95 protein-coding genes (1 of these 95 running past the window's edge) are annotated in these 115,343 nt (G+C 41.0%); 46 read left to right on the top strand and 49 right to left on the bottom strand.

Annotation, left to right across the window (positions count from 1 at the left end; genetic code table 11):
• Positions 1-392: 392 nt before the first annotated feature.
• The 5 genes from MHN81_RS07855 to MHN81_RS07875 form a co-directional block, all read right to left on the bottom strand.
• Entirely contained in the window at positions 393-743 is a 351-nt protein-coding gene (locus MHN81_RS07855) for a hypothetical protein (RefSeq protein ID WP_239425472.1), read from the bottom strand.
• Positions 744-747: 4 nt separating this feature from the next.
• The gene (locus MHN81_RS07860; protein ID WP_239425473.1) at positions 748-15,363 is read right to left on the bottom strand and encodes an RHS repeat-associated core domain-containing protein; all 14,616 of its coding nucleotides are present in this window, start codon (positions 15,361-15,363) and stop codon (positions 748-750) included.
• Between the two features lies 1 nt (position 15,364).
• Positions 15,365-16,774, bottom strand: coding sequence for a hypothetical protein (locus MHN81_RS07865; protein ID WP_239425474.1), 1,410 nt, complete (start codon positions 16,772-16,774; stop codon positions 15,365-15,367).
• A 1,150-nt stretch (positions 16,775-17,924) separates the two neighbouring features.
• Positions 17,925-18,371 (bottom strand): hypothetical protein, encoded by a 447-nt coding sequence (locus tag MHN81_RS07870; RefSeq protein WP_239425475.1) that lies wholly within the window; start codon positions 18,369-18,371, stop codon positions 17,925-17,927.
• Positions 18,372-18,714: 343 nt separating this feature from the next.
• The gene (locus MHN81_RS07875; RefSeq protein ID WP_023397755.1) at positions 18,715-19,503 is read right to left on the bottom strand and encodes a helix-turn-helix transcriptional regulator; all 789 of its coding nucleotides are present in this window, start codon (positions 19,501-19,503) and stop codon (positions 18,715-18,717) included.
• 101 nt (positions 19,504-19,604) lie between these two features.
• Between MHN81_RS07875 and MHN81_RS07880 the strand changes: the two genes are divergently transcribed.
• Complete coding sequence (locus tag MHN81_RS07880; protein ID WP_239425476.1) at positions 19,605-19,976, top strand: DUF3224 domain-containing protein; 372 nt, start codon at positions 19,605-19,607, stop codon at positions 19,974-19,976.
• A gap of 180 nt (positions 19,977-20,156) precedes the next feature.
• Here MHN81_RS07880 and MHN81_RS07885 read toward each other — a convergent pair whose 3' ends face one another.
• Both MHN81_RS07885 and MHN81_RS07890 read right to left on the bottom strand, forming a co-directional pair.
• Positions 20,157-20,615 carry a DM9 repeat-containing protein gene (locus tag MHN81_RS07885; RefSeq protein WP_239425477.1) on the bottom strand — a complete coding sequence of 153 codons (459 nt, stop codon included), beginning with the start codon at positions 20,613-20,615 and terminating at the stop codon, positions 20,157-20,159.
• A 288-nt stretch (positions 20,616-20,903) separates the two neighbouring features.
• Positions 20,904-21,275: a hypothetical protein gene (locus MHN81_RS07890; protein ID WP_239425478.1), complete on the bottom strand. Its 372-nt coding sequence runs from the start codon at positions 21,273-21,275 to the stop codon at positions 20,904-20,906.
• A gap of 327 nt (positions 21,276-21,602) precedes the next feature.
• Here MHN81_RS07890 and MHN81_RS07895 point away from each other — a divergent pair, with 327 nt between their 5' ends.
• Complete coding sequence (locus MHN81_RS07895) at positions 21,603-22,634, top strand: helix-turn-helix domain-containing protein (RefSeq protein ID WP_239425479.1); 1,032 nt, start codon at positions 21,603-21,605, stop codon at positions 22,632-22,634.
• Positions 22,635-22,891: 257 nt separating this feature from the next.
• Positions 22,892-24,244, top strand: coding sequence for a M24 family metallopeptidase (locus MHN81_RS07900; RefSeq protein WP_239425480.1), 1,353 nt, complete (start codon positions 22,892-22,894; stop codon positions 24,242-24,244).
• Positions 24,245-24,317: 73 nt separating this feature from the next.
• Here MHN81_RS07900 and MHN81_RS07905 read toward each other — a convergent pair whose 3' ends face one another.
• The 3 genes from MHN81_RS07905 to MHN81_RS07915 are packed head-to-tail and all read right to left on the bottom strand — an operon-like array spanning position 24,318 to position 25,659.
• Positions 24,318-25,007 carry a DUF6058 family natural product biosynthesis protein gene (locus MHN81_RS07905; protein ID WP_239425481.1) on the bottom strand — a complete coding sequence of 230 codons (690 nt, stop codon included), beginning with the start codon at positions 25,005-25,007 and terminating at the stop codon, positions 24,318-24,320.
• Positions 24,994-25,326: an antibiotic biosynthesis monooxygenase gene (locus MHN81_RS07910; protein WP_239425482.1), complete on the bottom strand. Its 333-nt coding sequence runs from the start codon at positions 25,324-25,326 to the stop codon at positions 24,994-24,996. Before MHN81_RS07910 ends, MHN81_RS07905 begins: the two co-directional genes overlap by 14 nt.
• Positions 25,327-25,659: an NIPSNAP family protein gene (locus MHN81_RS07915; protein WP_023397763.1), complete on the bottom strand. Its 333-nt coding sequence runs from the start codon at positions 25,657-25,659 to the stop codon at positions 25,327-25,329.
• Between the two features lie 75 nt (positions 25,660-25,734).
• Here MHN81_RS07915 and MHN81_RS07920 point away from each other — a divergent pair, with 75 nt between their 5' ends.
• Both MHN81_RS07920 and MHN81_RS07925 read left to right on the top strand, forming a co-directional pair.
• The gene (locus MHN81_RS07920; protein ID WP_239425483.1) at positions 25,735-26,421 is read left to right on the top strand and encodes a winged helix-turn-helix domain-containing protein; all 687 of its coding nucleotides are present in this window, start codon (positions 25,735-25,737) and stop codon (positions 26,419-26,421) included.
• Positions 26,422-26,693: 272 nt separating this feature from the next.
• Entirely contained in the window at positions 26,694-27,824 is a 1,131-nt protein-coding gene (locus MHN81_RS07925) for an esterase-like activity of phytase family protein (RefSeq protein ID WP_239425484.1), read from the top strand.
• Between the two features lie 100 nt (positions 27,825-27,924).
• Here the strand turns inward: MHN81_RS07925 and MHN81_RS07930 are convergent, their stop codons facing one another.
• The 8 genes from MHN81_RS07930 to MHN81_RS07965 all read right to left on the bottom strand — a co-directional run bounded on the left by MHN81_RS07930 (position 27,925) and on the right by MHN81_RS07965 (position 36,226).
• The gene (locus MHN81_RS07930; RefSeq protein WP_239425485.1) at positions 27,925-28,260 is read right to left on the bottom strand and encodes a hypothetical protein; all 336 of its coding nucleotides are present in this window, start codon (positions 28,258-28,260) and stop codon (positions 27,925-27,927) included.
• Between the two features lie 178 nt (positions 28,261-28,438).
• The gene (locus MHN81_RS07935) at positions 28,439-29,404 is read right to left on the bottom strand and encodes an acyl-CoA desaturase (RefSeq protein WP_239425486.1); all 966 of its coding nucleotides are present in this window, start codon (positions 29,402-29,404) and stop codon (positions 28,439-28,441) included.
• Positions 29,405-29,661: 257 nt separating this feature from the next.
• Complete coding sequence (locus MHN81_RS07940; protein WP_239425487.1) at positions 29,662-30,171, bottom strand: phosphoribosyl-AMP cyclohydrolase; 510 nt, start codon at positions 30,169-30,171, stop codon at positions 29,662-29,664.
• A gap of 588 nt (positions 30,172-30,759) precedes the next feature.
• Positions 30,760-32,826 (bottom strand): EAL domain-containing protein, encoded by a 2,067-nt coding sequence (locus MHN81_RS07945; RefSeq protein WP_023397769.1) that lies wholly within the window; start codon positions 32,824-32,826, stop codon positions 30,760-30,762.
• 86 nt (positions 32,827-32,912) lie between these two features.
• Positions 32,913-33,203, bottom strand: coding sequence for a hypothetical protein (locus MHN81_RS07950; RefSeq protein WP_023397770.1), 291 nt, complete (start codon positions 33,201-33,203; stop codon positions 32,913-32,915).
• Between the two features lie 40 nt (positions 33,204-33,243).
• A complete protein-coding gene (gene tsaB / locus MHN81_RS07955; protein ID WP_023397771.1) occupies positions 33,244-33,930 on the bottom strand; it encodes a tRNA (adenosine(37)-N6)-threonylcarbamoyltransferase complex dimerization subunit type 1 TsaB in 687 nt (228 codons plus the stop codon).
• Entirely contained in the window at positions 33,920-35,758 is a 1,839-nt protein-coding gene (locus MHN81_RS07960; RefSeq protein WP_239425547.1) for an ATP-dependent DNA helicase, read from the bottom strand. The genes tsaB and MHN81_RS07960 overlap by 11 nt, the downstream gene beginning before the upstream one ends.
• 237 nt (positions 35,759-35,995) lie before the next feature.
• Complete coding sequence (locus MHN81_RS07965) at positions 35,996-36,226, bottom strand: hypothetical protein (protein WP_023397773.1); 231 nt, start codon at positions 36,224-36,226, stop codon at positions 35,996-35,998.
• Positions 36,227-36,571: 345 nt separating this feature from the next.
• Here MHN81_RS07965 and hisG point away from each other — a divergent pair, with 345 nt between their 5' ends.
• The 14 genes from hisG to MHN81_RS08035 all read left to right on the top strand — a co-directional run bounded on the left by hisG (position 36,572) and on the right by MHN81_RS08035 (position 48,752).
• Positions 36,572-37,471 carry an ATP phosphoribosyltransferase gene (hisG, locus tag MHN81_RS07970; RefSeq protein WP_023397774.1) on the top strand — a complete coding sequence of 300 codons (900 nt, stop codon included), beginning with the start codon at positions 36,572-36,574 and terminating at the stop codon, positions 37,469-37,471.
• Between the two features lie 3 nt (positions 37,472-37,474).
• Entirely contained in the window at positions 37,475-38,767 is a 1,293-nt protein-coding gene (hisD, locus tag MHN81_RS07975; protein WP_239425488.1) for a histidinol dehydrogenase, read from the top strand.
• A gap of 2 nt (positions 38,768-38,769) precedes the next feature.
• Entirely contained in the window at positions 38,770-39,819 is a 1,050-nt protein-coding gene (hisC, locus tag MHN81_RS07980; RefSeq protein ID WP_023397776.1) for a histidinol-phosphate transaminase, read from the top strand.
• Positions 39,820-39,828: 9 nt separating this feature from the next.
• A complete protein-coding gene (gene hisB, locus MHN81_RS07985; RefSeq protein WP_239425489.1) occupies positions 39,829-40,890 on the top strand; it encodes a bifunctional histidinol-phosphatase/imidazoleglycerol-phosphate dehydratase HisB in 1,062 nt (353 codons plus the stop codon).
• The gene (gene hisH / locus MHN81_RS07990) at positions 40,887-41,477 is read left to right on the top strand and encodes an imidazole glycerol phosphate synthase subunit HisH (protein WP_239425490.1); all 591 of its coding nucleotides are present in this window, start codon (positions 40,887-40,889) and stop codon (positions 41,475-41,477) included. The genes hisB and hisH overlap by 4 nt, the downstream gene beginning before the upstream one ends.
• A gap of 12 nt (positions 41,478-41,489) precedes the next feature.
• Complete coding sequence (hisA, locus tag MHN81_RS07995; protein WP_239425491.1) at positions 41,490-42,224, top strand: 1-(5-phosphoribosyl)-5-[(5-phosphoribosylamino)methylideneamino]imidazole-4-carboxamide isomerase; 735 nt, start codon at positions 41,490-41,492, stop codon at positions 42,222-42,224.
• Positions 42,206-42,979 (top strand): imidazole glycerol phosphate synthase subunit HisF, encoded by a 774-nt coding sequence (gene hisF, locus MHN81_RS08000; protein ID WP_239425492.1) that lies wholly within the window; start codon positions 42,206-42,208, stop codon positions 42,977-42,979. Before hisA ends, hisF begins: the two co-directional genes overlap by 19 nt.
• The gene (hisIE, locus tag MHN81_RS08005) at positions 42,976-43,587 is read left to right on the top strand and encodes a bifunctional phosphoribosyl-AMP cyclohydrolase/phosphoribosyl-ATP diphosphatase HisIE (protein WP_023397781.1); all 612 of its coding nucleotides are present in this window, start codon (positions 42,976-42,978) and stop codon (positions 43,585-43,587) included. The genes hisF and hisIE overlap by 4 nt, the downstream gene beginning before the upstream one ends.
• A gap of 58 nt (positions 43,588-43,645) precedes the next feature.
• Positions 43,646-44,143, top strand: a complete 498-nt coding sequence (locus tag MHN81_RS08010; RefSeq protein WP_239425493.1) for a hypothetical protein — start codon at positions 43,646-43,648, stop codon at positions 44,141-44,143.
• Positions 44,144-44,553: 410 nt separating this feature from the next.
• Positions 44,554-45,672: a UDP-galactopyranose mutase gene (glf, locus tag MHN81_RS08015; RefSeq protein WP_239425494.1), complete on the top strand. Its 1,119-nt coding sequence runs from the start codon at positions 44,554-44,556 to the stop codon at positions 45,670-45,672.
• 3 nt (positions 45,673-45,675) lie between these two features.
• Positions 45,676-46,698, top strand: a complete 1,023-nt coding sequence (locus MHN81_RS08020) for a hypothetical protein (protein WP_023397784.1) — start codon at positions 45,676-45,678, stop codon at positions 46,696-46,698.
• Between the two features lie 482 nt (positions 46,699-47,180).
• Complete coding sequence (locus MHN81_RS08025) at positions 47,181-47,336, top strand: hypothetical protein (RefSeq protein WP_023397785.1); 156 nt, start codon at positions 47,181-47,183, stop codon at positions 47,334-47,336.
• Between the two features lie 25 nt (positions 47,337-47,361).
• The gene (locus MHN81_RS08030; protein ID WP_023397786.1) at positions 47,362-47,514 is read left to right on the top strand and encodes a hypothetical protein; all 153 of its coding nucleotides are present in this window, start codon (positions 47,362-47,364) and stop codon (positions 47,512-47,514) included.
• A gap of 686 nt (positions 47,515-48,200) precedes the next feature.
• Positions 48,201-48,752: a YkvA family protein gene (locus MHN81_RS08035; RefSeq protein WP_023397787.1), complete on the top strand. Its 552-nt coding sequence runs from the start codon at positions 48,201-48,203 to the stop codon at positions 48,750-48,752.
• Positions 48,753-48,807: 55 nt separating this feature from the next.
• On the opposite strand, the gene MHN81_RS08040 is transcribed toward MHN81_RS08035, so the two are convergent.
• Entirely contained in the window at positions 48,808-50,586 is a 1,779-nt protein-coding gene (locus MHN81_RS08040) for a M61 family metallopeptidase (protein WP_023397788.1), read from the bottom strand.
• A 175-nt stretch (positions 50,587-50,761) separates the two neighbouring features.
• Between MHN81_RS08040 and MHN81_RS08045 the strand changes: the two genes are divergently transcribed.
• The 8 genes from MHN81_RS08045 to ilvN all read left to right on the top strand — a co-directional run bounded on the left by MHN81_RS08045 (position 50,762) and on the right by ilvN (position 60,634).
• Positions 50,762-52,294, top strand: a complete 1,533-nt coding sequence (locus tag MHN81_RS08045; protein WP_239425495.1) for a GGDEF domain-containing protein — start codon at positions 50,762-50,764, stop codon at positions 52,292-52,294.
• A 14-nt stretch (positions 52,295-52,308) separates the two neighbouring features.
• Positions 52,309-53,652 carry a nucleotide 5'-monophosphate nucleosidase PpnN gene (ppnN, locus tag MHN81_RS08050; protein WP_023397790.1) on the top strand — a complete coding sequence of 448 codons (1,344 nt, stop codon included), beginning with the start codon at positions 52,309-52,311 and terminating at the stop codon, positions 53,650-53,652.
• Positions 53,653-53,781: 129 nt separating this feature from the next.
• Positions 53,782-54,549 carry a flap endonuclease Xni gene (gene xni / locus MHN81_RS08055; RefSeq protein WP_023397791.1) on the top strand — a complete coding sequence of 256 codons (768 nt, stop codon included), beginning with the start codon at positions 53,782-53,784 and terminating at the stop codon, positions 54,547-54,549.
• 78 nt (positions 54,550-54,627) lie between these two features.
• Positions 54,628-55,023: a DUF3192 domain-containing protein gene (locus tag MHN81_RS08060; RefSeq protein WP_023397792.1), complete on the top strand. Its 396-nt coding sequence runs from the start codon at positions 54,628-54,630 to the stop codon at positions 55,021-55,023.
• Positions 55,013-56,698: a hypothetical protein gene (locus tag MHN81_RS08065; protein ID WP_023397793.1), complete on the top strand. Its 1,686-nt coding sequence runs from the start codon at positions 55,013-55,015 to the stop codon at positions 56,696-56,698. Before MHN81_RS08060 ends, MHN81_RS08065 begins: the two co-directional genes overlap by 11 nt.
• 201 nt (positions 56,699-56,899) lie before the next feature.
• Entirely contained in the window at positions 56,900-57,907 is a 1,008-nt protein-coding gene (locus tag MHN81_RS08070; protein ID WP_023397794.1) for an isocitrate dehydrogenase, read from the top strand.
• A 508-nt stretch (positions 57,908-58,415) separates the two neighbouring features.
• Positions 58,416-60,137, top strand: a complete 1,722-nt coding sequence (locus MHN81_RS08075; RefSeq protein WP_023397795.1) for an acetolactate synthase 3 large subunit — start codon at positions 58,416-58,418, stop codon at positions 60,135-60,137.
• Positions 60,137-60,634: an acetolactate synthase small subunit gene (gene ilvN / locus MHN81_RS08080; protein WP_023397796.1), complete on the top strand. Its 498-nt coding sequence runs from the start codon at positions 60,137-60,139 to the stop codon at positions 60,632-60,634. The genes MHN81_RS08075 and ilvN overlap by 1 nt, the downstream gene beginning before the upstream one ends.
• Before the next feature lie 169 nt (positions 60,635-60,803).
• Here ilvN and hupB read toward each other — a convergent pair whose 3' ends face one another.
• The 14 genes from hupB to MHN81_RS08150 form a co-directional block, all read right to left on the bottom strand.
• On the bottom strand, positions 60,804-61,079 hold the full coding sequence (hupB, locus tag MHN81_RS08085) for a nucleoid-associated protein HU-beta (protein WP_023397797.1): 276 nt from the start codon (positions 61,077-61,079) through the stop codon (positions 60,804-60,806).
• 152 nt (positions 61,080-61,231) lie between these two features.
• Positions 61,232-61,750 (bottom strand): DUF2878 domain-containing protein, encoded by a 519-nt coding sequence (locus MHN81_RS08090; RefSeq protein ID WP_023397798.1) that lies wholly within the window; start codon positions 61,748-61,750, stop codon positions 61,232-61,234.
• A complete protein-coding gene (locus MHN81_RS08095; protein ID WP_023397799.1) occupies positions 61,722-62,987 on the bottom strand; it encodes a cyclopropane-fatty-acyl-phospholipid synthase family protein in 1,266 nt (421 codons plus the stop codon). Before MHN81_RS08095 ends, MHN81_RS08090 begins: the two co-directional genes overlap by 29 nt.
• A 1-nt stretch (position 62,988) precedes the next feature.
• Positions 62,989-63,714: a DUF1365 domain-containing protein gene (locus MHN81_RS08100; protein ID WP_023397800.1), complete on the bottom strand. Its 726-nt coding sequence runs from the start codon at positions 63,712-63,714 to the stop codon at positions 62,989-62,991.
• Positions 63,711-64,964 carry an FAD-dependent oxidoreductase gene (locus tag MHN81_RS08105; RefSeq protein WP_023397801.1) on the bottom strand — a complete coding sequence of 418 codons (1,254 nt, stop codon included), beginning with the start codon at positions 64,962-64,964 and terminating at the stop codon, positions 63,711-63,713. Before MHN81_RS08105 ends, MHN81_RS08100 begins: the two co-directional genes overlap by 4 nt.
• Entirely contained in the window at positions 64,961-65,680 is a 720-nt protein-coding gene (locus tag MHN81_RS08110) for an SDR family NAD(P)-dependent oxidoreductase (protein WP_023397802.1), read from the bottom strand. Before MHN81_RS08110 ends, MHN81_RS08105 begins: the two co-directional genes overlap by 4 nt.
• Positions 65,677-66,102: a nuclear transport factor 2 family protein gene (locus MHN81_RS08115; RefSeq protein ID WP_239425496.1), complete on the bottom strand. Its 426-nt coding sequence runs from the start codon at positions 66,100-66,102 to the stop codon at positions 65,677-65,679. The genes MHN81_RS08110 and MHN81_RS08115 overlap by 4 nt, the downstream gene beginning before the upstream one ends.
• Before the next feature lie 2 nt (positions 66,103-66,104).
• Positions 66,105-67,487 carry a deoxyribodipyrimidine photo-lyase gene (phrB, locus tag MHN81_RS08120; RefSeq protein ID WP_023397804.1) on the bottom strand — a complete coding sequence of 461 codons (1,383 nt, stop codon included), beginning with the start codon at positions 67,485-67,487 and terminating at the stop codon, positions 66,105-66,107.
• Entirely contained in the window at positions 67,484-68,440 is a 957-nt protein-coding gene (locus MHN81_RS08125) for a DUF523 and DUF1722 domain-containing protein (RefSeq protein WP_023397805.1), read from the bottom strand. The genes phrB and MHN81_RS08125 overlap by 4 nt, the downstream gene beginning before the upstream one ends.
• Positions 68,441-68,454: 14 nt before the next feature.
• Complete coding sequence (locus tag MHN81_RS08130) at positions 68,455-69,132, bottom strand: ChrR family anti-sigma-E factor (protein WP_023397806.1); 678 nt, start codon at positions 69,130-69,132, stop codon at positions 68,455-68,457.
• The gene (locus tag MHN81_RS08135; RefSeq protein ID WP_023397807.1) at positions 69,125-69,748 is read right to left on the bottom strand and encodes a sigma-70 family RNA polymerase sigma factor; all 624 of its coding nucleotides are present in this window, start codon (positions 69,746-69,748) and stop codon (positions 69,125-69,127) included. The genes MHN81_RS08130 and MHN81_RS08135 overlap by 8 nt, the downstream gene beginning before the upstream one ends.
• Before the next feature lie 58 nt (positions 69,749-69,806).
• Positions 69,807-70,379 (bottom strand): LON peptidase substrate-binding domain-containing protein, encoded by a 573-nt coding sequence (locus tag MHN81_RS08140; protein WP_023397808.1) that lies wholly within the window; start codon positions 70,377-70,379, stop codon positions 69,807-69,809.
• A gap of 107 nt (positions 70,380-70,486) precedes the next feature.
• A complete protein-coding gene (locus MHN81_RS08145; RefSeq protein WP_023397809.1) occupies positions 70,487-70,792 on the bottom strand; it encodes an MGMT family protein in 306 nt (101 codons plus the stop codon).
• A complete protein-coding gene (locus MHN81_RS08150; RefSeq protein WP_023397810.1) occupies positions 70,782-71,675 on the bottom strand; it encodes a LysR family transcriptional regulator in 894 nt (297 codons plus the stop codon). The genes MHN81_RS08145 and MHN81_RS08150 overlap by 11 nt, the downstream gene beginning before the upstream one ends.
• A gap of 107 nt (positions 71,676-71,782) precedes the next feature.
• Between MHN81_RS08150 and MHN81_RS08155 the strand changes: the two genes are divergently transcribed.
• Together MHN81_RS08155 and MHN81_RS08160 are read left to right on the top strand one after the other, a co-directional pair.
• Entirely contained in the window at positions 71,783-72,862 is a 1,080-nt protein-coding gene (locus MHN81_RS08155; RefSeq protein ID WP_023397811.1) for an efflux RND transporter periplasmic adaptor subunit, read from the top strand.
• Positions 72,863-72,864: 2 nt separating this feature from the next.
• Entirely contained in the window at positions 72,865-75,930 is a 3,066-nt protein-coding gene (locus MHN81_RS08160) for an efflux RND transporter permease subunit (RefSeq protein WP_023397812.1), read from the top strand.
• Positions 75,931-75,952: 22 nt separating this feature from the next.
• Here the strand turns inward: MHN81_RS08160 and rluF are convergent, their stop codons facing one another.
• From rluF to MHN81_RS08215, 11 genes are all read right to left on the bottom strand, one after another.
• Complete coding sequence (gene rluF / locus MHN81_RS08165; RefSeq protein ID WP_023397813.1) at positions 75,953-76,858, bottom strand: 23S rRNA pseudouridine(2604) synthase RluF; 906 nt, start codon at positions 76,856-76,858, stop codon at positions 75,953-75,955.
• 112 nt (positions 76,859-76,970) lie between these two features.
• Complete coding sequence (locus MHN81_RS08170; protein WP_239425497.1) at positions 76,971-78,068, bottom strand: ABC transporter substrate-binding protein; 1,098 nt, start codon at positions 78,066-78,068, stop codon at positions 76,971-76,973.
• Entirely contained in the window at positions 78,069-79,157 is a 1,089-nt protein-coding gene (locus MHN81_RS08175; protein WP_023397815.1) for a DUF418 domain-containing protein, read from the bottom strand. It lies immediately after the preceding gene.
• On the bottom strand, positions 79,154-80,374 hold the full coding sequence (locus tag MHN81_RS08180) for an HDOD domain-containing protein (RefSeq protein ID WP_023397816.1): 1,221 nt from the start codon (positions 80,372-80,374) through the stop codon (positions 79,154-79,156). Before MHN81_RS08180 ends, MHN81_RS08175 begins: the two co-directional genes overlap by 4 nt.
• Positions 80,375-80,515: 141 nt before the next feature.
• Positions 80,516-82,045 carry a glycogen/starch synthase gene (locus MHN81_RS08185; RefSeq protein WP_023397817.1) on the bottom strand — a complete coding sequence of 510 codons (1,530 nt, stop codon included), beginning with the start codon at positions 82,043-82,045 and terminating at the stop codon, positions 80,516-80,518.
• 9 nt (positions 82,046-82,054) lie between these two features.
• Complete coding sequence (gene glgC, locus MHN81_RS08190) at positions 82,055-83,353, bottom strand: glucose-1-phosphate adenylyltransferase (protein WP_023397818.1); 1,299 nt, start codon at positions 83,351-83,353, stop codon at positions 82,055-82,057.
• A gap of 30 nt (positions 83,354-83,383) precedes the next feature.
• Positions 83,384-85,867 carry a glycogen/starch/alpha-glucan phosphorylase gene (locus MHN81_RS08195; RefSeq protein ID WP_023397819.1) on the bottom strand — a complete coding sequence of 828 codons (2,484 nt, stop codon included), beginning with the start codon at positions 85,865-85,867 and terminating at the stop codon, positions 83,384-83,386.
• Positions 85,860-87,911: a glycogen debranching protein GlgX gene (gene glgX / locus MHN81_RS08200; RefSeq protein ID WP_023397820.1), complete on the bottom strand. Its 2,052-nt coding sequence runs from the start codon at positions 87,909-87,911 to the stop codon at positions 85,860-85,862. The genes MHN81_RS08195 and glgX overlap by 8 nt, the downstream gene beginning before the upstream one ends.
• 2 nt (positions 87,912-87,913) lie before the next feature.
• Positions 87,914-90,151 (bottom strand): 1,4-alpha-glucan branching protein GlgB, encoded by a 2,238-nt coding sequence (gene glgB, locus MHN81_RS08205; RefSeq protein ID WP_023397821.1) that lies wholly within the window; start codon positions 90,149-90,151, stop codon positions 87,914-87,916.
• Positions 90,148-92,139, bottom strand: a complete 1,992-nt coding sequence (gene malQ / locus MHN81_RS08210; protein ID WP_023397822.1) for a 4-alpha-glucanotransferase — start codon at positions 92,137-92,139, stop codon at positions 90,148-90,150. Before malQ ends, glgB begins: the two co-directional genes overlap by 4 nt.
• Positions 92,140-92,145: 6 nt before the next feature.
• Positions 92,146-92,448: an isoamylase early set domain-containing protein gene (locus tag MHN81_RS08215; RefSeq protein ID WP_023397823.1), complete on the bottom strand. Its 303-nt coding sequence runs from the start codon at positions 92,446-92,448 to the stop codon at positions 92,146-92,148.
• A 456-nt stretch (positions 92,449-92,904) separates the two neighbouring features.
• Here MHN81_RS08215 and MHN81_RS08220 point away from each other — a divergent pair, with 456 nt between their 5' ends.
• A complete protein-coding gene (locus MHN81_RS08220) occupies positions 92,905-94,818 on the top strand; it encodes an EAL domain-containing protein (RefSeq protein ID WP_023397824.1) in 1,914 nt (637 codons plus the stop codon).
• Between the two features lie 8 nt (positions 94,819-94,826).
• Here the strand turns inward: MHN81_RS08220 and MHN81_RS08225 are convergent, their stop codons facing one another.
• Positions 94,827-95,255, bottom strand: a complete 429-nt coding sequence (locus tag MHN81_RS08225) for an Lrp/AsnC family transcriptional regulator (RefSeq protein WP_036975209.1) — start codon at positions 95,253-95,255, stop codon at positions 94,827-94,829.
• Positions 95,256-95,407: 152 nt separating this feature from the next.
• Here MHN81_RS08225 and MHN81_RS08230 point away from each other — a divergent pair, with 152 nt between their 5' ends.
• The 6 genes from MHN81_RS08230 to MHN81_RS08255 all read left to right on the top strand — a co-directional run bounded on the left by MHN81_RS08230 (position 95,408) and on the right by MHN81_RS08255 (position 101,635).
• Positions 95,408-96,613: an aspartate aminotransferase family protein gene (locus tag MHN81_RS08230; RefSeq protein ID WP_239425498.1), complete on the top strand. Its 1,206-nt coding sequence runs from the start codon at positions 95,408-95,410 to the stop codon at positions 96,611-96,613.
• Between the two features lie 36 nt (positions 96,614-96,649).
• Positions 96,650-97,675: an arginine N-succinyltransferase gene (astA, locus tag MHN81_RS08235; protein WP_239425499.1), complete on the top strand. Its 1,026-nt coding sequence runs from the start codon at positions 96,650-96,652 to the stop codon at positions 97,673-97,675.
• 70 nt (positions 97,676-97,745) lie between these two features.
• On the top strand, positions 97,746-98,549 hold the full coding sequence (locus MHN81_RS08240) for a DUF1338 domain-containing protein (protein ID WP_023397828.1): 804 nt from the start codon (positions 97,746-97,748) through the stop codon (positions 98,547-98,549).
• Between the two features lie 172 nt (positions 98,550-98,721).
• Entirely contained in the window at positions 98,722-99,486 is a 765-nt protein-coding gene (locus MHN81_RS08245; protein WP_343224726.1) for a helix-turn-helix domain-containing protein, read from the top strand.
• Between the two features lie 2 nt (positions 99,487-99,488).
• On the top strand, positions 99,489-100,319 hold the full coding sequence (locus MHN81_RS08250; protein ID WP_239425501.1) for a polyphosphate kinase: 831 nt from the start codon (positions 99,489-99,491) through the stop codon (positions 100,317-100,319).
• Between the two features lie 2 nt (positions 100,320-100,321).
• On the top strand, positions 100,322-101,635 hold the full coding sequence (locus MHN81_RS08255; RefSeq protein WP_239425502.1) for a DUF2252 family protein: 1,314 nt from the start codon (positions 100,322-100,324) through the stop codon (positions 101,633-101,635).
• Here the strand turns inward: MHN81_RS08255 and MHN81_RS08260 are convergent.
• Positions 101,621-102,562: a ribonuclease Z gene (locus MHN81_RS08260; protein ID WP_239425503.1), complete on the bottom strand. Its 942-nt coding sequence runs from the start codon at positions 102,560-102,562 to the stop codon at positions 101,621-101,623. The genes MHN81_RS08255 and MHN81_RS08260 overlap by 15 nt on opposite strands.
• A gap of 78 nt (positions 102,563-102,640) precedes the next feature.
• On the opposite strand from MHN81_RS08260, the gene MHN81_RS08265 reads away from it, so the two are divergent.
• The 7 genes from MHN81_RS08265 (at position 102,641) to MHN81_RS08295 (ending at position 110,856) form a co-directional block, all read left to right on the top strand.
• Positions 102,641-103,174 (top strand): isochorismatase family protein, encoded by a 534-nt coding sequence (locus MHN81_RS08265; protein ID WP_239425504.1) that lies wholly within the window; start codon positions 102,641-102,643, stop codon positions 103,172-103,174.
• 49 nt (positions 103,175-103,223) lie between these two features.
• On the top strand, positions 103,224-103,487 hold the full coding sequence (locus tag MHN81_RS08270) for a DUF3081 family protein (RefSeq protein ID WP_023397834.1): 264 nt from the start codon (positions 103,224-103,226) through the stop codon (positions 103,485-103,487).
• Positions 103,480-103,788, top strand: coding sequence for a hypothetical protein (locus MHN81_RS08275; RefSeq protein WP_023397835.1), 309 nt, complete (start codon positions 103,480-103,482; stop codon positions 103,786-103,788). The genes MHN81_RS08270 and MHN81_RS08275 overlap by 8 nt, the downstream gene beginning before the upstream one ends.
• A gap of 208 nt (positions 103,789-103,996) precedes the next feature.
• The gene (locus tag MHN81_RS08280; RefSeq protein WP_239425548.1) at positions 103,997-105,604 is read left to right on the top strand and encodes an AbgT family transporter; all 1,608 of its coding nucleotides are present in this window, start codon (positions 103,997-103,999) and stop codon (positions 105,602-105,604) included.
• A 318-nt stretch (positions 105,605-105,922) separates the two neighbouring features.
• Complete coding sequence (locus MHN81_RS08285; protein ID WP_239425505.1) at positions 105,923-106,558, top strand: glutathione S-transferase family protein; 636 nt, start codon at positions 105,923-105,925, stop codon at positions 106,556-106,558.
• 214 nt (positions 106,559-106,772) lie between these two features.
• Positions 106,773-107,861: a cell division protein ZapE gene (gene zapE, locus MHN81_RS08290; RefSeq protein ID WP_239425506.1), complete on the top strand. Its 1,089-nt coding sequence runs from the start codon at positions 106,773-106,775 to the stop codon at positions 107,859-107,861.
• Positions 107,862-108,264: 403 nt separating this feature from the next.
• Positions 108,265-110,856 carry a TonB-dependent receptor gene (locus tag MHN81_RS08295; RefSeq protein ID WP_239425507.1) on the top strand — a complete coding sequence of 864 codons (2,592 nt, stop codon included), beginning with the start codon at positions 108,265-108,267 and terminating at the stop codon, positions 110,854-110,856.
• Positions 110,857-111,194: 338 nt separating this feature from the next.
• Here MHN81_RS08295 and MHN81_RS08300 read toward each other — a convergent pair whose 3' ends face one another.
• Positions 111,195-112,493 carry a DEAD/DEAH box helicase gene (locus tag MHN81_RS08300; protein WP_023397840.1) on the bottom strand — a complete coding sequence of 433 codons (1,299 nt, stop codon included), beginning with the start codon at positions 112,491-112,493 and terminating at the stop codon, positions 111,195-111,197.
• A gap of 57 nt (positions 112,494-112,550) precedes the next feature.
• On the bottom strand, positions 112,551-113,465 hold the full coding sequence (gene dapA / locus MHN81_RS08305; RefSeq protein WP_036975131.1) for a 4-hydroxy-tetrahydrodipicolinate synthase: 915 nt from the start codon (positions 113,463-113,465) through the stop codon (positions 112,551-112,553).
• 151 nt (positions 113,466-113,616) lie between these two features.
• Here dapA and MHN81_RS08310 point away from each other — a divergent pair, with 151 nt between their 5' ends.
• Entirely contained in the window at positions 113,617-114,270 is a 654-nt protein-coding gene (locus tag MHN81_RS08310) for a DUF6058 family natural product biosynthesis protein (protein ID WP_023397842.1), read from the top strand.
• A gap of 123 nt (positions 114,271-114,393) precedes the next feature.
• On the opposite strand, the gene MHN81_RS08315 is transcribed toward MHN81_RS08310, so the two are convergent.
• Positions 114,394-114,678, bottom strand: a complete 285-nt coding sequence (locus MHN81_RS08315) for a hypothetical protein (protein ID WP_036975132.1) — start codon at positions 114,676-114,678, stop codon at positions 114,394-114,396.
• A gap of 189 nt (positions 114,679-114,867) precedes the next feature.
• Between MHN81_RS08315 and MHN81_RS08320 the strand changes: the two genes are divergently transcribed.
• Together MHN81_RS08320 and ykgO are read left to right on the top strand one after the other, a co-directional pair.
• Entirely contained in the window at positions 114,868-115,125 is a 258-nt protein-coding gene (locus MHN81_RS08320; protein WP_023397844.1) for a type B 50S ribosomal protein L31, read from the top strand.
• 84 nt (positions 115,126-115,209) lie between these two features.
• Positions 115,210-115,343, top strand: the 5' portion of a protein-coding gene (ykgO, locus tag MHN81_RS08325; RefSeq protein ID WP_080672543.1) for a type B 50S ribosomal protein L36. 4 nt of this gene lie beyond the right edge of the window; 134 of the gene's 138 nt are visible here — the first part of the coding sequence; its start codon is at positions 115,210-115,212; its stop codon lies off the right edge, out of view.

Consider the following 115,343-nt stretch of genomic DNA (forward strand, 5'->3'; position numbering starts at 1 on the left):
ACCAATGCACATCATTTTTAGCGGCATGTGCTCTTAACACAGTTTGCGAACCCGCAAAGTTACCGTAGTGACTTCTAAAACTTTGTATCCTATCCAGCCTGGCCACTGGGTATTTAAACAGTAGTCAAGCAACCTAATTTATGCAAAGAATTTGTGCCTGTCCTATTTGGTTCTCGAACGATGGACCAAAAAACACATGGGATTGTGCGATCAACAAAGACAAGAAAACATACGTTCTAGAATTGTCATTTGTGCAACAGCCTGTTGCACAAACTTACAAAAGTGAAATTCCCAGCAGTATGTGACCAAACATGAAAAAGCCCCAGCTGGGGCTTTGAAAAATAGTAGTCTTCGAGTGAATTTTATATATAAATATCTAATTCACACTTCTATTAATACTCTAATTTATCATATTCGTCTGAAGTTAACTCATTTAAAAGTTTTACTTCTTTTAGAGACTCTTTATGAAAAACCAATACAATCGAGCCAACAAAAATAGCACTTTGCTTTCTTTGCACTATTGACGAAAACTCATTCTGTTTTAACTTTTTCGAAATACTATCGTAATTATCTTCTACATCGAAAGTATTTATTAGCTTCAATAAGACTTCATTTTTTGACTTCAGCTCTTCGAGAGATGCTGTAAAATATTTACTTCTTTCCCATCTATCTATGGCGTTAAATATCCAAAAACCATTCGTTATAAAAAGTAGTGTAGTTAGTAAAATAACAATATATTTCATGTCTTTATTTCCCTGCAGCAATCGCCGCATCGGCAAAATCACCACAATTATTAGTATATAAACTATATGCAGGTCTTTCGGGGTCGTGCATCACTTTTTCGGCGTATGAATTCACCAAGTTATGATTAGAATCTGCATGATATGTCGCTACAACTTCAGAATTCCTTCCTAAATTTTTACTTAAATAACTATATAGCTTATCTAATGACTCAGAAGTAGGAATGCCTTCTTCCATTATCAAATCAGGAATTATCTTACGCCTTACCATACCATTGTTTGCTTTATCATATCTTCCATACTCATAGTAACGAGTGCCACCAGTCAAAGGGTTAACAGATACAACAGCAGCATGATAGGCTTCAATATAAATAGGTTTACCTGTGAATGGGTTATTAATTTCCGTATTTATTGGGTAGTCATCGTATTTAATATAAATTGCATCCAACCCGAACAGGTCAACCATACTGTTAGGGTTCCCCAAAACATAACCATAGGTGTTAACCCCTCCGGCTATACCTATCGGATCTGATTGAATATACCGGCCAATACTTGGATCATAATCACGGAAGTAATTGTAGCTGTAGCTAGACTCACCATCATGATATTGACCTGGGAACCCGAAACCTTGCTCACTTTTCACGGGTTTGTAACTTTGCCCAAATGGTAACGTATGGCTTTGCCAAGTTAATTCACCAAATACATTGGATTGTGCCATAGGAGAACCTAAATGGTCATTGTGCATGTACTCAATCACATGAGAGCCACCTATAGACCTGATGCTGGCAACTCGTTGCTTGTTTAGATACACATATTCAACAAGAGGTTCCCCATCTGCATTTGATTCTGCTATGAGCAAATTATCTTGGTCAAAATGATAGTATGTCGTGGTTTCCTGACCGTTAACTGCAACCAGAACTTTAGCCACTCTTTGTCCTTTAGCGTTATAGATATACTCAACGTGTGAGCCATCATTAAAGGCTATTTTACTTAGTCGATTGGCTGCATTATAAACCAAAGACTTACCCTTCAAAGTATCCAGTATTGTCTGACCATTTTCATTATAATTGAATACGCGTACAGGTTTAACGCTCGGTGCAACCCGCTGCAACTGGTTACTATTCATCGCATACTGATAGGTTTCATCTTCAAGTACTAGTCTATCTTTTGACACCCACTTGCGATTGAGTCTGTTGCCCACTTGGTCATAGCCATAGGTCAATTGACCGTATTCGCCTTGAGCAAACGTGAGTCGACCTAAGTTGTCGTACTCAAAATGTTGAGATACCCCATCATTTTTAAGGCCAATAATATCGGTAATTTGGTCTGCTGCATTGTAAACATATTGTCTATTTAACAGACTGTTTAAACCATTAACAAGCTGGATAGATTCAAACTGACCATCCAAATCGTAAGTGCTTTGTTGACTAACACCATTGCCAAATGTGATGACTTCAGGCGCTTCAAATGCTTGATACTCTACATCTGTAACAAAATAAGTTTTGCGGTCTTCAAATGAGTTACTAGAAATAGCATTCACACGACCAGCGTTATCATAGTTATAACGAATGACCATACCACTCGGGTAAACTCGCGATTCCAACAGCCCATCATCTGCATAATTTAAATGCTGAGTAAAGCGCTTACCTTGTACTTGATAGGTGTGTTCCACTAGTTGACCAAGCGCATTGTATTGATATTGACTGCTACCGCTATTATCAACGACATTTGTTAATTGCCCTATTGCGCTATGTTTAGCTCTTTCTTTTGAAGTTAATTTACTGCCTTTTGAAGGCTCATCATATCGATAAAACACATCCTCATTGGCAGCGTCAGGGTAGCTAACATGGGTAATGCGCCCGATGGCATCATATTCATAGCCAACCGTTTGCCCCAAATTATCAAGCGTTTCGATAACTAAGCCCGCAGCGTTATGTTTATAGGCAGTAGTGCCCGTATCTGGGCTCACTTGCCTAACTTTCTCACCAAATCCATTATATTGGTACTCGGTTGTTAAGCCTCGCTGATCCGTGATATGGGTGAGCTGATCTTCTGTATCATAGGTTTGATAAACAACTCCACCATCTGCATCTGTTGTTTGGACTAACCTGTTTAAAGCATCAAACGCATGATGTGTCGTATTGCCCAAACCATTTGTCTTTGCTGTTACTCGCCCATTTCCATTGTACTGATATGAAACTTGGGAGTTCACTCCAACCGATGCAATTAATTGGCTCAGTTCATTAAACTGCTGTCGCTGTTGCTTTACTAGCTCACCACTGTAACTAAACACATTCGTCTTAATTGGGTTGCCTTCAAGATCTCTGACATATTCAACCTTTTCACCTAGGTGATTGTTCATGGTTTTGACTCGATAAGCTTCATCATAGGTATATGTTGTTACACTGCCGTTAGGATATACAATACGCTTGACCAGCCCTTGCCCTCGATTGTCACCACTATTGGCATACTCATAGAACGTTGTAGCTTTTACATCTTTGCCATCAACAGATGTAACTTTTGTTTTGCTACTTACCCAGCCACTCTCGTTATAAGTAAGCTCAGTCATAGAACCATTCGCGTGAGTAATTACCAAAGGACGCCCAGATGGATTGTGTTTAGTCACTTCAGTTTTATGTCCTAGGGCATTCGTTACTGAAATCTGGTTACCCAACTCATCATATTCGTACGTCGTAACGTCAGCAACATCCGTACGCGGCCCATCTACTTCAACAACTAAACCTCTTGAGTTGTAATCATAGTGAGTCGTACGACTCGGAAATACTTCCATCAGATTTTGCAACCAGCTTTGCTCTGCAGTCAAATCAAATATTGTATGACTCAAAAGTAAACCTGTACCCGAATACTCAAACACTTGCTTAGCTTTCTCTGTTTGGATTAGTTTCTTTATCGGGTATAAATCATGCCATTCCGTTAAAGTCGTTCGTTCAATATCTGTCCCTAACGCTTCCGTCCTGCTGATCTCCAGATCTCTGTCATTGTACGAATATGTGGTTACTACGCCGTTCCAGTCTGTACTTTTTGTTACATTTCCACGGCTATCATATTCATATTTCTGATTAGTAGACAGACAACTGGTACCACCATCTCCAGCTACATTTAATGGCTGATTACTATCATTGAATGTATAGCTCGTTTTAAAACCTAGCGAATTTGTAACAATACTCTGGTTGTTGGGCAAAAACCTGATGTTTACTTTCTCAATGTCACTGCCTAACGCACTGGAAACAGCTTTTCCATTATCATCATATCTCACTCTATGAAGAATACTCCCTTGTTCATTACTTATATGAGTGATAGCAGATCTGTAATCATAATTTCCGTAATGATACTTTTTATAGCCACGTTCGCCACCTTGGCTGGCAGGTCGCAATGCTTTTACTAACGTTCGATTAGCTAAGTTGTACTCATATTCAAAATTACCTTCAGGCGTTTCTAACTTAGTTAGTAAGCCTGCAAGATTATATTCTAGGTGGATCTCTACACCCATACTGTCTGTTACTGAAGTCAACATGCCTTTGTTGTCGTACTTCAAAAACTGTTGATACGAGCCTATCTCGTGAACTTCAATCAAATGCCCTTGTTCATTAAAGATCTCTGTAGTCCCGTCAACTAACTTTAATGCCCAACCGCTATCGATTTGCTGTAAATACTCTGAGCTATTTGCTGTATTCTCATAAGAATCATGTTTGTTAATTTTGCGACTAAAGGTTAGCTCTTTCTTATTTAAGCCCAAGTATCTAACAAGCTGTTTATTGCCTTTGATGAACTCAAGCTTCCTGTCAAAATTATGGCTCCAACCCATACCCAGACTAGATTTAGTCTTAGAGTAACTAAAGTAATATCGCTCGAACTTAAGTCGGCTATTTCCTGCTGCTTGATAGTCTCGCATGGTGAAATACTTTTCACCTGTGGAAATATTAATCGGATTAGCAGAACAAACAGAGCCTGTTCTACCATTGCTGTTGCCCTTCGAACCCTGAGCTCTCCAATCCGCCCTTAACGCCGCAGAAAAAGCAGCACTGAACGCGCCATTGGCAAACTTGCCGCCGCTCACTTTTGAAACTGTCCCTCCTACAATAGCACCGACTAAAACCTGGCCAACCGGGTTCCGAATTCCTCTACCAATTCCACCTGCGGCAGCGCCTAATCCTGCGGAAAAGAAGCCATGGCCAAAATTTCCCCCCATTAGCTTAGAAGTCGCACCACCAATCACTGCACTAGCAGCAATCGCCCCTATACCTTCTCCACCTGGCATTGCGGCTGCTGAAAAGCCTGCTAATAAGCCTTTATTCAGGCTGCCTGTAACAGCAAAGGTAGATCCCGCACTATATGCCGCCGTTGCAGCAGCGGCACACCACCCCTGACAGCCAGGAATAAAGTTAAGACCAACAGTGATCATGGTGTTAAGCCAGGGGACCTTGCCAATAGCACGAAGCATTTGCCAGGTTCCCGTCGCCTTCATTGCACCTTTAAGAAGCTTCTTAAACAAATACCCACTCGGATCCGTATAACTCAGCGGATTATTCAGCACATAACTATATCGGTTATAGTTCTGCAAATTACTCGGCGCTTGTACAAACGGATCCGCCTGCATAAACCGTCCGGTGTCTGCATCGTAGATCCGACCATTCATATGAATGATGCGGCTGTCATCACCTATTTTTATAGGTTCATGACCCGTGTAGCCTCTAAAGTTATCTGACACCACGTCAAATATTCTTTGCGCGCTGGTGAAGTTGAGCGCATCTGTTTCATTTATCGCACCATGTGACTTTTGCGCGCCAAATACATCGTATGAATACCGGGCTAGTAACTCGTAATTTCTGTTCGTCACCGCAATTATTGACCCTTGGTGGTCCGTAAACATCCATTGCAGCGCACTGTTACCGTTCATAAAGTACTTTTGCTGAGCGTCGTTGCCAATGTAGCGTTTGACAAAAGCAGTGTCGCCACCTTCTGTCGAGCGAACCGTCAGCTCTAGTGCACCCACGTAGTATATGGTTTGGTTGTCATCCTCACGCTTGTAACGGCGGTTATTCACATCATAATTAAAGCGCACCAATTTGCCATTTACATTCAATTTGGCTGCTTTATTTCTGCCCGTATATGCAACGCTACGATATAACGCATTATCTATATAAAGATTAGTCTGATTGCCATTTTTATCATAGCTGAATCGCTCTATTACTGTTCGCTCATCCACACTTTGGACATTTGGCTGGCCATCAGATTCGCGATCACCCGGTGGGCCGATATCAATAGGTGGCTCTACATCTATTGGCGGAATTATAATGGGGTTCACATTGCCACAACTATCTTCTATGTTGGCTGTGTTATATTGGCGGCTGGTAATGGCATGTTGTGGCGCTTCTCCTTCCCCATACGTTTGGGACCATTGACGGTCAACCCGATTACATACGCCATTGCTCTGCGTATAAGCTGTAAAGTCTGCCTTTTCAATTAAATTGCCACTGGCACTATAGCCAAACACTTTTTTACTCTGGATATGTGTCACCCGATTGAGCAAGTCATACTCATAGCTCTGCTCAGGCAGCATTAATTGCGCACGGCTTAGTAAATTACCAAGGCCATCAAAGTGATAAGAATCTGCTTGAATATAACTATAGTCTGTACTCGAAATAGTTTTCACCATGCCTTTACGGTCGTATGACACTGACATGAGCACATCGCCTTTTTTATAACCAGTCACTTGTCCACGGCTATTAAGGGTTTGAACCTTATAATAGCGTTGGCCATACTGGCCTTCACGCGCTTCATGCTTGGCGATAACTAGGCCATTCTTATAGGTGTTTCTAATACCCCTTGCATCAATAAACTGGCCACTTTCAAGTCTACGATAATCATCGAATTGTAAGCTCACCCGGCCAAATTCATCATAAGCAAATTGTTGGATCACACACAGAGAAGAAAGCGGATCTGTTAAGTCTACTTTTGGGGTTTGCTTGTTACTCGTATCCTTCTTGATTCGTAAATCATTTAAACGTGGATTAAACACGACTTCGCCGTCGCACTGTTGCGTTTCCAAGGCTGTCAATGTTGCAGCGGTGCGGCCAAAAGTATCGTAATAGTAATACTGTGACCATTCATCACCCTGTGTAACAGACTGCAACTGATGCACGTTATGCTCTTGGTCACCAAAGAGCCAAGTGCTTTCACCTTCATAAACGATGTCATTTTGCTCAATGTAGGCTGACTCGGTCGCTTCTCTACTCGCTGCTGTATTACTGGGTGCGCTCTGCCACTGCCTTACTTTTCTTCCTAATAGGTCATAGCGTGAATTCGTAGCCACACCTCGTGCATCGGTTTGCTTTGTTAATTCGCCAAAGGCATTGTATTCATATGTCCAGTTGCCGCTATTTATATCCGAAACAGCAACCTTACGACCCAATAAATCATATGTCTGGTTGAGTAAAACAGCATCACCATCTGCCGATGAGCGCACGCTCAGTTGATTGCCTCGACTATCATAAGTGTATTTAAGCGTGTTCCCCATAGGATCAGTAACAGAATCAACTTGACCCAATACATTGTTCACGGTTACGGTTGTTTGCCTTCCTGTAGAGACACCCAAGCCACTCAGTTCGACTGTTTGAGTCAACTCATTTTGATAGTACGTCGTTGTCACATAACTATCATGATCTGTCATTGACTGAACTCGATCAAACGCATCGTATCGGGTGCTCACACCTGCACTACCTGGTTGTTTTTGCTTCACCGCTCTGCCGTAGCGATCATATTCAACCTGTGTGTCTAACCAAGTACCAAGCACAGTCAAGCTACTGGTTTTGTATACCCGCCCTAACCTATCTAGGAACTGCTTTTCTACCAGCTCACCATTGACTATTTCGTTTGACTGGACGACACAAATATCACTGTCATAGCAGGTTGATAAATAGCGGTAGCTCTGTGCACCTGACGCACTATATGTACCAACCTTTCCTCCAAATACGTCGTAAAGCGTTTTAATGATCACGCCATCTACTGTCTTAACTGTTGTAGCCTGTCCAAAAGCATTTCGATCTATTACTTCACTCCCCTTAGTCCATAAATCTTCCTTATCCTTATTCACTTTTTGCTTGGTGGTAAGAAGATACCTGCCTTCTGATGTATATGTAGTTTCAGTTTCTCTGGTTTTTCTGTCGTCCCCTTCACAACCAGAATTTGTCGTCATTGTGCTTACTTGATTGCCGCGCGAATCATATTTATAGTGCGTTGTCAGCTCTAACTCACAACCCATACCTTGTGCAATGATCTCATTTTCAAGCATATATGCATTGTCGTGGTTCGCCTCGTAATAAGTAAAATTGGTCTTCAGAGTATGGTCACTCCCAACAGTAGAATGGGTTACTGTCGATTGTGACAGACGACCTAGTTTTTTATCGTTATCACTTTGACCATATACGTTACTTGTAAAAACACTAGATATAGATGAATTGATATCCAAGCTATCTATATCTTGCCAAGTTTGATGATTAGAGTAGTCTGAGTTTAAACGCGAAGGGCTGCCAGATAATCGATTCACTCGAATTGTAGTTACGTTACCAAAGGTATCTTGTGTTGTCTCTGTGCTCGAGCACTGGTTAGCACCAATATCCGGACTCATATTTAAATTGAGTATGCTGTTACACTCTTTCGCAATCTGATTGTAAACTTGGTAGACGGCACCCGAGCTATAATTGCTAGGTTGTATGGCATAAGTGTTGACCGCACTGCTGATCACTGTGCCATCATATGCTTTGATAGTTCTGGCCGGCATGCCCGTTAACGGAAATGCTTGGTGATAACGTGTCGTCGTGGTAAATCTATGTCCGCTTTTCACGTGCGTCGTGGTTAATGATTTAAAACCTAACATACCGCGACCACCAAATTGCACTTGCGCACCTTCATAAGAGTACGCTATAGAGCTTGTGAGTGTGTCATTTGCAGAGCTAGGGCTGTCAGTCTCCACTGCTGCAACCAATGCCATTGCCCCGCCATTGATAGAGGAAACTTTTAAACCCTGATGCTCAAAAGCGCTATAATCCTGCTTATCTTCTGCAAAATCAGACTGTTCATTCGCTGAAGAAAACGGTTTGTACACACTCTCATCAGACATTAATGCGTAGCGTATGCGGGTTTTATTTCCATACCCTTGAGTAACCTTTGATAGTGTTCCTTCATATGGTGACTGCTCCAAATTGTATTTCACCAATACACGGTTACCGGTTTTGAACAACAAGTCAGGCACGCCATCTTGGTTGTAATCGCTAAAGAAAGCATAATCGCCTTGCTCGAAGTGCACATCTGGCGTATTAAAAGTATTTTGCCAGTGAGCCTTTACAAATTTTTCTTCATCTTGTTGCCATACAAACTGGGTCCAGAAAGAAGAATTAGAAGCGGAAAGCTCTGTTGGGAAGTAGAGCTCAATTTGGCCATCTTTATTGACATCCATGACCAATGGGGCAATTTTACTACTGATCTTGTCATCATGTTCAGGCTGTGTTTTCGCCCAAGCGAAGTGCTTATCCTCAAACCAAATTCGTTCACTTGACTTGTTTAGCGCAACTCTCCACCCCTTTAGATTATCGCTACTTAATTCCGTTTTTAAATAGATAAAATCAACCAACCCATCACCATTGACATCGGCTGGAGTCAGATGCTCTATATCCTTAGCCGTACCTTGGCTGAAAATACCCGAGTCAAACGGGTTTAAAAAGCCAGTATGTGACAACCCTTGATTTAGATGAATATAAATGTGGCTCGCTTTATCTTCATCACAATTGGCGTTAGAGCAAGACAGTGAAATGATGTCTGCCAATCCATCAAAGTTAGCATCCATGGCATACCACTGTTTATTTTTTTTGGCCAATTGAAACTGGTGATCTGAAAGGTTTGAATATACCTTATTGGGCAGTAAAAACTCGTCTGCGTTTGGGTCAAACAAAGCGACGAAAATGTCATTGTTATCACTGAACTCCCCATGCCATTTATTAATTCTTGGCAGTGTCACTTCTTTTTGTTGGAAGATAAGATCAGCATAGCCATCCCCATTAAAATCAGCAAACTGACTATTTTTAACAAATGGCCCATAGCTGTCTGACAATGGCAACGACGTTAAATCGATACTACTTGTATTTACGGTTGCACTGGTCCAATAATCGTCATTGGCTGTCTGACTACCGTTGTAGCTGCTCTGCAGGCTGATCCACAATGACTGTTTGCCATCTCCATTGGCATCCACCACTTGCACATTGACCGACTCTGCATTGTCAAAACGATAAATATCCCGACACGCGACTCTGTTAGGCTCTTCAAATGTACTACCTTCCCAGAAACACAATGCGTAACGTTTATCTCCAATCTTTTCAAGTGTTGCCACTTCTGCTGTACCGTCGCCTTGGGTATCAATTAAGGTCATCGCAGCCAGTTTGTTGCTACCAGCTGTTGAAAAAATCTCCGAGTGTGATTTATAACTTAATTCATCCGCAAAAGGCGTGTAATCAAAATAAATCGGTCGCTTACAAACTTTATTGCGGCACTCAGCAACCTTATTCAGTAAACGTATACCTTTACTCTGCTCATTAAATGTGGGCGAATATTCACGCAACACAAATCCGTCGTGGTTTTTGACAATAATGTCATCTAGATAAGCCGCTTGTTCTATTTTAACGCCATCAATGTAACTCGAGTGGTATACATCAGTACGAGAATAAAGAAACTCGACGGTATTACCACTGTACTCTATTTTGCTTAATACCTTCTCGTTCTTTCCTAAAGAACCATCTCTTGTGTACACGTATTTGATTGACGTTGCGTCCTTTTGAAGGTTGTCCGTCGCCTTTTCAAGTAACCAAGTCAGCGTATGCTTTTGTTCATCTTCATCTGTGATACTCACTTCACTGTTGGCGGTGCCGCCAAAATATTTGTAAGAACCATCTTTGCCTCTTACGACAAACATGTTTGAGTCCGTTTCTGGGCTGGTGGTCAAAATGATAACTTGATGGCTTTTGATTTCGGTTTCAAAAGTAGCAAGGGTATCGAAACCTTCAATATACTCATTATCGTCACGCCTTATCAGACGCTGACCATCTAAGCAGTATCGATCTTCATCACTTAGGGTCAACCCTTTAAATTGACCGTCATGCGCTTTAGTTTGGCGACACCGACTGATACTTGAGGCCGCATTTAAGCTCCACCCAAGTGCAATGTTTGTACGTGATGTCTGAGAATTATAGTCGAGACTGACTGACGGTTTTACCCCAGTAATGCCTGCCGGTAATTCAATGGGAATAGTGTAGGTCGCCGAACCAGACTCACTGACTCTGAAACTGCCCAGCGTTGGGGATAGGCGCGCATGCTCCAGCAGCACCTCCATGCTAGGCGCATCGTTTTCTGCCTGCTCAAAGGGAATAGAAATACTCAGTGGCGCCGTCTGCGTGCTGTCGTATATTACTTCACTCACTTCATTAGAAAAGTTGTTGCTGCAGTGAAGTACTCTTGGGTTGTTTTTTAAGACGACGCGTACACATGCTTTTACTTTAAATCGATATTCCCCATTTTCATATTGCTTTGCCCAATAAGTGGTGTCTCCAAAAACGGGGCCATCTAATGCACTTTTTGCCGCAATGACTTCAGCACGATAGTAATTCTGATTATGCTTCGACACATACAATTCATACACTTCAGCCAATCCAGTTGAAGACACCGTAAGTTCAATGGTCTCAGTTCCTTGTTTTATGAGTGACAATGATGGAGCACTCAGGCCATCGCTCGGATCGACAGGATTCGTACCAAGTTCAATTTCCACTTGATTGCTCAGACCATCTGCATCAGAGTCATAGTCATAATCGCAGCTGTGTGATAGTAAACAAAAATCATAAAAGTAATACAGTAAGCTATACGCTGCCGTGTTGTACTGCTCTCTAGCGGCTCCTGCGCGCAATAACTCAACAAAGACTTCTGCACGAGTAGATCCATTTTGTAACCGCTCGACCCAATACGCCGGACTATTCCCTCCAAGTACGTCGTTACCAGTCAATTCACCAATAAAGTATTTAAACAATGTGTTGATAAAATTAATATCATCGGTATTGGCCAATTCAGGGTTTGCATTTATAAGCGCACTGATGATCTCGTTGAATGAATAACCTATCTCATAAAGGTAAGCCAGCAAGCTGAGTTGCTCTTTGCTTGGGGAGCGCTGCAACAGTATCAGCATCGCTTTTGTCAATCCGACTACTTTTGTATGCTCTTGATTTGGTTGCCAGTGACTATTTTCCCATTCGTCAATGTGCTCTCTAAATGCGTCATACAATATACCTAGCTCTTGCCACTTTATGGCATTGGCAGAGAGCAACCGCCTATCAATAACATGCAGCTCACCATCTGCAGTTTTGACGTAGATTTGCCCGCCAGCTGCAACATCGACTTGGTGATTGACTCCCGAAGGAAAATTATACTGCCACTGCACTTGACCAGACTCTTTATCTAGTGAATACAGACTGCTATCCATCGAGCCTACATACAAATTTCCGTCCTGATCTAACTGGGCGGGCGCCACGATGGGACCTTTAGATGTAAATAACCATTCCTGCACTTTCCTCAGCGACCCGTTATGCTCATTAGGCCTATGTCGCAATTTGTAAAATTGATGATTTTCCGAGCCAAAATAAATATGATCGTTTATAGATACGCTTTCGACCAATGGCCGGGCAGTCACTTTGGCTGGTATATCAGCGCGGCCACTGTTGTGGGTTTCAGGTTCGAATAGCCACAACTTAGTCAATGTATTTCCGTGTGTACTGTAACCTGCGAGTCCTGTTTCTCTGCCGACATAGAGATAACCGTTGTCGCTAATGGTCATTTGACTATCTAGCAGATCAGGTTGCCCGTCAACATCTGTAGAATCAACAACATAGATACTCTCCAAAATCTTGCCATTTTTACTGACGCCATTGGAGACATACACGTTTAGTCCACCCGGTTGTAATCCGGTACATATTTTTTGGTCAGCCTTGGCTGTGACAACATGATTGCTAAAGCTGTTTTTTGTTATTTCAATCAGCTCCCCCGTTGCCCGGATCCTGACTGTTATTTTGCTGTCCCTGCCACCTAAAAACAAACCGGAAAAACTCAGGATCACTTCTTGGTCACAATTTGGCTTTAGCTTATCCAGTCCATCGATAGACCGTAATATTGGTGCCATATGTTCGATAGTTTTTTGTTGCCCTGCGGTACACAAATCCATTGCGTTACAAGCGACCAACTCATAACTAACTCGCCCTTGTTCCAAAACTGACACAGGAAACTGCCTTGTAGTCAATTTTTCTGATTCGTAATTAGGGTTTTTGGTTTTATCACTTGGTAATCCTCGCCACGATATAACCTTGTAATAGCTGGTCACACCGTCACTATTATCTGGCCATGTTAACGTGTACCGCCCTCCCATTTGCCTTGCTAGTTCATTGAATTTCGGGGGCATCGGATTTTGAATTGGGTGATCAATCTCAATGCTTTGCTCTTGTGTATCACCCTCAATTTTATGCGTGGGGTTTCTGTCATCGTAGTTAACCCCCGTCACTTTATAGGTCAAAAGTTGCCCATGCATTTGTGTAGATGTATAAAAAGTATCGGTTGTTGTAATTCCATTTACTTTTATTAGTCGAGTCTGGTGTGGGTTAGTACTGTCTCCTAAGTAGGCATTGACAATGAATTCTTTTGTATGATTGTAATCACTAACTGAAAGCTCATACCCGTTTTCAATTGCATTGATTTGAAGTTTTGGCTTGGTGGGTTTAGCTGGCGTTGGGTATTTAACTAAAATGTCATCTAATTTCTTTGTGATTGAGCTGCCTGTATTGTCCGTGAGTGTCAGCATTATTGCGTGATCTCCTGCTGACATTGCTTGCCAAGAGATACTGACCTCTTGTGCTTCTTGCTCCGAGCTTGCTTGTGGTAAAGAAATATCCATCGTTGGAGAAGTCGACACGGCTTGAGTCTCATTACTACTGGTGAGATGCAAAGCTGTTAATTTCTCGGATTGACTAGAAAAGGCAGCCACTTTAACTTTGGCCGTCACTACGTCACCCACCAAAAATGCTGCCAATGGATTATTCGGATCCTTAACAATTTTTGACGCTGCAAAATTAAACCTATCTCTAAAAACAAGTAGATGGTTTATCGCAGTTGACAAACCTAGACCTTCTTTATCTTTTGCCTGCAACGATATGTACCATTCGTTTGAATTGCTAATATCTATACTTTGGGCAAGCTCTGCATAGGTGAAATCTGCCGAGCATTCCGTGTTTACAGGCCAAGGGGCTGAGTATTGACACTGTCTAAGGAGTTTGGAGCACGCCGAAACCGCAGGGGCTGATTGCCCTTTAGGGTTTAAACAAATGTTAATGAGTTGCACTCCGCTAGTGTCACTAACGGTTGCTATTATATTGACGGACTGATCTTTAAACGCCGAACCTGGCAACGCATTTAAGCGCGCAATGGGCGCATAATTAAAAATCACATTTGCAGTTTTAGAGACGGCTTCATATGGCGCATCTTCATTTGGACCATCCTTCACACGCACTGTAATAGGAAAGCGACTATTATTTGAGCTTGGTGTTGCCGCTATAGGCAATTCGGTGCATGTAATTTCGTGTCTTGTGAGAGTACAGTTATTTGCTGATCTATAGCTTGAACCATTGATCGTAAAAGTGCTCAAAATCATTTGGTTATAGGTTTGACTATCTGCATCAGTGATCTTAAAGGATACCAGTGCATCTTCGCCGGGCTGTAGTTCGCGATTATTACTGATAATAATATCGGAAATAACCGGAGCTGAATTAGGCTCAATTATATTTAATGCGACCGTCTTAGACCGAGTATTATTGTATTTATCAGTGGCAATTGCGGTCCAAGAATGCCCACCTACTGGCAATGACCCTATAGAATAATTGATATTGCAATCGAGGCTGTGGGCTCCCCCACTGTGGCTGCATGTCTTCAATATGCGGTGATCTTTTTTAATGATTACATTTGTGAGATCACGACCAGAATCTCTTGCTGTGAATTTAACACTGAATGCTTCGTTCTTGAATTTATCATCATGTGATTTTTGAATGAAATAAGGTAGGGTCTTCTCTTTGTAGGTTACATCCATAGTGCAACTGTGTATGTGCTCGGCATAGTCACAATTGCGCTCTAGCTCTCGCTCACGACCAGCACTTGCGCAGTTTTTCGTAAAAGATACAACATCCACAGTTATTGTATGCGTGCCAGTAGAGGGGAGATTTTTTAGCTCAATATAAGGCATGTAAGATTCATGAGTCGTCAACTCAGCCCCACCTTCCCAATTGGATCCTGAGTATGCAGTAGAACCAACTTTGACTTTTCCTATTCGGCTAAAGCCGCGTTGATACCTATGTTCAGTAAATTCGTCTCCTTCCATATTGGTCAGACGGATATGAAGAGATTGATTAGAATTGTTTTCAAATGACAGATCTGTCACATTTGTACATTTACTGGCAATCGCAAAGGTTGAAACCCCTCCAATTGCTATGAGTGCAATAAACAAAAGTAATTTTTTAACCAGTATACTTTTCATTCTATAGTGCTCCTTTCCATAGAACCGTCATTGGCTTTAGTGCGCTCTGTTGACCAATTGCAAGTACGCCAAAACTTTGAGATTGTTGAGCAGTATCCGATTTAGGGATTGCAACACCCAGAACCTCATTTTGCTCTTTTATCAATATTTGTGCGTCAAGCCCTGAGATCTTCTTTTTATTGAGAAATAACGAAGGGGTGCTGATGATGGGCTGAGTTAAATTATCCGCCAACGTGAAGCTTTGTGTTTTTGGTAACATGCTTTGCTGATCAAACACGCGGACGTCGCCATTGTAATAAAAAGCGTAAACTCCGCTGACTCTGCCGCCTCCTTCTGCTAAAGACTCCACAAACTTTGCTGTGTAATCGCCATCATTATTGATGATCAATGGGCTTGTTAGCAGTGCACTATGGTAATATTGAGAACAGGTCAAATTTTGCTTATCGAAAAGTCGAACTTTACAGACGCGTCCCATGCTTTGCGAGTTTGTCTCGTTGTAATACAGATAATTTTCAGTGATTTTTGGTGCACTATTGATAATGCCATCCAAAGTCAGCGACCATTCCTTTTGCCAAGAAACAGGCTTTCCTCCTATCTTATTTGCTCTGAAAAAATACAGCTCCCCATCATGGGTAGAAAAAACGAGGTGGTGCTCACTTTGCAATATCGTACGCTCCACTATATCCAGATTAAGATCAAGCAAAGGCTGAGTGTATTGGCTTTGACGCCCTTTTTTCAAAAATGGGTTTTCTCTTAATGTAGCGACATTGACATATGTCGATACCGATTCGCCATCAAAACCGGTTGCCGTCAAAGTAAAACGAGAGTCGCCTTGAATATTAAAAAGTTGAGAGCTTGCTCCTAAAGAAACAATTGATTTTGAGGTGTGTGAGCCATATTGTGAGTGCGTAATGACAGCACTGGTGGCTCCAGATAACTGCCAGCCAACCCGTACAGCGCCTCCAGCAGGTACAACGCTTCCTTCTTCCGCATAAAATGCTTTAATTGCCAGCTCACCTGAAACATCAACATTGTCGATATCATTTGATGCGCACCCATACCTATGACAAGCAACAACTCTAAAGCTTCCTGAACCTCGATATCTATAAAAGCTTGTGGTTACATTCGAAGAGACAACCCGCCAATCACTGCCGTCAAACTTTAAGATCTTGTAGTATTCAGCCTGAGGCGAAGGTATCCAGGCAAGGCTTGTGTAGCCATTTTCTGCCTTACTAGACAACTTGATAACAGCATCTGGTTTAAGGTCAATCGGAGTAAAACGAGTTACGTTGCCAAGAAAAACAGGTGCATAGGCTTGCTCAAATTCTCCTTCAAAATTTGAATTTGCAAAATTGGAACATAAACTTACCAGTGAAACTATTAAATAAAATAACGCCTTCCTTTTAAACATACTTTTCATCATCCATATCCGTTGGTGGGTTAAATATCATGAACTTACATACAAAAAACCATGCAAACACAAAATCAACCAAAGTAAATTTAAAGAAAAGACTAATTTAACAAATTAAAAACCTCAAGTGGACATTTAAAATAAATCCAAAACAGAAAAATAATACCCTAAAAAAACTGGCGAAAAATAAACATATTAATAATGTGAAAAATAACACTCAAAAAAAATAAGAGAAGAAATAAATGAGCGATTTTTCACCCTTAAAATCGTTGCAATTAAATAACGTACCCAAAAGAGGAAGTTGCGTTAAATTTAGAGCCCACTCATAAAGTAAATAGAACCCAAGCCTATTAGCTAACTATCATGGAAACAAAACATAGTCAAAACCAAGCTCACCACATAGCCTCTTCCCAAGATGGCTTTCCTACAACCTATAGACTCCAGGGATTTTTAACAACTCAGCCATTAGGTTTATGCTGCCAATTTTACTTTGCACACACGTTCCAGTAATAATTCAAAACGCTCGCTACGGCGAAATTATATTAAGGTAAGTTTGGAAATATAAAACGAAGAGATTGGACAAAACCAGTTAAAAAAACAACAAAACACTTAATTAACAGCTACAAAAAATCCTAAAATATAAATAATAATAAATAAACAACTTTTCATGATCACCTTTTTCAACCGCCGTAAAAACCAGCACAATTAAAAACATTAAATTAAACACGGCCGTTAAAAATATTTAAACAACAACATTAAAAAAAAGAACAACAACCAGACTAAAAAGTGATTATTAATTAAATAGAAACCACAATAAATTAAAATAGATCACCTTTAAATTACGACTAATAAAAATGGAAAAATTATCACAACAAGCTGAAATTTACACCACAAAACCATCAAGACCTATACCATATAAACCAGGTTTTCAAATAAATTTTACGCTTTCACCTAAATTCATGTTTATATGCAATCAGACACACTGAGTCTGTCAGGCAAATAATCAGTCCAAATATGTGATGAGCACTTCCTCTACTCGGTAACATAAACTACACAAACGCCATAACCAATCATCTATATATTTATATAAAAAGTGGAAGTTCAACGTGCTAAGTATGCAAGCACTAGACTGATTGGCAGTTTGTTTTGATTACTTCCAATACTCGATTATTTTTGACACTTTGTGACCCTTAAATTCGAATACCGATAAGTGCTTTACAACTTCCCCTTCATATATTTCTTGCCTTTCTACGGATATGGCATTGTGCCCGGCAATCATCGCAGTAACCTTATACCTATCATCTTTGCGCTGGTAATCACCTGCCTTAAGGAATTTAACATAATTACTATAAAGGTGCTGACGTGTATATGTTCCACCATATACTTCATGGATATACACAAAGTCTTCCGTGTAATGAGAAAACAGTGTGTCTACATCACTGATCTGTGAGCCCGACATCAAGATTTTATTTTGTAGTCCATTAATCAAGTTGACCGCTTTTTTTAATTCGCTTGGCGTCAAGGTCACTGATTCAATGGCTTTGACGGATGAAAAGAAAGAACTTAATAAAACTAGTAACGCGTATGCTATCTTCATTTTGCTTCCTAACCTCTATTATTATTTGAAAAAAGCTAAACTAACGAATCGATTTCTTGTGCTAAGTAACATCAACTTTGACTGTCACATAGTTTGTGTTTGATAAAACAATACACCAAAAGTTTTTGGCAAAGATATAGACGAGCAAATTTGTCAGCCAAAAATCATAAAAACAACAAAATAAGGTTATTAATCATAATATTAGAATTGTAATTTTGATTCGTAAAAACCTGATTTGAGTTCAGAATTAGATAGCCTTGCTTTAACCAACTCACTTTTTCACTAACTTCGATGTGACATTTAACACGTGTACATGTACATACACATCGAACTACGTGTGCTGTCACGTCATGTACTTACCTGGCGTCGTTCCAATGATTTCTTTGAAATCACGGATCAGATGAGATTGATCGGTATATTCGAGCAGCGCAACAACGTCTTGAATATTAGCTTCTTTATTTTCTAGTACTTGCAACACATGGTGTAAGCGGTATTTTCTAATCAACCATTTCGGGCTCAAACCTATATATTTACCAAAAAGACGTTGAATAGAGCGCTTTGAAAGATCTGCCTTGGCAGACAACTCTTCCACAGAAAATATAGTGCCGTCATTCTTAATTAGATTAAATATTTCAATTACTTGGGCTTGTGAGCGAGAGACAGGACTTCCATAATCACGCAGAAATGTATGTAATGCATCAACTATATCGGCATCACTGTGCATGAAAAACAGAGTCTGTAACTCTTTTTCAATTCCAGCACGAAACACTTCAGTCAATGTGCATTCTCTATCTAGATAATAATCAGGAGCGTTTTTAAGCAGTGGAGTAAGCATGCCAATATTAAACTTTGTGCCAATTACCCGTCCCTTACCACGCATTGTATATGTATATACTTTACTGACAGGCCCTAGCACCTTGATCCCGCCCTTCTCGATAACCAAGTGAAAATTTGGGTCCGGTAGGTTTTGCTGTATGTGTGTTGCGGTACTACACAAATCCCAGTCAACTATCCAAAACTGCTCTATTAAATCAGCTAAATATGGCTCAGGAAAGTACCTTCGTAAATCATAATTTTGCTTACTCGTTATGTGGTGTAAAACACCAGAAACTGCATTTGTATTTTCTTTCAATGGCTACTTTCCTTGTTATAGGTTGGCGCGTTTATACAATATCAATTGTATAAAAACATGATAGTGTACGGGAAGTTTCACAATTAAGAAGAGATAAACTCATGGCGATCACAGGCACTTTTCAAATTAGTAATTGGCAAGAAAACGTAACCACCAGCATGGAAAACAACTGCAAAATTAGCAATGCCGTCGTAGATCAAAGCTATAGTGGGGATATAGTCGGTACTAGTCAGATACACTATCAACTTTACTACAATAGCGAAGGCAACGCGCGGTTTACAGGCTATGAAGTGCTCACTCTAACGGAAGACCAAAGTAAAAAGCTCATTTTGCAACACACTGGTAAATTCGAAGGCGGATCTGCATCAGCTCAGTTCGATGTTATTGATTGTAATTTTGACGATAATCTCATTGGTAAAACAGGTAACTTCATTTCCAAAGAAGGTGGTAAAGCAGATTATAGAATCGGCTAGCGATTAAGCTAGACTCCGGTTGAGATACATACCTGTTCTCTCCTGATAGTACTTTTCGCTATTGAATAAAAACATGCTTAGCTCATCAATATCATTCAGAAATAGGCCATAAATAACATGGCCTAGGCAGCTGACTAAATTAAACACAAACATCAATATAAATTAGATCACTTACCGACTTTAGCGAGCGACAAATACAGATAGAATCACCGTTGGGTCATTAACGCTTCTAAAATGTGTTCCCCAAATTCCATAGTAACAGCCATTTCTACTAGGAATGTATTTTCCCAAGAGATCAATTCTGTCGGCCTGAGATTGAATCCGACAATGATAAACTGGATTACCCTCATCATATAAACATGGAGTGATGCCTTTTTTCATAATATCGCTTTTGTTATGTGGAATAAGACGCTTAAAGTACCCTTGCCCCTCGCGTAACAGGAAAAATTCGGAATTGCTGTACTCTCTTCCCTTCCATTCTACATAGCATTTTTTACCTACCAGCTTACCAAGAACACGGCGTTCTGTTGTATCAGTACACAGTCCCATTTCTTTATTATTTACATTTGACTCAAGACCACTAACGGTTTCGTGGTAAGGATCTAAAAAGTAACCGTCATCCCAAGATGTTGCATACACATACCTGCCTTTTACCGCAGCCGACGATTCATAAGATAAACACAATAAACAAACCAAAATAGTTAGGGGTTTGACTAATTTTATTTGATTATTCCTTTAGTTAAATTGTTTTAGTATCCACGGCTACTGGTAAGTACGGAAAGTGTTACAGAGTTGTCATGCATACATTTGTAGTTACCCCCTTCAAAACCATAGTAACAACCATTTCTGCTCGGTATATACTTTCCTAGGAATACCTCCCCTGTGCCAGATATCTCTATGTTGCAATGATGCACAGGATACCCTTCGTCAATTGTGCCGGGTTGTCACACCAGTCTGAATAATCCTATCTTCAGATGCTCTTGTGAGCCTAGTAAATTGCATATAACCCGTGTCTCGAAGCACATAAAAATAATTGTTTGCATATTCTTGTCCAGCCCACTCCACGTAACACACGTCACCAACTAATTTACCTGGCACTTTTCTTGGTGATGTATCAGTGCAAACAGGTGAGAATTTTCTTTGCCCATATTCATATGAATATATCCAAACATACCTACTCTCATCGATATACTTTAATTGCCACGAACTGGTTTTTAAGTACTCCCCTTGTACCGCTGCACTCGATGTGAATGAGGTGATCATGGCGACTAAACCGATCAACATTGAACTAGGTTTCATGATTTCTCCTTATCTGTTTCTAAAAGTTTATTCGCTACAAGTAGACTCCTGTAGACGACATCAACCCTAGCGTCTCGCCTTGATAGGTGTAACAAACTCATTAAAGCTGTAAATTAAATAAAAAATATACATTAATAACATAACGTTATCACTAGTCATTCCAATTAGATTGAAGTAGCACCGCTTTTGAAATGTAAGTAAATGCAATGGCAGTACCTTTATGTACGGGTTACAACTTGGATTTAGCTATGACAACGCGCAAGGGTTGGTTACATTTATTTACCAATTTGATATCATTTCATTTCCATTAGGGCTAAGGAGAAGGGTTTGATTGCAGAAGCACTGAAAGCAATATACATAGTCACCACAGCTTTTATGCTGTTTGTAACGGTCGCGCTCTTTTTTATTCAGGGGTCGATAAATTTAGGCCAAAAGGTCGCCCTTTGTATCTTCTGGTTGCTCGTCAGCACACCATTAATTGAGTACATTGGCATTGCGTTTAACTACATGCCGTATCCATTTATTGCGTTTACGCATTCATCCGTATTGTTCATTGGCCCAGCAATCTTCTATTATTACCGAATTTATTCACGCCATAAAATCGACTACGCAGTAGCAATATTGCATATTCTTCCATTCTTGATTTTTTATACCACTAGACTTGCAAACAGAGATTATATTCCCGATATTGCTGCTTTTATTTACTTCGCCCATATCGCTTTTTATCAAATTGTACTTGTTAAAATAGCATGGTTTAAAAAAGCTCCTGAAGCACATTGCCAACCCCCGTGCATGTTAGTGTCGTTCAAACCACTAGTGGCGTTTTTTTTAATTCTCTCATCCGCGTACGCTAGCCAAATAGCGATGTACCAACTTGGAGTGAGCTATCTGAGGTTAATTTGGGATATCACCAATACATTCACTTTTATTTATGTACTATTGTTATCCAAAGGGTTTATTGAAGTAATAAAGTCAATGCAGAGTAAACCTCAGCGGCACTTGGAACTTACGAATGAAATCGCCAAAACCTACATTACTACACTGAAAGCGTTGTTTGATAGAGAGCAAATTCATTTAAATAATGAACTCTCTCTCACTGATTTGGCCAATAAGCTATCGCTTTCAAAAAATCAGACGTCTGAACTACTAAACGAACATCTAAACATAGGGTTTTACGCTTTAGTTAATAAATATAGGGTAGAAACAGCTGCCAACCTTATCAAAGCGGCTCCGGAGCAAGTGTTGATGTCACAACTATACTTAGAGTCCGGCTTTAATAATAAAAATACATTTTATAAGGAGTTTAAAAAAGCTTTTAGTTTATCTCCCGGCGCATTTCGCGACAAATGCAGTAAATGATGAGCTTTGTAATACACAAATAAAAGGCACTATCACACAAAAGCATTCAATTCGCCTACTAATGCGCTCAAACGAGTTTTAATTTTTTAGCAATTAATGAATGTTTTTCCGCCGCCTGTAGCATATTGATTGCTGAGATTGTCACGGTGAAATATGATGAACAATATCTTACTAAAAAATAAACACGTCAATTTACAACCCATTCAGACCTGATGGCAGTAAATTACCCTATAAACTAAATAAAAAGTAGGACAATCATGTATAAATTATTTGGGCTACTCGTGGCATTGTGTAGCTTAAGCTCTGAGCTTGAAGCTCGAGAGTTTGAGCAAGGCCGCCAAATTACCGAAATGCCAGCGGTACTTACCTTTAAAGAACGTGTCAAACCGATCAATAGTATGGTTTCAGATCGACTCGATAGCCTCCTGCCTAAACTAATGCAAGAAGCTGACTTAGACATGTGGTTAGTGATAAACAGAGAGTACGGTGAAGATAAACTGTTTTATACCCTGGTTCCGCAACCGACCTTTGCCGCAAGACGCACAACCTTACTGGTATTTTCCAAAAATCCAGATGGCAGTGTTGAACGCTTTAGTGTTAGCCGCTACCCAATTGGTGAACTCTATCCAACAGTTTGGAAAGGTGGTAGTAAAGAGCAACAATGGCAAAGGCTAGCTGAAGTCATTACAAAACGTGATCCTAAGCGCATTGGGATAAACATAAGTGAAAACTGGGCCCTCGCGGATGGTTTGAGCGTTGGACTACACAAGCAACTACGCAAGTCTTTACCTAAAAAATATCAAAATCGTTTAGTCAGCGCTGAAAACCTAGTGCTCCGTTGGCTGGAGACAAGAAGCGAAAAAGAGCTCAATGTGTACCCTCAAGCGGTGACCATTGCTAGACGTGTTATTGCTGAAGCCTTTTCCAATAAAGTCATTACGCCGGGTGTTACAACGACTACTGAGGTTGAATGGTATTTAAGAGAACGTTTCGAAGCGCTGCAATTGCGCCCTTGGTTTCAACCTTATGTCAACATTCAGCGTCGTGGTGACGATCCAGCAAAGGATGAAGTCTTTATGGGTAAATACAACCGTGTAATTTTACCTGGCGACATTATTCATACAGATGTAGGGATCTGTTATCTCAGTCTCTGTACTGACACGCAAGAAATGGGCTATGTATTAAAAATGAATGAAACAGACGTTCCCGCAGGATTGCAACAAGCTATGGCCATTGGTAATCAATGGCAAGACATTTTAACTAGCAACTTTAAATCTGGTTTAACTGGCAATCAAATCTTGGCCAACACGATAAAACAAAGTGAAGCCGCCGATATCATTAGTAGCACCTATACCCACCCTCTGGGGTTTGTTGGTCATGCTTCAGGCCCTACTATAGGAATGTGGGATAATCAGGGGCCAACGCCCATTCAAGGTGACTGGAAGCTTTTTCCAAATACCGTCTATGCCATTGAAGGCAATATCAAAACTCAGCTACCTGAGTGGGACAATCAGTGGATTCAAATCAAATTAGAGCAAGATGCAGTATTTGATGGTAAAAAAGTATGGTATCTCGCTGGCAGACAAACACAGTGGCATATCATCAGGTAACGCCTTATGAGAAACCTGTTAAACATGCAAATGTCTAACAGGTTACTTTGAAAGCGTTGTAATAAGCGCAGCTTTACGTAACTTTTTCAGTTCCATTTGCGCTTATGTAACCCATAGACATAAGCTCTTTAATTAGACGATATAACGTGCCCTTATCCTGCTCGTGAGGTGCAAGAACAGAACTCGCTGCTTTTAAGTGTTTTAGCGAGATCTGCACTAAGTGACTGTTATTTTCTGAATATACACCAGTGCTTATGATTTGGCTGATAATTTGAACAGCCAACTCTTTGATTAGAATTTCTCGTGGCATGCCTGTTTTTGTACAAACACCATATGTACCAGCTAAAAAGTGATGCCACTGATCTTCAATAAAATTATCAAAGTTTGCATTAAACTGTGTGTCTGGACTCCAAAACTCCTCCGCTAACAGCGCCTCTTTCACAATATAAAATTGCTCCGAAAACGTTGTAAACGCCAATTTGTCTTCTTTGAACAAGTGACACTGTTTGAGCCAATTCGTATACGCTTTCGGGTAAAACTCTATCTGTTCTCGTTCTTCGAATTTGCCAAAATATGAGGTACTCGCTAGCGTTACATCAAGCTTATAGGCTGGTAATGGCATCATTTTTCGAGATTGAAAGTCTCGAAGTTGCATGGCAGATGTATCGCTGCTGTGTAAAAGCTGGTTCTGAGTGTAAAAGTTCCCACTTAAGTAGGTGAATAGCGCCATGCTAAAACCACCTTTCTCATTATTCAGTTCCATATTCGCCTCTTTGTCTCCCACCCATTCCGTAATCTCTGGACACATGAGCCACACGTAGACGAAAATCTTCAAACAACTCTGTTTTGCCTTTTTCCTGCGCCTGTTTGTGTTCTAATTGCTCACGCCACCGCAAAATTGCTTGTTCATCTTGCCAAAAAGACAATGACAAGAAATAGCATGGATTCGAAACACTAATGAAGCGCTCAATAGAGATAAAACCAGGTTGCTTAGCCAACAGGGTTTTTAAACTCGCTGCGATATCTAGGTAAGTGTCTTTCCCCTGTGGTTTCAAAGTGACTTGAAAAATAACTGCTATCATTTATAAAACCTCTGAAAACTTGAGAGTTTCAACTACGCCGTTTAAAAAGTAGCGCTTTTCATGCAAAATGAATTTCTCTTGCTGCGCAAATTCCAAGTTTGCTTGGGCTTGCATGTCTGCTTTTAGCCGAATACGGTAAGCTTCATAATCGGCAAGACTACTAAAAGCAATCAGCCCGTAGGCACGTTTATTGTCACCTTCATACGGCGTAAAATATCCAATTAGCTCACCGCCTAGTCGCGGAATAATCGCGCCCCAATTTCTGGCATATTGGTTAAACTGTACCAACTTCGTTGGATCAAGTTCATATTCGATAAAACATGTCATGTACATTTGATTTGCTTCCTTTTTTGTTTTGAGGCAGTCTATCGCGCTCAAAATGTGATGCTTCGATGCACATCGAACTAAATGGAAATGATGGAACCTGATATCTCAATGATCGCGGGGTTAATAGCCGATCCTGCCCGATCCAAAATACTGACAGCACTTATGGGTGGCAAAGCTCTCACGGCCACGGAGCTATCTTTGGAGGCTGATGTCACACCGCAAACCACAAGCAGCCATTTAGCTAAATTACTCGACGGCGAGCTATTACAAGTCAGAAAGCAAGGTCGGCATAAGTACTTTCAGTTAAAGGGGCCACATGTCGCCATAGTGCTGGAGCAACTATTGGTGCTTACCGCATTATCAACTCCTAAAACTACTACTGGCCCAAAAGATCCGCGCTTAAAACATGCCAGAGTGTGTTACGACCATTTGGCCGGAGAGCTAGGAGTTCGGTTATATGACGCGCTGGTCAGTGCTGATATGCTTGAAGACTTTGGCGAACTAACGCGTCTGACTGAAAAAGGAAAAACCTACTTTGTGAGCCTAGGTGTAGACTTTAAACAGTTTAAGAAAAACAGCCGCCCCGTATGCAAATCATGCTTGGATTGGAGTGAACGCCGAAACCATATGGCGGGCCATTTAGGGAATTGGGTACTCAATTATATCTTTGAGAAAAATTGGGCAAAGCAAGATTTAGATGCGCGCTCGATTACTTTTACCAACAAAGGCCTTACGGCCTTTAAACGTGCTTTTTTGATAGAAGATTAAACTCCCCATACGAACCATAACCGTTCAATATTTCGAATTGGAGTTTTTCTTAACTAAGTTTACTCGTCAAACACAATCAGACCATTTCATGTAGAACAATCGAATATTATCTCTGTGAGATTGCTGACAATTGTTTGTAACTTTAATAGTTTGAACACTTTTTTGTGTATCGATTTTCACGCATTGAGCTGTAATGCTACACCTTGCAACTAACTAATTCGCAGAACCTACAAATAAACAGAGATTTTCAACCGTTTTGTGATGCAAATTTAATGTTACCCGCGTATATTGCTCAGTTCTATTTATTTTGTATTAATCGATTTATGCGTACTTATTTATTCTTAGCCATCTTGGCACCGTTTTTTGCGTCTTCAGCGCCAATGAAATTAAAGTTTTTGGATGAATTTATTGTCCCAGCTGATCTGCGTGTGAATGGTGATAAAGTAGGTGGCCTGTCGAGCATTGAATACACAGGTGACCAATATTTACTGATTGTTGATGATGCTAAAAATCCGAGATACCTCGACGCCACCATCAATATTAAAGGTAAAAAAATTGAACATGTGCGTTTTGACAAGTCGACAGCGCTTGTTAAAAAAGGCTCAGAAGCTGGTGTGGTTGATCCTGAAAGCTTACGAATAATACCAAAGAGTAAAAGTCTAGTTTGGTGCAGTGAAGGCAGTGTTAGATATAAACATGCACCAGCAATATTCCTGCAAAATGAACAAGGGCTGGCGTCATTTGCGCTCCCTAAAATGTTTGAGATCCAAGACAATTCTGGTCCAAGACACAATGCTGTTTTTGAAGGTATTACAGTCGCTCCCTCAGGAGAAGGTGTCTGGGTATCGATGGAGGGGCCCTTAAAGCAAGATGGTAAAAAAGCCACAGTGCAGCATGGCAGTATGGTGCGCATTTCATACTTCGATTTTGCCTCTAAACAGATGCAATACCAATTTGCCTATTATCTCGAGCCTCTGGTCAATCGCGCCGAAGCTAAACCTGATGCATTTCGTACCACCGGCCTAGTTGAAATACTGCAAATCAATGAACACCAGTTCTTAACAATGGAGCGCTCATTTACGGCAGGGATCTCTGATGGTGGTAATAGCGTCAGTATTTATCTTGTAGACATGAAAGAAGCAACAGATATCAAAAATCTCACCTCTCTACATAAACAACAATTCCGTCCAGCCAACAAGACCTTATTGTTAGATATGGAGACTATAAGGCAACAAATTGGCTCCAAGCATATTGATAACCTCGAAGGCATCACTTTCGGGCCTATGTTAGAAAACGGTAATCAAAGTTTATTGATGGTATCTGACAACAATTTTAATGTGCACGGTAAGCAGTTAAGTCAGATTTTATTGTTTGAAGTAATTACAGGCGGTAAAGCTGGGTAACTATGTAGGTGGCTAGTACATTAAACCTAGCCACCATATGCTCGCGGCCTTAAAACGCTAAAGTAGCTAATTGGCATAGAGAAATGGCGAGCTCTGTCACTTATTTCAATTCCACCACTTTGATCTCACTGTCTATACCTGTGATATAGGTAATATCAAACAGCCTGTTATCTTTCAAAAGTACTTGAAACTGGAGTACATATTGGTCTGGGCAATCTCGTCCTGAATCTGTGTGTATCCATTTCATATTGACGTCTACTTGATAAATATCAGCAATGTCACTTGGACTGATGGCGTACATGGGTTGCAATGCTTCCACGATTTCATTTTTCGACTCAGTTAGGATCCCACCAATATCTGGACGGCAAGCAAGAGCAGGATTAATCGAACTACAAAACAAAAGGAAAATCACGAGGGAGCTAAAATATTGCTTCATGAAAATGACCTTTTATAAAAATAAACCTTACCTGTGCCATCACGAAAAGTAAGTTTAGCTGTTAAATTTGAGTTAGGCGCTAAAATTATGTTGAAACAAAACAGCTAACAAATCGCTATCGATTACACAGCCGAACCGCATAAATTAATTACAACATGTGTCATGTTTGGTTCCCGCACTAGCTTGATCTATTTATTAAATTTGCGATTTCACACTTTTCAGGAACGCGTTTTTGACGCTCATCCTTGGCTGAATTCTCTGCGATCAATTCAGACCTCTGTGGCAAATGTTCCGGCAACTTGATATCAGTGACAATCCCTAAGTTACTCAGCGCATTTAAAACCCACCATCCGGGGTCTGGCTCGTCTTTGTATAGACCTAACATAGCAGATCCGGGAAAAGCATGGTGATTATTATGCCAAGCCTCCCCCATCGAAAGAAACCCGGCTAAACGGATATTATGTCCTTGCACCGCAGCTCCCTCGACTTTCCATGTACGTTCACCCTGATTATGAGCAAAGTAGCCAACTAGCCAATGACCACCAACCGAAATAACCACGCGCAGTGAAACCCCATACAGCACCCAACTCAACCCGCCAAGCCAATAAAGAGGTATTGCTAAGACCAATTGTTGGCAAAGCCAACTAGATTCCATAAATTGATAAAAACGGCTAGCCAACACGCGAGACTCGATGTTAAAAGTTGGTGGATGATCCAGCTTCAAATCACAATTTAATTGCCACCATCCGTCTTTCAGAATTTTTGACCCGTGCAGTAAAAAATCATGACACCGGCTTTGTCTTTGTGCCCAATCTCGCAGGTCATGCTGCTTCAACATACCGATGGGACCTGCCATCCCAACCAATACACCGAGATAAACAAAGGTATATTCCATCCATTTTGGACATTGATAAGAACGATGAATGAGCAATCTATGCATACCCAATGAATGACCAAAGCACAAGGTCACAGCGGTTAATACAAGAAAAACAGCCATCGCAGACCAAGAAAAATAAAACGGTGCGACAAATAGCGTTAGGCACAAATTGGCTAAAAACCAAATTGACTTTATTGGACTCCAAACAACAGTGCCTTTCCAAGCACTATCTGTGTGGGATGCTTTGACTCTATCGCTGTTCTTCATAGCTATTCCTTGGTTTTTCTCACACATTTATCAACTTAGGTAACCAAGTTACTTTATCTAAATATGGGGTATATAAACTTTTTGATTTAAACACACTTTCACTCAACTATGTTAACTCAATCAATTAACAGAACAAACCAAAAATAAAAGCTTCAGTAGATGGGTATTCAATAAAATTATAAAATACAAGACTGGATAAGAAATCAACTACCCAGCAGTATCAAACTTACATCTGGGTAGTTGAATATAAAAGGTGCTTAAAGCTTAAATGGTAATGACGAATGGTGTAGGTTTATCTTGACGTTACCTTCTTTATCTTTGATATAAGCAAATGAATACTCTACTTTAATTTCTTCACCTTTTTTATTAGTGAAATAGTAATTCCCCATAGATATTGCCGAATCACCATCTGTGATGATCCCTTCGTTTTCCCAACGTACTTTGACATATGGCGCCAATGCAAAACCTTTGTCTTCAGCCAAATCTTGGCCTACAAAGTAAGACAAAGCCTCTTTTTTAGTTCCTCTGAATTGGTCGACCGATGCCAAAGTTGGTTTAAACAACACTTGCCCATAATCAAACGCATAAAACCTATCCAAGTGTTTAATTGCAGCTTTTCTTGGGTCCTTTGCCTGGCCAATTTTCACAATCCCTTCACCCCAACCTTTTTGTGCAGCTTCTACTTCAACAGTAGAAATGGGTCCTGCATTTGCGTTTAGTGAAGCCAATGAAGCAATTGCTAGTGAGATTGCAGCTAACCTTCTCATACTTTTTCCCTTTAATCCAAAAGTTAATTTTTCTATAAATTACTGATCTAAATAGAAGTTCAATTAATTTAACAGAATCGACTTGCTCTTTCGTGATGGATGCAAACGTTACAGACTGACTTTTAAGGCCATCAACGAAAGGTCTAATTACTACATCAGCGTTACGTTATAAAAAAATTAAGGAATTGTAAATTTATAAAGTTTCAAGTGACTTTCTAACACGCCAACCATCATGGTAGCGAAGTAGTCGATATTTTAAGAGGTGCTTCAATGGACTCCACTTTTCTCCGTATCAATGCTGTATTTGTGTATCCACTTTATCGTTGGGATTACATCAAATAGACAAAATGGGTAACAAAATCACCAGCAGGACAATTGAGTGAAATTGAAGAGGCTTAGACCTTATGCTTATACAAACATACTTCACAAGACCAGGATTTTATAAAACAACCAAGCGGTTTTGTTAAAAATGACGTTGGGTAACCCTTAATACTATTAATGAATTACACCTAATTTCTCAACTAAAAACTCAAACAAAAAGTTAATGGCGATAATATGCAGGGTTTTTGGTACGTGCACCAGATATAATTACTCTTCAGTCTCCTCGGTTTTTGTTGTGTCCTCAGCCTTTTTTTCAGCGCCTTTGGTCATAAACAAATAGATTGCCTCTTCAACAGGCATCGCTTTAAAGTATAAAAAGCCCTGAACACATTCAATATGAGATTGCTTTACAACTTGCTCTTCGTCCGCAGTTTCCACCCCTTCAGCCACCAGCTTGAACCCCAGTTTAGAAATCATTTCAGACAAATTTGTATATAAAGAAATGGATTTACTGTTTAATTGATCAGGCAATAGACTTCGATCGAGCTTTATTGTTTCAATATTAAGCTTTGATAAAACAGACAAACAAGAGTAACCAGTACCAAAGTCGTCCATAGCGCAGTCGATTTTATTCTTCTTAAGCGCATCAACAATCGTTACTGTCTTATTAAAATCTTCTATATAACTAGACTCCAATAACTCAACTTCGACTTGACCGGGAAATTTAGCAAATGCTTTGATAATACGTCTATACCCTCCTGTCAGGAGGTTTTGCGGTGAAATATTAAAACTAATTTTTGGTTTTAACCCATGCTTAGCAAATTGCTCAAGATCGATTTCTAGCTGATCGATCACATAATTATCAATAATATGTAATAGATTATGTTGCTCAAGAGTCTCTAAAAACCAAGGCCCAGATACAGTACCGTCTTTATTGGTCAGCCTAAGTAGAGCTTCAAAGCCAACGACTTGTTTGTTGTACGGGTTAATTTTGGGTTGATAAAACAGTGTCAATGCACCCTGGTTAAGCGCCTCAGTTACTTCCTTTAGGCTGTGTGCATTAATTTGCTCTTTTCTTTGTGTTGCACTGAAAGAGCCTTCGGCTCCTTCCTCAATCATACGGCCTGCTGTGTAGCGCTTCATTAACACATCTAGTGCTTTTCCAGACAAATTATTGTCTCGGTTAGCCTTCAAAAACGGAAAATATATTAAGGCGTTAATCAAAACCAGTGCAACTTGTAGTAGAATCCCTTTTACACTTTCAGTTAACAGCCAACCATTAATAAATATAGGTGTAAACCAAGGTATTTCTTCAATATATTGAATGGAAATAAAGCCACTATAAAAAGCAAAATAAGCGATCGATGCATTAACTAAAGGGCATAATAAAAATGGCAATAAGATGTAAGGGTTAAATACAATTGGCAATGCATAAATCATAACTTCACTAATGTTAAACATAGCCAAAGGTGATGAGATAATCGCTATACGCTTTTCATGTTGACCTTTTTTTAAAAACAAAGCAGCAACGATTAAGCCCCAAATACAGCCAGTTCCACCCAAAATAACAAACCCAGTAAAAAAGTTGTAGCTGATTAAGTCAGGAAGTACATAGTAACTGGTTAATTCGCTAGATACTAAAATATGGTAAGTATTATCCCCATGAACACCGATAAACCACAACAAGTGAGATATCAATAATTGCATAGAGAGTTTTTCAAATACATTCCAGTGTGGATTTAGGGATCTCAACCCTTCAACTATGGTTTCAGCAGCCAAATCAATATAAGGGAATAACAGCAGCACCACACTAGTCACAATTAAGTAGGGTAAAATTAGATTTAAATGCTTACGCAAAAATAAGCTAATTGAGCTTACGCCTACTAGGCGGAAAACTTTCAAGCGCTCTAAATAAGACAAGGAATAACAACACACCACAGGCATCAGCAAAGAATACAAAGCACCCATGCGGTGATTAATTGCTAAGTCACTACCAGAAATTGTAATGTAACCCGTTGTTGCCGTGAAACAAGTGAAAACTAAAATAGGGCTAGCAATAGTGTGAACTTTGAGGTTTTTTGATAGGTAGTAACTAAAGGACATCAAGGTGAGTACCGGGAAAATGCCCCATACTAGCGTGTTGAAGTCCTCTAAAAATTGATGCTCAACCCCCTTCATGGAGATATTGAGCCACTGATTGATCAGTGTGATAACAGAAGCAACTATGAAGAAAGGGATTAACGCAATATAGCCCTCTCGCAGCGAAAGTATCACTGTGTTAGAGGAAATTTTAAATGCATATTGGTTAAATTTATTCAGCAACGTTCTTGTCACAACTCAGTTTTTCTTTTTACATTACCCCAATAAAATTAGAATACAATCGCTTATTGCAATTTTTTACTGAAAATAATTCAACCTGATCAGGCGTATATATCAACACCTATTAGAGACTGGATTTCCGAGCGGCGGCTGTCATTTTGTAAGGCTGAATACGCTTGAACAGCTTTATTTGAGTTGAAGGAAGGTTGATCGTAAATAACCGAGTGCTTATCTTGTCGAAACTGCTCTGCCAGTTTTACACCTTGCGAGCTGAACTTGATATCACTGACTTTCTGAGTGTTTTCAGTTGGGCGCGAGTCGTTCTGAGCTTTTAAAACCTGAGACCTAAGCTGGTAAGTATCTCTATTTTGAACAACTTGATTAATTTGCATCACACGCGCCCATCATTGTGCCTAATTTAAGGATAGCTTTCTATTCTCTACCAGGCAACTTTTTCCAAGTTACAGTGTCTCTCACGTAGTGTGGCTGTGCATCTTGTGCCGAGACAGTATTCTCAGCAGCAAAAGCGATGTCTCCAAGTTCTAACATGTAAGCTGCATTTGGCAAAGAGATCGAGTCAATGGTAGACACATTGAGTCGCTTTGCATCATCAGCGTAAGTTTGCCAACCAGTTCCAACCCCAGAGACTCCATTAAAGTCACCAGTTATTGTATCTGGCTTGATTACAATTTCATTTTGTTTCGCTACAGCATTACCTTGCGTATCTTTGATAAAGTGTCCTAGGTAAATTTCCCCCATACGCGCATCAATTGCGCTGATCACTTCATTGCAACCTTTTTCCTTAATAGCTTCTTGTGCCATGGCTTGAAGCGTAGAGATACCAGAGAGTTTTAACCCCGCTGAATAAGCTAACCCCTGAGCAACAGCAACACCAATCCGCACACCAGTAAAGCTGCCTGGTCCACGGCCGTATACGATCCCATCTAGCTGTTGAAGCGTGCAATTTGCCTTAGACAATAGCGTATCTACAAGCGGAAGAATTTTCTGACTATGCTGTTGGGGACACACTTCAAAATGAGTAAACGTGTTGCCTTCGAAATGTAGGGCAAGACTTAAAGCTTCTGTTGAAGCGTCTATTGCTAGCAAATTATATTTCATGTTTATCGATGTTCTCTAAAAATTTCAATGCCTTCTCCAAGTCTCTAGTGCGAGTCATTGGCGGTAGACTTTTAATAAACGTTTCACCGTATTTTCTCGTAACTAAGCGATTATCGCAAATAATTAGCACACCTTTGTCAGCTCTATCACGAATTAATCGCCCGACCCCTTGCTTCAGGGCGATCACAGCTTGAGGCAGCTGAATATCATCAAAAGGTTCTTTTCCGCTCAATTCAGCGTCTTTCATTTTGGCTTGTAGCAAAGGATCATCAGGCGAAGTAAACGGCAATTTATCTATTACGACACAACTCAGTGCATCACCTCTGACATCAACGCCTTCCCAGAAAGAGGCTGTACCAAGCAACACCGCATTACCATGACGAATAAACTGCTCCAGTATAATTCGTTTCGACGACTGCCCTTGCATAAATACAGGGTACTCGGTCGCAGTGCTGATCCCTTCATACACTAGATGCATAACACGGTAACTGGTAAACAGTAAAAATGTGCGGCCTTGGGCTGCATTTATTACAGATTTTGCAACCTTCACCAATGAGTGTGGCATTAATTCGTCTTTGGTTTCAGGTAAATACCTTGGAAGGCAGAGTAGTGCTTGTTTTTGGTAATCAAACGGACTGTCGACGATTTTGTGAAAATCAGGCTCTAAGCCCAGACTAGAATTAAAGTGTTCTAAGCGATTATCCACTGACAAAGTAGCCGAAGTAAACACAAAGCCAGCTTCTGTTTTCTTGATTATTTCTCGAAATCGGTTTGACACATCCAGCGGCGTTATATGAATTGTGACAAAACGACGTGTTGTTTCAAACCAATAACTGTATCCTGTCTGCGCTACATCAAACGCCCGCTCCATCTGGCCTTTAAATGCCATAACGCGCTCAAATGGGTGTTCAATTTTGTCACTTCTATCAAGGCAAAGTTTCAATACTTTATATAAAAAGTCTAAATTACCAATAACTCTGTGAAGTGCCTCACAAATAACCTTGTCTTTAAGTGCTTCTCGCCAATCTCCGCGCGCGCCATCTCCACCAAAGACCAATCGCAGATCTGCAATACTGGTTGCTAACTTATTCAGCGTCTTGCCCAGCTGCAGCATGTCGGGCATATCACTTAGATAGATCACCCGAATGTCATTCACCAAATCATTAAGTTGTTTCGTACTGATCGACTCACCAAAATAGTCACTTGCAATTTCATTTACTTGATGCGCCTCATCAAAGACATAAGTATCTGCGGTGGGCATCAACTCAGCAAAACCAGAGTCTTTTACTGCCATATCCGCAAAAAACAAATGATGATTAATCACAACCAAATCCGCATCCATTGCTTTGAGCCTTGCTTTACGTATATAGCATTCAGCAAAATCTGGGCATTCTTTCCCTAGGCAATTATCAGCTGTCGAACTAACATAGGGCAGTACTTTGGCATCTTCTTCGATACCAACGCAATCTGCCAGATCGCCTGTTTGAGTCTCAGTTGCAAATTTTGCAACCATAGCAAGCTGGTGCATCACATCTGGATCGTCTGTTGGGACGTGCGCAACATGCTGATTAAGTCGATATGTACATAGATAGTTAGCACGCCCCTTGAGCAACGCAGTTTTGCGTCCTTTTTCAAGTGCTTTTACAAGATTTGGTAAATCACGGTGATACAATTGCTCTTGAAGTGCTTTTGAGCCTGTAGAAATGATCACTTTCTTCTGGTTTATAAGAGCTGGAACAAGGTAAGCAAACGTCTTACCGGTACCTGTACCCGCCTCAACCACACACTGACCACCATTTTTGACAATTTCATCAATTGCAACAGCCATTTCAATTTGAGGCCGTCTTGGCTGATAACCAGAAAAATGGCGAGCAAGCGGACCGGAGGACGAAAAGTACGGTTCTATAGACAAAGAAAAATATTACCTGACTAAATAAGTCAGGCAATTCTAATTTCAAATCAAAATGAGAGCAAGCCAACCCTGCACACTGTTCCGTATTTTATGCCTAGTTAAGCCCCTAAACACCGATAGATATTCAGCTTTACTGCCTCAAAGCTTCCTTATTCATGCCCAAGTATCTAAATGAGATTCATCTTCTTCACTTTTCACTTCTTCCTTGTCTTCATCTTCAGGCAAGTCCCGTTGATGTTTAAGTTCACTATCGACATTATTTGCTTGAGACTTTCCCTTTATTTTCTCAGCTTTGTTATCCAATACACCGACGATCTTAAATGGACCATTGTGCGCAATTTTCAAGCGAACAATCGGAGCCATGAAAGGTTTAAATACATCCATATACACACCTCCTCCAAAGTAAACTACTGACCTACATACTTATTATCGGCTGATATAAATTATTCTTTATTTATTTTTAAAAAGTGCTTGCCAGCTTCGGTAATTTCATGATTATCTATAAAAAGTTAATCGAATTACAAAAAATTTTACATTACAGGTAAGAACATGTTTTTAAATCTGACAGCAGTACATCATCACCATCATACATCGGGATAGCCTGTCAGGTATTTCGCTGGTGGGTTATTCCTAAAAGGAACCTCCGGCGAATCACTCAACGTATTTAAAATTTATTTCGCCCCGAGGTTCCCTCGGGGTTTTTCGTTTTTGAATATTAGGAAATAAATTATGAATACAACTAATCGCTTACGTATCGCAATCCAAAAATCAGGCAGACTATCAAAAGACTGCCAATCCTTGTTAAAACAACTGGGCGTCAAGCTCAATCTACGTGAGCAACGCCTCATCGCTCACTCAACCAACATGCCAATCGACGTACTACGAGTGCGCGATGACGATATTCCGGGATTGGTAATGGATGGCGTATGTGATTTAGGTATTGTGGGTGAAAATGTACTTGTCGAAACACAAGCTGAACGCGAGCGAGTCGGTCAAGCCAACGCCGTAAAGAAGCTTTCTAAACTAGATTTTGGCTATTGTAGACTCGCACTTGCATGGCCACAGGAACTAGGTCAACAATCTAAAGACTGGTTTAACGGCAAGCGCATTGCAACGACCTATCCTGAAATATTAAAACAGTACCTTGCCGACGAAAATATTGACGCAAGTGTTGTCATGTTAACGGGCTCCGTTGAAGTCGCACCACGTGCAGGCCTTGCTGATGCAATTTGCGACCTAGTTTCTACTGGCGCAACTTTAGAAGCCAATGGCTTAATGCAAGGTGATACCATTTTGGAGTCCAATGCTTGTTTAATTCAAAATGCAAACCTCAACGACGACAACAAACTTTCTCTGATCAACAAGTTACTCCCGCGTTTAAAAGGTGTTAGGCAGGCAAAAGAAAGTAAATACATCATGTTACACGCTCCGAAAGCAAAGCTGGAGGAAGTCTGCGCGCTGCTACCTGGTACAGGGCAACCTACTTTGCTCTCACTCGCTGGCAGTGAAGACTATGTGGCGCTGCACATGGTAAGCAGTGAAACGCTATTTTGGGAAACCATGGAAGAGTTAAAAGCACTAGGGGCCAACTCAATACTCGTCATGCCAATAGAAAAAATGATGGAGTAAACCATGCTCGTTTGGAATCAACTAGACCAACAAGCACAGCTGAAATTGCTCACTCGCCCTGCGGTTAGCGCAGGTGCGGGAGTGCAAATGGCTGTTGAAGGTATCATTGAGGAAGTGCGCCAAAAAGGCGATCAAGCTCTATTTAAAATGGCTGCGCAGTTTGATAATCGTCAATCGGATAGGTTGCGCGTAACTGAAGACGAAATCGCTCAAAGCGAACTTCAACTCAGCAACGAGTTAAAAAGTGCAATTGACCAAGCGTACGACAATATTCGTGCCTTCCACGAACTGCAACTGCCTGAATCGAAAATGCTTGAAACACAACCTGGCGTTGTATGTGAATTAAAATACCAGGCCATCGATGCTGTTGGAATTTATGTGCCTGGCGGAAGTGCACCACTGCCCTCTTCAGTGCTAATGCAAGGTGTATGTGCGCAGTTGAGTGGTGCAAAAACAGTCGTGCTCGCAACACCGGTTAAAGGGGATGAACGCATCCACCCTGCGATTTTATATGCAGCTAAAAAATGCGGTATCAAGATCATCGTTGAAAGTGGTGGTGCAGGCGTTATTGCCGCAATGGCACTGGGAACCGAGAGCGTCCCGAAAGTAGATAAAGTTTTTGGCCCGGGTAACGCATTTGTGACCATGGCAAAACAGCTATTGTCTCAGTCTGTGCCGGGATTCGCTATCGACATGCCTGCTGGGCCTTCTGAGGTGCTCGTTATTGCCGATGAAAATGCCAACCCAGCTTTTGCGGCAGCCGACTTATTGTCTCAAGCAGAACACGGTGCAGATTCTCAGGTATTACTCCTGAGTGATAGCCCAACATTTATTAATGAAGTTAACGCGGAAATCACTAGGCAGTTAGCAACGCTATCAAGGGCTGACATTGCCAAACAAGCAATGGGAAATAGCGCGCTGATACTCGTTGAATCAATCGAGCAAGCGTTTGAACTCTCGGCTGAATATGGCCCTGAACATTTAATTCTGCAAATACGAGATGCGCAATCTCAAGTTGACTTAGTTAAAAATGCAGGTTCAGTCTTTGTCGGTGACTATACACCAGAATCAGCAGGCGATTACGCATCGGGAACTAACCACGTACTACCAACGTATGGTTACAGTAAAACCTATTCCAGTTTAAATTTAATGGATTTTTTTAGAACCTACACGGTTCAATCCATTACCAAACAAGGTTTACTTGATTTAAGCAAAGCGATTTTACCTTTGGCTGAGGCCGAAGGGCTGGATGCGCACGCCAACGCCGTTGCAATTAGAATAAATGGTGAGAAATAACAATGTCTAATTCATTACTACCGCAAAATATTGCAAGCTTAAAAGCTTATAGCTCGGCTAAAAGTGAAAAGCTCACAGGCAACACTTGGCTTAACGCCAATGAAAGCCCGTTCAATAAATCAGTTGAATTGTCACTCGATGAATTAAATAGATACCCAGAGCCACAACCTGAAGCCGTGATCAATGCGTATAGTGATTATGCACAACTCTGTCCCTCACAGGTTCTGATGACCCGAGGTGCAGACGAAGGCATTGAACTGTTGATGCGCACATTTTGTGAACCAGCAAAAGACAGCATCGCCATTTTCACGCCAACTTATGGCATGTACAAGGTGTCTGCGGACACACAAAATATCGCCATTAACGAGCTTTCACAAGCGCAACTACAACAAGAGCAAGTCAATGAATTAAGCAAGCGTATTGGCAACGCCAAGTTGGTTTTTATTTGCAATCCAAATAACCCAACAGGAAGTTTAACGCCTGTAGATAAAGTAGCATCCCTGGCAAAAGCACTCGAGAACTCAGCATTAATTGTAGTGGACGAAGCGTATATTGAATTTTCGCCAGAACAAAGCGCCGTGTCTTTGCTACAAGACTTTAATAACGTCGTAGTACTTAGAACTCTGTCTAAAGCATTTGCACTAGCCGGGCTACGAACGGGCTTTTTACTTGCTAATGACGCAGTATTAAACCCGGTAAGAAAAGTCATTGCCCCCTACCCTGTTTCAACTGCGGTCGCAAAAATCGCTGAGCAAGCACTGACACCAGATGCGGTCACACAAATGCGCCGGCAGGTAAGTATTTTAAACAGCAACAAATCCAAATTGGAAGCGTGGTTAAGCAACTCCCCCCTTGTCACTCAATTATTATCTGGTGAGGGCAATTTCATCACCTTGCAACTGAGCGACAAGGCACTTATTGGTAAAGCGATGAAAGCCGGCACCATCATGCGACCATTTACACTATTTGGTGAAGACAACTGGCTCAGAATATCTATCGGCAGCGAGCAAGAATTAGAACAAGTCAAACTTTGGTTAGAGCAAAGCAAGTAAGGAAGTAAAATGAGTACGCCATATCTATTCATCGACCGCGATGGCACATTAATAGAAGAGCCAGTAACAGATAAACAAGTAGATAGCCTAGAAAAGCTAGCACTACTACCCAATGTTATTCCAGCTATGCTGGCGTTGCAAAGTGCGGGATACCGTCTGGTTATGGTGTCTAATCAAGATGGGTTAGGCACTGATAGTTTCCCCGAAGAGGATTTTGCCGCCCCGCACAATAAAATGATGGAAATCTTTTCATCACAAGGGATCAAGTTTGACGAAGTATTAATTTGCCCACACTTTGACGAAGACAACTGTAATTGCCGTAAACCAAAAACAGGCCTACTGACGTCAATTATGCGTTCCGGTAAAGTCGATTTATCTCGATCTTATGTCATTGGTGACCGCCACACAGATATCCAGCTCGCTGAAAATTTGTGTATTCAAGGTATTCTTTATGATGGTGATTGGAATAAAATCGTCACTGAGCTAACAACACAGAATCGCCAAGCAAGCGTAATAAGAAACACCAAAGAAACACAAATTTCTGTCACAGCAAATTTGGACCAAACAGCTAACGGCGAGATAAATACAGGCCTTGGTTTTTTTGACCACATGCTCGACCAAATCCGTACTCACGCAAATATTGGTTTGGAAATAAAAGCGAAAGGTGACTTGCACATTGATGAACACCACTTGGTAGAGGATGTGGGTATTGCGCTTGGTCAAGTACTTCGTGAAGCCTTGGGCACTAAGTCTCAAATCGCACGTTATGGTTTTGCCCTTCCTATGGATGAGTGTAAAGCAGAATGCCAACTTGATTTATCGGGTCGCGCATCTTTTGTACTCAACGCCGATTTTAGTCGAGATAACGTGGGTGATTTAGACGTACAAATGGTCGAGCACTTTTTTAAATCTTTGTCAGATAATGCGCAAGTAAGTCTGATTTTAAGCGTATCTGATGGCAACTGTCACCACCAAGTAGAAGGCCTATTCAAAGCATTTTCTCGTGCACTACGCATGGCAATAGCTAAAGACAAGTCACAACTCACAGCTAGCTCAAAGGGGTGTTTATGATCGCCATAATTAATACTGGATGCGCCAATATCAACTCTGTTCGTTTTGCCTTTGAACGCCTCGGAGTCACTCCCGAAGTACTATCAGACCCAAATCAGTTAAATCAGTTTGACCGCGCAGTGCTGCCAGGTGTTGGTCATGCCAATGTCGCAATGAAACGCCTAGTTGAACAAGGTTGGCAGCAAGCTGTTAATGAATATAACAAACCTCTGCTGGGCATTTGTCTCGGAATGCAGATGCTATGTGATGACAGCGAGGAAGGTAATGTCAATGGGCTTGGGATTATTGACGGCAGCGTCAAGGCGTTGCAAACAGGTAATTTAACGAGTCCACATATGGGTTGGAATAACATTAAAGTCACCAAAGAACACCCTTTGACCAAGGGTATCACAAATGACGATCAAGTTTACTTCGTGCACAGCTTTGCCCATGAGGTAAATAGTACGACGTTGGCAAGCTGCGAATACGGCCAACCCTTCTCAGCAATTATCGCTAGAGAAAACTACGCCGGTATGCAGTTTCACCCTGAAAAAAGCGCCAATGTCGGTGCAAAACTTTTAACTAATTTTATGCAATGGCAAGTTTAATAAGGAACGAACATGATAATCCCTGCACTCGATGTTTTAGATAGCCAAATTGTTCGCCTTTATCAAGGCAAATATGATACGGCTCAATTTTATCCTTTTGACTTGCAGTCTCGCCTTCATCAGTATCAAGATGCTGGCGCCATAAAATTGCACCTAGTTGATTTAGAAGGTGCGCGAGACCCAAATAAAAAACAATGGCAACAAATTCAAAACGCCACCAGTGAATTAGACACTCCCTATCAAGTTGGCGGGGGGATCCGTGCATACGAAGACATTAAGCAGTGGCTCAAAGCCGGCGCAAATCAAGTGGTAATAGGATCTTTAGCAGTAGACCAAAAAGAGCAATTGGCCGAGTGGATCCAAGAGTTTGGTGCCGAGCGTTTCGTCATCGCATTGGATGTGAATAAAAGTGCTGACGGCTGGTCTGTCGCGACTCACGGTTGGCTGAGTGACTCTAGCATTTCCTTATTTGAGCTCATTGATTTCTATTTGAACCTTGGCGTATACGACTTTTTGTGCACGGATATTAGTAAAGATGGCACCATGACGGGCCCCTCTTTTGAATTGTATCAACAAATAGTTGCACACAGTCCAGCGGCAAAAGTACAAGCTTCTGGTGGCGTTAGCTCTTTGGAGGATATAAAACAACTCATCAAGATCGGCGTAAGCGGCATAATCCTTGGTAAGTCGTTATTAGATGACGCATTTACAGTTGAGGAGGCTATCGCATGTTATCGAAACGCATAATTCCATGTCTTGATGTCAAAAATGGTCAAGTCGTCAAAGGGGTGAAATTTAAACAGCATGAAGTCGTTGGTGACATCATCGAACTTGCTAAGTTATACAGCGAGCAAGGTGCCGATGAACTGGTATTTTATGAAATTAGTGCCAGTGTTGAGAAGCGATTGCTCGATTTAAACTGGGTCAGGGATATCGCCAAAAACATCGACATCCCTTTTTGTGTTGCCGGTGGGATTAAGTCGGTTGATGATGCTGCTAAAGTACTAGAACAAGGCGCTGATAAAATATCAATAAATAGCCCTGCAATTGCTAGGCCTGAGTTGATCAAAGAACTACATGACGAGTTTGGCAAGCAGTGTGTTGTGGTAGGCATTGACAGCTTCTTCGATGAGCAAAGTGGGGAGTACTTGGTGTATCAGTTAACAGGGGATCCAAATGCTGCCAGTCAAACTCGATACAAAACCCAAGAATGGATCCAGCGAGTCCAAGATTTAGGCGCAGGTGAAATCGTTTTAAACTGTATGAACCAAGATGGAGTACGCAAAGGCTATGATTTATCACAGCTGAGCCAAATGAGGGCCCTATGTGACATCCCCCTGATAGCGTCCGGTGGTGCTGGTAAGGAACAGGATTTTGTCGATGTATTTAACCAAGCCAATGTCGATGGCGCCTTAGCTGCAAGTGTCTTCCATAAACAAGTCATTGAGATACCAAAGCTAAAACAATATTTAAAAGATAATAAGGTAGCGACAAGATTATGAAATTAACACCAGAGAACCTCAGCACTGTCGACTTTGGTAAATCAGAGTTGATCCCTGCCATTGTGCAAGACTACGCAACAGGTGTGATCTTGATGCAAGGGTTTATGAACCTTGAAGCACTACAGGTAACCTTCGAGAAGAAGCTTGTCACATTTTACTCAAGATCTAAGTCTAGACTGTGGACCAAAGGCGAATCTTCGAACAATGTGCTTTCACTCGTTGAAGCACACACTGACTGTGATAAAGACAGTATCTTAATTTTAGCAACACCTGCTGGCCCAACTTGCCATTTAGGGACTGAGAGCTGTTTCGAAGGAGCAAAACCGGAACTTGCTTTTTTAGGTACTTTAGAAAAAGTCATCAGCGAGAGAAAAAACGCAGATCCGAACTCTAGCTATACAGCTTCATTATTTGCTAAAGACTTAAGCCGAAGCTGTCAAAAAGTCGGTGAGGAAGGTGTTGAAGTTGCTCTCGCGGCCATGAAACAGGATAAAGAGGAATTACTTAACGAATCTGCTGATTTAATTTACCACCTGTTAGTACTTTTACAACGAAGTGAGCTCAGTTTACCGCAAGTTGTCGAGACATTAGCCAAAAGGCATCGCTAAGCTATCTCATCCGAAATGACCATGGTATGCTTAGGAAAAATTTAAAAAGGAAGCTGCCATGGTTGTTCGCCACCTATTATATTCTATCGGGTTTATAACGTTAGTTGGGTGCAATATACTCCCCAGTGACGTAGAGAAAAAAGTTGAAAACATGACTGACTGTGAAAAGGTAAATGCACTGATCACAGGGGCTGGTGATGGCTTTTCAATACTAAAAGGTAGCGAAATAAACGGCAAACTAATGAAAAGCTGGCAACCTAAAGCACACTTAATTGAAGACAGCTGTCAGATCAACTTATATACCAGCGGTAACACCGCATATGAGTGCAATAAAGCGTTTTCAGGAAAAACGGCTGCATTAGTTAGATTTGAACAAGTAAACGAAAAGCTAAAAACATGTTTAAGCCCAGATTGGGAAGAAAAACAGCATTTTGGCAAAGAAAGTAGCCGTTCAACATTTACCAGCGACCTATCAGATACGAAAGTAGCCGTTAATTTTGGTACTACCTTGGACAAACAAAAACCATGGGCCGTCAGTTTGGAAATTGTCAAATAAACGACTTCAGAATTGTATTGGTTTAGCAGTGAAAGTAGATAGCTCTATTAGAGTAAGCTTTGGTCTATCTACTTTTGGCTAAAAGTGAAACCAATCAACCGATAATATGTCACTTCAACCCTATTAAACAACCATTCCATCAAATGTGCCTTATTGGCATTCACAACTGCTCTCACCCCACACAATGCCAAATTAACTCTATCGTGCCTCAGGTTCCCGTCTGTCTCCTCCCCCCCAACTAGTCCATGAAGAGTAAACAGAAGTGCGGAGAATAATCATCAGATTGTATGCATTTGATGGACAACGTATCTCTTACAAATACTTTTGCTAAAACTCATTTTTTTTAAGTCCAATTTTGCTATCATTCGGCACTTAAAATTTGTGAAAACGATTATAGAAGGCAACTTCGAATGAAAAACGCTCAATACGACTATCTAATCGTCGGTGCTGGTTTATTTGGTGCTGTGTTTGCCCGAGAAGCTACGGATCAAGGGAAGAAAGTTTTAGTTATAGACAAACGAGACCATACCGGTGGCAATATTTATTGCGAAAACATCGAAGGCGTCAACGTTCATAAATATGGCGCACATATTTTCCACACCAGCAATCAAGAGGTGTGGGATTATGTAAATCGTTTTGTATCATTTAACCACTATGTCAACTCGCCTGTTGCTCGATATCAAGACAAGCTTTACAACCTACCTTTTAATATGAATACGTTTTATCAATTGTGGGGAGTAACTACACCTCAAGAAGCAAAAGATAAAATCGCGCAGGAAAGAGCGCCTTATGCTGATATTGATCCTCAAAACCTTGAAGAACAAGCTTTGTTCTTAGGCGGTCGCGATCTTTATGAAAAGCTCATCAAAGGGTACACAGAAAAGCAATGGGGACGCCCTGCTACGCAAATCCCTTCTTTTATAATTAGAAGACTGCCATTTAGATTTACCTTTGATAACAATTACTTTAATGACCTTTATCAAGGTATTCCAATTGGTGGTTACAATGCATTGACCGACGCATTACTTGAAGGTGTCGAAGTACGAACTGGTGTAAATTATTTCGACAATAGTGATGAATACAATCAATTAGCAGAGAAAGTACTTTATACAGGTAAAATCGACGAATTTTTCGATTGCCAATTTGGCAAGTTGGAATATAGAAGTTTGCATTTCGAAACTGAAGTACTTGAACAAGAGAATTACCAAGGCAACGCAGTAGTAAACTATACAGAGCGTGAAGTACCTTACACGCGTATTTTAGAGCACAAGCATTTTGAATTTGGTACTCAAGAAAAAACGGTCGTAACTAAAGAGTATCCACACGAATTTAGTAAGGACAACGAACCTTATTACCCAATTAATGATGAAACTAACAACACATTATTAGCCCGTTATCAAGAGCTTGCTAAAACGGAGCTATATGCCAATAAATTCATTTTTGGCGGCCGTCTTGCAAATTATAAATACTACGATATGGACGACACAATAGAAGCAGCTTTGGCACTAACCGATAAGGAACTAGCATAAATTATGAGTAACAAAGTTTATATTGCTCGAAACTACCGCTCAAAATTTGATGCCGCAGGTAAAGCTAAAATGGACTGTGAAACCATATTGGAAAATAACGGCTGGAAAAATATTGGGTTTAAGCAAACTTGGATTGCCAACTCTATTTTGGGCACTTTGATCAGTGCGCTAGGCGTTACTTGGGCTATTTTAAGGCTGAAATCTGGAAGCACCGTTTGTTTACAGTATCCATTCAATAAATTTTATGGCTATTGCTTGTGGGGTGCCAAACTAAAAAATAGTAAAGTACTTACGCTTGTTCACGATTTAAAGAGTTTAAAAGGTAAATATGGTCACTCCGATAAAGAAGTTAAACTACTGAAACAATCTGATCAGCTAATTGTCCACAACGACAAAATGGCGGCGTGGTTTCAAGAGCAAAACTTTAACTCTGAAATTACCAACATAGAAGCGTTTGACTATTTGCATACTGATAACCCAAATGCAAAACGTACTCAAACAGACTATGAAAATATTCGCGTTGTGTTTGCCGGTAATATGGGCCCGTTCGTCTATGAACTTGATGGCCTTGAGCGTGGCAACTTTAAGTTTGATTTATACGGTGTCGGATATGATGAAAAAAAGGTCAAAGACATCAACAACACTATCTTAGATTACAAAGGCTGCTTTCCATCAAACGAAGTCATTGATCATATTGATGGTGATTTTGGCCTTGTTTGGTATGGCAATACCCTAGATTCGTGTGACGGTGTTACCGGTAAGTATTTAATGTTCAACAACCCACACAAGCTGTCTCTGTATTTACTGTGCGATATGCCGATCATCATCTGGGATCAGGCTGCAATGGCTGACTTAGTTGAAAAAGAAGGTATCGGATTTAGCATCAGTTCTTTGAGAGATATAAAAGATCGCTTGGCTGAACTTACGCCGGCTGAAATTGAGCAAATGAAGAAAAATGTTCAGCGCGTTAAAGCCGATGTCCAATCTGGGCAGTTCTTAACAAAAGCACTAAATAGATTATCTTAATATATGAACTATATTTTATAATCATAGTAACCCCCACTTTTGTGGGGGGTTACTTATATGCATCCCTTGAATTTACCTCGCGTATTAAAATAGGTGATATCGGCTTTAACCCATCATAAAATGCCATATCAGCAGATATTCGCTCTTTTTATCACCATACTGTGCAATAAATAATAACTGTAATTTGTAAAACCAATTACAACAGTATCTAATTACAAAGCTCACATAGTTCAGGTTTTGCGAACATCTAGGGCGGATCAGTATAAGAAGAAAGACACCACCATCTTCACTGAAAATGTCCATTCAATATGTGCTTTCGTATTAACTATTCAATATATAACCAGCCCTTTTTTCCCTCAAATTAAAATACCCAAATAAGAAACACAGCGTAAACCTATAACAATTTAGAATAAACCTTTTGTTGAAAATATGTACATAAATGTTAAGTTGGATTTGCACTACTCGTTTTAAGGAAAAAAGCAATGAAACTAAAAATGAAAAAACATCACCTAAAGTCTCTGAATACTAATAACACATCACAGCAACTAGATAAACAAATGACACCTCTTGTTGCTGGTGGTAAACCAGAACTTACCCACCCATTTGTATGTACATCTTTTGTAGGTTTTACTTGTTAAAATTAACTTTAAAAAGGAAATAGCTATGCTGAAATTAAATAAGAAAAAACTAAAAAACTTAACAGACGACAAACAGCAGTTAGATAACAAAATGACGCCATTTGTTGCTGGTGGTGTGACTACTAGCCGCTCATGGTGTTGGACTACTGGTCTATGTACTGACACTCAACTTTGCTAATTTTATCAGACGATAAACATGTTACTAATTAAAGGAGGTTATGCCTCCTTTATTTATAACGACCTTTCATCCCCTCCTGCTAAATCATGTACACCACACAAAATAAAGTCATCAGCTCCTTGATATAGGATTGATCATTCGACATGAAAATAGCGCCCGGCAATGCTCCAACAGCTAAGCTAACTAGCACCAGCCTCCACATAAGTTTATTCACATTAATCGGAAAGTAATTTTTTCAGAAGTACCGAAGAAAATTAGAAATCAAATAAAAAACATGGCTGAGATACGCACACTTGACTACAAGGCAACCAAACTTTAAGCGTCCTTTGAGCGTTTCGAATAGCTGCGAAATATGCATTAGACAACACATGTTATCTTAAATAAAAAGCTAAAAAGTGATAGCTCAACTGCTTGTAACTTCACCTACTTGAAACAAGTAGTTTTACAAAAAAACCTAAAAAAAATGAGAAATAGTAAAAATACCCCTCCAAAAATTTAATTTTTTACTAAGATATTTATGTGGTTGAACACAACATCACCAATCTTTGACTTTTTTTCAATTATTGTTAATTTGAGCTTAAGTTAGTGGAGATTTAATGGCATAGTGTCGTTACCAAAGTGGGTATTTACATTCTTTGAAATACCTGACGGATATAAAAATAAACAAAGAGCGTAAGGGAGAAATAATGTCCATCCAAGTAAATTTTGAACTCACTGATATCGATTTAGAACATTTCCGCACAATGATGCAATCAGCAATTGAGCGAAGCAGCCATTTAAGTGAAGAAGATATTATCAGTAAAGCTCGCGAGCTTGTGCAACAAATGGAAGGTACAAACGTCCCTGAGTTTGTTAGAACACGAATGATGTCACTGTCAGCGCTGATCGACGCGGTTCAAGATGACGAATGGCAAATGCCAGAAGATGAAAAGAAAGAAATCATGCTTTCTTTGGCTTATTTTGGTGAACCAGAAGATATTGTTCCAGACAATGTCCCAGTACTTGGATACATTGATGATGCAATTATGATTGAACTTGTACTGCAAGATCTATCATTAGACCTTAAAGCATATCGAGAATTCTGCGGTTTTAGAGCGACAGAGGAAGCCAGACGCGGTGAACACGCAAAAGTAAACAGAGAAAGTTGGCTGGCAAGCACACGAGCACAAATTCGCTCTTCTATGCGTAGAAATAGATCCGGCGCTAAGAGCTCACGTTTTTTCTCTCGCATCATGTAATATCCATTTGATAAAAATATAAAAAAAGGGAGCAAACTAGCTCCCTTTTTATAATTTATTTACTATTGGGATGTTCAACTCCAACCCACGCTTTATACAAGTTCGCTTGGCGGCTAGAAGGAGATTTTATTGCTCGAATGACTTTGTTTCGATTTGCTTTTTCGCCTAGCTGCAATTTCACTGTCATTAATTTATGTCGTCGAATAAAGTCCACTTCCACAATTTCACCCGGGCTAAACAAAGCTAAAGTACTCGCAAGATCTTTGCGAACGTGATGTTTGTTGAGGGCAACTAGTTTATCACCGGCGGTTAAACCAGCTTGCCAAGCGTTACCATCTCTCGCTACATGGGTCAATTCCAGCAGCTGGCCTGCACTTTTAGTGGTGCCATCAATGCTTGCCACTTTCACCGTACCAGGCGGATAAACATGCTCCAATCCAACTTTTTCGAATAAGCTATCGAAATCAATAATCGCAGGATTATCAACATAGGTTTGCCACCAATTTGAATAATCGTTGCCACTTATTTCCTTAAGTATCCGTTTTACATCATCACTGTTAAATGAGTTGGGTAGCTTATGTTGCTTATATAGCTCGCTATGTACATCTCGATAGCTAACTTTACCTTCACTTTTATCTATCAGGTCGATATCCAGCGCCAAAGAAACTAACGCCCCCTCTAAATAGATATTGGTGCTGTAATTTTTACCGTGATCTCCGCCTTGGTTTATCCATTTATCAAAACTGGTGTGTGCCACCGATTGCACTTCCCTGCCCGGTGTTTGCAAATGTCGATTAAGTGTTCTGTTCAGCGATTTATAAAACTCTTTGTTGGTGGTGATCCCTGCACTAAGTAATAAGTAGTCTTCCAAATAGCTAGTTGACCCCTCTACAAGCCATAATAAATCGCTGTAATTAATATCCACATAGTCATATGGAACTAACCCTTCAGGTCGGTAGTTTTTTACATTCCATGTATGTATGAACTCGTGTGCTGCGGTGGAGATAAAGCCAATATAGTCATCTCTTGAAGCAAATTTATCGCGGTGCCTTTGAATGATGGTGGAGTTTAGGTGCTCAGTTGCTCCCCTTGCTCCACTGGTTGCATGTACCATAAATACATATCTATCATATGGATAATCGTGCCAGATCAAACTTCCCGTTGTCACTAGCTTTTTTAAATCTCGGATCATTAAGTCAACGTCGTAATTTCCCTCTCCCCAAATCACCAATTCATAGTCTCTGCCTTCGACGCTAAACTTATGCAATTCATTGATACCAGTTTCTATTGGAGAGTCGAGCAACACATCGTAATTCGCCGCTTTAAAGCTATGCTTGGAATTAGCAAAGTCCATACCCGATACCGAGCGCCAGTTATCCGGGACGTCTAGGTTTACGGTTACAGGCTCTTGTCGAAACGAATCACTGAACATAAAAAATCCAGAAGCATCGATAAACGCATGACTATCATCGATGTGCCTCGATCTAAGGGCTAATTCATTCGCATATACTTGATAAGATACAGATACTTCGGTGGGTTCATTTAAATGGACTCGCCAGGTATTTTTATCTGTTTTTTGCCATTTTAACTGCTTCCCACTTTCACTACTTGCTGCAAAAAAACGAATGCCATTGGCCATATCCAGTATCTCATAACGGCCAGTACGCCAGTCAGGCAGTTGAATATCAACATAAGATTGCGCAGATTTCGGAAAAGTAATTTCTACATTGCCTAAATGATGTTGCGGTTGTGTTATTGAGAGTTTGTACTCGACATCAGCGAAGGTAAATTGACTTAAAAGTGCCAAAGAGATCAGTGAGAGATTTTTTTTCATACTATAAAAAATTAAAGAGTTTTCCTAAAATTAGCAAAATTCCTTACACTTGAGTTAATAAATTCGTTGAACCTACATGATAAAAAGCCAAGTTGATAATTAAATTCTCCCACATTTTTCAGTAATTTGATGTAAACTTGCAATTGGATATAGTAAAAAAAGATGTTGGATTTTTGTGACTGATAAAACCGTACTCTTGGAAAAAAAACTCTCTCAAGCTATTTCAGCAAGAAAAACTCTTGAAGAAGCAAAAAAGACGCAAGTCTCGATGCTGTCTGACTTTGCGACAAGATTGTCTTTTAGCTGTAGAGGACAAGATGTAGCCCTAGACAATCAACTTGCGAAGTTTCGAAGTGCACTGAACAAGGGCATGGAAATAGAGCAACTTACTCCGTTGATTGAGACCACGATAACTCAATTAAAACAGCAAGAAGCCGTTTATGAAGCTAATGAGCGAGCTTTAACAACCCATATTCAGTCTGCTGGAAAACAATTACAAAAACTAAAAGGTTTACCAGATGATACCAGACGCAAACTGAGACATGTGCTTGATCATGAACTTGGTGATATCAAAGCTGTTTCGGAATTTGTCCCTTTACTCGAAAAGATATTGCAGTTTTATATGCAAACACTGCAAGCGAAAGCAGCGCCAGAGTTTAGTTCATCAACTCGCAATCCTGAGCTAGCCATTGAACTGTTATCTCTAACGAACGAGCTGGTTTTTGAAGAGGACGTTTCGGAGCAGATAAAGCAAATCAAACAAAGCTTGTCCGCTGATGATTCGGTTGACTCACTGTTGGATAATTCAGTCAGCATTATTCGTATATTCGCCAAATCTATCGCCCGTGAACGTCAGTCTGCTCAAGGCTTTTTAGTCTCTTTGAACCAAACACTTGAAGAGCTTCATAAATCGATTGTCGAAACCACAAATCAGTCCAAGTCGGTCAATCACGAAGTCTCAGCATTAAACAAGCGTATTGAAGAAAAGATCTCAACTCTGAATCATCAAACACAACAAGCAACTTCTATCACAGAGTTAAAGCAGCTCGTAGACAATGAACTAAAAGAGCTTAGTAAAGACTTGATTGAACGCGAAAGCATTGAACGCCGAGACAAAGAGGTTCTGCTTCAAAGCTTTGACAAAATTAATGACCGCATCAATTTACTCGAAACTAAAGTAACAAATTATAAAAAACGCTTAAACGAGCAAAAATTCAAAAGCCTGCTAGACGGCCTAACTAAATTGCCTAATCGAGCCGCTTTTGATGATAGGTACAACCAAGAATTTCATCTCTTTGAAGTTCACAACAGTGATGTCACACTCGTCGTTATTGATGTTGACCACTTTAAATCAATTAATGATAAATACGGGCACAGTGCCGGTGATAAAACATTGCAGGTGATAGCCAGAGCACTTAAAAAGTCAATTAGAAAAGCCGACTTTATTGCTCGCTATGGTGGCGAAGAGTTCGTGCTGCTTATGCCGGGTATGCCACTGAGCTCAGCGCAAAGCCCGCTTGAAAAAATACGTAATACCGTAAAAGCAATCCCATTTAGATTTAAAGAAAAAGAAGTACAAATTACGATTTCATTAGGTGCAACACAGCTTAAAAAAGGCGATACACCGCTTACAGCATTTGACCGTGCTGATAACGCACTGTATGACGCTAAAAACTCAGGCAGAGACAAACTTTGCATTAGAGAATAACAAGGAGAATGCCTATGCATGTACAGCTAAACCCAACTGGAGTTCTTAATTTATTATCACAATTAGAAGTCGACTTGTTACAACAGTCTTCAACTTTCGAAAGATATCAATTATTCCGAAACTGTGTGTTGGCTGTTCTAAACGTAGGCAGCCACACAGATTCAAGTTATGAGATCTACCGAAAGTTCGAGGATTTTAATGTTTCTCTGGTTGCGAGAGAGCGCGGCATAAAAATTGAACTGACCAATCCACCAGAGTCTGCATTTGTTGATGGCACAATTATCAATGGTATTCACGAGCATATCTTCTCAGTCATCCGAGATATTTTATTCATTTGTCAAAGACACCAAGATACGCTGATCGAGCCTAAAGAAATTACACACATGGTTTTCGATATGCTGCGAAACGCAGGCGCACTTGAAGTAAACACCGATCCCAATATGGTTGTTTGCTGGGGGGGCCACTCCATCAATGAGCAAGAATATAAGTATACTAAGGAAGTAGGCTATCAGCTCGGTCTTAGAGGGTTAAACATTTGTACAGGTTGTGGTCCTGGTGCAATGAAAGGACCAATGAAAGGCGCAACCATAGGGCATGCCAAACAGCGTATCACTAACAATCGATATTTGGGCCTAACAGAGCCAAGCATTATCGCCGCAGAGCCACCAAACCCTATTGTCAATGAACTGGTGATCTTGCCTGACATTGAAAAACGCCTCGAAGCGTTTGTCAGAACAGCGCACGCCATTATTATCTTTCCCGGTGGCGCAGGCACTTCAGAAGAATTGCTTTATCTACTTGGTATTTTGCTCCATCCAGAAAATGAAAAACAAGTCCTACCCGTTATTTTAACGGGGCCGGAGTCCAGTGCCGCTTACTTTGATGAAATATCTAAGTTTGTTGAGAAAACACTTGGTAGTGAAGCGCTTAACAAGTTTGAAGTCATTATCGATGATCCTGAACGTGTCGCAAAAACCATTAAGTCCGCAATGCCTAAAGTACGAGAGTACAGAAAGTCAGAGGGTGACGCATATTACTTTAACTGGACGCTTAAAATTGAAGAGCCGTTCCAGCAACCATTTGAACCAACCCATGAGAATATGTCATCTCTTGATTTACATTTAAGTCAACCTAAAGAAATACTAGCGGCAAATTTACGACGTGCTTTTTCTGGGATTGTGGCAGGTAACGTGAAAGACAATGGCGTTAAAGCAATAAAACAACATGGTCCATACGTGCTCTCTGGCGATAAATCACTCATGTCAGACATGGATAAACTATTGCAGGCTTTTGTAAACCAAGGTCGTATGAAGTTACCTGGCAGCAAATATGAGCCCTGCTACAAAATCCAGTCATAAAGCAAACTACGACCGTATAACTTAGATAGTTATTTAATTAAAACAAAAGCTTTTAGGGGCGATGAACTCTCATCGCCCCTCTGTTATAATCCTCGAAAGTACCAACAAAAATTTGTTTTATATACATTTATGGCCCAATTACTGCTGATTGACGCACTTAACTTAATTCGTCGTATATACGCTGTTGATTGTGAACAATCAGGGTTGACTGATGAGCAAATCATTCAAAGCTGTTATCAACGCGTAAAGAACGCAACCCGAAAACTACTTAAAACATCCCAAGCAAGTCACGCAATTGCAGTATTTGACGGGGACAAAAGCTGGCGTTATCACCTTTACACGGAATACAAAGCCACGAGAAAACCAATGCCACAGCAGTTAAAGGATAACCTTGAAATTGTTGCCCGAGGCTTTACTGAGCAAAATGTAAAAGCATATTTTCCAGTTCAAGATGAAGCAGATGATATATTGGCAACGCTGGCATATAAAGCGTCAAATCACGGCGTAGCGTCAACGATTGTATCTACCGACAAGGGTTTTTTACCGTTAATTGGTGAACACATTCAAGTCTATGATTACTTTAAACAACAAGGTATATCGTCTGAGGACGTGAGGTCCAAATTTTCCTTAGATAAAAATCAGCTTCATGATTTCTGGGGGTTAATGGGTGACAAAACCAATGATATTCCAGGAGTAAAAGGAGTTGGGAAAAAAACCGCTGTTGATGTATTGAGCCAATTCACTTCAGTAGAAAATGCACTGAACAGCCCTAGCCTTCATGGAACAATTAGAAAAAAAATAGAAACTGATATTGATAACTTTATTTTGAGCAAAGCACTAGTAGCCCTTAGAACCGACATTGAAGTTGGTTTTACTTTAAAAGAGCTGCGTCTCTGATCATTGCATTAATCACAAATTACTTGTTATGGATACACGCTTCGGATAGTCTTACCGAGCTGTATTTAGGTGACTTAAATGATAAAAAAAGTTCTACAATATATATTTCTGGGCCTCGCGGTTTACGCCGGGATTGTCTATCTTGTGATCAACTTTTATAAAGATGATCCAAGAGCGATGCTATGGAAAGACAGGGAAGCTTTTAACAAAAGGTTTATTAGCAAGCTCAAACCAGATACACGGATGGATTTAGATTCAGTGCTCGACAATTTAGGTAGCCCAGATCTCACCTATGTGAAATCAAACGATGATACAGTCTTTCAAATTGTCTATTACCGCACTCAATTGATGAAACCAGACGGCATAACAACACAAGATGAATGTACTGGTTTGTTATTTAAAAATGGTCAGCTAATTTTGTGGGGAGCTGGTGCAGTTGTAGCCTATGAGAAAGCGCTAAATAATGACGAATAAAGACATATCAAAACAACTCTTCGAATTGGTAAACAAAACAGAGCAAACACTTAGGCTTTACTATAACAAACAAAAATGGCCCAGTATCTTTCCAACCCTCGCAGAGCTTGCTCAGTTGTACACGCACACCTACCAAAGCGCCCCCAATGCACTGCATAGCTACCTAAACTTTAACTTTCAACAACTATCCCCAACGACAAATTTGGTGGTTAAAAAGTGCATTTTGGTATGTATTATCTCGCAGGGCCATGGCTATTCAAATAACATTCGTCAAGAATTACTTGTCGCTTGTTTGGCCAGCTTTTTGTGTGTAAAAAAAGAAAGTGACAAATTACTTAATGCACAACCCCTGACTGAACAGGGTAAGAAAATATGGAAAATAAGATATCAACTCGCAGTCAAAGTACTTGAACATGGTGGCTCGGTTAATAAACAGGCAACTCGCATGATGTCTCGACTTCAGCCGTACTGTGAAACCTTAAAGAGCAAACGCGTTGCGCCACTATACGACAACACTACTTTAGTTGTGGCCATTGCACAGATCATTGCAATGGCTTTGGTTAAAACTCCCACTAAGCCCAATACTTTGGCCTCTGTGGTGAAAAAACTCTACTTATCCAGTTATGACGAATTTACCCGCGACACCTTAAACAAACTGTCTATGCAATTCAGTCGCTTTGCTGTTGGTTGCACAACTGTATATCGCGGTCAAAAAGCGCTTCTTTTGCAAAGAAACGATAAGAACCAAGTGATTTGTACATTTGAAGGCAATAAGGTCGATCGCCTAGTCAAAACACAAAGCTCGTTTGAATTTGAGTACAGGACAATCTCCACAGCAGATAAACACCTCCTTTTCAAAGTGTGGGGACACATAGAATCGCAAGAAATCGCCGCAACAGAAGACTCGTTTGAAGCAACTTACACTGTAATAGACAAATTGAGTAGAAATAGTTTTGCTAGTTTTAGAGCTATTGAAAAAACAATTGAGCCGTTTCCATACATAGAGCAAGCACTTCAGCAAGCCGCGAAACAATATAATAGAGAAGCTCAAAAAGGTGCAAATATTCGACACTGTTTAACTATGGTCGGATTAAACACAGCGAGTTTGCTCTGTCAGCGCGTACTTATTGAGCAGGTTATTTCTCAGTTGCGTCACCCCTTCGCCCTTGATATATGGCATAAATATCAGCAGCTCGCACAGATCTTAGCAACTTTAACTAAACAAGCATATGGACAAGAATATGAGAGTATTCTCTCCCCTATCAGCGCGGTCGTCGCCTTCATGTTAAAGCATCATGATATTGATATAAAACGCTTCACTTGTGTCAGTGAACAAGCCGACTCATCAACACCTTATTCTCTGGCAAGATTATTTGGCTTTTTAGAATTCAATTCGACACAGCTGGACGACTATTTTTCCCACCACTTTGATAACAGCCCTCCACATGGCGCTTTCATGCAATCAGAAAGAGAAAAAGACAGTACTTTGAGTGAAGAGGCAAAAACGTTTGTTGCCATTAAAGTACTTGCAATGCAGTGGAGCAGCGCCCACTTTACACCTACAGCTTGGCAACATCATGTTTTGCAAAACCAAATAAAGAAATTTGGCTGGGATAGCGAAACGCAATTGAATGACGCCATCTTAGCGTTATCCTTACACAGCATGATTGAATAATATTTATTCTATAAATGCAGGATATAACAAACATAAACTAAATTTATGCCCTTTTATCATTCCTTGCTGGAATATCTATGAATAAATTGCTATAAAACGCGCTTAATTTTTCAAGCGAACACACACTTTTTATTTGATTGACTACAATAAATAGATCCTTCTTTTATGTGTGTACAATTTATTTTGATAAAGGAAAACTAAATGGCTAAGCAAACAGTTACCGTTATTCGCGGCGATGGTATTGGTCCAAGCATCATTGATTCTGCAATTGAGATTTTAAACGCAGCGGGCTGTGATTTTGAATACGAATATGTTGATGCAGGTCTTGCAGCACTAGAAAAAACTGGTGAACTGCTTCCACCTGAAACATTAGAAGCTATCGAGCGTAATAAGCTTACCCTGAAAGGCCCTTTAACAACACCTGTAGGTGAAGGTTTTACATCTATCAACGTTACTTTGCGTAAGCAGTTTGGCTTATACGCAAACGTGCGCCCAGTTAAGTCTTTTGAAGGTACTCAAGCACGCTACGACAACATTGACATCATTACTGTACGTGAAAACACACAGGGTATGTACTCTGGTCTTGGTCAAGTAACATCTGAAGATGGTACAGAAGCTGAAGCAATGTCGAAAATCACACGTGAAGGCGCTGAAAAAATCGTAACTTTCGCGTATGAGCTTGCACAACGTGAAGGCCGTAAGAAGGTAACGGCAGTTCATAAAGCGAACATCCTAAAATCAACTTCAGGTCTATTTCTAAAAGTGGCTCGTGAAGTCGGTGAGCGCTTCCCTGATATCGAGTCAGCTGAAATGATTGTAGATGCGACTTGTATGAAACTAGTTATGAACCCGGATGAGTTCGATGTTGTAGTTACAACTAACCTATTTGGTGACATCATTTCGGATCTATGTGCTGGCTTAGTTGGTGGTTTGGGTATGGCGCCTGGTGCAAATATCGGTGAAAATGCTGCGATTTTTGAAGCGGTACACGGTAGTGCACCTGACATTGCTGGTAAAAATCTAGCAAACCCAACATCTGTTATTCTTGCTTCTATCCAAATGCTTGAATACCTAGATATGGGTGAAACTGCTGAGCGTATCCGTAGCGCTGTTGCTGACGTTATCAAGTCTGGCGACCGTACTACTCGTGATCTTGGTGGCAGCCATGGCACCACTGACTTCACACAAGCTGTGATCGAACGTCTATAATAGATACACAAAAAGATAGCGCAAATTGCGCTATCTTTATTCTCCCCCAAAGGCTCTACGCAACATTCACTCTATACCTTGCCACTTAAAAGTTATTAAACTTCAACCTATTGACCTCATTTTTAACTCTACAAACAACAGTTCCTTAACATGCAATAAACCTCCTAATTATTTTAGCTTTGCAAATATTGCCACAGATACATTTATGCATTGCCCCCTATTTTTATAAATTGAAATATTACATTTCAAATTTATCAACGCCAAAAAGGGTTATATTATGCATATCTCCATCCTGGCTTCTTGACAGAAACATCGATTGCCCTTTAAATTAAAACTAGTTAAATAATTTAGTAGATTTGAAATGAATTTAGTTAAGCTTGCAAAATTGGTTCTCGTGGTGGTCTTAGTATTAAGTCCATAGGGGCCTGTGTGAGTATATGCTTTCATCGACCCCGCACAATGCGGGGTTTTTTTATGCCAAGATTTAACTTGGCTGAGGAATGAGGTAATGAATGAGCAATTTAATGGCTCCGAGTTAGTTGTAAAGGCGCTAAAAGATTTACAAGTACAATACATTTTTGGCTATCCAGGCGGATCTGTTTTGGATTTGTACGATGCTCTATTTGAGCAAAGTGATATAGAACACATTCTCGTCCGACACGAGCAAGCTGCAACTCATATGGCAGATGGATATGCTCGTGCTACAGGCCAAACAGGCGTGGTGCTCGCTACTTCTGGCCCTGGCGCAACTAATTGCATTACAGGTATCGCAACGGCCTACATGGACTCTATTCCAATGGTTGTACTTTCTGGGCAAGTGCCGTCAAACTTGATTGGTGATGACGCGTTTCAAGAGACCGACATCGTTGGCTGTTCAAGACCTATTGTCAAACATAGCTTTAATTGTCGAAATGCAGAAGATATCCCCGCAATTTTGGCCAAAGCCTTTTACTTAGCTAGCTCAGGAAGACCGGGACCGGTCGTTGTTGAGTTGCCAAAAGACGTCTTAATTCCACAAACTAAATTCAACTATGTTATGCCACCGCAACTTGATATGCGGACATATAACCCAAGTACTAAAGGCCATTCGAAGCAAATCAAAAAAGCGGTAGAGGCGATTTTACAAGCTAAGAAGCTGGTCATTTATTCAGGTGGTGGAATCGTCCTATCGAATACTTCTGACAAGCTGACTGAGCTAGTTGAAAAGCTCAACGCGCCAATTACAAACACTTTAATGGGTCTAGGTGGGATCAGTGGTAACCATCCTAACTTTATTGGCATGTTAGGAATGCATGGCTCCCTTGAAGCCAATAAAGCGATGGCTAACGCCGATACTATTTTAGCACTGGGTGCCAGATTTGATGACCGAGTGACAAATAATGTTAAGAAGTTTTGTCCCAATGCAAAAATTGTCCATGTAGATGTAGATCCAACTTCTATCTCTAAAACAATTCAAGCACATATCCCTGTAGTTGGCTGTTTAGATACAGTTCTAACACAGCTATTAAATGGTATTGATAACAGCAGTATTGCCATTGATCGCAGTGCTCAAGAAGCTTGGTGGAAAGACATTACTCAATGGCGAGAAAAGAAGTGTTTGGACTTTGAAACCTCTGAAGACAAGATCAAGCCTCAGACGGTGATTAAAAAGCTCTATGACATTACTCACGGCAATGCGTATGTTTCCTCCGATGTGGGCCAACACCAAATGTTTGCAGCACAATACTACCCATTTAAAAAACCTCGTCAGTGGATCAACTCTGGCGGACTTGGCACCATGGGGTTTGGATTACCTGCGGCTATGGGCGTAAAAGTTGCCTACCCGCAAGAAGAAGTCGTGTGCGTAACAGGTGACGGTTCTATTCAAATGAATATTCAAGAGCTTTCAACCTGCCTCCAATATGATTTAAATGTGAAAGTTGTATCATTAAATAACCGCTCACTAGGCATGGTTAGGCAGTGGCAAGATATGCTATATGATGGTCGTCATTCTAGCTCCTATATGGAGTCATTACCTGATTTCGTCGCACTAGCCGAAAGTTATGGCCATGTAGGGATCAGAGTAGATCACCCTGACGAGCTGGAACCAGCCCTAGAAAAAGCATTTTCAATACAAGATCGCTTAGTGTTCTTGGATATTCGAGTTGATGAGAGCGAACACGTATACCCGATGCAAATTAAACACGGTGCCGTTGACGAAATGTGGTTGAAAAAAGGAGTAAAGGTATAATGCGTAGAATATTAGCAATTCTATTAGAAAATGAACCAGGTTCACTGTCACGAATTGTTGGGCTTTTTTCTCAAAGGGCCTATAACATTGATAGTTTGACCGTTGGCACGACTGACGACAAGACACTTTCTCGCATTACTATTACCACTCATGGGGATGATCGAGTCGTAGAGCAGATCACGAAGCAAGTTAACAAACTCGTCGATGTGTTGAAAGTCTTTGACCTAACGGAAATCAACCACATAGAAAGAGAGCTGTTAATGGTCAAGGTGTTTACTCGAAATGAAGCGATGAGAGCGGCAGTTACTCGAGTAAGCGACGTGTTTGGAGCAGCCATTGTTGATATGGGAAAACAAAGCTACACACTTCAGCTGGCTAGCAGTACAGATAAAATTGAGAGCTTTTTGGATATGCTGCGCCACGAAAGTGACTTAATTGAACTCGTTCGTTCAGGAGCTGTTGGCATAGGTCGAGGTGATAAAGCGCTCAAGAGTTAAATAAGTCAGATTAATTATTTTGGGCCTTTGTGCCCATTAATTATAATCGCCTTACCGTTATTTATATATTCTAATTTTTATAACTTAAAAATAAAAAAGAGCCAAAAGGCTCTTTTTCAAATTTTTGGTCACGAGATAAATCTCACAGCCAATTATATTCGTCATTGAATTAAAGGTTTACTTGATCCTTTAAGCCTTTACCAGCTTTGAAGCTTGGGATATTTGCCGCTGGAATTTGGATTTCAGCACCTGTTTGTGGGTTACGGCCAGTGCGTGCTGCGCGCTCTTTTACAGAGAAAGTACCAAAACCAACTAGTGCTACTGAGTCACCTTCTTTTAGAGCTTCAGTTACAGCACTAGTTAAAGCGTCTAATGCACGGCCAGCTGCCGTCTTAGAGATATCAGCGTCGTTCGCGATCTTTTCAACTAGTTGAGCTTTGTTCATTTTAAAAATTCCTATATTTTTTTATTTTCTGCCGGAGCAAATTCTATGTTTATTCATTTTAAGCATGAGTGCAAGCCAAAATTCAACTATATTCGAAATTAATCTGACAAATTGTGCTTGTTTCGTATATATTTAGCTAAAAGGGGAACGATTTAGCTCATTACCTCATCATTCCTTCTTACAAAAGAACACGAGTCAAGCCACCTCAGCATCTCAAAACCAATAAGCCATATCGCACCATAAATAAACCAAAATAGCCACAAAGGCTCTAATGTAGACAATACTCCGACTTTCGACCCTGCATAATAACTGCCCGGTGTACACAACCAAACAATAGGTGCTCTGTATTTTATGGGTAGATAAAAAAGCTTGCTTAGAGACTCTCTAAACGAAAATAGTAAAGCGAGCCACAACAAAACTAGCCAAACAGGGAGCGTTTCATCTCCATAGTCGATGACACTGAAGTTCACAGCAACAAGTTCAATGGACAAGCCAACCCACAGCCCTATAAGCACAAACTTAGTATCTCTGGACTTGTGCGGGCTTAAAAAAAACATTAACGCTATCGCAATGCCAACCAGCAATAATGCATCAGACTGCAAGAAAAAAACTGCAAACCAAGCCAGCTGAAATAACGCAAAGTTAATAATGACAGAATGTTTTTTCATCATCGTTAAAATACCTAGGCTTTCTAGCAACAAGGTGCACGGCACTCGTTGCTCTTTGCTTAAAACCACCTTCACAGTAACAAAGATAAAACTCCCAAAGACGATAGAATCGCTGGTCAAACTTCTTATTATCCAACGATGGCCAAGCTTTATCGAATCGCTCGCGCCAATCGTACAAAGTTTTCGCATAATGCAAGCCGATATCTTTAACCGAGTGAACAACTAGATCTGTACTGCTGCATATTTGCTTGCTCATTTCTGTAATTGAAGGGAGACATCCACCAGGAAAAATATATTGTTGGATAAAATCAGAGTTTTTTAAATAGTGATGGTATCTTTGACATGCAATGGTTATAGCTTGGATCAACATGACACCATCTGGCTTTAACAATGCGCTGCACTTTTCAAAAAAGCCGGCCAAATAGTCATGCCCTACTGCCTCTATCATTTCGATTGAGACTAATTTGTCAAACTTACCACCAAGCTCTCTGTAATCGTCCTTAAGCAATGTTATCTGCTCTTGCAACCCAAGCTCATCTATTCTTTGACGCACATATGCATGTTGCTCTTCGGAGATTGTGGTCGTGGTAACCTTGCAACCGTAATTTTGTGCAGCGTATATCGCAAAGGCTCCCCACCCAGTGCCAATCTCAATGACGTGATCTGATTGTTTGAGGTCTACTTGCTCGCATATTTGTTTTAGTTTGTGTTGTTGCGCGACTTCAAGCGTTGCGTTGTGTGTTGGATAAACAGCACTAGAATAAAGCATTTCATCACTCAAAAACGCACTATACAAGTCGTTACCCAAATCGTAATGGGCAACTATGTTTTTCTTTGAACCCGCTTTAGTGTTGCGATTTTTAAAGTGTGTTACTTTGTTAAACAGCCCAGATATCAACGCAAACTTTTTCTCGAATTGGTCCAACACGTCTTGATTAACGACAAATATTTCTATGAGTTTGGTTAAATCTGAACAAGTCCAATGTCCCAAAATATATGACTCACCCGCCCCAACGCTACCGCCAAGAGCAAATTTGGCGTACATTTGTCCAGAGTGAACGTGTATTGTTGTTTTATCTGAGCTTTTTTCATTGCCAAATAAAAACTCTTGATCCGCGTCAATTAGCCTTATATGCCCCCACGTAATTTGTGCTAGTGCTTTTAACACTAATGTCTTGCACACTTTTACTAAAAAGCCGTCGCTGTTCTCGCTGCTAAATGATTGTGTCGTTTTTTCCATCTTACAAACTTCCGGGATGACTGATAAAAGGAACTCGCTTAATAAAAAGCTTTAACGCTTGCCAGTAAATGCCTTTCACAATTGAAAAAGTCATCGCTGGAAACTGCTTCAACAAATTACTAACAGCGTGTCTTTCTAGTGGCACTCGCTGCAGTCTTAATGTGGCGTCAAATAGGAGTTCACGCTCTTTTTTATTCTCGATGTGGACAAAGGCATGTTGCTCAGGTGCTTTTATATGCCAGTGGTATTCCATATCCAAGTTCATAAAAGGTGATACGTGAAAAGTCTTTTCAAAGTTCACTTTTTTTCCAAGTGGAACAAGATAATAGTGGCGCTCATTCCATGGTGTATTGCTCACCTCAGCGATCATGTGTGTATATTTGCCGTCTTCCTTGGAAAAAAAATAAAAATTAACAGGACTAAAGTAATAGCCAACGCAGCGAACCTGTCCCATTAAATATACTTTGCTACCAGAGGCATCAACGCCCAGTTCAAGGCTTTTATCTAACGCTCGCTGCTTTAAAGGTTCCTCACTTCCAACTAAATAGTCAGCCTGTTCAAATCGCAGTAATTTTTTCCCTCTGGTACCGAACATTGGATGAATATCATCCAATAGGTGCAACTCGTCCAAATCAAAACACATCATGTACATTGGATATTTAAAGTGATGGTCTGCGACAGTATAGCGGCGGTGCCTGACATCGCCTAAGTAGATGGCACTATTCAAAATTCAACTCCGAGCTGTTCAGCAACATCTACTGCGCTTTTGACACCATCTTCGTGAAAACCATTAAACCAATAAGCCCCGCAAAAATAAGTGCGATTAATTCCATCAATTTCCGACTTTCTTTTTTGTGCTCGGATGCTTTGCGTATTAAATACTGGGTGAAAATAAGTAAATTGATTAAGTATTTTATTCTTGTCTATCTGAGCATCATTATTTAACGTGACACAATATTGCTGTGCAGAAGATATCCCCTGAAGGATGTTCATTTGATATGTTACACTTGCAGGCCTTGTCTGGCTCTCATCTAGCGCATAATTCCAACTTGCCCAAGCTGCCCTTCGCTTTGGTAGCAACGATATATCGGTGTGAAGAACAACGCTATTTGGCGTATAAGGAATAGACCCTAATACATCAAGTTCGACATCAGATGCATCTTTCAGCAAAGCCAAAGCTTGATCAGAATGACAAGCAAAGACAACTTCATCAAAATGCTCGACGTTTCCATCGTCAAATGTTATCTCGACGTACCCATCTAGACGCGCAACCGACTTAATATGGGCGTTTAAATGTATTTTATCCTTGAATGACTCAGTCAAAGGCGCAATATATTGCTTTGACCCACCTGGGATAACATACCACTGAGGTCTGCCTGCTACGTCTAATAGCCCATGATTGTAGAAAAACTGAATGAAGAACTGAATTTCAAAATCTAGCATACCTTTTAAGCTGGTCGACCAAATCGCTGCACCCATAGGTAAAATATAGTGCTTTTTAAAAAACTCATCGAAGCCGTGTGCGTCTAGGAAGTCACCCAAATTCGTATGCTTCGAATAATCGCCACTATGATACAGTGCTTTAGATAATCGGTTAAATTTAACAATACTGTATAGAAACCCCCAAAATTTGGGCGAAAATATATTGCGCTTTTGAGCAAATAGTGAAAAAAACGTGTGTCCATTATATTCGAAGTCCCTACCTGCTGTTTTAACGCTAAAGCTCATTTGTGTCGGCTTGCGGCCAACCCCTATTTGGTCCAACAGCTTTTCGAACAAAGGATAAGTGCGGTCGTTAAAAACAATAAAGCCAGTATCAATACCCTTTAGCCCTTCCGGTGTCTCAACATCAACGGTTGCTGTGTGACCCCCAAGCCTATCTTCTTTTTCAAATAAGGTGATATTGTGTTTTTTGTTAAGTAAATAAGCCGCACTTAATCCTGAAATACCAGACCCAATTATTGCAATATTTTTCAACGTTTTATCCTTTTAGCGATTGGCGACCAAAGTTTGAATGGAAGAAGGGAGAAAAGCTTTAAAAACAAAGTAAAGCGTTTTGGAAAGTGGATTTCATCACAACGATTTAAAACCCCGTTATAAATGCGTTCCGCAGCCTGTTCACAACTCACTAAACAAGGCATAGGGAAATCATTTTTATCGGTGAGTGGGGTCTCTACAAATCCAGGGTGTACCAAAGTGACATTTATATCTTGTAACTCTACTTGCATAACGCGCGTTAAATAGCTTAATGCCGCCTTAGATGCACCGTAGGCTTGCGCCCTTGGCAGCGGCAAAAAGCTCGCGCTAGAACTGACTATAACAAGTTGCCCATCTTTTTTAATCTTGGGTATAAATGCCTCTAAACAATACCCTGTGGAAATCAAGTTAGCGTGGATAACCCGTTCAAATAACGCCGAATCAAACTGATTTGCGTCATCTATATATTCACATACACCGGCATTTAAAATCACAATATCTAAGTTATCAAAACAGTTTGCAGCATCAAACACTTGCTGTTTCGACGTTATATCAAACTTCGATGTTTTAATACTTTGCTGTGAGAATGCAGCGAGTTTTGACTCATTTCGGCCACATGCGATAACATTGTGAGAAGACGAATAACGTTTTACCAACGCTTCACCAATACCCGATGTAGCCCCCGTTATCACTACCTGCTTTTGCTCAACTGTCATGATACAGCTCGCTTTTCAAGTGTTTTAATAACACTGCCAAGTAGTGGTATATTGCGATATAACAAGGCGCCCACATCAAAGTAGTCTCGGTGATTAATCACTTTCTCACCTTTAAAAGTAAGTTGGCTATGTCCTGCAACAGTAATGCACTTTTTATTATTGAGCTTGTTATGAGAAAAGTGCATATCCCAATATAAAAAACCTTTGTCTTCTATTATGTAGTGTTCTTTTATATCGAAGGAAATGGAGTTGACATTGGCGTACATGTTTTCAAAGTACTTTGTTAATTCCTCAATTCCTTCAACTCTATGTAGAGGATCAGAAAAGACGATACTTTCGTCATAAATATTTCGTAACAGACTTAAATTTTTGTCCGAGAGTTGATTATATATATCAACAAAGTTGCTAAGATGCTGTTCCATTCCTAAACCTTAAATGCATCAAGTGCTCTTGCTCTTGCTTCTTTATGCTCAACGATGGGTGCAATGTAGCAATCTCTCCCAACAGACCTTATATAATCATGCGGGAAGTGGATATATTTAGCAGGCACCCATTCTAATTCATGTACATATTTACGAATAAAAGTACCATCAGGATCAAATTTTTCGCTCTGTGTTATCGGGTTGAAAATTCTGAAATAAGGTTGTGCGTCACACCCTGTGCTCGCTGCCCACTGCCAACCGCCATTATTAGCTGCCAAATCGCCGTCAATTAGCCTATTCATAAAATAAGCTTCTCCTTTACGCCAGTCGATTAATAAGTGTTTTGTCAAAAAGCTCGCCACGATCATACGAAGTCGATTATGCATCCACCCAGTTTGATTTAGTTGCCGCATTGCCGCGTCCACTATTGGATAGCCTGTTTTACCCTCACACCATGCTGTGAAAGCGGTTTCGTCATCTAACCAAATAACGGCATCGTACTTCTCATTAAAGTTTTTTCCTTTGCATAATTTTGGAAACACAAACATTAAATGCCGGTAAAACTCTCTCCAAAGTAATTCATTTATATATACGAAAGCCGAAGTTTTTGTCCTTAATAATATGTCCGGAATTCGTTGCTGTATTCTCGCAATTAAATCCGTGACACAAATCATCCCCAGTGCCAAGTATGGGCTCAATCCCGACGTTCCTTTAATACTTGGAATATCTCTATACTCACTATATTCGTTTAATTTATTGTCTAAAAATAACTCTACAACTTTGGACAATGTCTCATCATCCACGGGCCATTTTTCAGATTGCCCGTCTGAATTTAAAACATCCGGCGAGTACCACTTTATGGGTTTATAGCTAGTTTGTAGATATTTTCCTAATGGGAAGGTGCGCTGTGAAAATCCTGCTAGCCAAGCTTTTTTAAACGGGGTAAATACTTTGAACATCTCACCACTTTTAGTAACTACGCTCCCAGGCTGACATAAAACATCTCCATCATACAAGTGAAACTCAGCGCCAGATTTAGAACACTGAGCATCTCGATTTAGTTCATTAATTTCATATTCCCTGTTTGCGTATACGTGCGTAAATCCATGCAAAGTAATGAACTCATTGAATTTGAACGGCAATTGTTTGAAGTCGCCGGCATCCACAACATGCAGCTTGATGCCAAGTTCAGCCAATTTCCTTCCCAAGTAGTCAAGTCGCCTCTTTAATAAGTCTATTTGGACTTCACTGGTTTTGTGAATTTGCCACTGTTTTTCACAGACAAAAAACAGCGCCTCGCTGGCGCCGTTGTTCACTGCATCTTGAAGTGCTTGGTTACTCGCTAATCTAAGATCGCGCCTAAACCAATAAAGTACTTTACTCAAATTGCAAACCTTAGTTTTAAATCGTGAGGATATGGGTCGAAATATACTTGCTGCTCCAAGTAGGCTTTGGGATGCACTCGCAAATGATGCTTCAAAAGCGTTAAGGGTACATTTAAAGGTACCAAGCCTGTTCGATATTCATCAATTGCCTCTACCATTTCAGCCTTTTCGACCTGAGACAATTCGTTTTTGAAGTAACCTTGAAGGTGCGCCAACGTATTTGCTTGCGCTTTGCGGCTAGCTGGCTTTTTCAACGCTTCCATGAGACCTAATATATACTCACCAGCGCCTTGCTCTATCGTATTGGCCTGCACTTCGGCAAGCAACCTGCCAAGCTTGCGATAAGCTTCATAATTGTGGCTCATCAGCAAGTATTTGTGCTTAGCGTGAAACTCCGTCAACTTGTGTTTACTCAGCTTCTGCTCTGTTAGCTCCTGCCAAGACTTGTATACATATACGCGCATTACAAAGTTTTCCCGTAAATGTACATCGTTCAATCGGCCGTTTTCTTCGCATGGCAATAGCGGATTGTGACGCATAATTTCTGCTGCAAATGCGCCTACCCCCTCTGCTGTCGCGCCAGTACCAGCGTCATTATAAACTTTAACGCGTTCCATACCACAGCTAGGACTTTTTGCGCAAAAAACGAAACCTGACAGCTCTTTGGCTTTTGTTTGGGCTATCTTTTTACCATATTCAGTTAATTTAGGACCTACATCTTGCGTCCCATCTGGGCGGCATACTTTAATGGTGTCGCCAAAACGTACTTGTCTTATCGTTTCGCGCGGTATTGGCATACCAATCGCAACTTCAGGGCAAAATTTCACGAACTCGACATGTTTACTGAATTCGTCCATACAAAAATTAGAGCGTTTGTGCCCCTTATCAAAACGAACCTTGTCTCCGCCAAGACAGGCACTTAATCCGATTTGTATCGGTGAATTAAATTGCATACTCGACTCCCATTTTAATAGATAAGATTACCAATTGGGTTTAGCAGTTTGCTAAGGCCTTTATTGAAGTGCAATGCACTGTCTACTAAAGTAAAGCACAAACAGCCTTCTTCTGTTTTAGGTGTATGGTTATGCCTGCCATCTAGCATAATAAAATCACCAGGTACATATGAACCACTTTCATCTTCGAAAGACCCATCTAGCAATAGAGTTAATTCAAACCCTGTGTGCGTGTGCTCAGGTATCTCCCCGCCGGGCCTTATGTGTAGTAAACTGCTCCGCAAAGGGCCTTCGTCCAACTCAAAACGAGCACGAGAAACCTTTCCTGCATTGATAAAACTGCCTAACTTTAGGGCCGCGATTGCTCTTGGCAATTGAACAGACTTATCCTGATAATCAAACATTTGAGGTTCTCTAGGGACCATCGCACTACTCATTTCTAGTTGTGTGATGTCATTTATCATCGCTTCAAATGCCAGATTTTCTTCTGCGCTCGTATCTGCTATATCTGAACAGTTACTTGCGTTGCTCTCAAATGCAGACTCAGCTTGCTTTGCTTCTAACGCGTCGAGTTCCAGTTTACATGCGTCACACAACTCTATGTGTGCGGCAATCGCTACACTTAATCCAACAGGAAGCTCACCAGCGACGTGCTTTTGCATCAACTGTTTTGATGGGTGATATTTAATCATGCTGCTCTCCCAACTCAACTTTTAACTTTTTAAGTGCCAAGCGTAACCGTGATTTGACGGTTCCAACAGGTATACCTAGATGCTGTGCTAATTGCTCTTGCGTCATATCCTCAAAATAGACACCGACTACAACGTCGCGCTGCGCCGCTGGCAGACTCTTGATTTTTTCTTTAAGTTGGTTTGTTTGTAAATGATCTTTGAAGCTTCTTTCGCAAACTTGCTCATCGTGGAAAAGAGGCCATATCTCTTCGCTAAGATTGTCCTCTTTGTTACTTTTTACTTTTCTCAAAGCGTCGAAAGATGCGTTTCTCATTATCGTATACACCCACGTGGTCGCTGCGCCTTTATCTTGGTGATAAAGCTTTGCTTTTCTCCATACCGACGTCATAGTGTCTTGAACGAGTTCCATCGCCATGGCCTCTGAACCAAACTGCTTAATGCCGAAACGCTTTATTTTCGGCGCAAAGTATGAAAATAGGTAAGCGTATGCTTTTTTATCTGCATTGTTTGCTACATTCACTAATGCTGCCGTTAGCTGCTCTGAAGGGGTTTCTTGCATCCCTACGCTTTTACCTTTTATTGTACGGCAATCGCTTGATTGCTCTAAACTAACCATAATTTAACGCTCTGAGTCAGTAACATATTAGTCTATACGAATGGCTTTGACATTCAGATCACCCTGTTTCATCAAAAATCTCAAAAAGAACATTGGCAACTGCTTGATAAGAGTGGCAACTCTGTATTTTTTGCTTTTGGTCTAAAGTCAGAGGGAGCAACTCTAGCCATCTAGCAGCTACCCAAATTGGATCTGCATAGTTCTTTTTCTTGTACAAGTCGTTCAGCTCTGTGTTGATAACAAAAAGGTCTCTCAATAAATCAGCAAGACGTTCGTGATAAATGAAATTGCCGTCTTGCAAATCCCAAAGCGGTGCGTTTATTGGCTCGCACCAAGCATGTTTCAAGTTTAGATCATCAACCTCTGTATCTAAAATACTTACCCTGCTCCTTGCATACACATCTATTAACAGCTGCCCTGCTTGGTCTTGGGAAAAGTCTACAATTTCTACATAAACGCCCTCAGTCGACACTTTGGAAGAACGTGTTTTATCACTATGGCAAAGCACAAAGCCATTCCTCTCTTTCATCGCGACCTTTACCATGTGAAGATAGCGCGGCTCAAAAATACGTAATCGCGTATACCCTTGCGGCAAAATATATATAGATAAAGGGAAAAGTGCTCGTTTCATATTGACTTAGTCATGTTAATTTCTAAGTGTTTTTACGCCTCCTAGCTAAAATCCGATCAACTCAAAGTTTGAAATTTCCCGTCACATGTGCTTTTTAGAGATAACAATCAGCGCCAAAGGTATTTTTTAAGTGCAACACGCCCTGAAGTTACCGCAACGCCCTCAGCTTGTAGCTTTGTGCTTTGAGTCTGAAATTTGTCGCTATCAAGAGGAAACGAGATCTTGCCTTGGCTATTTATCACTCTATGCCAGGGGAGCGTGCTGTCCTTTGGCAATTTTTTCAGTAAATAGCCAACAGCTCTGGCATGTTTAGGCGCACCTGCCAGCTTTGCGATCTGCCCGTAAGTCGCTACCTGCCCCTGCGGAATTGCACCTATTAATGTATACACATTTTGTTTAAATTCATCGTTCACTGTATTGCTTACCTAACTCTTTAAACCCTGCCCATAGATACTGAGCCACCGAGCCTTGATGTGGCAAGTGCCGTCTAAATGCATGAATATCAACGGTAAACTGATCTTGCTTATCAGACACCCTGATCTGTTCCAAAAGCCCTTGCTCGAGCTCTTTTTCGCAATGATTTAGCGTCACGATCGCAAAACCCATGCCTTGTAAAAGAAACATTTTAATGGTTGCGATATCATCTAACTTCATAACACTGCGACTTTTAGAATACTCTAGGCGATCGCTGTCAAATTCAAAACCACTTTCTGTCATCGCTAAGCAGGGATATTGGTTTAACTCATCAAATGTTAGCTTGTTGGGTATCAACCCCTTTTTAGCGACTAACCCAAGAGTTACTTCACCAATTGCAACCGACTCCAAATCTCCCGTTGCATGGAACAAATTAAACCATGGGCCAACTCCAATATCAGATATCCCTTGATTGACTCTATCTAGAGCGACAAATCGCTTTCCGCTTGTGATCTCAAACGCTGTTGAAGGAAACTGTCTGAAGGTTTTTTTTATCAATTCATTGCAATTGTAGTCATAACTCATTGCCTCATAACAGATATTAAATTTAGGCTCATTCCCTTGCGCAAAGTCCGCGGCCATTGCTTTGAGATTCTCATGGTGTTCAATTAATTTAACAGCCTCTTTATAAAATCTCGCTCCCTGCTCTGTTAATTTAATGCGGTACTCTTCTCGCGTAACCAGTGGAAAGCCCAGTTCAGTGCTTAACCGTTTTAGGGCCTGAGTTACGGCTGGCTGTGTTTTGAACAATCGTTTGGCAGCATCATTAAGACTTTGAGAATGCGCCACAACGTGAAGTACTTCTAAATCTGACAACTTCATAAACTTTATTTATTAAAACCCTAATTATTTATAATTTTTATTTTAGTACTATTTTATATATCCTGCACTACATTATCTTAGGAGTCATACATTTCGGAGTAACTTAAGTGTTCAAACGCGTACTCGTATTATCATCCGCACTTTTACTTGGCGCCTGCCAAGATGAAGTTATCCAATCACCTACTGAAGACTTGGTTAGGCCTGTAAAATTGCATACAGTCAGTGATCCAGCTGCTGCAACTCTCAGGCACTTTCCTGCTGAAGTCGTTGCCAACCAAGGGTCATACCTTGCTTTTCGCGTTAATGGCGAATTGATCGACTTCCCAATCTTAGCTGGGCAAGAGGTTAAAAAAGGGCAATTACTGGCTAAATTAGATCCCGAAGATTTTGAGCTACAGTTTCAACAACGTAAAGCACAATACGAACTTGCAGCACTGCAATTGAATAGAATTGAATCTCTATTTAACAAATCTACTGCAAGTAAAGCCGAATACGATCAGGCCCTTGCAAATAAACAAGTAACTGAATCTGCATACCGAATAGCGCAAACAAATTTAGAAAATAGCGAGCTTCGAGCTCCTTTTGATGGCACAGTCGCAAAAGTATTTGTTAAAAACTTTGAAAATATAGTCGCAAAGCAAAACATCTTGAGGCTTGAGACGCGTGACCGTATGGATGTCGTGATTCAAGTACCTGAAAAACTAGTTGCCCGTGTTAATAAAGATCTAGATTATCATCCAACCGTTGTATTTGACGGGTTTCCTGATAAATCATATACACTTACTATCAAGGAGTGGGATACACAAGCAGATCCGGTAACTCTAACTTATAAAGTCGTATTTTCTTTACCGATCCCTGAAGACTTCAACCTGTTTGCGGGCATGACAGGCCACGTATATATTGACCCAAGCAAAGTGATGAATCTGCAAAAGAAAACGCTGTTAATTCCAAATGAAGCGGTGTTTTCTGTTCAAAATGAAAAAATCGACAACAATCATTATGTTTGGGTCTATAACTCTGAAACAAGCACTGTCACAAAGCGCCATATTAAGCTGGGTGAAATGCGAGAATCCAGCATTGAAGTTGTGTCTGGGTTAGAGGCGGGTGAGATTGTGGTTGCGGCTGGCGTACATTACCTTAAAGAAAACCTGAAAGTGAGACCTTGGACTAAAGAGCGAGGCTTATAATTATGAGCTTAGCAAGTTGGTCAATCGAAAATAAGGTCATTAGTGCGATGTTCGCTGTATTGCTATTTGCAGCGGGTGCCGTGTCTTACTTTGGCCTTGGGCAATTAGAAGACCCTGAATTTACACTTAAAAAAGCTATGGTGATAACCGTCTACCCAGGTGCATCACCACAACAAGTCGAAGAAGAAGTTACATACCCCATTGAAAATGCAATACAAAGTCTGCCATATGTCGATTACGTAACTTCAATTTCATCTCCTGGAAAGTCGCAAATTTCTGTTGAGATGAAAAGTACTTATCGTAAGGAAGATCTCAAACAAATATGGGATGAGCTAAGACGAAAAATTAATGACCTCAGCCCGCGCCTGCCTGCGGGTGTTCAGCCGCCAACAATAATGGATGACTTTGCCGATGTATATGGCATGTTGTATGGCGTAACAGGGGCCGGCTATACCTATGACGAGTTAAAAGATTATGTAGATTTTTTACGCCGCGAGTTAGTTTTAGTGGATGGTGTGAGCAAAGTAACAGTCGCTGGTGAGCAACAAGCCCAAGTGATCGTTGAAATATCCACACAGAAAATGTCGCAACTAGGTATTTCGCCGAATCATATTTTTTCACTGCTGCAAACTCAAAACACAGTGTCCAATGCGGGAAAAATACGAGTTGGTAACGAGTCTATACGCCTCCACCCTACAGGTGAGTTTTCTGATGTATCTGAGCTGGAAAACCTGCTCATTTCTCAGCCTGGCGCGAGAGAACTGATCTATCTAGGTGATGTCGCTACTGTTTCAAGAGAGTATCAAGAAGTACCAAATCATATTACTCGTTTTAACAACAACAGAGCCCTGTTGGTTGGTATTTCATTTACATCAGGTGTAAACGTGGTTGATGTCGGCATAGCTATCAATAAAAGGTTAGCTGAGCTCGAATACCAAAAACCATATGGTATTGAAATAAATAGTGTTTATAACCAACCAGCTGAAGTTAAAAAGTCAGTTGACGGATTTATCGTCAGCTTACTTGAAGCGGTCGCGATTGTTATCATAGTACTGCTCATTTTTATGGGCGTTAAAAGCGGTATTTTAATTGGTGGTATTTTACTGCTGACCGTGCTTGGCACATTTATCTTTATGAAATTGTTTGCAATTGATTTGCAACGTATCTCACTTGGCGCGCTTATTATCGCCCTCGGCATGCTAGTCGATAATGCAATCGTGATCACCGAAGGTATCCTGATAAACCTCAAGCGCGGTCAAACAAAAATTAAAGCGGCTGTAAATATTGTTGAGCAAACCAAGTGGCCACTGCTAGGTGCGACGGTAATTGGTATCACCGCGTTTGCACCGATAGGCTTAAGTTCCGATGCCAGCGGAGAGTTTGCAGGCTCTCTGTTTTGGGTTCTATTCATTTCACTGCTTTTAAGCTGGGTTACAGCCATCACGCTTACGCCATTTTTTGCGAATATGTTGTTCAAAGAAGAAATCAAAACCGGGGAAAGCACGCAACAAAGCGATCCGTACCAAGGCGCGATTTTTACAGCCTACAAAGCCTTGTTGGGCTTCAGTCTGCGTTACAGATGGACCACAGTCATCTTCATGGTCGCTTTATTAGGCAGTTCGGTTGTCGGATTCAAATCGGTTAAACAATCATTCTTCCCTGCATCGAATACGCCCATGTTTTATGTCGATTACTGGAATTACCAAGGCGCCGATATTCGTTCAACATCTGAAAATGTTAAGAAGCTTGAAGCTTTCTTAAAGCGCCATGATGCAGTTACAGATGTGACGGCAACTGTTGGCCAAGGTGCGCCAAGGTTTATGCTGACATACAGTCCAGAAAAGCAATATGACGCTTATGGTCAGCTCATTATTCGTGTTAAGACCCGCGAAGACGTCACTGACATGATTGCTAAAGTCCGCCACTTTAGTGCTGAAAATGAGTTAGATGGGCAATTAAAAATCAAACGCATGGAAATTGGCCCTTCTACCGATGCCAAAATTGAAGCTAGATTTTCTGGACCGGACCCTGTCGTATTGCGCCAACTGGCCAATGAAGCGAAATCTATCTTAGCGAAAGACACTGGTGCGCACAGCATTAAGGACGACTGGCGACAGCGTAGCAAGGTATTACAACCGGTCTTCAATGAGCAAAAAGCACGTCGATTAGGGATCAGTAAGTCTGATTTAGATCAGCTCCTGCTCACTAGTGTCTCTGGTAAGCAAGTTGGCTTATACCGAGACGGTACGCAAATGCTACCAATTGTTGCTCGCTCGCCAGAGGCGGAGCGATACAGTGTTGAAAGTTTGCAAGATCTACAGGTGTTTAGTCCGGTATTAAACGTGTATGTACCTGTGAGCCAGATTGTCGACAAATTTGAGGTTGTGTGGGAAGACAGTTTAATCATGCGCCGAGATAGAAAACGCACCATTACCGTTATGGCTGATCACGATGTTATTGGCAATGAAACGCCAGCCAAGCTCTTTGCACGCATTAAGGGAGATATTGAAGCAATAGAGCTCCCTGTCGGCTACAAAATGGAATGGGGTGGCGAGTATGAGTCTTCCTCCAAAGCACAGACTGCAATATTCGGTTCGTTACCTCTTGGCTATCTAAGTATGTTTATGATCACCGTATTACTATTTAATTCAATCAAAAAGCCTCTAGTAATATGGAGCACCGTGCCTCTGGCAATTATTGGTGTAACCGCAGGGTTAGTGGTATTCCAAGCCCCCTTTAGCTTTATGGCTCTATTAGGGTTGTTGAGCCTGTCAGGTATGTTAATTAAAAACGGGATTGTTTTAATGGATCAAATCAATCTTGAAGTAGATAGTGGAAAAGCGCCATATCAAGCCGTCTTTGATTCTGGCGTTAGCCGTGTGAGGCCTGTTTCAATGGCCGCAATCACCACCATACTTGGTATGATCCCACTGCTATTTGATGTGTTCTTTAAGTCTATGGCCGTAACAATCATGTTTGGGTTAGGGTTTGCTACAATTTTAACGCTCATCGTTATCCCTGTAGTTTATTGCTTAGTATTTAAAATTAAAGCACCTACAACAGCATAACTGAATCATGAAAATGGCCGCATTAGCGGCCATTTTTTTTGTTTAGAGAAAGTGTTCCTTTCACTCTTTCAGGCTTTTTGCCCGGTTTACGTTTTCCTTTTTCAGGTCGAGCTTGCCTAGTTTTATCTTTCGTTCGTTGATTGTCTGAATTACGCTTTGGAGCGAACTTTTCTTTTGAGCCAGCTCTTTTTTTGTCATCAACGGACGCTTCTTCTGTTTTTGATGATCCTTCAATCGATGCATTTATTTCAGCCATTTCAGCCTCACTTAAATGTCGCCATTCGCCAGCCCTTAGTCCATTCAGGTTGACATTCATGATCCTAACACGTTTAAGTGTCTGCACTTCATAGCCAAAATATTCACACATACGACGGATTTGTCTGTTCAAGCCTTGCGTTAATGTAATGGTGAATTTCTTGGCCCCTGTTTTCTTAACAAAGCATTTTTTTGTTACCGTACCAAGGATCGGCACTCCTGAGCGCATGCCATGTATAAACTTATCGTCGATGGCTTTATCAACCGTGACAATATACTCTTTCTCATGGTTATTTCCTGCGCGCAATATTTTGTTAACGATATCTCCTTCATTGGTAAGAAAGATCAATCCTTCTGAAGGCCTATCTAATCGGCCTATAGGGAAAATTCGCTCTGGATAATTTATCGCATTAACGATGTTGCTTTTTATCTTACGCTCAGTAGTACACGTAACACCAACGGGCTTGTTATAGGCGATATAAACACGCTTTGGTTTGGATTTTAACGGCTTGTTGTCAACCAAAATATTATCGGAATCAGTTACTTTCAACCCCATTTCAGCAACCTGCCCATTGACTGAAACTCTGCCATCACTGATGAGAGTATCGGCTTCTCTTCGGCTGCAAAACCCGGTCTCACTGATATACTTGTTTAATCGTTTTGGTGTATCCACGCCATTCTCAATGTTCTAAAAAAACATAATTGTATAACGATTCAAACATAAAATGAATCACATAGCTCAGACGTGACGCGCTTGAAACCCTTTTATGCTAAGTATCCAAGCACTATTTGATTGTTTCCGCTCTTTGGCGCAATTGATTTGGTGAAAAGTCGTACTCTTTAATCTTTGTATCTAAAATACTTAAACTCTTATAATTTACTTTTGACCAATCCGGGGTTGTGGATATCCACAAATACTCATTCACGTTTTCTTTGGTAATTGATGATAACTTAAAAGTAATTGCGCTGTTTGTAAGCCAATATGGGACGCCATGGTGAAAGTCAAATAAAGAGACAAGTGCCCATCCGCCCATCATAAAGTGCCCCCCGACAGAAGCACTCAATATATCCTCATCAATTAACGATAAACTATCAGATAGCCAATCAAAGCCGCCAATAGCCACCTTTTTGGAGCGGTCTTTGACCAACTGCCTAACCGCAGTTTGTGCACCCATTGCCATTAGATCTGATGCACTCCATATTAAGTGCGTTTCAGGGTAGCGTTTGAACAATCGCTTCGTTTTCGAATAAGCTTGCTCTTTAGACCAGCTGGCGTGCACAGTTTGTTGTAAATTGATTTTATGTTCTCGAAAATAAGCAGCCGCTCCCTGATTTCGCTTATCAGATTCACTGCCATAGTGGCCATTTATCGCCAACCCATTGACCTGACCTTTATGACCACCAGCAACAACACTGAGATGCAGTGCGCGTGCCAAATCATAGCCTGCTTGATAGTTATCAAAATATACTTCACCTAGCCAGTGTTCAAATCGCTTTTTGGGCAGGCCTATTTCTTCTTTTTCTAATCCCGTTATTGTTTGCTCAAGGGTAATGAACTTGATCCCATAGTTATTGAGCATAGTCAAAGTTTGTTCCGCTCCGCCGGGATACAGCATCAGAATGACGTAGTCTGGACTTGCCCGATAATCCAAATACTTTTTTAGCTCAGCCAACTGTATATGGCGATTACCCTCCCCGTAAATTACATCAATATTTATGTCTAGCTGGGCAGCTGCCTCTTCCGTTATTTTTTGTACTTTTCCCCAAAAAGGTTCTCCTTCTAAGGATGGATTAACGAACAACACTGAAAAATTGTTCTTGGCCATAGACGTCCAAGACCACGTCATCACAAGTAACAGAAACACAACTTTAATCGACGACATTTATGACTCTCTTTTATTCAAATAACCCTGACAATTGGCAAACACTATCTCAGCAGGCCCTCTGATGGCGTTTCTTCGAAACCACCACACTAATGCTAATTGTAGAATAGCCAAACCAATAAAAAGCAAAAAATAGTCTGTTTGAGTGAAATTAGTTCTCCACATAGGGTAAGCAAATTGAAACAACCACACCCCTATCACTGACTGCAATAAATACAATGAGAGTGAGAATCGACCCACAGCCGATAATATAGAGCGCCGCTTTGAAATCTGCTCACTATGGTTCAGGCCAATACATACAAGAGCAATACTACATGGGATGGCGAACAGCCAATTAAATAGGTCAAAAATGAGGCTTTCGCTTTCTGTAAATGTCAAACGAGCCCAAACTGAGCCAAAGATTGAAAGTGGTATGAGCACCAAGAGGCTAAAAGGTGTCGACAAACCGCCATTCCCTTGCCAATAAGCACGGTAAACCAACACACCTATTACCATCAAACCAAATATATACCACAGAGTTATGGTCGGTAATAGCGCCAACATGCCTAAGTAATTATAAAAATTGAATTCCAGTAGTTCAAAGAAACCATATGGCGCCATATCAACATGAGTTGGTTCAGCAAAGTCTACGCCCCCACTTTGATAGATAAGCAGCATAAGAATAAAAATTGGTATTAATACGGCGCAAACAGCAAGCTTTACCAGTGTGGTGTTGTCTAATCGCAATACATATAAAAGTAATAAGCCAGATATTGAATAGTTTAATAAGATATCACCAGGCCACAAAACAAACCCATGAACACAACCAAATACGCCTAATACAAATAATCTGTTTCTCATTTTTGCAATGCACTGAGGGCCGTACTTTTCGTAAAATAAGCACAGTGACAAACCAAAAAGAATACTAAAAATAGTTCTAAATCGACCGTGAGCCAAAACGTCGACTGCAAAGCTTAAACTAGCTCCTAGCTTGTCACTGCTATCTGCTACAGAGCCAGATGTAAAATTAGCCATATATATCAAATTTGTAAGAGGCAAGCCTAATAGTGCCAAACCTCTTAACACATCAATAGACTCTACTCTGCTCATGAATAGACATGTTCACGATACATGTCTGCCCAACTCACAGCCTGAGCGTGAAATTCAGGCAAGTTTTCATCAGATATATTTAGCATTGTGCACGCCTCTTGCATCGCCCACCAGCTGCCACTCTCATATGCTTTTACTATATTTAATATATAGAACAGTGTATTAGGCTCACCTACTAGTGCATCTCTAAGTAGTTCAGGAAAAGGTAAACGCTCAACTACGACGTCCATTGGTTTATCTAAAATTGCATCAAGCAACGAAAACAACCCGGTTAAAAAGCTCATACTTGTAAGAGAAGGTGCAACCTGCCGGCTCAATAATTCACAAAACCTTGAGCGAACAATACTCAATCGAGTGAGCTCTGTTGGTTTTGTCTCCGCTACATGCGCTGTCATTATTAAATTTACAAATTTAATAATGCGCTCATGGCCTAGATATACTAGTGCCTGCTTTAAAGATTCAATGCGGTTTTTAATTGGAAATACACCCGAATTAATTAGCCTGAGCAATTTGTAGGCAAGCGCAGTGTCTTGCGCAAACAACTCTGCAATTTTGGGTATATTCATATTGGGTTTTAATGCTTCTGCGTAAATCAGCATAACTATCGCATAGTTTATTTCAATATCATTTTGCGCAATCATCGTCGGCTTTGCGAAAAAGTATCCCTGAAAAAAGCTAAATCCCATGTTACGGGCAGTTATAAACTCTTCTTCAGTCTCTACTTTTTCAGCCAGCAGCTTTAAATTTTTTCGCTTTTTAAGCTGATTTACCAAGGGCTCAATTTGCTCTAGGGGTGTTTCAACTAAATCAAACTTAACAAGCCTAGCCAGTTTTAAGAATGGCTCCCACTCTTTTGAATAGTTGAAATCATCCAACGCTAAACGATAGTTACTATGGAAAAGTTGCCTCACTTTTTCATAATTTGCGCTAGTTGGTGGGATAGTTTCTAATAGCTCTAAGATAACATCATCAGCGGGTAAAAACTGTGCAAGCTCTTGATTTAAAGAGTCTTCTCCTATGTTTATGAGTGCTTTTTTTCCCGATGTCAGATAACGAGTACCAAGGTTTAGTTGGTTATCCATAATTAACTTTGCTGTAGCAGCGTTTTCAGCGACATTAGGAAAGCTGTTTTTGGTGCCATCACGAAACAATAGCTCATAAGCTACTACGTGCTTTTTGCGATTAAAAATGGCCTGTCGGGCCACAAACACTTTCAAATCATCGCTCCTAGCTATACTGTTAAATTAACAGCACTTTTGTTCTATTCTTTTTAATTATTTTAACCCGAAATTCCGATAAATAAAATAAAACTAAAACATTAAAGTACTAGATCACAACACTAGGATGAGTAGGTTACCCTACTCATATAAATTTTCCTTGTACTGAATTGCGCTTTGATCCCATGTAAACCTTCTTTGAGATGCGCATGTAGCAATCCTATTATACTCTTCTCTGTGGTGAATAAATACATCAATACAAGCTTTAAATCTATTTATTAGGTTATCAACTTGCTGTTGGATATTTTCTCCACAAAATACAAATCCGCTTTCATTGTCTGATACAGTATCAGCAAGCCCTCCGACAGAATTTACTAGGCAGGGTTGCCCGGCTCTCATCGCCAGCATTTGGCTAATACCACAGGGCTCAAACGAACTTGGCATTAAGAATAGATCACCCAACTCATACATCAAATCGCCAACATCATGCCCATACCCGTTTAAGTAAAGCACATTTTCATTGCGAGCCATAACTTGAGAAAATAAATATTCCAACTCATGGTCTCCAGAGCCAAGAATGATTATTCGACCCTGTTGTTCGTGTAGAGATTTAGCAATCTGATCCAGCGCCATTTCACTGCCAACCATTTGCTTTAGTAATAACACTTTCTGATCCGTTAATCGCCCAATACTGGTAACTAGAGGGCCAGTACAAGGGTTATTCCGCCACGCGAGGATCCGCTGATGGGCAATGTAATAGACACTTTTCAATTCAGATGTTTTTGCCATCCAATTGAAAATATTTGCCTCGGCACTGTTCATCAAGTCGCCCCAATTTGGATCCAGAGGCGTATGTTCGTACTCACAACCGTTCAAAATTCCGATAAGTTTATTTTGACTTGCAGCAATTTGCATATCATGTTCTAGACCTTCTCCCCCAAAAAAACCAGCCTGATGGTCGCTGCTTTTCTGTACTTCCTCACGGTAAGTCGGTGAAACTAGATGTACTTTATCGACAAGGCTAATCGCAGCCCTCATTGGGTTAAAACAATGGGGGTAAAGGTGGTCACAAATTTGCTGTCCGTCATAACTCATTGTTGGGAACCAAGCCTCTAGACTCGACTCATCTCCACTAAAAGGCCTTACTCCTTGCAAAGCGAGATTATGCACTGTGAAGACAGTTTTTATCTGTTTGAGAAGGTTAAACCTAGGACTAAATTGACGTAATACAGCGACACAAGCTGCGTGCCAATCATGCAAATGTAAGACATCTACATCACCAATAAACCCATGTTCAATCACTTCGCACACGGCTGCACTAAAAAATGCAAATTTGTTGGCGTCTGTGTGAAATGGCCTGTCTCTATCATTACAATAGATAGCCCCGCCATGCTCCGAGAAAAGAGAATGAGAGATAACATATTGTATAACCCCATCACTCTTTTCTACTTGCCACAAAACAGCTGTTTCAAGATGCTGTTTAAAAGGCACCGCAATGTCTGCGACAAACTGGCGCTCCATAGCAGCTTGGCCATAATCTGGCACAATAACGGATGTATTTATATTTATACGCGACAAAGCATAGGGGACGTCGCGAATAACATCAGCGACTCCCCCGACCTTGCAATTTGGCAACCTGTCATTTTCAGCTGCCACCATCACTACATGCATAACTCAACCTTAAGCGCTTTGCAAACTCGATTCTTTCGGCTTTTGACTTGCTTGCAAAGCTACAAGCATATCTCTTGTTACAAGAACAATACCTTTGTTAGAAACTCTAAAGCCATTACTGCGATCTTCCTCAGGATCAAAGCCTATCCTCATCCCCGTTGGTATTTCACAGCTTCGATCTATGATGGCATTTTTAATTCTACAATGGCGGTTTATTTTAACACCTGGGAGTACAACTGCACCTTCAATTTCACAATAAGAGTGAACATGAACATTTGAAAATAATAGAGATTTACGAACAACCGAGCCTGAAATTATACATCCACCTGATACCGTAGAGTCAACCGCCATGCCACGTCTATTTTCATCATCAAAAATAAATTTTGCAGGAGGAAGCTGCTCTTGATATGTCCAAATTGGCCAAGACGGGTCATAGAGATCAAGCTGGGGCTGAACCGAAACAAGCTCCATGTTTGCTTCCCAAAATGAGTCTATGGTCCCGACATCTCGCCAATATGGCTGACCTGGGTGACTGGGATCTCTAAATGGAAACGCATATACATTGTGCTCTTCAATAATCGACGGAATTATATCATGCCCAAAATCTCTTCCAGACCCTTCCCTTTGCGCATCTCTTTTCAATTGTTCAAACAAAAACTCTGTGTTGAATACATAATTGCCCATTGAAGCTAAACAAGTGCCCGGTTTGCCTGGAATAGAAGTCGGCTCAGCAGGCTTTTCATCAAAACGACGAACTCGTTTACCCTCATCGACAGTCATAACACCAAACGTGTTTGCCGCTTCATCACAATCTACTTCGATGCAGCAAACCGTCATATCAGCGCCCGTTTCAACATGTTTTGCGATCAGCGCACCATAATCCATCCGATAAACATGGTCGCCTGATAAAATCATCACATATTTAGGCAGTTCATGACGTATTATGTCCATGTTCTGAAACACCGCATCAGCCGTCCCACAATACCACTCATCACCATAACGTTGAGAAGCTGGCAAAATTTCAACAGACTCCCCTAACTCTTTTTTAAAGTGTCCCCACGCTCTATTTACATGCCTAATCAGTGAGTGAGACTTGTATTGTGTAGCAATACCTACCCGGCGGATCCCGGAGTTGATACAATTAGACAAAGGAAAATCAATTATTCTGTGCTTACCACCAAAGTATACCGCTGGCTTAGCACGCCAGTCGGTTAATTCGTGCAACCGACTGCCACGCCCACCCGCAAGGATCAGAGCATAGGTATCTCTTGTCAGGTTACTTATATAACGGTTTGCATAACTCGGCATTTCTTATCTCCATATTTATGTTCATGGCGGCTACTGCATTGGTTTTAATCGCCAAATCTCTTCGCTGTATTGAGAAATAGTACGGTCGCTAGAAAATGTCCCACTAGCTGCTGTATTTAGAATACTCATACGATTCCACAGTGTTTTATTTGTATAACTTTGCGCTGCTCGCTGCTGTGCTTCGAAATAGCTTTCAAAGTCTTGTGCGACCAACCAAGGATCATTTGGACAGGTAATCGAAGCGATAATATCGTTGAAAATATTGGGCTCAAATAAATTAAAATAACCGCTTTCAAGTAACTTCATAGTATTTTTGAGTGGCTCGAATCCCTCTATGATAGCTTTAGGATCGTAGTGCTGCCGTACTTGGTTAGCCTGCTCAGCGGTTACCCCAAACAAAAAGAAGTTATCATCGCCAACCTGTTCGCGTATCTCAATATTGGCACCATCCAAAGTCCCAATAGTGATGGCACCATTCATCATAAACTTCATGTTTCCGGTGCCGCTCGCTTCTTTACCTGCTGTAGATATTTGTTGTGAAAGATCCGTCGCAGCGCAAATGGTCTCCATCGCGGTTACGTTGTAGTTTGGTAAAAATGCAACCCTCAGATATGGTCTGGCTGCGCTGTCTTTGTTGACAACGTTTGCGACATTATTAATAAGCTTGATGATTAACTTGGCCATGTAATACCCAGGCGCAGCCTTACCACCAAACAAAACGCATCTTGGCACAATGTTTTTAACGTCACCTCGACGGATTTGATCATACAGCGCGATAACATGAAGTATATTGAGCAGCTGACGCTTATATTCATGAATGCGCTTTACTTGAACGTCAAACAACATGCTGGTGTCAAACTCCACATCGCATCTCGCTTTAACAAGTTCAGCTAACTTGGCTTTATTGCCCTGTTTTACTTTTTGCCACTGCGTATGAAATGCGGGTTTGTCGTAAAAGCGTCTAATTGCGCTTATGCCAGAAAAATCGGCTTGCCATCCGTCACCAATTTTTTCTGAAATTAAGTGCGCGAGATTAGGATTGCAATGTGCCAGCCACCGCCTAGGTGTCACGCCATTGGTTTTGTTGTTGAACTTTTTCGGCCACAAATTGTAAAAGGTATTGAACAAGCCTGATTTCAACAATTCAGTATGCAGCGCTGCAACGCCATTAACAGAAAAACTGCCAACAATCGCTAAATAAGCCATTCTAATTTGTGGCTCTGGTCCTTCTTCAATCAACGAAAGCTGTCTTTGCTTTTCAACATCACCTGGCCACATAAGTGCAACTTCAGCCAAGAAACGTGCATTAATTTCATAAATTATTTCCAGTACCCGAGGCAATAAACGACTAAATAAAGACACCGACCACTTTTCAAGTGCTTCTGGTAATAGAGTATGATTGGTATACGCCATCGTCGTCGTTGTTATTTTCCAAGCTTGATCCCACTCGAGCTCATATTCATCGAGCAGTAAACGCATCAATTCAGCTACCGCAACACTAGGGTGTGTATCATTGAGCTGAAACACATGATATTGCGCAAAATCACTAAAGTCGGTGCCGTGTTGCTCCGTCCACTGATGCAAAATATCTTGTAAACTCGCACTAGATAGAAAGTACTGCTGACGTAACCGCAATTCCTTACCATTTTCGCTGGCATCATTTGGGTAAAGCACCATGGTAATTTGCTCAGCTAAGTTTTTCTTTGCGACTGCCTCAGAATAACTGCCTGCATTGAATTCTTTTAAGTTGAACTCGTCTGTGGCCTCAGATTTCCACAACCTAAGAGTGTTAACTACGCCATTGCGATACCCAGGAATTGGTACATCAAACGGTACGGCCAATACATCTTGAGAGTTGACCCATTGATGATGAGTGCGGCCATGTTTGTCTGTATGTATTTCTACGTTGCCAAAAAACTTAACTACTTTTGCTTGCTCCGGAGCACTGAGCTCCCATGGATGCCCTTCTCGTAGCCAGTTATCGGGTTGCTCTATCTGCACGCCTTGGTCAATCGACTGGTTAAACATGCCGTACTCATAGCGAATACCATATCCAACAACCGGTAGCGCTAGCGAGGCACAACTGTCTAAAAAGCATGCCGCCAAACGCCCTAAACCACCATTGCCGAGTCCTGCATCATGTTCGGCTGACTCCAACTCTTCCAGCTCCGTGCCATATTCTTGCAAAGCTGATTGAACCTGCTCTTCTAAGTCTAAATTTAAAATTGCGTTGCCCAACGCACGTCCCATTAAAAACTCTAGTGACAGATAAGCTGCTTTTTTCGTTTTTTGTTGTGATAAATGCTGATTTGTCGCTCTGCACCGGGCAACCAGCCTATCTCTAATCGTCAACGCCAGCGCTTGAAACAGATAGTGTTTTGATTTACCAACTCGATCTCGACCGAGGGTATAATAGAAATGTCGATTTAAATCATCCGCCAATGCACTCTCGTTGAGTTTTGGCGCATCCTGCCAGTGTTTAACAATACACACATTAGACTTTTTATCAGCCATTCGTGTTTTCCTCTAAGTTTGACACAAGTACCCAAGCACTCTGTGCTGTGAGACAAATAGAGATAGGAAGCACATTTCGCTCTGACTGCGGCTCTGACGAAAAAACACATTCCCAGCAACTAGAAAAAGGTGGAGGTGGAAGTGTAATGGTGAAATGCTCAGTATCCGCATTTAATATCACCATCACCGCATTTGACTTGAGCTTGTCGGCAAGCACATACATCAGCGTTTTGTTATCTTCATCATGCCAGTCGCTTTCACTCATATCTTGTGATTCTTTATTGAGCCACTTGACTGAGAAACGTTCATCTGCAGCATGCACAAAAAAAGGATGCTCAAAGACGCTCAGTTTATTTCTTAGCTTTATTAATTGAGCAATAGGCTCTATTAGTGTCTGTTGGCTACCCACATTAGACCAGTTCAACCAACTCACTTCATTATCTTGGCAGTAGGCGTTATTGTTACCCTGTTGGCTATGATTAAGTTCAGTACCAGCCGCTATCATTGGAACACCTTTTGACATTAGCAAGGTGACAAGCGCATTAACTTGCATTTTGTAACGTGAAGCTAATATTTCTGGGTCGACAGTCTCGCCTTCATGCCCGCAATTAAATGAGTAATTTTCGCTGTGGCCATCTCGATTACCCTCACCATTGGCTTCATTATGTTTGCGCTCATAACTTACCCAGTCAGATAGACTGTACCCATCATGGCTAGTCAGGAAATTAATCGAGTTGAGCGGCCCGCGTTGATTGTGCTCAAATAAATCATTGGAGCCATGGATACGTTTAGCAAGCTCGGGGAGTGTTCCACTATCTCCACGCCAGAAGCGCCTTACTACATCTCTGTATTTATCATTCCATTCTCGCCAAGGGGCAGGAAACGCTCCAAGTTGATACCCTCCAGGGCCCACATCCCATGGCTCTGCTATGAGCTTTACCGTAGATAGAATAGGATCTTGGTGAATTGTTTGAAAAAATGAATGGCGGCTTGAAAAACCATCAGCGGTACGCGCTAATATCGTTGCTAAATCAAACCTAAAACCATCTACCCCCATAACTTCAACCCAATACCTAAGGCTATCCATTACGAGCTTTAATGTGATCGGATCATCAATATTAATGGTATTCCCACACCCGGTATCATTGATATAAACTGATTCAGGCGAGCTTAAAGTTCGATAATAACCATTATTATGAAGCCCTTTAAAAGAGAGCATAGGGCCATCTACTCCGCCCTCTGCCGTATGGTTATATACTACGTCTATGATCACTTCTATATTGTTGTCATGGAGTTGTTTAACCATGTCGGTGAATTCGGTAACATTGCCGCCTACGCAATACGCCTTATGAGGAACAAAAAAGCTCAGCGTATTATAGCCCCAATAATTTTGAAGCCCTTTAGTTGTTAGAAACTGCTCACTGACAAAAGCGTGGACAGGCAACAATTCAATGGCGGTTACACCTAAATGCTTTAAATGTTGCAAAAACTGTGGGTCAACTAACGCGGCAAATTTGCCTTTTTTTGCATTATCAATTGCAGGATGAAGCTGTGTAGTACCTTTGACATGACACTCGTAGATGAACGAGTTTTGCCAAGGTATATTCGGCTTTGTTCCGCTATATTGGCTTGTTTTAACCACTTTACTCTTAGGCATATCAATAGCATTGTCTAAAGTGTTGAACTCGCCTACCGGAAGGTGACAATAATGACGTTCACTCCAAGTAAAATCACCACTAAAATCTTTCGCATACGGATCAAGCAATAGCTTATTTATGTTGAAAAAAAGGCCTGAAGACAATTCATATTGCCCGTCAGTCCTATAGCCATAAAGTGCTCCTTCAATCAAAGACTCAACGAAAATGCTCCACACACCTCCCTCGTGGCTATGCATTTCAACACGATGCTGCTCACATCGCCCCGCGTCATCAAACAAACACAACAATACACTTCGTGCATGCGGTGCATACACAGCAAAATTAACGCCGTTCTCGCTCACAGTGCTACCCAATGGCAGCATTGAGCCTTTTTGGAAACTAAGCATAGTTATGCCGAAATATATTTCAAATACACAGAGCTCAGAGGAGGCACGGTGATTTCGATACTATGTTCAAGGCCGTGACTAGTGATCTCTTTACTTTGCACCAGCTGTTGTTTATGAGCGACGACCTTGACACCACTTCCATAAAATTGCTCATCATCTGAATTGAAGATAACTTGATAAACACCGCTTTTGGGTACACCTAAACGGAAATGATGAAACACTTCTGGTGTAAAATGACATACAACCACAACTAGCTCAGAATGTTGTTTACCGTACCTTACAAAACTCAATATGGATTGCTCATTATTATCACAGTCTATCCATCTAAAGCCCGCGGGAGAACCGTCAACCTCGAAAAGCGCAGGAGTAGAATGATAAACTTGATTCAACGATTTTACTGAGTTAAAAATGCCTTTGTGTGCTTCGCTTTGTAAAAGCGTCCAATCAAGCTGCCGATTATGATCCCACTCGTCTCTCGGCGCTAATTCACTCCCCATAAAGAGTAGTTTTTTGCCAGGGTGTGCAAACATAAAGCCATAATATGCACGAAGGTTTGCAAATTGCTGCCAATCATCTCCAGGCATTTTGCTCAATAAAGAGCCTTTTCCGTGCACTACTTCGTCATGGCTCAACGGCAGTATGTAATTTTCTGAAAATGCATAAGCCATTGAGAAAGTCATTTCGTGATGATGAAACTTTCGATGAATGGGATCACGTTGCATATAACCTAAGCTGTCATTCATCCAGCCCATGTTCCATTTATACCCAAACCCAAGTCCTCCATTGTCCACACTTTGAGTAACACCAGGCCACGCAGTTGACTCTTCTGCGACCATCATGGCATGTGCGTTATTTTTATAGCAGCTTGCATTACTTTGCTGTAAACAATCTATTGCCCCTAAATTCTCTCGACCACCATATTGATTTGCGATCCATTCACCATCATTGCGCGAATAATCCAAATACAACATGGATGCAACAGCATCTACTCTCAGTCCATCAAGCTGAAACTCAGAGATCCAATAATTAGCGTTCGAAAGCAGATAGCTTTTAACTTCTGGCCTATCATAGTTAAATACACAGGTATTCCAGTCTGGGTGAAAGCCTTGGCGTTTATCGGCGTGTTCATATAGATGCGTACCATCAAAGCGGTTAAGACCGTGGGGATCTGTTGGAAAGTGACCGGGCACCCAGTCCAATAATAACCCTATCTCCAGTCGCCTACAGGTTTCGCTGAAATGCAAAAAATCAGCCACAGAGCCAAAGCGACTAGAGGGAGCAAAAAGACCGACAGGTTGATAACCCCAAGAACCATCAAAAGGAAACTCACTAATTGGCATGAGCTGAATATGTGAAAAGCCCAACTCTTTGACGTAGGGCACTAAATCATCTGCGAGTTCTCGATAAGTTAAGTAACGTCCACCCTGTTCATCTCGCCTTTTCCACGACCCCAAATGCACTTCATATATTGAAATCGCCGCCTCGACATGATTGCGTAGCATCCGTGCAGCCGATTCATCACTTTCTATTGGATTAGTACAATATTTACTTTGCAAAATACTAGCGGTGCCTGGTGCTTGCTGCATTTTCTTTGCGTAGGGATCAGACTTTTCTAATATCTCCCCATTTACAGTCGTGATGGCATATTTATAGCATGTATCAGGTAATAGTCCTGGAACAAAGAGATCCCAAACTCCACTTGCTGGGTGAAATCTCATAAAATGCTGGCTTGGCTGCCAATAGTTAAACTCACCAATAACTGAGACACTTTTCGCATTTGGTGCCCAAACACTAAATTGAACACCTTGCACACCTTCATGATCAATGAACCTCGCACCAAAATGATCGTAACCATGCTCCAATGTCCCCTCATTAAACAAGTACATCGCTTTGTCATCTAATGCGCTGGAAAACCGATAGACATCGTCAAAGTAAAACTCGGTGTTTTCAAAAGTGACTTTTAATTTGTAATTTTTAACATCTAACTCCGCATCCAGCTGGATCGTAAATAGATCGCTATCCAAGTAACGCTCCATTTTCTTTGCGGTATTTTTAAAAATAACAGCGACAGAGTGGGCGCTGGGAATATAAACACGTAACACCGTATAGCGCTTTGGTCCAAATTTAACCGAATGTGGACCTAAAAAGCTGAAAGGATCTGAAAACGACCCCGCAGACAAAGCCCTTACCTGCTCGGTATAGTCCTCTATATTCTCTACATTTTTATTCACGGTGTTCATGATTGCTTCCTGATAGCATTAAGCTGCTGAATAAAGTTTTGATTAATAGTAAAAAGTTCAGACAACTCATGATTTAGTTTTCTGCGCCAGTTGGGATACTCTTTATGTGTGCCCGGAATATTTACTGGAAATTCTTGTAGGTCCAAATCGTCCAATTGTATTGCCAATAACCGACTTTCACTCTTGGCAAGTATAGACATAACGGCTTGATAGACGTCTTGGCTTGGAGAGTTAAGATCAATATTCGAAATTTGGTGTTGGGACACCCAATTGATCAGGCGTTCTTTTTCTGTGTCTCTGACGCACTTTAAGTGCTCATATTGAGGCGTATCAATGAGCTTGTAACTCAGCTTGATATCCAAATCTTTTCCATTCCACCAGCCATGAAACGGCGGCACATCATGATTAGCAACCATAATAAGCGCGTTTTTTCTCAGCTGCTCACTGGGCTTAAAGTCACCATTGTCTGTTTTTTCAAAATAGAAAAGTGTATTGCCAAATATTGCCGAGTCTTCTAACGCATGCGTCACTTCTGGAGGCACAACCCCTAGATCTTCACCAATCACAATGGCGCTATGCAAATGTGATTCAATTTTTAGCACAGCCAACAAATAATCAAATGGGTAATAAACATAGCAACCTAAATCCTGCCCTTCTTTGGTGAAGCACCACCATAGACGCCTTAGAGACATCACGTGATCGATACGCAACGCTCCAACCTGACTCAAATTTGACCTCACCAATGATTTAAAATACCTAAATTTATCTTGTTTGACCTTAACAGGGTTGAGCGCTGGCATACCCCAATTTTGGCCTTGCTCCGCCCAAGGGTCTGGCGGCGCGCCAATATTGGCATTTTGGCTAAAACTAGACTGGTAACTGGTGTATTCAAGCCCGCTTTCAGTGCACCCCACAGCTAAGTCATTGACTAAACCTATTTCCATTCCTTTATTAATACACAACGCTTGGCAGCTCGCTATTTGTTCGAACGCCAGCCACTGTAAAAACCAGTCGAATTGGCTTAGTTCAATCTCACCAAGCGTCGCTTTTTTGTCGGCGATGAAGTCTTGCAAGTGAGATTCTTGATAAGGTTTTTGTCGCCAACATTCATATAGCTGCCTGAACAGTTTATATTTCACATGCGACGTTTTTGTGTAATCAATAAATGTTTCTGACACCGATATACCTGACTGTAAATCAGCTTCCGATGTAAATAGTCGTACACACTCGCTTCCAACCCATTGCTCAAGGTCATCAAGCGCGATATACAAAGGATTGATTAAACAGCGGTGTGAAGGGCTGTAAGGGCTCGCCTCCTCAGGGTGCTCACAAAAAAGCAAATGCAACGGATTTAGAAGAACAAAATCGCCTCCCTGTTGCGCAAATAACTCAATCAAGTGCTTTAAATCGGTAAAGTCACCAATCCCATAATTGCGATCACTTTTGAGCGTATAGAGTTGCAGTGAGATACCCAGTGGTTTTTTATCCGTATTTTCAACATAGGGGTTAAAGCATCTTTTCGGTACCGACCACACCTCTGAAGACACCTGTCCAAACGCGCCCTCTAAACTGAGGTTAAAATAGCCAATGGGCATTGTACCGAGGTCTATCTCTATCGCGATATACCGATTATCGTCATGAATGTAGTCACCTACTTCGGGATACTCATTGAGTCGTATAGTTGTATCAATACCTAACTCGGGAACCTTAATACTCATCCCAGTGTGTTTATGAGACTCATGAACTTTGATCACAAACTTTCCGTGTTCGCTAGTAGCTAACGTCACCTCTTCAACGACCCTAGTCCATGGCGCAATATCCAATTCGAAATTGATCTGCTCGACCTCGTCAAGGTTTTGCGGGTCAACACCGCAGCACTCAATGGCCGCTTGTCTTGTTATTTCATCAAAAACTACATAAGAACCATCATATTTGACGAAATCAAAACCAACTCCGTGGAGGTAATATAACTGTTGTAAACCATTCATTGGCATCTATGCCAATTTTTGTGTATCAACGATGCTGTTTTCACTGCCAAAACCATTGGCAGCATATCCATCAGCACTGTTATCGTTGTCCCATAAATTTCCATCTATCAAATATCTGAAGTGATATTTTCGATCAGTTGGTAGTCTGTGTTTAAGTTTAAAGCGCTTTTCTTTCTTATTGAATCTCATACTAATGGGTTGCCAATCGTTAAATTCGGCAACTAGTTCAACTTTTTTCGCTTCAGGGTGAGAGAATTCAAATGTGATTTCGGCTTCGTTTTTCGTTTTAAAAAAACGTTTTGTTAACATTTTTGGCTCCAAAAACCTAACTTGGTTGGTGTTCCTTGCCACAAAACTATGTCGTATAATATATCGCTACACGTACACATTTTGTGAGAATAGTTTAGTACATAAAATAATCTTGTACGCCTCACAGCAGTGCAATACAGCAAACTTTTGCACCAGAAAAATACATTTTTGGACAGAAAGCCCGTTTCTTTTTATTGCCCAATAGGACTGAGCAAATATTAGGCCAATGACTTAAAAAAGTAGATAAGAATCATTATCGTGTAAAGTGAAATATATTGATAATTGATCTTACTCAGTGAAAGTTAACTTATTGTCCCTAAAATAAATTGAAATAATTTTGATAATTGCACTTGTAAACAAAAGTGTGTAAAAGGTTGTCATCCCTGACGTCAATTTGATGTATACTACAGGGACATGAAGGATCCGTTTTTCGGTTAATTGTGGATTGTCTAAGTCATGCAGAATGTATTTAAAAATTTAGCTTATGCAGTAGTGGGTTTTGTAGTAATGGGAATTGCTGCAAATCTGACTTTTGCTAAACACGTCCTGAATGCACAATCTGGATTGTTATCCCTACAAACGCAAATCACTGACGCCAATAAAACTGAAGCAACCGCGCCTTGGTATCAGTTCATCTACTATGACCAAGAGTTTGTCAATTTAGAAAGCCAAACATTCGTTGTTATTGCAAAACAAAAGGCTGATTACACAATAGTACCCAGCTCTCGCGTGTTTAAATTAGTGTGGTCCTCCCCGACTTTACTTATGATTTTGGTACTTGCCATTCTGCTGGTTATTGCCCAAGCAAAGGGCAACCGCAGAGAAAAAGTACAACATGAAGCGCTCAAAGCCATCAACAATGACCTAAATGCATTATTAAAAGGCTTAGACATTAAACATAAAGAACTCCATTCCGGTGGGCCAGTTGCACAAATTTGCTATGCCGTTCAATCGCTGAGTGACAACCTTCAGCGAATTAAAATTCAATCTGACAGCCACGTTTATCAAGATAAATTAACCAAACTCATAGACAGGCATGCCTACATTGAGCATATCAGTGAGCAACTAACAGTCGCTGACCAAAATAAATCTAAATGCGGCTTGTTGTTTATCGATTTAGATGGCTTTAAACAGGTTAATGACTCTTTTGGACACAGTTTCGGCGATGAAATTTTAATTCAAGTTTCGGGGCGTTTAGAGCAAGTTGTCAGGCAGTTTAAGCTCAATGATGCGCACCCTGTTCATGGACTCGACCAGAATTTATCTCGATTAGGCGGTGACGAATTTTCTATTTTTATCCCTAATTTAAGAGACACCAGCTTTTGCACCGAAGTTGCTCAGATGATACTGAGTGAGGTTGAGCGCGATTTTGTGCTTGGTAACAAGCTTGTCAAAATAAGTGCCAGTATCGGTATCGCAGTGTTTCCTGATAGTGCTTCAACCCCTAACGCACTTTTGCAAATGTCTGACGTCGCTATGTATCGTGCAAAAACAGATGGACGAGGCATTTTCCGCGTGTACTCTCCTGAAATGGGCAATAAGATCAGACGCTATCATTACCTGCTAGAAGAGTTAAGGCTTGCTATCGCCTCTCAAAATTTTCAATTGTCATTCCAACCGATTGTGCACGTTGAAGATTGTTCAATAGACTACTTTGAAGCGCTAACAAGGTGGCATCACCCTATTGAGGGAGTTATTCCACCCTCCGAATTTATCCCCATCGCTGAAGAGTCTAATTTAATCTTAGAGCTTGGTGACTGGATCCTTCTTGAATCCTGTCGACAAATGTCTGCGTGGCACAACGCCGGTATGAAAAAGGTCAAAATATCCGTTAACGTGTCGGGGATCCAATTAAAGCATCGACCAGTTTACGATTGGATTTTGGAAGCGCTAGAAAAGTCAGGGTTGCCAGCTACATCGCTCATGATTGAAATCACAGAGTCAACGCTTATCACTGCCAGTGATGAGATTATTGCTCAATTAGAGCGCTGTAGAAGTGCAGGAATTACCATTGCAATTGACGATTTTGGCACAGGCTTTAGTTCCTTAAGTACATTAGCTGATTTACCAATTGACGTTATTAAAATAGATAAACTATTTATTTCACAAGCAAAAGATAACCCAAAATACTTCAAGATACTCAACTCAATCAGCGAACTCGGTGCACAGCTAGGGCTAAAAATCGTCGCTGAGGGTGTGGAACAGCTCGACCAATTTGAGCTAGTAAAAAATATGGGAATTTGCTGTGTGCAAGGTTACCTAGTCAGCCGCCCAGAAACATCACGTAACGTCGGTGACAAAGTACTCAAAGGCAATGTCAATCATATTGCCTCAACCGGCACCAGTGTTTGGCTACCAAAAGCAAACTAGGTTTAGCACTAACGTTGAAACTTGGTTTCCAAAATTACAGCTGAATTAGTTCTCTCAACGCCATCTAAATTGCCTATCTCATCGAGCAGCTGACTAAGCTGCTCTAAGCTTTGCGCCTCCACGATTGCTATCATGTCATACTCGCCACTGATTGCATATAAAGCTGCGATATTTGCAAGTTGCTTCAGTGCGTTATTAGTTTTCGCAGTCAATTTTTGCTTTACTTTAATAGAGACATGAGCGGAAACAAGGTTCCCCAAATAATCCTGACCAAAGTCCACTTTGTAACCTTGAATAACACCGCTTTGTTCCAGCTTTTGTAGTCTTGATTGTACTGTAGTTCGTGACATGTCTAGCATTCTTGCTAGCTCAGAAATACTTGCCCGCGCATTACTACGTAGTACAGAAATCAGTCTCTCATCTTGTTTACTTATCATTTTGCTAAAAACCCATGTCATTTTGACGAACATTTTACTCATTTTAAATAAAATTACACTGCAAATTGTCATCACATCACGCAATAATGTCAGAATAAAAATAGGCACAGTTAAATGTGCACTTGAAGTTGAAGTTATAAGAGGACGAAGTCATGCAAGTGAATCGCGAATTATTTGATGAAGTAATGGTACCTAACTACAATCCATCAGCAGTTATACCAGTTAAAGGTAAGGGTGCTAGAGTTTGGGACCAAAACGGTGATGAATACATCGACTTCGCTGGCGGTATCGCAGTAAATTGCTTGGGCCACAGCCACCCTGCCCTAGTTAGTGCATTAAAAGAGCAAGGTGAAAAGATCTGGCATCTGTCAAATGTGATGACGAATGAACCTGCACTGCGTTTAGCGAAAAAGCTGACTGACGCAACGTTTGCTGACAAGGTTTATTTTGCAAACTCAGGCGCAGAAGCAAATGAAGCAGCTTTGAAATTAGCGCGTCGTTTTGCACTGGATAACTACAACGAAGAGAAAACACAAATTATTGCCTTCAACAAAGGCTTCCATGGTCGTACATTCTTCACTGTGACAGTAGGTGGACAAGCGGCCTATTCTGATGGCTTTGGTCCTAAGCCACAAGATATTACACATATTGACTATAACGACTTAGAAGCTTTCGCAAAGGTTATTTCTGATAAAACCTGTGCAGTTATGATGGAGCCTCTTCAAGGTGAAGGCGGAATTATCTCTCCAACTGCTGAATTTGTTCAAGGCGTAAGAGAGCTATGTGATAAACACAATGCACTACTAATTTTTGATGAAGTTCAAACAGGTGTGGGTCGTACCGGTGATTTATACGCATACCAAGGTTTAAATGTAACACCTGATATCCTGACGACAGCAAAAGCGCTAGGTGGCGGCTTCCCAATTGGTGCAATGATCACGACAACAGAAATTGCCAAACATTTGAAAATTGGTACACACGGCTCTACATACGGTGGTAACCCGCTGGCTTGTGCTGTTGCAGAAGCTGCTTTTGATACGGTAAATACACCAGAAGTATTAGAGGGCGTAAAAGCAAGAGAGCAAATGTTCCGCGACGGATTGAATGCCATCAACGAAAAATACAATGTATTCAGTGAAATCCGCGGTAAAGGCTTATTGCTAGGCGGCGTGTTAAAAGGTGATTACGAAGGCAAAGCACGCGACTTTTTAGTGGCAAGTGCAAAGCACGGTCTAATGACACTCGTTGCTGGTACAAACGTGGTGAGATTTACACCTTCACTTGTGATCACAGAAGAAGAAATCAAAGCTGGACTAGCACGCTTTGAACTTGCTGTGGCAGACGTGGTAAACGCTTAACCGTTAGGGCGACACGTCGCCCTCAAAGATATTTTTATGCAAGTACTTAGACCAATCAGCAGCAACGACTTTGCTGCTTTAAAAACCATCGCTGTGGAGTCTGGACACGGGTTTACCTCGTTGCCCGTTGATGACGAGCTGTTAGCGAGTAAAATCCAGCGCTCTCAAGAAAGCTTCGATAAAACACTCAGTACCCCGTCTGATGAGGGTTACCTTTTTGTTCTTGAAGACCTTGAAACAGGTGAAATAAGTGGCACTACGGCGATTGAAGCGGCTGTAGGAATGCAAATACCTTTGTACCATTACCACCAAGGTAAAACAGTCCACCATTCAAGCACACTGAAGGTATACAATACCGTTGATATTTTATCAATGTGTAATGACTATACTGGCAGTTCAGAGATATGCACTCTGTTTTTGCGGGAGCAGTTCAGAAGAGGACTCGCCGGTCGTTTCTTGTCTCGGATCCGCTTTCTATTTATGGCAGAGCATACTGAGCGATTCAGCGACCGAGTCATAGCTGAAATGCGTGGTGTAAGTGATGAACATGGCCACAGCCCTTTTTGGCAGTGGCTACAAGAACACTTTTTCAGTATTGAATTTCCTCAAGCTGATCACTTAGTCGGCTTAGGAGACAAAGTGTTCATTTCAGAATTAATGCCTAAATACCCAATTTACGCTAATCTGCTCAGCCCTGAAGCGCAAGCTGTTATTGGCCATGTACACGAAAAAACCAAGCCCGCGCTACGCTTGCTTGAAAAAGAAGGTTTTGAACACAGAGGCTATGTCGACTTATTCGATGCAGGCCCCACTGTAGAAGCGCGACTGGAAAATATTCGTACAGTGCGCGAGACCCAAAATGGCACTCTGACTATATCTGAGCAAGTTACTGAGGGCGAAAACACTTGGGCACTGTCAAACGGCCGCTTAGAAACATTTAGAGCCACTTTTACTACGTCAGTAGTATGGAATGAACAATCAAAAACATTCACTGTTGACCCAAAAACTGCACAAGCACTGCAGTTAAAAGAGGGTGATAAAGTCAGTGGGTTTGTTTTATAACAATTAATTACGTCGTGCTTTGTCGTAACATTAACACGCGGCCAAGCCGCTATATTAAGGAATTGCCATTATGCACAACAATGTAGATAGCTTATTCGAACAATTATGGAGCAACTATTTAGAAGTGACTCCATCAGCTGTAAAAGTACACGAGCTTTTGGGTTCAACGCAGCAAGATGACGTCATCAATGACCATATCGCGCTACGTACATTCAATCATGAAAAAATTGGTCTCGAAAAACTAGCTGCACACTTTAAAGCAGTTGGGTATAAAGAATGTGGCGAATACCACTTCGAAGCGAAAAAGCTGTATGCAAAGCACTATGAGCACAGCGATCCAAGTAAGCCGAAGGTATTTATCTCTGAGTTATTGCTTGAAAAATGTTCTGAAGAATTGCAAACAATCGTTGCAAAAATGATTGATGGAATTGATGAAAGTGCAGTCACTGCTGAAAACTTTTTATATTCAGGCACACACTGGCAAGTAAGCCATGAAACATACAAGAAGCTACTTGAAGAAAGTGAATACGCCGCTTGGATGTCTGCTTGGGGATATCGCGCAAACCACTTTACAGTAAGTATCAATTACCTTGCTAACTTTGAAACGATTGAAGCTGTAAACCAAGCATTGAAAGATGCTGGATTCCCTCTTAACACTTCAGGCGGAGAAATCAAAGGTTCTCCAGAAGTATTATTGGAGCAATCATCTACACTTGCAGATCACCACCCAGTTGAGTTTTCTGACGGCAAGTTTGAAATTCCTAGTTGCTTCTATGAATTTGCGCTTCGTTACAACAAGCCAGATGGTGAGTTGTATACGGGATTCGTCGCGGCTTCAGCAGATAAAATCTTCGAAAGTACTAACGCAAGATAATCCTATTTGCGTTGATACCAAAAGAAGTAAAACTAACTTAAACACCCAAAGCAGCTCTTCGCTGCTTTTTTCTTGCCCAAAGTCTAGAATGAAGATAAATTGAACGTCAAAGCTAAAATAAAATTTGAAGAATAAACAGGCATCATCTGCGCCCACAAGGAGTGAGGTAAACGTGTACACAATTATCCCCCCACCACTCTCACAGGCTCCCTACGTTCTTAATCTTTGGCATACCTATTCACAAAACTTGGCCACTCAAACGCTTCATAGTGACGGGTGTATTTCTATTTTGTTTGTCATCACTGGTAACTCAACTATTGATAATACAAGGCTGAGCAACTCGGCCTACCTGGTTGGGCCGCACACAAAATCTCTCCGGTGGCATTTTTCATCACAACGCCAGTATCTTCTCGGAGTAAGGTTTACCCCTTTGGGCGCAAAAAACTTCACAAAAACCCCTTTAAAAGAGCTAAAAAATCAATGTATTGAGCTTCAAGACGCAGTGCCAATATGTAAACATGTGATCGACGCTTTAATGAGTCAAAACCATCCTATCAATGAAAAAATTAAGATCTTATTACAGTGGTTAGAGGCACAATTCCAATCTGGCATGCATTGCCTTCCCGATGCATTTTTAAAAGTGAACAAACACATCAATATGTCACCAAGATCAATAAAACTCTCTGAGCTTTATGACACCCTAAACATAAGCAGCCGACGTGTTGAAAGAGCTTTTAGCCAAACAATGGGGATCAGCGCCAAAGAGCTGGCAACGCTGGTAGAGGTATCGCGGGCAAGGGACCTGATAAAGGCACACCCATCGACCCCGTTGACTGATATTGCACATCAACTTGACTATGCTGACCAGTCACATTTTATTCGGCAGTTTAAAAAAGTTATGAATATAACCCCCAAACAGTACAGAAAGAGGACCTGAATTTGAAACCAAGTACTATTAACAACGTACAAATCAGCCCACCTCCTTCTTTGAAAGGTATCCATGAATACCCCGCTATTGGCGATAAAAAAGCGTATAAACAGGCACTAAAGTACTGGCAGACACAGCTCCTCCACATTCAACAAGCATACTATCATCAGGGTCATAGAGCCGTCATTGTACTAGAGGGTTGGGACGCTGCTGGTAAAGGGGGGGCGATCCGCAGGATCACAGAAAAATTAGACCCCAGAGGCTATCAAGTTTACCCTATCGCCGCACCAACTGAAGATGAGCAAGGAAGACATTATCTCTACCGCTTTTTTAATAAACTGCCGAGTCCCGGAACATTGGCCATTTTTGACCGCTCCTATTACGGCAGAGTATTAGTTGAACGTATAGAAGCTTTCGCTACAAGTGCACAATGGCAACGTGCATATCGTGAAATTAACGAATTTGAGCAACTTTTGCACGACGATAATATTAAAGTCATAAAACTGTTTTTACATATAAGTGGTGATGAACAACTTAAAAGATTTTCTGAGCGACTCAACAATCCATTCAAACAATGGAAACTGACCGAGGAAGATATCAGAAATAGACAAAAACGATGTGAGTATAAAACAGCAATTGAAGAAATGTTTAACAAAACGCATACCCTATGCGCGCCTTGGTCACTTGTTCTTGGTGACCATAAATGGTTCGCACGGATAGAAGTGTTAAAACAACTCACTGCTGCACTGACAGCCAATGTGCACGTTGAGCCACCCACGCTCGACCCAAAAATTGTGCAGCTCGCTGAGCAACAACTCGGAATAAAACAACAGAGGACATAACAATGAATCGTGAACAACAGCTCGTAGCCTATTTCGAGCACCATGACGGTACTGCACCATCCATTGACCTGAACAAGCATGAAAAAATGTCCGCTAGTGCTTTTCATTTTTTCCGAGGATCAGCCCCACTAATGTATCGCGATATTTTTGACGGTGTGGTGGATTTTCCCAAATTAGCTTACGACATTCCCGTTACCAGTATTATGGGAGATTGCCACACAAGTAACTTTGGCTTTCTCAGCGAAGAAGGCTCCCACGGAGAGACACTCGTATTCACACCGAATGATTTTGACGATGCCTGTATCGGCCATGTTGTTTGGGATCTGTTTCGCTTCTTGGTAAGCCTAAACTTGGCACAACAGGCTGGTTTCGCGACAAAGGAATTGGCCGTTTCGCTCAATGAAAAACAAAAACCCGCGGTTTCTTCACAAGAGGTGCCGCAAGCCCAGCTTGCCTTTTTACAGCACTATATTGCCACATGTGAAGCATCGCTAAGAGGCGAAAACAATAGCCAAAGTGCACTGACCGAGTTTGATAAAGACCATATCCTGCACAAACGCTGGCAAAAAGGACTGCAACGCCTTGTCGGCGGCTCTGCTTTCAATGTAAAAAGCAGTTTGGCAAAAGATGTTGATTTAACCTCAATACCTTTGCAATTTAAACCCGATCCCATGAAGTTTGAAGCAATTCACGCTGATATCAAAGCCAACCTGATCGCGCAGTTTAGACCCTATGTAGATGACGACATCATCGACTGTGTAGAAAGGTTAGATGCGGGAACAGGCAGCAACCATTTAAAACGTTATTATTTATTGGTAGGACCAAGTACGCAGCAAGCACCTGAGCTCTTTCAACCCGAGCTCTATCATATTGTCGAAGTCAAACAACAAGCCTTAGCTGCGCCTTTACACTACTTCAAAGATTTAAGCCCCGTCAATCGCCTAAATCAAGCTCATTTGACGGTCAATTGCCAACGAAAAATGCAGCGTCGACCAGACTTAATTATCGATGATGCTCTTTGGCAAGGACTGCATTGGTTAGTCAGATCTCGTCATCACGCCCGCGTTGGCATTGATCCTGAGCATATTACTCTTGGAAAGCGCGCTGCCCACAAAAATGGCTTTGCGCAATATGCACAAAGCTGCGCACAAGTGCTGGCCTATGCACATATGAGGGGCGATAGGCGCTCAACAAGCTTTCAGCAAAGTTGTGTAGATGTACTCCCAGATCTGATTGAGGCGCTAGTAGAGCAAGCCAACCTGTATGCCAACCAAGTTAATCATGACTGGGCTTTATTCAAATCACTCAGACAGTAACTGTTTGGGGATATCTAGTATTAGCCCATCATCTGCTAGGACCAGCACGCCTTTGTAATAGGAGTGCGCTTCATTTTCCAGGTTTTCAAGTAAACCAGGGCCGTGGTAGCGCACACTAAAATGAGTCAAAACAAGTAAAGGGACTTGTGCCTGCTCTGCAAACTCAGCTATCCGTTTCGCGTCGCTATGGCCGGTATGATGGCCCACTTTTTTTAAGTCTTTGTGTGTGAACGTTGCTTCATGGACAATCGCATCAACACCTTCAACATAAGGTTTCAGCAAGCTTGGTTTTTCATTATCTCCACATACAATTACTTTTCTAGGCAGCCAACTTGGAAATGCATAGCGCTGCGACTGTAACACCCTCCCCTGATACTCAACATCTAACCCTTTTTGCAGTTGATTAAAGTGCTTACCAGTTGCGACTCCGTCCTGTTGCAGCAAATTGATCCTGAGCTTTTTCGGGATCTGTGTTTCCGTCACTTTAAATCCATAACTCGGCACTCGATGCTTTAACTCCATCACCTCAAGTTCACAGTAGCTGAACTTGAGCACTGAACAGGCTTCTTCTATCGCAATGGTTTTAAAGTCAAACGGTAAGGCCAAATCAGTTAAAGAAAACGTCGCGTGCAAAAACTCAATGACTTTCTTCGGTGCAACCAAATAAACCATGTCTGTTCTGCCTGACATTGCCATAGACGCGAGCAAGCCAGGTAACCCATAGCAGTGATCGCCATGCACGTGACTAATACAAATGACGCCCAGATGATAAAGGGTAAGCTTTGATCTCAATATTTGATGTTGTGTGCCTTCTCCGCAATCAACTAGCAGCCACTGTTTTGACTTCTCAAATTTGACAGCTGTGGCAGAAACATTGCGATACGTAGTCGGACTGCCTGAAGACGTCCCCAAAAACTCCAATTGCATAACCAGCTAAAATCCATAATGATAAATACTACAACACCTAGTTTAAGTGATGTTAGACAATAGCTAAAGGAATAAACCATGTCCAAACAGCCCGCTTTTCAAATTCTTGTCGTTGATATACAAGAGAGTTTTCAGCCCCATATAGCGAACTATCAACATATTGTAGAAACGGCGCACAAGTTGCTTAGCGCCGCTGAACTGTTGGCAATTCCAGCTGTTATATTTGAACAATACCCAAAAGGACTTGGTCATACAGATAGCTCATTACTGCAATTCAATTTAGACCGATATGAAAAAACGACATTTAGCGCCGTAAGGGGCTCTGAACCTAACCCAACCATCAATATGGACCCAAATGTGACTAAGGTTGTTATCGGACTTGAGTCACATGTTTGTGTATACCAAACAGTATGTGATTTATTGACGCTAGCCCAACCGGTTATTGTTATCGCCGATGCAGTAGGCTCTAGAAATACACAGCACAAACAGTGGGCGATTGAGCAACTTAGATATCAAGGTGCCGTCATTATGAGCTTAGAAACCTTACTGTTTGATATATTGAAAGATGCAAAACACCCTCAGTTTAAGGCCGTTTCGAAACTGATCCGTTAACCTGTTCTGCGAGTAGTATTAAGCAATAGACCCTATAAGTTGGTGCAATATGAAAAACGAACTAAGTAGTAATCTTGTCTTAAAGGTATATGAGTATATCCAACAACATGGAGAAGATTATGAACAAGGAAAACAGTGTGAGGGGCTCACAGCTTTCTCAGATCCCGATGGTTATACTATCTATCTTCAAGGCAGCGGCGTACTCTTACGTTTTGGTTTTCACAATACCTATCAGTTCGACTATGATAAGGAGTCGCAAAAGGCCGATTTTATGAAAAAGTTACATTACATAGCGGCGATGCTTGATGACTAGAAATAAAAACCGAGTAAGTAGCCAATCATCACAAGAGTACATAGCGCAAGTCGTCACCTCTCTTCAACAGGATCCCGCGCTACTTGAAATCGTTAAAGCCAATTGCGACTACTATCAACAGCAACAGTTTTTAAAAAAAGGATTGAAACGTGCGATAGAGCACCTTGAGTGGGTGCTTGCTGCTGATGACGATATTACGCGTATTTGCCAACAAATTATGGCAGATGACCATATTGGCACAAAATTTAGGCAATACCCTTTACTATTCAAAGGCGTAATTCTCGCAAGCAAAAACAAATAAATCATTCAGCACAGTCATGCCAACATGAATAGTTCGATATTTATGCAACCAAAACCAAGTACTTACTAACTATATAAACATACATTGTCCTTCATCAGTAATACTTGTAATTTTATCTCATTTTCACCTTGAGTTAACTTTTATAAATGACCACTGAATGAAAAAGTGATATGGTATGCCGCATTTTTTGGAACCGAGAAAACTTGCTATGTCGAATGCAGTAGAGACTAAAGCGAATAAAAGCTCTCAATCGCCAGAACAACAAAGCGGCCTATTTAATCGCTTTTTGGCAACGGTTGAGTTTTTAGGGAATATGCTTCCCCACCCGATCACTCTTTTTGCCATGCTATGTATTGTAATCGTAGTATTCAGTGGTATCGCTGATTGGATGGGTTTGAGCGCAATTGACCCTCGTCCAGAGGGAGCTAAAGGGCGTGACGCTGATGGTGTCATTGAAGTCGTAAGCTTATTGAGCGCTGAAGGCTTACAAAGAATCATGACCGGCCTTGTCACCAACTTCACTGGATTCGCACCACTTGGTACGGTACTTGTTGCCCTATTAGGTGTAAGTGTTGCTGAGCACTCGGGTATGCTTTCCGCTGCTATGCGCGGAATGGTCATGGGCGCGTCAAAACGACTAGTGACATTTATGGTTGTGTTTGCAGCTATTTTGTCAAATACAGCTTCAGAGCTGGGCTATGTTGTACTGATACCACTTGCGGCAATGATCTTCCACAGCCTAGGTAGACACCCGTTAGCAGGTTTAGCAGCCGCGTTTGCTGGGGTATCTGGCGGGTACAGCGCCAATCTATTACTCGGGACAATAGACCCTCTTCTTGCAGGTATCACAACACCTGCTGCGCAAATGATCGATCCAACCTACCACGTTGGCCCTGAAGCAAACTGGTATTTCATGATGATTTCTGTTTTCTTGATTGCCATTGTAGGCACGCTAGTTACAGAAAAAATTGTTGAGCCTAGACTAGGTAAATACAACCCAGATGAAGCGAGTATTGACCTATCGGAAAACAATATTGAGCACCTGACTGCTCTTGAGAAAAAAGGCTTAAAATGGGCGGGTATGTCACTGCTTGTAGTTTGCAGTATTTTAGCCTTAACCATTGTTCCTGAAGACGGTATTCTTCGTCACCCTGAGACTGGTGCTGTTGCAGGCTCTCCATTCCTAAAAGGCATTGTTGTTCTAATTTTCGTTACTTTTGCTATCCCAGGTTTTGTATACGGCCGCGTTGTTGGTACGATGAAATCAGACCGCGATGTGATTGATGCCATGAGTAAAAGCATGAGCTCTATGGGTATGTATATTGTACTTGTATTTTTCGCTGCACAATTTGTTGCCTTCTTCAAGTGGACCAACCTTGGTACTATTTTGGCGATAAACGGTGCCGCTTTATTGCAAGCGCTAAATTTGACAGGTCCAGAAGTTTTCATTCTGTTCATTATGATGTGTGCAATGGTCAACCTATGTCTAGGTTCTTCTTCTGCACAGTGGGCTGTAACCGCACCTATATTTGTGCCGATGCTTATGCTTGTTGGCTATGCACCGGAAACAATCCAAGCAGCATACCGTATCGGTGACTCAGTAACTAACCTGATCACACCTATGATGAGTTACTTTGGCCTTATTTTAGCTGTTGCAACTAAATACAAAAAAGATATGGGTATCGGCACCTTAGTCGCAACTATGTTACCTTACAGCATGTTCTTCTTTGTCGGCTGGGTTGCTCTGTTTTATATATGGGTATTTGGTTTTGGTCTTCCTGTAGGACCGAACTCTCCGATTTATTACACGCCTTAAAGCAGTAATTGAGAGCATTTTTGCAAGCCAAAAATGCTCTCGTCTCAAAATTAATTCAAACCTACCTCATTAATTACTTTTTTCATTATTTCTTTAAAAAACTTTTAAATTGGTGCAGTGCATTTCCTAATTAAGGTAAAATCATTAACGGCAGAGAAATCCAAGGTTAATCCTGTTAACTTACTTTAGACAATTTAAATTTTTGAATAAAAATACGTCATGCTATTTGTTATTATTCAAATGCTGTCCTAAAGTCCTAAAGGAATAACCGTAAAAGGAGCTTTCTCACCAATAAAAAACTTGATGATAAGGCCAGTTATGTACACTTTGTTTTATTACCCTCGTAATGCCAGTCTCGCTCCACATTTTGTTTTAGAAGCACTAAAAGCTCCATATCAATTAGAAATTGTCGACCGTAAGAAAAATGCACAAAAATCAGCGCAATATTTAAGTCTAAACCCGACCGGAAGGATCCCAACACTTGTCGATGACGAATTTGTGTTATTTGAAAGTGGCGCTATTTGTCTATACCTTGCAGAAAAGCACCCTGAAGGACAATTAATCCCATCGGACCCGATACAAAAAGGAGTTTTTTATCAATGGCTAATGTACTTCACTACGACGATACAGTCGGAATTAATGATTTACTTTTATCCTGAGCGTCATACCCAAAGCGCACTCATGTATGACGACATCATTAAAACTCAACAAACTCGCTTAGCTGATATGTTTGCTATTGTAAACCGTCATTTATCGGGAAAAAGCTATGTCGTCAACGAGCAATTTACAATATGTGACTGCTACTTATTTATGCTGTGTATATGGGCGGATGAATTAAACACGCCACCATTACAATTTGAACATTTAGCAAAATACCTGCGCGGAATGGCAAAACACCCTGTTATAAAAAAGGTCTGCGAAGCCGAGCAAACAGACTTGAGCCCATACAAATAAGATTTTAATTTTAAAACTCAAGCAAATTAAGTTTGGACGATACAATACTAGAGTCAATTTTACATAATATATGTTTATTTTTAATTGGCTTTAATTATCCGTACGTGCCAAAGCCATAGATTTATTCTTAAATCTATGGCTTTGGCAGCAACACGCTTTATCTCTTTCCTTACAACCCGTATTATATTCACTCTCTTTATCTACCGATCCCTTTATGCATCACCTTTTAGAACAATATAATCAGCTTGTTAAGAACAACCAATTATCCTATGACCCCAAGCAACAAGACGCCATTGACGAGCTAGATAGATTGTCGGAGCAAATTCGAATAAGTGGCAAAACTAAAGGGATCTATTTATTCGGCCCTGTTGGCCGTGGCAAGTCAATGTTGATGGATATGTTTTATGGATCCCTATCCATAGATAAAAAGCAAAGGCTGCATTTTCATCATTTCATGCATAAAATCCACCAGCAGCTGGCTGATATTCAAGGAAAGAAAGATCCATTAAAGGTAATTGCAAAGCAGTGGGCAAAGCATACAAAGGTGTTATGTTTTGACGAGTTCTTCGTAAAAGACATTGGTGATGCGATGATATTAGCGGGTCTTTTAGATGCGTTTTTTAAAGCGGGTATTATTTTTGTTACAACATCGAATTCCCACCCTACCGATCTATACAAAAATGGGTTACAGAGAAACCGTTTCGAGCCAACCATAGAACTCTTGCTAACTCATTGTCATGTAGTGAGTGTATCTGGAAAACACGATCACAGATTTAACAATGGTTTTTCTGCCCAGTTTTACTTTGAAAATGACACTGCAGGCTTTCAATCTCTGTTTAACACTATAGGCGGATCTTACAAATCCACAAACATAGACATATTAAATAGGCCAGTCAGTATTTTGGGACATGCACACAATGCGTTGCTAATTGATTTTATGTCTCTATGTACCTCGCCCAGAGCAACTTCAGATTACATCGAACTCGCCACTGACTATGACGCAATTTTTGTACAGAACATTCCTAAAATGGGTTCATCCCCTGCTCTTCAAAGCGTTACTCAAGGCATTGAAGAGGGCTACATAAGAGCAAAACCCCTACTTGAATCTCGTAACCTTGATGACGAGGCAAGACGCTTTATCGCACTCGTAGATGAATTTTATGACCGAAAAAAGCTGGTTGTTATTTCATCAAGCTTTTCATTGCAAACCCTTTATGCAGGAGAGCTACTCGCTTTCGAATTTGAACGCACTCGAAGTCGACTAGCCGAAATGCAGTCATGGCGATTTCCGACAATCATTTAACCTTGTTGTTAAATTCAAGGGGTTGGCTCAGAAAAAGCGTCACTTGTCGTACTTTCTCTATCCACTTTTTGATAGCGATATAATTATTAGTCCACATTGATGCAACGAATGCTGGTTCTTTACAAAATTAGTATTTGGCTAAACACTTCTAAGGTCCCCACCAACAAATTAGCACTATACCACTAATCCATAATACAGGAACCACCCTTTTAACCTAAATAATATGCAACTTTTATCTGTATTATCAAATTCCGTAGATAAAATATGGACAAACTATTGTATACAATATATGTTATACATGAATTATCGATGACACACCGTCTCAAATAGAGGTGAAAACTCGCCTGAAGTGTCTATTGCTAATTGAAAAAACAACAATAAATCAGCATCAATAAGGAAAACTATGGACCTCTCTAAGTTCAAACTAAATCAGTTTAAAAAATCATTCATTGCATTAAGTGTTAGCTCTGTATTACCACTGGTCCCTTCTGCTGCAATCGCAGCGGATGAGTCAGCCGATGAGATTGAACGCGTTCAAATTACAGGTTCGCGTATCCAGCGTACCGATTTGGAAAGTGCGCTTCCTGTTACCGTTATCTCTTCTGTCGACATAGCAAAAACCGGTTTAAATGATATTGCAGGTGTTTTACGTCAAAGCGTCTTCAACAGTGCAGGTAGCAATATCAATACAGGTAACTCAACAGATGCAAACCATTCTGGTTCTGGGCTACGTGGCCTCGGTGCCAACAGAACATTAACCCTGATCAACGGCCGCCAAGTAGCACCGTCGTCTGCTTTGTACGGAAGTAGTACAAACTTAAATATGATCCCAATTGAAGCGGTAGAGCGAATTGAGATCTTACGAGATGGGGCGTCAGCAATATATGGCTCCAACGCAATAGCTGGGGTTGTAAATATCATCTTGAAAAAAGATTACGATGGCTTAGGGTTTAAACTGCATGGTGCTGATACTTCGCGTGGTGGTGGTAGCGAAAACGGTTTTTCAATGAGTTTTGGTCAAGTAACCGATAAGTCTTCAGTCACTCTTATATATGAACACCAATATCAAGAAGGTTTAAAAGGTGGTGAACGTGACCATATTGACGGAAAAGTAAATCCAAGAAGAATGTCAACCACAACCCCATGGGGTAACTGGCGTACCCATGAGGCTGATGGAGAGTTTGGACCATGGAATCCAGGGAAGGAATGCCCACAAGAAAATATTCGAGATGAAGGCGAAGATGGCAAGCGCTGTTCTTTCGACTTTTACGAAGGCAAACTGTACTATCCAGAGCGTAAAAAAGACTCTATTTTTACCCACTTTACGTACAATATCTCGGAAGAGTTGGAATGGTACGCGCAATCTCTAATCTTACGTGATGTTACAGACACGGCGGCGAGTTCAATTTGGATGACTGCCGACATGGCAGCAGACAACCCTAACAACCCAACTTTTGGTACTGGGAACGCAAAAGATGTTCAAGTTACGCACCGCATGGTTGGTGATGCAGATCGTGCCGTACAATTTGATACGACATTAATCGACTTTAATACTGGTTTTGAATGGGTAACTGATGCTGGCGCATTGGCCGTAAACATTGGGCTAAGCCGTGAAAAATTCCACCAAGTAACAAAGCATTACGCTTTCAAAGATCGATTCCAAGACGCGGTAAATGACGGTGAATACAACCCGTTAGTTCCCGGTGGCAATGCAACACGCCAAACACTAGATAATATTCGTCATACGGCTTATCGCAGCGGTGAAACAACGTCAAACGGCATATCAATAAGCTGGGCGAGCTTGTCAGGCATGGAATTGGCCGGTGGTGAAATTGGCTACGCTATTGGTGCCGAGTACAGAAAAACCGAGTTGACAGATGAAATGGATGCGCAATCTAACGCTGGCCTCGAAAATGGAAATGTTGTCAGTTCATTTGGTGGTGACGTAATTGGTGAGCGAGATTATAAAGCTGCATATGTAGAAGTCGAATTGCCTGTACTTGATGAACTCGTTGTTAAAGTCGCAAGCCGTTATGATGAATACAGCTTACCTGATGCGGGCGAGTTATCAAGCAGCATCAACGTTCGTTATGAAGCGTCTGATGATCTTGTATTGCGTGGTGGTTTCAGCCAAGGCTTCCGAGTGGCGGGTTTGAACCGTCTGGTCGGAGACGCCGCGACTGGGTATTATAACTTAACGGACTGCCCTGACTCGACTTGCGATACACAAAACATCCCAGCGACAGCAATCGGTACTCCAAACCTAAAACCAGAGACTTCAGAGCAGTTTTCTGTCGGTGCGGTCTGGAATCTTGCTCAGTATACCGCAGTCACTGTTGACTATTGGAATATTGAAATCACAGATCAGATTTCTAGAATTGAGCCACAAGATGTAATCGATTTAAGCCATGCTAATGCGCTTGATGGTTACAACCCAGAGCAGATATATGTGAATCGAGACGCTGATGGGAAACTTACCTCCGTTGGTTATGGTTATATCAACATGGTTGGTGCAGAAACTTCGGGTATTGATATTGCGTTCAATACACGTTTCGACTTTGAAGATATGGGTGAGATCAGATACACCTTAGATGGTAGTTATACCTTTAACTACGACAGCCGAGCTAACCCAAATCAACCAGAGTACGATCGTGTCGGCTATGTCAGCAGAGCACAATACCGTGTCAACTCTCAAGTTACATATATTCTTGACGAGTTTAGTGCAAATATTGCCGTAAGATATCTTGATCGTTTCAAAGGCGTGACCAACGAAGACGAAGTAGCAGGCCGAGAGTATGACGATTACGCTTCGGCGACAGAAGTGGACCTTGGTTTTAACTATCAAACCGACAGCTACGGTAGCTTTACAATTGGTGCGCGTAATATCTTCGACAGAGTACCTGAAGTAAGACTTGAAAGGTTTGTCGGATTTAACACCACCAACCACAACATATATGGTAGAACGCTCTTTGCTGATTACACAATTCAGTTTTAAGTAGTACTACCTGCCAATTCTCCCAACAAGCAGCCACATGTTTTTAGTTGGCTGCTTTTTAGATCTGTTTTATAAGCAAACCAATTTTTGTGCCCTCTGTGCATCTCTTTCACTAAGCCAAATCTTCCAAATTAAGAGGCGTATTTTGTAAAATTGGCTTGATGCAACTGTCCTGCGCAGATAAGCTAGATAGGGAAAATAATGACGTATGCGCCAGTTTAATATTTGGTATTCGGGAAGGTGGGGCTTAGATCTACTTTTGGGCGGTAAGCTTAGCGTCATCTAAAAACAAAAGCGAGCTAACTAGCTCGCTTTAATATATATCAAACAGTTAGAAGCTATTTGTCCAACTTAAGTTTGACGCCTTTTAAGCGACTTCTAACAGAGCTAATTTTGCTGCGGTTTTTTACTCGCGCTTCTCCACTCGCTTGGTTACTAGGTCTATTTGTTCGAGCTTTGCGTCTTTGATGACTTGGTTTTTTGCTCAGGTTATCAATCAAGTTATCTCGACTTGCAACTTCATAACCCGGTAAATAGTAACGTTTAATCTTTTGACCAATTAACGCTTCAATGTGCAGTAAAAACTGCTCTTCTTCTCGGCTTACAAACGAAATTGCCTGACCACTATTGCCTGCGCGACCTGTACGGCCAATCCTGTGAACATAATCTTCTGGTAAGTAAGGCAGGTCATAATTCACCACTCGAGGAAGCCCTTCGATATCAATACCACGTGCAGCAACTTCGGTAGCAACCAGCACACGTACTTTGCCTTCCTTAAATTCTCGAAGTGCACGGCGCCTTGCACCTTGCTTTTTATCTCCATGACAAACTGTCGCCGCGATACCATCAAGCTCAAGCTCTTCTACAATAGTATCTGCGTCATCTTTCATGTTTACAAACACAAGAACTTGCTGCCAGTTTTTCTTGCCTATTAACTCTGATAACAGCTCTTTTTTGCGCTGTTGTTCAACCGGATAAACAACGTGACGGACCGTTTCTGCTGTAGTATTTTCAGGTGCTGTTTGAACAAGTTTAGGCTCTTTTAAAACCTTTTTAGCAAATTGTTTTACTGCCGATGGGAAAGTTGCAGAAAACAGCAACAACTGTTTATCTTCCTTCGCCAAAGATATCACACGCTGCATCTCATCAATAAAGCCCATATCTAGCATGCGGTCGGCTTCATCTAGCACCAAATGCTCTATATTCGCTAAATCAACACTCCCCAATCTGACCAGATCAAGTAATCTCCCTGGCGTTGCGGCAATAATATCAGCGCCTTGAGATAATCGTTGCGATTGCCCTTCAACATTAACACCGCCAAACACAGCGACAGTACGCAGCTCTGTGTGCTTTGTAAATGACTCACAATTATTGGCAATTTGCTCAGCAAGCTCTCGGGTAGGTGCTAGAAATAATGCACGAGGTGATTTAGATGGCGTCCCTTTTAAAAGGTTATGGATAACAGGCAAGGCAAACGCTGCGGTTTTTCCTGTACCAGTTTGTGCCGTTGCCAGCACATCATGACCTTTTCTGATCACAGGGATGGCCGCCTGTTGGATCGGGGTGAGTTCTTCAAAGCCAATCTCATCTAAGGCTTTTAACAACGGCTCTGGAAAACTAAAAGATTTAAAATTCATAACGACAAACCTGCGACCAATACTGAAGGGCCGCAGATTATACGTCAATTCTCAGCATTAACAAAGCTTAAGTAGCGTCTCATCGACTAAATTGGCTTTTCCGCCAACAATATACTGCTCATCGAGTGCATTTATGAGCTGCTGACCCTCTAATTGCTGAGATTTAGTCAGTGGCACATAGGGCAGTCTAAATACTGGGTTAACTGCACCAGTCATAATCAGTGCAGTGTTAATTGCAATTGGGTTTGGTTCACAAAACAGCCAGCTCATGAGAGGTTGTAACTCTTTGTTAAGCGACTCATTAGGGCTATCCATAAGCTGTCTAAATAGTCGAGGTACTAAGTTTGACGTGACAGATATCACACCATGGGATTGAAACTTATGGCGACCGTCATGGGCTTCATCATCATTTCCTGACCAACAAGCAATTCCCTGTGCTTCATAATGAGCAATACGCTCGTTACCCGCACATTCCTTAACACCGATAAAGTGCCTATGTTTAGCCAAAGGCTCCATAATATCTGGCGTTAAATCTTGTCCAGTTCTACCCGGTACATTGTAAATAAACGCAGGTCCAATTTCTAAAACACGCTCAAAGTGTTCTACCACACCGGCATCCGATGTTCGGCCATAATATGGGTTGATCTGTAACGCAGCATCCATACCAGAAGCGAAACCATACTCGGTCGCTTTGATAGCTTCCCTCGTATTGTTACTTCCGGTATTACCAACAATAATAAGCTTGTCTGAAAACTTGTTAACACTGTGGGCGATCAGCATTAAGTGCTCTTCCCAAGTCATTAACTGACCCTCACCCGTTGTACCACCAACGATGATACCATCAACACCCGCTGCGATTTGGGTTTCTACTAAAGCATCATATGCCTGAAGATCAATTTCACCTGACATTTGATATGGAGTTTTGATCGCCGTGATTAAACTGGCTTGTTTTATCGTTTGTATACTTCGCATGCAATTTCTAGCTAATTGTTTATATACGACATGTTTTAACACAATTGACCTTGTATGCCGAGGGTAAAAAGCACAGTTTTATAAAATTTCTTGCTTATAAACCAAAAATCATACAAACTCAAAACAACTGTATAAATAACCAGTGTTAAAAATGAGATTAACTGATTATCTAAAATCTAACTTTTACGATGCCCATGAGCTTTGTAGTTTGCTGAAGATCTCACAAGAACAGCTTCAACGGTGGCAAGAAAGTAGTATCTTCCCTAACGCCAGTTACAGCATAGATAACCTAATCAAGTGCAGCTCTTACCTTGGGTTATATGAATGTGTTGAAGTAACCGATTATTACCCCAGAGCAGCGCTAGATTGGGGACAAATGTTGATAAAACATGAGGTGCAGCAATCTAGTCATGCCTATGAATTATTTCAAAACAAATACATCACTACTTTGAAAACCTGTGCAGACAGAGGCGTTGTAAGTGATGATGATAAATTTGGCGATGACCTAATTGAACATATTCAGCAAGTTTGGCAACAGTATTTATGCAGTAAATATGGCGTGATAAGTCAAAATGGTGCAGTTGAAGAGGTTGTGTATATTGACCTCGGACGCGCTTTGGTCGATACACTAACAGACGATAGGACGAGCAACAGTGTACCTCCCGAAAATAGAGCTTTACTACATGAAGCCCTTAAGTTATTGAACAGAGCTTTGAGCCATAATGCATCTCACGAAAAGCATAATTCATTAAGATATCAATATATTGAGAGTGTTATGCAAAAATATGATTTATCTACACGCTAGCCTAATTAAATCAAATCGATTTCTGGTCGCCTTTTTTGATAATTATTTATCCAGATAGATAAAAGCCACCTAATGGACATTAAGTGGCTTTTATGAAATGAGTATGTATAAAACGAGTTTTACCTAATTAACCTCACCATTTTGAGCAGATACTAACCGCTCAAAATGTGCTCTAAGTATTTCAAACCCTTTTAACACTCTTAGTTTATCTTCGCACAAACCGTCATACCAAGAATCAAATTTTTCGTCATCCTCTTGCTCACTTAAAACCTGATATTGGGCCAGCAGTTCCACTATGTCACTGTGTTCGCAAGTTAACTCATCCAATTGCTGAGCTAGCGACGAATGATCCTCATTTTGCAGCTGTGCAATGACACTGTTGTCTAATTGTTGTGATTCTTCGCTCACAGTGTTGTCCTCTTTCTCAATCTCAACTCTAGTTATAACAGTCTGATATTGAAGATCCAGTAACAATTTGCTTATTCGTATAATCATTAGACAAAAGTGTAAAAAAAATTTCAGACAAGCAATTGAAAACCATTCTCAAATAGAATAGTATTTGTGACGTTATCACATTTCGTAAGGTTTAATTTTACTATGAAAGCAAATATCCACCCGGATTATCAAGCTGTTGCATTTCATGACACGGCAGTAGACAAATACTTCATCGTTGGTTCAACAATCAAGTCTGATAGAACGGTTGAAATCGATGGCGTTGAGTACCCATACGTGCCAATTGATGTTTCAAGTGCATCTCACCCGTTCTATACAGGTAAGCAGAAAATCGTTGCAAGCGATGGCCGTGTTGCTAAGTTCAACCGCCGTTTCAAAAACCTTTCTGCTACAACTAAGTAAGTATTGGTTTTTAGTTTACATCGCTATTTTGCGTAGCGATGTAAACTCACCTAAAAGGTGTTTAAACATATTAAGGAGCATAAGTTGAAAGTTCTAAGTTCATTAAAGAGCGCGAAAAATAGACCAGGTTGTCAAGTAGTTAAGCGCCGTGGACGTGTTTACGTTATCTGTAAAACAAACCCAAGATTTAAAGCTGTTCAAGGCAAAAAGAAAAAGCG

The organism is Pseudoalteromonas sp. Of7M-16, from assembly GCF_022347805.1.
GTDB classification, from domain to species: Bacteria; Pseudomonadota; Gammaproteobacteria; order Enterobacterales; family Alteromonadaceae; genus Pseudoalteromonas; species Pseudoalteromonas luteoviolacea_F.

Coding starts and splice junctions, on each gene's coding strand:
- MHN81_RS07855 (WP_239425472.1), bottom strand. CDS start 743: ATGAAATATATTGTTATTTTACTAACTACACTACTTTTTATAACGAAT.
- MHN81_RS07860 (WP_239425473.1), bottom strand. CDS start 15,363: ATGAAAAGTATACTGGTTAAAAAATTACTTTTGTTTATTGCACTCATA.
- MHN81_RS07865 (WP_239425474.1), bottom strand. CDS start 16,774: ATGTTTAAAAGGAAGGCGTTATTTTATTTAATAGTTTCACTGGTAAGT.
- MHN81_RS07870 (WP_239425475.1), bottom strand. CDS start 18,371: ATGAAGATAGCATACGCGTTACTAGTTTTATTAAGTTCTTTCTTTTCA.
- MHN81_RS07880 (WP_239425476.1), top strand. CDS start 19,605: ATGGCGATCACAGGCACTTTTCAAATTAGTAATTGGCAAGAAAACGTA.
- MHN81_RS07890 (WP_239425478.1), bottom strand. CDS start 21,275: ATGAAACCTAGTTCAATGTTGATCGGTTTAGTCGCCATGATCACCTCA.
- MHN81_RS07900 (WP_239425480.1), top strand. CDS start 22,892: ATGTATAAATTATTTGGGCTACTCGTGGCATTGTGTAGCTTAAGCTCT.
- MHN81_RS07905 (WP_239425481.1), bottom strand. CDS start 25,007: ATGGAACTGAATAATGAGAAAGGTGGTTTTAGCATGGCGCTATTCACC.
- MHN81_RS07910 (WP_239425482.1), bottom strand. CDS start 25,326: ATGATAGCAGTTATTTTTCAAGTCACTTTGAAACCACAGGGGAAAGAC.
- MHN81_RS07915 (WP_023397763.1), bottom strand. CDS start 25,659: ATGTACATGACATGTTTTATCGAATATGAACTTGATCCAACGAAGTTG.
- MHN81_RS07920 (WP_239425483.1), top strand. CDS start 25,735: ATGGAAATGATGGAACCTGATATCTCAATGATCGCGGGGTTAATAGCC.
- MHN81_RS07925 (WP_239425484.1), top strand. CDS start 26,694: ATGTTACCCGCGTATATTGCTCAGTTCTATTTATTTTGTATTAATCGA.
- MHN81_RS07930 (WP_239425485.1), bottom strand. CDS start 28,260: ATGAAGCAATATTTTAGCTCCCTCGTGATTTTCCTTTTGTTTTGTAGT.
- MHN81_RS07935 (WP_239425486.1), bottom strand. CDS start 29,404: ATGAAGAACAGCGATAGAGTCAAAGCATCCCACACAGATAGTGCTTGG.
- MHN81_RS07940 (WP_239425487.1), bottom strand. CDS start 30,171: ATGAGAAGGTTAGCTGCAATCTCACTAGCAATTGCTTCATTGGCTTCA.
- MHN81_RS07950 (WP_023397770.1), bottom strand. CDS start 33,203: ATGCAAATTAATCAAGTTGTTCAAAATAGAGATACTTACCAGCTTAGG.
- tsaB (WP_023397771.1), bottom strand. CDS start 33,930: ATGAAATATAATTTGCTAGCAATAGACGCTTCAACAGAAGCTTTAAGT.
- MHN81_RS07960 (WP_239425547.1), bottom strand. CDS start 35,758: ATGGCTGTTGCAATTGATGAAATTGTCAAAAATGGTGGTCAGTGTGTG.
- MHN81_RS07965 (WP_023397773.1), bottom strand. CDS start 36,226: ATGGATGTATTTAAACCTTTCATGGCTCCGATTGTTCGCTTGAAAATT.
- hisG (WP_023397774.1), top strand. CDS start 36,572: ATGAATACAACTAATCGCTTACGTATCGCAATCCAAAAATCAGGCAGA.
- hisD (WP_239425488.1), top strand. CDS start 37,475: ATGCTCGTTTGGAATCAACTAGACCAACAAGCACAGCTGAAATTGCTC.
- hisC (WP_023397776.1), top strand. CDS start 38,770: ATGTCTAATTCATTACTACCGCAAAATATTGCAAGCTTAAAAGCTTAT.
- hisB (WP_239425489.1), top strand. CDS start 39,829: ATGAGTACGCCATATCTATTCATCGACCGCGATGGCACATTAATAGAA.
- hisH (WP_239425490.1), top strand. CDS start 40,887: ATGATCGCCATAATTAATACTGGATGCGCCAATATCAACTCTGTTCGT.
- hisA (WP_239425491.1), top strand. CDS start 41,490: ATGATAATCCCTGCACTCGATGTTTTAGATAGCCAAATTGTTCGCCTT.
- hisF (WP_239425492.1), top strand. CDS start 42,206: ATGTTATCGAAACGCATAATTCCATGTCTTGATGTCAAAAATGGTCAA.
- hisIE (WP_023397781.1), top strand. CDS start 42,976: ATGAAATTAACACCAGAGAACCTCAGCACTGTCGACTTTGGTAAATCA.
- MHN81_RS08010 (WP_239425493.1), top strand. CDS start 43,646: ATGGTTGTTCGCCACCTATTATATTCTATCGGGTTTATAACGTTAGTT.
- glf (WP_239425494.1), top strand. CDS start 44,554: ATGAAAAACGCTCAATACGACTATCTAATCGTCGGTGCTGGTTTATTT.
- MHN81_RS08020 (WP_023397784.1), top strand. CDS start 45,676: ATGAGTAACAAAGTTTATATTGCTCGAAACTACCGCTCAAAATTTGAT.
- MHN81_RS08025 (WP_023397785.1), top strand. CDS start 47,181: ATGAAACTAAAAATGAAAAAACATCACCTAAAGTCTCTGAATACTAAT.
- MHN81_RS08030 (WP_023397786.1), top strand. CDS start 47,362: ATGCTGAAATTAAATAAGAAAAAACTAAAAAACTTAACAGACGACAAA.
- MHN81_RS08035 (WP_023397787.1), top strand. CDS start 48,201: ATGTCCATCCAAGTAAATTTTGAACTCACTGATATCGATTTAGAACAT.
- MHN81_RS08040 (WP_023397788.1), bottom strand. CDS start 50,586: ATGAAAAAAAATCTCTCACTGATCTCTTTGGCACTTTTAAGTCAATTT.
- ppnN (WP_023397790.1), top strand. CDS start 52,309: ATGCATGTACAGCTAAACCCAACTGGAGTTCTTAATTTATTATCACAA.
- xni (WP_023397791.1), top strand. CDS start 53,782: ATGGCCCAATTACTGCTGATTGACGCACTTAACTTAATTCGTCGTATA.
- MHN81_RS08060 (WP_023397792.1), top strand. CDS start 54,628: ATGATAAAAAAAGTTCTACAATATATATTTCTGGGCCTCGCGGTTTAC.
- MHN81_RS08065 (WP_023397793.1), top strand. CDS start 55,013: ATGACGAATAAAGACATATCAAAACAACTCTTCGAATTGGTAAACAAA.
- MHN81_RS08070 (WP_023397794.1), top strand. CDS start 56,900: ATGGCTAAGCAAACAGTTACCGTTATTCGCGGCGATGGTATTGGTCCA.
- MHN81_RS08075 (WP_023397795.1), top strand. CDS start 58,416: ATGAATGAGCAATTTAATGGCTCCGAGTTAGTTGTAAAGGCGCTAAAA.
- ilvN (WP_023397796.1), top strand. CDS start 60,137: ATGCGTAGAATATTAGCAATTCTATTAGAAAATGAACCAGGTTCACTG.
- hupB (WP_023397797.1), bottom strand. CDS start 61,079: ATGAACAAAGCTCAACTAGTTGAAAAGATCGCGAACGACGCTGATATC.
- MHN81_RS08090 (WP_023397798.1), bottom strand. CDS start 61,750: ATGATGAAAAAACATTCTGTCATTATTAACTTTGCGTTATTTCAGCTG.
- MHN81_RS08095 (WP_023397799.1), bottom strand. CDS start 62,987: ATGGAAAAAACGACACAATCATTTAGCAGCGAGAACAGCGACGGCTTT.
- MHN81_RS08110 (WP_023397802.1), bottom strand. CDS start 65,680: ATGACAGTTGAGCAAAAGCAGGTAGTGATAACGGGGGCTACATCGGGT.
- MHN81_RS08115 (WP_239425496.1), bottom strand. CDS start 66,102: ATGGAACAGCATCTTAGCAACTTTGTTGATATATATAATCAACTCTCG.
- MHN81_RS08125 (WP_023397805.1), bottom strand. CDS start 68,440: ATGCAATTTAATTCACCGATACAAATCGGATTAAGTGCCTGTCTTGGC.
- MHN81_RS08130 (WP_023397806.1), bottom strand. CDS start 69,132: ATGATTAAATATCACCCATCAAAACAGTTGATGCAAAAGCACGTCGCT.
- MHN81_RS08135 (WP_023397807.1), bottom strand. CDS start 69,748: ATGGTTAGTTTAGAGCAATCAAGCGATTGCCGTACAATAAAAGGTAAA.
- MHN81_RS08140 (WP_023397808.1), bottom strand. CDS start 70,379: ATGAAACGAGCACTTTTCCCTTTATCTATATATATTTTGCCGCAAGGG.
- MHN81_RS08150 (WP_023397810.1), bottom strand. CDS start 71,675: ATGAAGTTGTCAGATTTAGAAGTACTTCACGTTGTGGCGCATTCTCAA.
- MHN81_RS08160 (WP_023397812.1), top strand. CDS start 72,865: ATGAGCTTAGCAAGTTGGTCAATCGAAAATAAGGTCATTAGTGCGATG.
- MHN81_RS08170 (WP_239425497.1), bottom strand. CDS start 78,068: ATGTCGTCGATTAAAGTTGTGTTTCTGTTACTTGTGATGACGTGGTCT.
- MHN81_RS08175 (WP_023397815.1), bottom strand. CDS start 79,157: ATGAGCAGAGTAGAGTCTATTGATGTGTTAAGAGGTTTGGCACTATTA.
- MHN81_RS08185 (WP_023397817.1), bottom strand. CDS start 82,045: ATGCATGTAGTGATGGTGGCAGCTGAAAATGACAGGTTGCCAAATTGC.
- glgC (WP_023397818.1), bottom strand. CDS start 83,353: ATGCCGAGTTATGCAAACCGTTATATAAGTAACCTGACAAGAGATACC.
- MHN81_RS08195 (WP_023397819.1), bottom strand. CDS start 85,867: ATGGCTGATAAAAAGTCTAATGTGTGTATTGTTAAACACTGGCAGGAT.
- glgX (WP_023397820.1), bottom strand. CDS start 87,911: ATGCTTAGTTTCCAAAAAGGCTCAATGCTGCCATTGGGTAGCACTGTG.
- glgB (WP_023397821.1), bottom strand. CDS start 90,151: ATGAACACCGTGAATAAAAATGTAGAGAATATAGAGGACTATACCGAG.
- malQ (WP_023397822.1), bottom strand. CDS start 92,139: ATGAATGGTTTACAACAGTTATATTACCTCCACGGAGTTGGTTTTGAT.
- MHN81_RS08215 (WP_023397823.1), bottom strand. CDS start 92,448: ATGTTAACAAAACGTTTTTTTAAAACGAAAAACGAAGCCGAAATCACA.
- MHN81_RS08220 (WP_023397824.1), top strand. CDS start 92,905: ATGCAGAATGTATTTAAAAATTTAGCTTATGCAGTAGTGGGTTTTGTA.
- MHN81_RS08225 (WP_036975209.1), bottom strand. CDS start 95,255: ATGATAAGTAAACAAGATGAGAGACTGATTTCTGTACTACGTAGTAAT.
- MHN81_RS08230 (WP_239425498.1), top strand. CDS start 95,408: ATGCAAGTGAATCGCGAATTATTTGATGAAGTAATGGTACCTAACTAC.
- astA (WP_239425499.1), top strand. CDS start 96,650: ATGCAAGTACTTAGACCAATCAGCAGCAACGACTTTGCTGCTTTAAAA.
- MHN81_RS08240 (WP_023397828.1), top strand. CDS start 97,746: ATGCACAACAATGTAGATAGCTTATTCGAACAATTATGGAGCAACTAT.
- MHN81_RS08255 (WP_239425502.1), top strand. CDS start 100,322: ATGAATCGTGAACAACAGCTCGTAGCCTATTTCGAGCACCATGACGGT.
- MHN81_RS08260 (WP_239425503.1), bottom strand. CDS start 102,562: ATGCAATTGGAGTTTTTGGGGACGTCTTCAGGCAGTCCGACTACGTAT.
- MHN81_RS08265 (WP_239425504.1), top strand. CDS start 102,641: ATGTCCAAACAGCCCGCTTTTCAAATTCTTGTCGTTGATATACAAGAG.
- MHN81_RS08270 (WP_023397834.1), top strand. CDS start 103,224: ATGAAAAACGAACTAAGTAGTAATCTTGTCTTAAAGGTATATGAGTAT.
- MHN81_RS08275 (WP_023397835.1), top strand. CDS start 103,480: ATGACTAGAAATAAAAACCGAGTAAGTAGCCAATCATCACAAGAGTAC.
- MHN81_RS08280 (WP_239425548.1), top strand. CDS start 103,997: ATGTCGAATGCAGTAGAGACTAAAGCGAATAAAAGCTCTCAATCGCCA.
- MHN81_RS08285 (WP_239425505.1), top strand. CDS start 105,923: ATGTACACTTTGTTTTATTACCCTCGTAATGCCAGTCTCGCTCCACAT.
- zapE (WP_239425506.1), top strand. CDS start 106,773: ATGCATCACCTTTTAGAACAATATAATCAGCTTGTTAAGAACAACCAA.
- MHN81_RS08295 (WP_239425507.1), top strand. CDS start 108,265: ATGGACCTCTCTAAGTTCAAACTAAATCAGTTTAAAAAATCATTCATT.
- MHN81_RS08300 (WP_023397840.1), bottom strand. CDS start 112,493: ATGAATTTTAAATCTTTTAGTTTTCCAGAGCCGTTGTTAAAAGCCTTA.
- dapA (WP_036975131.1), bottom strand. CDS start 113,465: ATGCGAAGTATACAAACGATAAAACAAGCCAGTTTAATCACGGCGATC.
- MHN81_RS08310 (WP_023397842.1), top strand. CDS start 113,617: ATGAGATTAACTGATTATCTAAAATCTAACTTTTACGATGCCCATGAG.
- MHN81_RS08320 (WP_023397844.1), top strand. CDS start 114,868: ATGAAAGCAAATATCCACCCGGATTATCAAGCTGTTGCATTTCATGAC.